We start from the raw sequence: 115343 nt of genomic DNA, 5'->3' as shown, positions 1-115343 counted from the left end.
TGTCCAATTGCCAGAAACCGACCGCATCAGCGTGATCCTCGAACACATGGCCGGGTTTGCACCGTGCGGCAGCCTGTGGCTGGAGGTGGTCGACACCAACGACGGCAAGGAGCTCTCGACGTTCTGCCGCAAGTTCGAAGCGCCGTTGCGCAAGGCCCTGGAAAAGGCCGGCAAACTGGTCGACAACCCGAGCCTGCCGCGCCTGCTGTTGACCTTCAAAAGCGGGCGCGAGGTGTTTCTGGGGCTGGCCGACGCAAATAACTCGGCAATGTGGCCCATGGGCATCCCGCGTCTGAAATTTCCCCGGGAAGCGCCAAGCCGCTCCACCCTCAAGCTCGAAGAGGCCTGGCACCACTTCATCCCCCGGGATCAGTGGGACGAGCGCCTGTCGGGCGACATGACCGGCGTCGACCTCGGTGCGGCGCCCGGTGGCTGGACCTACCAGCTGGTGCGGCGCGGCATGCTGGTCACCGCGATCGATAACGGACCGATGGCCGAAAGCTTGATGGACACCGGGCTGGTGCAGCACTTGATGGCGGACGGTTTTACCTTCAAGCCGCGTCAGCCGGTGGACTGGATGGTCTGCGACATCGTCGAAAAGCCCGCACGCAACGCCGCGCTGCTGGAAACCTGGCTGGGCGAAGGTCTGTGCCGCGAGGCTGTGGTCAATCTCAAGTTGCCGATGAAACAGCGTTATGCCGAAGTGCGGCGCCTGCTGGAGCGCATCGAAGACGGCTTCAAGGCACGCGGCGTCAAGGTCTCCATCGGTTGCAAGCAGCTGTACCACGACCGCGAAGAAGTGACCTGCCACCTGCGGCGGCTGGACATGAAACGCAAGGGCTGATCCGCCCATCACGCGTCTGAAACATCGCGCCAGGCGCCGATCAGTGCAGGGGCGCGCTTGCCCGCGAATGCGATGTGTCAGGCGCTGCGTGAGTGGCAGATTGATGGTGTTCGCCAGCAAGCCGGCTCCTACGGACGGTGGGTATGACGACGATCCCACGTGTTGCTACGGTCCCGTAGACGCCCGTGGATTTCGATAGTGCGACGATCTCGCTCACGCTGACGATTCTCGATAGTGCGCCGGTCCCCGTAGGAGCCGGCTTGCTGGCGAACGCGGTTGATGAGACGACATCCTCATACCTGACCCAGCGCATTCGCGGGCAAGCGCGCTCCTACAATTGTTTGTGGGGTGTCAGGTCAAAATTCGTGGTTAATCCATCGCGTTCGCCAGCAAAGTCGGCTCCTGCGGATTTGAATCCTTGGCGTGGCGCATTTTCATGGTGTGTGCAATCGACGAGCAAGGGCACGCTGGCCATAATCAGCGTGCGCGCCCGCAGGGCGAAGAGAAGGGGAGAAGCAATGAGCGCTGAACACAATGGACCTGACGCCGACATCCTGATCGTCGGCGGTGGCCTCAGCGGGACAATGCTGGCGGTGCAGCTGCTGCGCTTGCCGGGGCAGCGGCGGATCGTGATCGTCGAGTCACGCAGCGAGTTGGGCCGGGGCGAGGCCTACAGCGCCACCGAGCTGGGCCATACGCTGAACGGCAACGCCGCGCGCATGAGCGTCGACCCGGACGACGTCGATGATCTCACCCGCTGGCTGACCGACTGCATCGCTGCCGGCGGCTGGCCGGAGTCTGATCAGCAGCACGTGCCGGTGGCCGAGCTGTTTCCGCCGCGTGGCCTGTTCGGGCTGTATGTCCAGAAGCGTCTGGCCGAGGCCCGGGTGGTCGGCGAGCGTTACGGTTCGACCGTCGAGCATGTGCGCGGCGAAGTGACCGACCTGCAGACTGACGCAGCCGGCCTGCGCATAACCCTCGCCAACGGCGAACACCTGACCGGCCGCTTCGGCGTACTGGCAACGGGCATGTTCGCCGCCGCGCGCACGCCTCAGCGCGATTCAAACGCCCTCAACGCCGCCGCTGTTGATCCGTGGGATGTAAACGCCATGCGCCAGCTCGACCCCCAGGGCCGGGTGCTGATCATCGGCTCGGGCCTGACCATGGTCGACGCCGTGGTGTCCCTGGAGCAAGCCGGTCACCGGGGGCCCATCGCCGTGTTTTCCCGCCACGGTCTGCTGCCCCATGTGCGCCGTCAGCCGCCGACGTGGCCGGACTTCCTCGCCGCCGACCCGAACATACGCAGCACCCGGCAACTGGTCAGGGCCTTGCGCGAGCAGTGCGCGCAAGCGGCGGAACAGGGCATCGACTGGCAGGCGCCGCTCGACACCGTGCGCGTGCATATTCCACGGCTGTGGAGTCAGGCGTCTGACCTGCAAAGGCGCCAATTCGTACGCCATGTTCGGCCGTGGTGGGAAAGCCATCACCACCGCTCGCCGCCGCCCAGTGCCCACTTACTGGAGCGGCTGATCGGTGAAGGGCGCCTGCACATCCACGCCGCCTCGTTGCTCAGCGTTGAGGGCGCCCAGGCCGGAGAGGTCTGCATCAGCGTTCGCTATCGCGGCCAGGACAAGGCCACCAAAGAGAGCGGCGCAGCGCTGATCAACTCGACCGGCATCCAATACGACTGGCGCCGGGTCGATCGTGCCCTGCCGCGCAACCTGCTGGCGCGCGGCCTGATTCAGGCGGGGCCGCTGGCGCTGGGCATTGCCGCCGATGCGGGCGGCGCCGTCATGGACGCCGAAGGGCGGATCTCGGCGCGGCTGTATGCCATGGGCCCGCCCTTGCGCGGCGTGTGGTGGGAAAGCACCGCTGTGACCGACGTGGCGTTGCAGGCCAAAGCGCTGGCGGTGCGGCTGGCGGCGTCGAGCCACTTGCCGGCCTGAATGAGCGTGTCGGCTTGAATGAACAGGAAATTGTGTCGACCACGACACAGTTTCCACAGCCCCTCCTAAAGCACGCTCCGAACGAGCCGAAAGCCCATTATCGACCCGGTAAGACCGCCCGCTTTTCATCGAGAGGCGACAGGGACGTCAGCGATTGCACAGTGCTATGGAGGTCATCGTTCATGTTGAGCTTGAGTTTCAGAAATCCCGCGGAGGCAGCACTGCTGCTGCCGCACCCCGCCGTGCCGGCTGCCCTCGGTGCCGACGACCCGCAGCAGGACGCCAGTGCCGCCGAGCAGGTGCGCCAGGGCATCGAAGTGCTGCTTTCACCGGATGCGCAGAAAGCGGCGAAGAAGGGAGACAAGAACGCCGACATCGACGCCACCCACTTGCCTGACCGGATCAAGGAGCAGCTCAAGCTGATCCGCTCGATTCAGGAGCGCATCGCCAAACGCATGCAGGACATGCAGGCGTTCATGAGCGACCGGTCGCTCTCGCCCCGTGCCCGGGAAGGCAAAATGCGCCAGTTGCAGATGGAAATCATGGCCATGACCAGCTCGCTCATTCAGGCGACCAACCAGCTCAATCAAGCGATGCAGCAGATGCATCTGTCACTGGCCGACCAGACCCTCGCCGGCACTTTGGTCAGTCCGCAAAACCTTCAATCCTGATCCAGCAGGCGCGGCCCGGCGCCTTGCTCGCTCAGGCTGTCGCCGAGGTTACGCAGCGGGCAGGCCTCCATCGACAGGCAGCCGCAGCCGATGCAGCCATTGAGTTGATCGCGCAGGGCGCTGAGGCGATTGATGCGTTCATCCAGATCGGTTTTCCAACGCTCGGACAGCCGCGTCCAGTCGTCAAGGCTGGGCGGGCGGTCCTGGGGCAGGGTTTGCAGCGCGGTCTGGATGGTTGCCAGGGGAATGCCCAGGCGCTGGGCGGTTTTGATCAACGCCACCCGCCGCAGCACGTCCCTGGGATAGCGACGCAGATTGCTGGCGTTGCGCTGGCTGCTGATCAGGCCTTTGGCCTCATAAAAGCGCAGCGCGGTGATGGCCACGCCGCTGCGCGCGGACAGCTGGCCGACGGTGAGTTCGCGGGCGATGGGCGGGATGTCCTGGGTGAGCATGCAATCTTCCTGTGTGCCGAACGACGCTTGACCTCCAGTTAACTGGAGGTTTTATCCTGCGCAGCATCGCTTGCCCGGATCGGAATGGCAAGTGGTGCGCCGGCGCAAGAAACGTATGGGTCAATGCCGGTTTGCGCAGCATCCTGTTCAGCAACAACCGTCATCCGTGGAGAACGTTCATGACACCAGCAGCCGCTAATCTTCCGTTCAGTCAGTTCGTTGAGTTCGCCGTTGACCCGCACCATCAGGCCGGGCTGGTCGGAGCGCTCAACGAACGTTTCGAGCGCTTCACGCGCACCTACCCAGGCTTTGTCCGCGCCAGCGTGCTGGTCAGCGAAGACCGTCGGCGGGTACTGAGCCACGTGCTATGGCTGTCGAAGACCGACTGCGAACGCGCGTTCGAAAACGCCGAGCAGGGCGAAGGGGACCTGTGGGAGTTGATTCGTCGACACCGGGCGACGTCGATGATCTTCAACGCGTACGAAGTGGCGGGTGAAGTCGTAGGACCGCGTCAGGGATGAACGCAGTCCCACAGGTTGCATCGCTGTGGGGTCACACAGACAAGTGCAGCATCCGCTCACCCTGGGTCTGCTCACCGGGACGGCGCTTGTTGACGGCCAGTTCGCCGATCTTGATCAGCCGCGCGCGCACGACATTGCGGCTCAACCCCAGCAGCTGCGCGGTGTGCACCTGGTTGTAGTGGCTGAAACGATAGGCCGCGCGCAACAAGGCGTCTTCGACCTTCTCGTGCAGCGCGCCGGCCTGCTCCTCGAACAGACGCTGGAACGCTCGGGCCAGCAGCGCTTCGGTCGAATCGTCGACGGCGGGGGATGAGTCTTCCTGGCGCTCAAGGCGCAGGTTCGACAGGCGCAGATCGCTGGACTGAATCACGCCGTTGCGGCAGATGAGCAGGGTGTGGTGAATGACGTTTTCCAGCTCGCGGATATTCCCCGGCCAACCGTAGGTGCGCAGCTTGTGCTCGGCATCGGCGCTGATCTGAATCGGTCCGCAACCCAGACGCTGGCTGTAGACGTCGATGAAGTGCCGGCTCAGCGGCATGATGTCGCCGGGCCGTTCGCGCAGCGTGCTCAGCTCCAGATTGACGACGTTCAGGCGATAGAACAGGTCTTCGCGAAAGTGGCCGGCGTTGATCGCGCGTTCCAGTTGCACGTTGGTTGCGGCCAGCACCCGCACATTGATCGGCGTGCTCTTGCGCGAGCCCAGGCGCACCACTTCGCGCTCCTGCAAGACGCGCAGCAGCTTGACCTGAATCGCCAGGGGCAGATCGCCGATTTCGTCGAGAAACAGCGTGCCGCCGTTGGCTTCTTCAAACCATCCCGCCTTGGCGGTGAGGGCGCCGGTGAACGCGCCTTTTTCCTGGCCGAACAGCTCGGCTTCCACCAGCGATTCTGAAAACGCGCCGCAGTTGACCGCCACAAACGGCTGGTGACGGCGGCTGCTCAGGTTGTGAATGTGGCGCGCCACCAGCTCCTTGCCGGTGCCGGTTTCGCCGATGATCAGCACGCTGGCATCGCTGGGCGCGACTTGTTCGATGTGTGCCAGCAGCGCCTGGGACCTCGGGTCTTCGAACACCTGCGCGGTGGCGCGAATGGAAGTGGCCAGGGCCGGCGAGGGCGGTAGGGTCAATAGCTGCATGGGGATCACTTGTGGTTGGAACGGTAAGCTGGCTGTCATGAAGGACTCCTTGTCGCGATGGCCGTTGTCGCGCTGGCAGATCAACCGCTTCCCACATGCTGCGCGGGCGCGCAGCAAGCGGTTGTTTCCAGGGGGGCGGTGAAACTTACTTCTGCGGCGGCAAGTCGTTGGCAATCATCTCGCCGAACGGGCCGGTGAGGTTGGTGATGCCGCGGCCTGCCAGGCTGCGATACGGCTCGGGCAACAGCGGGAACACCAGCTCGGCGAAGCGGTAGGCTTCTTCCAGATGCGGGTAGCCGGAGAAGATGAAGCTTTCGATGCCCAGGTCCGCGTATTCCTGAATCCGCGCGGCGACTTCTTGCGGATTACCCACTAACGCCGTGCCCGCGCCGCCCCGTACCAGGCCGACGCCCGCCCACAGGTTCGGCGCGATTTCCAGGTTGTCGCGACGGCCGTCGTGCAGCGCGGCCATGCGGCGCTGGCCTTCGGAGTCGAAACGCGAGAAGGATTTCTGCGCGGCGGCGATGGTTTCGTCGCTGATGTGCTCGATCAGGGTGTCGGCGGCTTTCCAGGCTTCTTCGCTGGTCTCGCGGACGATCACGTGCAGACGGATGCCGAACTTGACGGTGCGGCCGTTGCGTGCAGCGCGCTCACGCACGTCCGCCAGCTTCTCGGCCACCGCGGCAGGGGGCTCGCCCCAAGTGAGGTAAACGTCGACCTGCTCGGCGGCCAGTTCATGGGCAGCCTCGGATGAGCCACCAAAATACAGCGGCGGGTAGGGCTTCTGGATCGGCGGGTACAGGGCTTTGGCGTTCTGCACTTTCAGGTGTTTGCCTTCGAAGTCCACGGCTTCGCCCTGCAACACGCGGCGCCAGATCCGCAGGAATTCGTCGGTGACTTCGTAACGCTCGCTGTGATCGAGAAAACTGCCGTCACCGCGGTTTTCATCAGGGTCGCCACCGGTCACGACGTTGATCAGCAGTCGTCCGCCGGACAAGCGATCCAGCGTCGCGGCCATGCGCGCGGAAACGGTCGGAGAAATGATCCCCGGACGAATCGCCACCAGATAACGCAAACGCTCGGTCAGCGGCACGAGGGCCGAAGCGATCACCCAGGAGTCTTCGCAGGAACGGCCGGTCGGAATCAGCACGCCGTGGTAACCCAGATCATCAGCGGCCTGGGCGACCTGCTTCAGGTAATTGAGCGTGACCGGGCGCGCGCCTTTGGTCGTGCCCAGGTAATGGCCGTCGCCGTGTGTCGGTAGAAACCAGAAAACATCCATGAGAAATCCTTCGAGCAGAATCGGTGGGCTTTTGACAAGTGCACCCGTTATAAAGGCTCCGATTTATTCCGTAAAAGAACTGAATCCCATATTTTTATAACCGTTAGAGATAAGCCTTGTTTGTTTGAATCTGAGAGGGCCAATGCGAATTTTTGAGTGGCGAAGAACCTGTAGGAGCGCGCTTTGTGGGACCGGCTTTAGCCGGGAAGGCGTCGGGCGTCACGCCGCAGGATTGATGGTGTTCACTCAGGCCTCTTCCCGGCTGAAGCCGGTCCCACTAAAAAGCACCGCACAAAAAAACAGGCGCCGAAGCGCCTGAAGGAGAGTACGGGAGACTCTTCTACATCAAAAAATCTGGGTGAACAGCCAGTACAAGCTGCCCGACAACAGGATCGCGGCAGGCAGGGTCAGCACCCATGCCATCGCCAGATTGCGAAGGGTGCGCATCTGCAGCCCGGAGCCGTTGGCGACCATGCTGCCGGCCACCCCCGAGGACAGCACGTGGGTGGTCGAGACCGGCAATCCATACATGTCTGCTGCGCCAATGGTCAGCATCGCAACCATTTCAGCAGAAGCGCCCTGGGCGTAGGTGAGGTGGGTCTTGCCGATCTTTTCACCGACCGTGATCACGATGCGTTTCCAGCCCACCATGGTGCCCAGGCCCAGCGCGATCGCGACAGCCACCTTGACCCACAGCGGAATGAAGCGCGTGGCGGTATCAATCTGCTGCTTGAACGTGTCGACCTTGGCCTTGGTGTCCGCGTCGAAGTTGCCGACCTTGTTCTTGTCCATCACACGGATGGCTTCCGACGTCAGGTACATGTCGTTTCGTACGTTGGCGGTCGCCTCGGCCGGCACCTTGGCCAGCGACCCGTAACTGGCGACCTGATCGCCGATCTTGCCGGCCATCACCGCCAGCGCTGGTACCAGCTCAGGGGTTGCCTGCTTGTCGCGGATGTAGGTGGACAGCGTCTGACGCGAATCGGCCGGCGCGGGCAGCGGCGCCGCTTTCGTCAGGGCCTGTTGCGTGACCTGGGCGACTGCGGCGAACTGCACCGACTGATCGGCCGGCATGGCGCGGTTCAGCGCGTAGGCCATCGGCAGCGTGCCCACCAGAATCAGCATGATCAGACCCATGCCTTTCTGACCGTCGTTCGAACCGTGAGCGAAGGACACGCCGGTGCAGGTCAGGATCAACAAACCGCGAATCCAGATCGGTGGTGGTTTGTTGCCTTCCGGCGCTTTATACAGCGCGCGGTTCTTCACGAACATGCGCAGCGCCATCAGCAACAGCGCGGCGCAGGTGAAGCCCACCAGCGGCGAGAGCAGCAGCGAATAACCGACTTTGGTCGCCTGGGACCAGTCCACACCGCTGGTGCCGTCACGGCCATGCATCAATGCGTTGGCGATGCCGACGCCGATGATCGAGCCGATCAGCGTGTGGGAAGACGAGGCCGGCAGACCCAGCCACCAGGTGCCGAGGTTCCAGAGGATCGCCGCAATGAGCAGGGCGAAGATCATCGCGTAACCCGCCGATGAGCCGACTTGCAGGATAAGTTCGACCGGCAGCAGCGCAATGATGCCGAACGCCACCGCGCCGCTGGAAAACAGCACACCCAGGAAGTTGAACGTTCCCGACCAGACCACGGCGAAGTTCGGCGGCAGGGAGTGGGTGTAGATGACGGTCGCAACGGCGTTGGCGGTGTCGTGGAAACCGTTGACGAATTCAAAGCCCAGCGCAATGACCAGCGCCACGCCGAGGAGAATGAACGGCGTCCAGGTCAGCACGACGGTACCCAGATCGTCCATGTCCTGCTTGAGGCTGTAGCCGGTATAAAACAGGCCCAACGCAAGCACGACAAAGAAAATCACCATCGTCAGCACGCCAGGCTTGCGCCCGAATTGAGAACTCAGCCCGGGTCCCTGTTGCAGAGAGCCTTGAGCCAGTGTGGGGGTCGCCATGGGCACAATCCTGTTGAGGTGGGATGGTGACCATGATCATTACAAAATGTGACAGAGATGCGACACGGGTCACGTTTTGCTCGGATTTGCTGGGGTTAGGGACCAGTGGACGAGCTTTTAACGCTGCCGTTAATAGTCCCGACTTTTGCGAAACGCCCACCTCCCCGCAATAAACGTAAACGTTGCCACCAGCGCAACCAACACCCAGAAGCCATGGGGATCAGACGCCAGCGGTATGCCGCCGACATTCATGCCGAAGAAACCCGCGACGATGTTGATCGGCAGCGCCAGCACGGTCACGACGGTGAGGGTAAACAGCGTGCGGCTGCTTTGTTCGTTGAGGTTGGCGGCGATTTCTTCCTGCAGCAGTTTGATCCGTTCGCCGAGGGCGGTGAGGTCGCTGATCACCAGCGCCGACTCTTCGGTGGATTGCCGCAGTTCTTGCAAGTCGTCTTCCAGCAGCCAGTGCGGCGGTCGGTGCAGCAGGCGCATCAGCGAGCCGGGCTCCAGCGCCAGCAGCCGTTGCAGGCGCACCAGCACCCGACGCATGGCGCCGAGTTCCGAGCGGTTGTTGCTCAGGCGTTGCGAGAGGAGCTGGTCTTCGATTTTGTCGACGCTGATGCTGGTCTTGCGCATGAACTGGCTCAGCACGTCGCTCTGGTCGCGCAGCAGGTGGGCAAGCAGTTCGAGGGGGGAGCGGAAGGTTTCGCCCTGTTTGACCGAGGAGCGCAACCGGTCTACCGAGCGCAACGGCTGATGGCGCGCGGAGATCATCAGGTTGCTGCGCACGCAGACCCACAACGTGGCGATGTCGGTGGAGACGCGGTTGAAGTCGAATACCACGTCGTTGACCACCGCGAGCAGCGCGGAGTCGACGTGTTCGATGCGCGTGGAGCGTGACCCTTCGTGCAGCGCTTCGAGAAACTCGTCGGGCAGGTCGAGGTTGGTTTTCAGCCAACGCTCGCAACTGGCGTGGGTCAGGTTCAGGTGCAGCCAGACGAACTCGTCGGGCTCGGTCGGTCGGCGCAGGCATTCCAGCGCGGCCGTCGAATCCAGCTCGCGGCCAGGTTCACCGGGACGGAAGCGGAACCCGTACAGCAAGCCAAACAGATCAGAGTCCTGATGGTGGGCGATGCGTTGATTCATGAAGGCTCGCAGACGGGAAGTGCCCAGCAGGGCACGAGATCGAAAGCGGCATCATCGCAAGGGGTTTTGACAGTTTTGTGACGGTTTGTGTCAGCGAGCGGTCTTGTTCAGACCATTGACAGGCGCGTCTTGCGCAGCGGCGCTGGCCATGAGGAATCAATCAATAATTCATCCTCAATCGACAGTTCGATATCAACTGCGGCTGCGTTCAATTCCAGGTGATGGGGAGTGACGGCCTTGGGAATGGCGATCACGCCGTCCTGCCGCAGTACCCACGCCAGGCTGATCTGCGCCGGGGTGGCGTCGTGGCGTTCGGCGACCTCAAGGATTGCTGGGTTCATCAACAGATTGCCCGCCTGGCCGATCGGGCAGTACGCCATCAGCGGCATCCTGGCGGTTTGCATCCACGGCAGGAGGTCGTATTCGATGCCGCGTTCTTCCGGGTTGTACAGCACCTGATTAGTGGCACAGCCGCCGCCAAGGCCCAGCGCGTCCAGCTCAAGCAGGTCGGAAACGTCGAAATTCGATACGCCCCAGCGGCCGATCTTGCCCGCTTCACGCAGACGCTCGAAGGCCTCAATGGTTTCTTCTAGCGGGTATTGACCGGCCCAGTGCAGCAAATACAGATCGATACAGTCGGTCTTCATGCGTTTGAGGCTGCGCTCGCACGCCGCCGGAATGCCTTCGCGGCTGGCGTTGTGGGGGTAGACCTTGCTCACCAGCATGACCTCGTCGCGGCGCCCGGCAATGGCTTTGCCAACCACTTCCTCGGCGCCGCCTTCGCCGTACATCTCGGCGGTGTCGATCAACGTCAGGCCGAGGTCGATGCCCAGTTGCAGCGCCGAGACTTCCGCCTCGAACTGATGGCGGTCCTCACCCATCTGCCAGGTTCCCTGACCGATAACGGGGACGATTTTGTCTGCCAGTTCAAGCGTGCGCATCGGGGGTGCCTCCGGGCGGATAGGAATGAGTGATTAAGAGTCAGGCAGTACCGGTCGACAGGGGTTCAATCTCAAGCAAGTGCGCGGTGAGTGAGTGGGATCGCATGTCCATTGTAGGACCGGCTTCAGCCGGGAAGAGGCCGGTGTGAACGCCATTAATTTGCGGTGTGGCGACCGACGCCTTCCCGGCTGAAGCCGGTCCCACAAAGAGTGCGCGGCAACTAGCGAGAACTTACTTATGCCCGCTTTCCCAACCCCCGCCCAACGCCAGGAACAGGTCGATCTGTCCCATCGCCACTTGGGTGTTCGCCGCCGCCAGTTGCGCGGTGATGTCGGTGTAGGTGCGGGTGGCTTGCAGGTCGGCAAGGAAGGATTCGCGGCCAGCGAGGAAGAACTGGTGGGTCTGGTCCGCAGCCTGTCGCGCCGACTCCTCGGTTTCGACCAGCGCATCGCGGCGTTGCAGCAGGGCGGTGTACTGCGACAGCCCGGTCTGGGCTTCGCGGATGGCGTTCAGCACCACGCCGTCAAAACGCGCCAGCGCCACTTGATTCGACGCTTCGGCGATATGAATCCGCGCCCGGGCGCCATTGGACGGGATGGTCCAATTGATCACCCCACCAAAGCCCCAGCGGTTGGTCGACGGATCGCCCAGCTCATCAAGAATCCCCACAGTACCCACCGTGGCGCCGATGCTGATGTCGGGGTACAACTCGCCCGTCGCCACACCAATGGCCGCCGTCGACATTGCCAGGCGGCGTTCTGCCTGACGCACATCGGGGCGCCGCTTGAGCAGCGCGGCGCCATCGCCCACCGGCATGACTTGAGCGATGTGCGGCAGCTCGGCGCATTCCGCCACCCCTTGGGGCAGTTGATTGAGCGGTCGGGCGAGGAGCATCGACAGGCGATACAGCGCCGACTTCTGCGCCGCTTCGTAACGCGGCAAATCGGCACGCAGCGACCGGAACTGGGTTTGCGAGCGCGTCACCTGGGTTTCATCGCCTCGGCCGGCATCGCGCAGGCGTTGGGTCAGGCTCAAGCTCTGCTTCTGCAGGTCAAGGGAGTGCAGGGCGATGTTGCGTTCTTCGTTGGCGGCACACACCTGGGTGTACGCGCGGACCACATCGGCCACCAGCGTGATGCGCGCCGTGTCGGCAGCCGCCTGGGTCGCGTCAGCATTGGCCTGGGCCGCTTCGATGCCGCGCTGGAGCACGCCGAACAGGTCGAACTGATACGACGTGGTGAGGCCGACATCGCCGACGTTCGCCACCGGGACTTTCTCCGGTTGCAGGTAGGCCTGACCGGACTCCTGCAAACGTTGCGCCCCCGCTTTCGCGGTGCCGCTCCAGCCACCCGCCGCATCCGCCTCGCTCATCTGAAAGCGCGCCCGTTGCAGGTTCGCAGCCGCGACGCGCAGGTCAGTGCTCGACACCAGCGCCTGACGCACCAGCTCATCGAGTTTCGGATCGTGATACAACCGCCACCAGTCAGCCGGCACCGGCGCCGACACCACATTGGTCGACGAACCCGCCAGCTCGCCTTGCAGATCGGGACGATTCACGGCGGCTTCATCGGGCAGCTTGTAATCCGGGCCAACCACGGTGCAAGCCGACAGCAGCAAGCCCATGCCCACGGTCAGCAGGCGTGCGCGGTGTTTCATTTCGGCGCTCCTGGCTGGCTCGGTTGATCACTGCTCTGATCGCCCGCATCGTTGTCAGCGCGCGCGTCATCGATGATCGACACCGTCGCCGTCCGCCCGGCAATCATGCGGAAGTCCGCCGGCACTTCATCAAACGCAATGCGCACCGGAATCCGCTGGGCCAGTCGCACCCAGCTGAAGGCCGGGTTGACGTTGGGCAGCAGGTTCGAGCCGCTGCTGCGGTCGCGGTCTTCGATGGCCGCGACGATGCTCACCACATGGCCACGCAGGCGCGCGTTGTCGCCGATCACGCGGATGTCCACGCCGGAGCCGATGTGAATCCCGTCCAGTTTGGTTTCTTCAAAGTAGCCGTCGATGTGGAACGAGTTGCTGTCCACCACCGACAGCACCGGGTGCCCGGCGCTGACGAATTCGCGGTCGCGGGGCGCGCGGTCGTTGAGGTAGCCGTCCACCGGGCTGCGGATCACCGAGCGGTCCAGGTTCAGTTGTGCCGAATCGACGGCCACTTGTGCTTCGTTCAACGCCGACAGCGCGCGGGCTTCCCTGGACTGGCTTTCTTCCAGCTGCTCGCGGGCCACCAGATTGCCGAGGCTGCGGTTACGGCGGTTCTCGCGCTGGGCCTGTTCCCAGGTTTCCTTGCGCTCGGCGACCGTGGCCTGGGCCTGGCGCAAGGCGAGACGGAAGCGGTCCTGGTCAATGGTGAACAGCAACTGGCCTTTCTTGACCAACTGGTTGTCGCTCACCGCGACCTTCTCGATCAGGCCCGAAACGTCCGGAGCGATCTGGATCACGTCGGCGCGGATGTGCCCGTCGCGGGTCCAGGGCGCGTACATGTAATACATCACCATGCGCCAGACGACGATCGCGGCGAGGGTGACAACCAGCAGGGTCAGGACCACGCGGCCCAGCGTCAGTAGAGGTTTTTTCATTTCATCAGGTATCGACTTAGGGTATCCACGACGCCGAGCAGCAGAGCGTATAGACCGACGTTGAACAAAGCCCGGTGCCAGACCAGGCGGTAGAAGCGGGCGCGCGTCAACACGGCGTGCACCACCAGAAAAATCAGGTAAGCGATGCCCATCAGCACCAGAAAGGTCGGCAGGAAAATCCCGCTGATGTCCACATCACCGATCATAACGGCGCTCCATCGATGCCATAGGGCGGTTGTTCTTCCTGCTCGGCGAGCACATCGACGATCTCCACACCCGGCAGCAGCGCCAGGCGCAAGCCACTGAGGGCGTGCAGCAGATTCAGCCGCGCCGCGTCGTCGCTTTCGCTGTTAAACGTCAGCGCGCGGCGGGCGCGGTCCATGGTCATCAACAGACCTTTAGGGGCAGGCAAACGCTCCCGAGCTTTCAGGCAGGCCCGAAAGTGCGCGCCGACTTCGGTCGCCACTTGGCGCAGCAACTGACGCGGCGCCGGGTCAACCCGCGGCATGTACGCCAGCAGGTCCAGCATGTTCAGGGCGACGCGTGCTTCGCGCAGTGCGCTGGTGGAATCCTGCGCGGTGATCGCCAGGCGCGGCAGGTGCTGCATCAGCCGGTCGAGCATGCGCACGCCCATTTGCCGGTGCTCGGCCAGCGTTGCTTCTTCGCTGAGGGAGACAATGTCGCGCCAGCTGAAGCGGGTCATGCGCTTGGCCGCCACTTCGGTGCCAAACGGCCTGACGATCAGCGTCCAGACGAAGGCGAATGCCAGACCCGCCGGCCCGGCCAGATTGGAATTGACGAAGTTGACGAAATCGGCGTCGTAGGCGCTCTGGATGCTGATGAAGGATGAGGTGTTGACGATGGTCAGCAGCGTGCCGAGGTAGAACTTCGGCTGCACGGTCAGCGTGCCGACGCAGATAAACGGCACCGAAAACGCCAGCACCAGCATCGGGAAGTCGTGCAGGTTGGGCAGCACCACGAACAGATAGAGGCTGGCGAAGATCACCGACATCATGGTCCAGAAGAAGAAGCGGTAAATCTGCGGCGCGGGATCGTCCATCGCCGCAAAGAAGCTGCACGACACCGCCGCCAGCGCCACCGCGCTCGCGCCATCCTGCCAGCCCAGCAAAATCCACAGCGTCGACGCGACAATGATGGCGCTGACGGAGGTCGCCACCGAATACAGCATCATGCCGCGATCGAGAAACGGCGACAGTCGGCCCAGCCGCCAATGGCGATACACCGCGCGCCATGCCGAGTGATCGTCGGTCTCGATGGCGTGTTGCAGGCTGCGGCAGTCCTGCCACAGGTCGATCCATTCGCGCAGGCGATACAGCACGTTCGACAGCAGCAGGTGCCGGCGATCGTCGATCTGCGCAGGCGTCGGTTGCAGGCGGTCGAGCTCGTTGTGCAGCGCTTTCCAATACTTGATCGGCGCGCCTTCGGCGGTTTGCTCGACCCAGTCGCGGCATCCGATCAACAGCGGCGCGAGGTCGGCGACGTGCTCGGGCGAACGCCGCTCCAGCGCCCAAAGGGCGTCATCCAGCGCATCGATGACCGGCAGCAGGTGAATCATCCGGCCACGCAGCTCTTTGGCATTGCGCACGGTCTGGCGATGAGCGCCTTCGTGGGGCAGCTGGCCAATCATCAGCTCCAGGCTGTTGAACGTGCCGACCATGGCCGTGCGCAGGCCGCCAACCGCTTCCGGCGCGGCGCTGCGGGAGAGGAACAGATCGCTGTAGGCCGACGCGTCCTTGAACCACTTGCCCATTGAATCGACCAGCACCGGCGCCAGCCGACGCGGCCAGAACATCGCGCCGACCACGGCCGCGCAGACGATGCCGAGGAAGATCTCCTCGGTGCGCGAGACGGCGATGTCGAACACTGCCTGCGGGTTGTCGACCACGGGAAAGGAAATCAGCGGCATGGTGTAACCCGCCAGCATCAGCGCGTAACTGTTGGCGGTGCGCAAGTGCAGGGAGAGGAAGAGCAGGGTGCCGGTCCACAGCGCGATGACCACGGCCAGCAAAAACGGCGTTTGCACGAACATCGGCACCAGCACCACCGAAGCGGCGGCGCCGAGCAACGTGCCGGCCGCGCGGTACAGCGCTTTGGAGCTGGTCGGCGCCACGAACGGGCTGGAAACGATGTACACCGTGGCCATCGCCCAGTAAGGGCGGGGCAGTTCCATCATCAGCGCGATGTACAGCGCCAGCATTGAGGCCGCGAACGTGCGCACGCCGTAGAACCAGTCGCGGCCCGGCGGTACGCCGTCGAAGAACCCTTTGAGCATGCCGCTCAAGATGGCGACTCCGGCGCCATCGGCGTGGCCTGGGCGATGGCGTTGAACACGCGCAACGTCGCTTCCAGATCCGCCGGGTCGACGTGACTGAAGATATCGCGGCGCAGGCGGATCAGCTCTTCCTCGATAGAATTGGCCAAGGCGCGGCCCTCGTCGGTCAGGCTCAAGGCCTTGGCGCGGCGGTCGGTGGGGTCTTCGGTGCGTTGCACCAGTCCGGCCTTGCACAGCTGATCGAGCAGGCGCACCAGTGACGGGCTTTCCAGCCCGCAGGCCTGGGCCACCGTCACCTGACGCACGCCCTCACCCAGGCGCGCGATCATCAGCAACGGGCCGGCGCAAGCTTCGCTCACGCCGACGTTCATCAACGTGGTCTGGCAGACGCGACGCCACTGCCGGGAGGCCGCAACGACGCCGCCGGTGACGCGCATATGGAGGGTGTCAGGGTTCATGGGAAGGCCATTGAAACGGTACGTGGGTTTGGTTAGGAACTGAATGATTAGTCGCTGCATTATTAGGTTGCTAACTAATAATATCTTGTAACACTGTGGTGCCGTCAAATGGAATCTAGTGTGAGAGGCCGGGCGGATTGTCGCAGGGGGTTGGTCCGGATTTTCAGCCAAGCGCGAGGGGGCGTCAGACCCCTATGACCGCTGAGCAGGATGAAACAGAACGCTGGAGCAGGCATTTTGAGGCACCGTCTGTCGGGTGGGGCCTCGCCGGCTGAACTAATTTTCTGAGCGCCGTCTAAGCGTTCTCCAAAAAAATGGCGCCAAATAAATAGCCTTCACCGCCCGGTTTCCGCTGGCTGGGCAAATCAAGAGGGCAATGGGCCACTTTTAGTCGGTACTGGCATTGTGCTGGCCTTACACGCTTCTCCAGGCCGCTCGGCGGTTTCTTGACTCCGGGGACGACTAAAGATAAACCGGTTCAGCCGATAGCAAAGACGACGGGAACGGCAGTTACAGGCCTGTTCCAGACACCTCCTTTGCTGTGCGCAACGCGCACCATGAGTGCACCATGATCGATCTCGCCATTTGGAATCTTTCTGTACCGGTCGGTATCCCGGCCGCCACCATCGACACACCAAGATTGGTGGGCGGCTACCAGGATGGTTACTTCCGTTCAGGGAACACTTTGTTCTTCTGGGCACCAGTCACCGGGTCAAGGACTGACAACGCGATCTATCCCCGTACTGAATTGCGCGAAACCTACGCCAACGGTGCGGTGCACAACTGGGTCTACTCCCAGGGGGACAATTTTCTGCGCGCAGCGCTGACCGTGGATCAGGTGCCGTCGACGGGCAAGATCGTCATCGGCCAGATCCACTGCTACGGCAGCACCGAGCCGCTGATCAAGCTCGAGTACCAGTACAAGGAAAAACTCAAGAGCGGCAACATCGTCGTCAAGTTTCGCCTGACGCCGACGTCCGAGCCCGAAGTGATTCAGGTCGCGACCGGCGTGCTGCTCAAGGAGCGCTTCACGTACACCATCCACCTGACCGCCGCCGGCAACCTCACGGTCAACGCCCATGAAATGCAATGGGGCGCCAAGCTTGACCCGGCGTGGAGCGGCAAGCCGCTGTACTTCAAGGCCGGCGTGTACACCCAGGACAACACCGGGTACGCCACCGAAGGCGGGGCGGCGACGTTCTATAAATTGCAGGCGACCCACGACAAGAAGGCGTGAGGCATTTGGGTGCGGATGCGGGAGTGATCAGTTAGCGGCACTTCCCGAAATGTCGGCCGACACAAGAAAACCGTGTAGGAGCGCGCTTGCCCGCGAAGGCGATATGCCTGTGCCATCAATGTTGCCTGACCCACCGCTTTCGCGGGCAAGCGCGCTCCTACAGGGATCACGCCAAGGCAATGAACCTTCCGATGGCGCAGATTTAAATCTGCTGTAGCCGGCCTGCGGGCGAACGGGGAAACACCAGCTCGAAACAGATCCGCCCCGGCGCAGGCTGGTTGACCGCCACTTCGCCGCCATGCAGCTGCATGATCGCGGCAACGATCGCCAGGCCCAGTCCATTGGAATCGGAGCTCTGGTGACGTGAGGCGTCGCCGCGATAGAAGCGGTCGAACAGCTTGCCCAGGGTGGCGTCGTCCAGCGTCGGGCCCTGGTTCTCCACTTCAATGCGGCAGTGCTTGCCGCTTTCCTTCACGCGGCTCTCAATTACCCGAATGTCAATCACGCTGCCTTCATCGGCGTAGCGGATCGCATTCGCCACCAGATTGCTCAGCGCCCGGCGCAGCAACAGTGGATCAGCCTCGATCTGCGCCTCGCCTTCGGTGTGCAGGGTGATTTCACGTTCATCCGCCAACCCCTCGAAATAGCCCGCCACCCGCTGCATCTCGTCCGCCAGGTTCAGCGTCTGGCGATTGAGCGCCGCCTGGGCTTCATCGGCGCGCGCCAGGAACAGGATGCTTTCGACCATCCGCGAGATGCGCTCCAGCTCCTCCAGATTCGACGCCAGCAGCGCCTGATATTCATCCTCGGTGCGCGGTTGCCGCAGCGCCACCTGGCAATGCCCCATCAGCGAGCCCACTGGCGTGCGGATTTCGTGGGCCAGGTCGGCGGAAAACTGCGTCAACCGCTGATAGCCATCGGCAAGCCGGTCGAGCATCGCGTTGTACGCCTCACCCAGTTGCTGCAGCTCAACCGGCGTGTCGCGGTTGTCCATGCGGCTGTCCAGTTGCGCCGGGGTGATGGCCGCGGCGTGGCTGGCCATTTTGCGCAACGGCCGCAGCCCCCGGCGCAGCAACGCGTAACCGAGCAGCGCGGTGACCATGAAGGCTAGCGCCACGGCAAAGAGGATGCGATTGCGGAAACCCGCCAGGGTGGCCATTTCCTTCACCGCGATGTGCGCCGCCGTCAGATGCACAGTCTTGCCGCCGGACACCGCTTCGACCGTCGCCGCGCGCATCGGCACCCCTGAATCAAGCATGCCGCTGCGCATGTCGGCCACGCTCAGCGGCATGTTGGCCGGCACCACCGGCATCGGCGGCAGCGGCGCGTGCAGCGGATTGACCATGATCACCGCAGGCTTGCCCGGCTCGGCAATGATGAAAATGTCGTCCTCGCTGTCGAGCATGTTTTCAAACAGCTGCGGGCTGCTTTGCAGCGTGGTCAGGGTCAGGTCGTATTGCAGCAGTTTGCGAAAGTGATCCAGCCGCGCCAGCACCGCATGGTCGCTGCGGGTCATCACCGCACCCTTCATGGTCTCGTAGAGGTACATGCCGGCACTGGCGACGGCGAGCATGGCCACCACCGAGAACGCCAGGGTCGCGCGCAAAGTCAAAGATGGCTGGCGTCGGGCTCGCATGGCCGCACCTCGCAGACGTAACCGATGCCGCGCACGGTGTGGATGAGTTTGATCGGGTAGGGCGTGTCGACTTTGCTGCGCAGGCGCTTGATGGCCACGTCGACGACGTTGGTGTCGCTGTCGAAATTCATGTCCCAGACTTCCGAAGCGATCTGCGCCCTCGACAGCACGTCGCCCTCGCGGCGCAGAAACAGATGCAGCAGCGCGAATTCCTTGTTGGTCAGGGTGATGACCTGTTGCTGGCGCGTGACCCGACGGCGCAGCAGGTCCAGTTCCAGATCGGCCAGATGGAAATGATCGGCCTCTCGCACCACACCGCGACGCAGGATGGTGCGGATGCGCAGGAGCAATTCGGTGAAGGAAAACGGCTTGACCAGGTAATCGTCGGCGCCGAGTTCGAGGCCCCGAATGCGGTCCTGCAGCTGATCCCGGGCGGTGAGAAACAACACCGGCACGTCCTGCTTCGCCCGCAGGATTTCGATGATCTGCCAGCCGTCGATGCCGGGCAGCATGACGTCGAGCACCAGCAGGTCGTAGCTGTGCTCAAGGGCCATGTGCAGGCCGTCGGTGCCGTGCTGGGTCCAGTCGACTTTATAACCGGACTCGGTGAGGCCTTTCTTCAGGTACTCGCCGGTCTTGGTGTCGTCTTCGATAAGCAGAATGTGCATCGTCGGTCAGGCTCGCTTCACGTCATTGGCAGCGTCGCCGGCGTGGGATGTCGGATGTTTCGGCAGGTGGGGTCATCAGATTGGGGCAGAAGGCGCCAAGGGCTGCAGGCCACGCCGGATGTGGAGTGTAACCAACTGATGGCCCGCGGTCGGTTACATTTTTGTCATTGATCGGCGCCTGAACCGACGCACTGATTGGTCTTGTGCTTGAATGACAAAAATGTAATCGGGCGGTCATTGTCGGGTGCCGGTTGCGGGTACAGGATGGCCGTCATGCAACACACATGACGCTTAGCTTCAACTTTCCCCAACTGCCTGAAGGAATCCACCGATGAAGATGAAGACAGCCCTGACCACCACGTTCGGCATGCTCATGCTCAGCGCCGCCGTCATGGCTTCCGCCGCCGGCATGGCCGCCGGTGACATGCCAGTGGTCAAGCCACTGCGCGGCACAGTCGACAGCGTCGACAGCAACACCCTGAATTTCACCACCCGCTCCGGCGCCCACCAGAGCATCGGCCTGACCGACAAGACCGGCATTCGTCTGGTTTCCAAGACTGACATCGAGTCGATCAAATCGGACAGCTTCATCGGTTCCGCCGCGATACCCCAGGCCGACGGCACGCTGAAGGCGCTGGAAGTGACTGTGTTCGAACCAAGCCTGAAAGGCAGCGGTGAAGGCCACTACGGTTGGGAAAATGCTGACGGCAGCACCGGCACCATGACCAACGGCACCGTCGGCAAGCTGAGCAAGGCCAACGGCCGTACCCTGAGCGTCGGCTACAAGGGCGGCGAGAAGCAGCTGGTCGTTCCGGAAGACGTGCCAATTGCCTACGTTCAGCCGGGCAAGGTCGATGAGCTGGTCAAGGGCGCGAAAATCGTCGTGTTCCCGGGCGAAGACGGCAAGACCGCACGCGGTGTCGCAGTCGGCAAAGACGGCTTCCAGCCGCCGATGTAAGCGGGTTGCGGCGTCTCACGGCGCCGCAGCGCATTGTGTAGGAGCGCGCTTGCCCGCGATGACGGTGTGCCAGGTTATCCCTCTGTTGCAGGCATACCGAGTTCGCGGGCAAGGTGAAGCGCCACCCCGGTCGCTCCTACAGCTGCTGATGTACCGAATTCATCCGTGATGAGTCTCGCACCATGAAAAAAACCAGAATTCATCCATGGCCCATCCGCCTGACGCACTGGATCAATGCCTTCGGCATGGTCTGCATGTTCATGAGCGGGTGGGGCATCTATAACGCGTCGCCGCTGTTCAGCTTCTCCTTCCCCCGGGATTTCACCGTGGGCGGCTGGCTGGGTGGCGCGCTGGCGTGGCACTTCGCAGTGATGTGGCTGTTGGTGATCAACGGCCTTATCTACGTGCTGTATGGCCTGTTCACTCGGCACTTCAAGCGCGACTTTCTGCCGGTCACCCCCACGGCGGTCAAGCGCGACATGCTTGATGCGCTGCGCTTTCGTCTCAAGCACGAGAAGGGCGTCTACAACGCCGTGCAGCGCCTGATGTATTGGCTGGTGCTGGCCGCAGGCGTATTGATCGTGCTGACGGGGCTGGCGATCTGGAAGCCGGTCCAGTTGCAGGAATTGACCGCCGTGTTCGGCGGCTATGACTTCGCCCGGTACGTGCATTTTGCGGCGATGGCGTTCATTGGCGCGTTCGTGGTGGTGCACCTGGCGCTGGTGCTGATGGTGCCGAAAACCCTGATGCCGATGATCACCGGCGGTACGCGTGGGATTGAAAGCGGGAAGGTTGAGCATGATTGAGCCTAAAAAACGCGCCATTGCGCGCATCAAGCTGGAGCCGGCCCAGCAGATCCAGCTGGAGAGCCTGCAGCGTCGGCATTTCCTCAAGGGCGGCCTGACCGTGGGCGCGATGGCGATGCTCACCGGTTGTAATCTGCAGGACGGCGATCAGGTGGATAAGGTGCTGTGGAGCATGTCGCGCTGGAACGATCGGGTTCAGGCCTGGCTGTTCAGCGGGCAGAAGCTGGCGCCGACGTTTAGTAAGGATCAGGTCCGCAATCCGTTTCCGTTCAACGCGTTTTATGGTGAGGACGATATTCCCGAGCTGGACACGGCGGACTGGAAGTTGGGTGTGTCGGGGCTGGTGCGGGACAAGGCGCCGTGGACGCTGGAAGGGTTGCGCAAGTTGCCCCAGCGCAGCGATATCACGCGGTTGATCTGTGTGGAGGGCTGGAGCGCGATCGGGCAGTGGGGCGGTGTGCCGTTGCGTACGTTCCTTGAGCATGTGGGGGCGGACACGACAGCGAAGTTTGTCGGCTTCAAGTGCGCGGATCGGTATTACTCGAGTCTGGACATGCCGACGGCGTTGCATCCGCAGACGCTGTTGGCACTGGACTTTGCCGAGGTGGCGCTGCCGCCGGAGTATGGTTATCCGTTGCGGGTGAGGGTGCCGACGAAGCTGGGCTTCAAGAATCCGAAGCATATCGTCGAGATTGTGGTGAGCAATGATAATCCCGGGGGGTATTGGGAGGATCAGGGGTACAACTGGTTTAGCGGGATTTGATCCCGCGTTTTTCAGGATCAAGATCAAAGGCGTCTGCCTGGGGGCAGACCGTTTCGCCTTCGGCGAGTTACTTGGAAAAGCACCCCAAGTAACCAAGGGTGCCTGCTCCTGGTTGGGTTCCTCCTTCGTCGGAATACCCTCACTCCGACGACGCTCCGTGGGCCCGCGCCGAACGGACATCCATGTCCTGACGGCGCTCTCGCGGCATCCATGCCGCTCGGCCCACTGTGCGTCGTCTACGTTCGGCCTGCACCAAAGTCGCGTTCTGCGGTGTCTGGGCTTTCTGTGCATTAAGATCAAGATCAAGGGCAGATCAAGAGCTTCCCGGCTGAAGCCGGTCCTACAGAAACCGCGTTTATCCCCTTGCTGATCGTGCCCTCGCTCCGCGTGGGTATGCATCCCAGGACGCTCCGCGTCCATTCCCGGCTGAAGCCAGTCCCACTGAATGCACGCGCTGCTATTAGTGGGACCGGCTTCAGCCGGGAAGGCGTCGATCGTCACGCCGCAAAACCGATGGCGAACAATCCGGCCTCTTCCCGGCTAAAGCTAGTCCTAAATACACCGCGTTCACCGTAGGACCGGCTTCAGCCGGGAAGCTCTTGATCTGCCTTAAACGCGCTTTTGATCTTCATACACAAAAGGCTCAAACACCGCCAAACGCGACTTGGGTGCAGGCTGAACGCAGGTTTCGCGGAGTGGGCCGAGCCGCATGGATGCGGCGAGAGCTGCCCCCCGCCATGGATGGCGGATGGCAGCGGGCCCACGGAGCGAGACCGGAGTGAAGGAACCCCGACGGAGGAGGGGCCAAACCAGGAGCAGGCACCCTTGGTTACTTGGGGTGCTTTTCCAAGTAACTCGCCGAAGGCGAAACAATCTGCCGTTAGGCAGATGCTCTGGATCTGGCTTCGAACTCCCAACAACAAAAAAGCCCGCCTGCCAATCACTCGGCAAACGGGCTTTTCATCGCATCGAAATCAGTTCAGACCCAATTTCCCGCGCATCTGCGACAGATCTTCAGCCAACGTATTGACCGGACCTGCCAGCGCCTTGCGGTCCTGCTCCTTCACCTTATCGTACGTCTCGTAACCACCGTCCTTGGTCTTGTACTTCGCCAGGATCTTGTCCACCGTCGCAAAGTTCTTCTCGACCTTCGCCACGAACGCCTTGTCCGACTGCTCCAACTGCGGCTTGAACAGATCAACGATCTTCTTCGAACCGTCAACGTTGCCCTTGAAGTCATACAAGTCAGTGTGACTGTAACGATCTTCCTCGCCCGACAGCTTCGTCGCCGCCACTTCTTCCATCAACGCAGCAGCACCGCCCACGACCTTCTCCGGCGGGAAGGTAATGCCAGCGATGCGCGACTGCAGCTCTTTCACGTCAGCCAACAGCTTGTCCGCGAACACGCCCTGATCCCGGGTGCTGTTCTGCGAGAACAACGCATATTCCAGGCGGTGGAAACCGGTGAAATCGTCGGCCTTCACGCCGTCCTCGTGATCGTCCTCGCGGGAGTCGATCGACGCGTCCAGGTCACTGAACAGCTCGGCAATCGGCTCGATCGACTCATAGGACAGACGCGTGGTCGGGAACAGCTTCTTCGCGGTCGCCAGGTCGCCTTTCTTGATCGCGTCGGTGAACTTCTGTGTGTCGGCAGCCAGGGTGTCGACGTTTTCTGTCACGTAAATCTTGTAATCCGACACCGGCGTGACCAGGTCCAGCGGCGCGGTGGCGGCGAACGCTGACAGGGATGTCTGCAACACGCCAAAGGTAAGCAACAACGCGAGAGGCGACTTTTTCATAGAGCTTTTCCTGTGAGGTAAGGGGTGTCAGGCAGTTTTTGTTGTTTGGGCAGAGGCGGCCAACAGCGACCGGCCAATGAAGTCGTTGCTGTCGACCACGCCTGGCAGGGTGAAGAAATACCCGCCGCCCACCGGCTTGAGGTATTCCTCCAGCGGCTCGCCGTTAAGGCGCGTCTGCACAGTAATGAAGCCTTTCTCCAGATCCGCCTGATAGCAGATGAACAGCAGACCCATGTCCAGCTGACCGTTTTTGTTCACGCCGTTCGAGTAGTTGAACGGGCGACGCAGGATCAGGTTGCGCTGGGTTTGCGCCGTACGCGGGTTCGCCAGGCGGATGTGCGCATCCAGCTTGGTGACCTTGCCTTCGGGGTCTTTCGCGTAATCCGGGACGTCGGCTTCGGTCCTGCCGTCCATCGGCGCGCCGGTGGTTTTGACCCGGCCGAAGATGGCTTGCTGTTCCTGCAACGGGGTACGGTCCCAGCGCTCGACGAAGTTGCGGATGATGCGCACCGCCTGGTAGCTGCCATTGGCGGCCCAGGCCGGTTCACCGTTGCCCGGTTCGTCACTGCCCGGTTGTACCCAGACCAGCTCGTTCATGGTCTTCTGGTTGTTCGAGTCCGGATTGGCCGAGCCGTCGCGGAAGCCCAGGAAGTTGCGCGCGCTTTCCGGCGGCTGACCCGGTTTCAACGGGGCTTGGGCGGGCACGGTGCCTTCCTGTTTCCAGCGCACCAGCAGCAGGTCCGGCAGGTTTTTCACGATGTCGCGCAGGGCGTGAATGTTGCTGTCCTGGGCGTTCGAGCAGAATTGAATGCTCAAGTCACCGTGGCAGCAATCGGCTTCCAGCGCATCGTTGGGGAAACCGACCATGCGCTGCAAACGCTTGGGCTTGACCGGTTCCAGACCAAAGCGGTCGTCGAACAGCGAGTCACCCACCGACACGGTAATGGTCAGGTTGTCCGGCGTGACCACCGGGCCGAGGATGCCGGAATCGAGTGGTGGCAGTTTCGGATCGACCTGGGGCACCGGGCCGCCGGTCATCAGGAACGCAATGCGCTCGTTCAACGTGCGAAACATGCGCTCAAGATCCTCGCGGTCCTGCGCCAGCACGTCGAAGGAGACCATCATCCCGGCGGTTGGGCGCGGGGTGACGATGCCGCTCTGATGCGGGCCATGGAACGCGTTGTGGTCCTGGGTCTTTTCGCTTTTCGGTGCTTCGGTGACCTGCGCCGGCGCGGTCGCTGCGAACGCGTTGCCGGTCAGGCTGGCACCGGCCACCGCTGCGCCCGCAGCGCCAAGGCCCAGCAGGACGCGGCGACGGTCTGTGGAGATCGGCGCGTTTTTTGAATCGGAGTCTTTCATGTGAATGCTGTCTTCGCTCTGGTTTCAGGGCCGGGCGGGTGCATGGGGCACCCGCCCGGGCACGCTCACAGGCCTGAGAGGCCGAGGGCCGGATCGATTCCATCGAGTGCGTCGGCCAGTGCCTTGGCCTTGTCTGCTATCTGTTTTCGTTGTTCGGTGCTGACCTGGTCGTACGGCTTCAAGCCGTCGGCGGTCTTGAGCATCAGCAATTGGTCATCCAGTGCGGTGCTCGCGGTATCGATCTTTTTCAGCACCTCGCCGGACGACTTGGCCAGCAGCGGACGCAGAAGGTCGATGACCTTGCGCGTGCCTTCCAGGTTGGCGGCAAAACCGTTCACGTCGAGGTGGCTGTAGCGTTCTTCTTCGCCGTTGTTGCGGACCTCGGCGATGCTGCGCATGTTGCGCACGACCATGCTCGCCAGTTGTTCCGGGGCGATGCTCTGGGCCAGCAATTGCTGTTTCAGGCTGGCGATGTCGGTTTGCAGCTTCTGCACGACCGGCGTCAGGCCCTCGACGGATTTCTGCGAGAACAGGCCGAATTCGATGCGATGGAAGCCGCCGAAGCCCGGGTCCTGCTCGCGTTTTTCGTAGTAATCGGCGCGGGCGTTGATCGCGTTGTCCAGCTCGGACAGGCGCTGCGCCGCAGGGGCGATGCGCTGATAGGCAGCACGGGCCGGCGCGTAGGCTTTTTGCGCCTGAGCCAGGTCGCCGCTGTCGATGGCTTGTTGCAGATCATTGACCGCGCGGATCAGCGCGCTGCTCTGGGTGCTCAGGTAGACGCGGTATTCGGACAGCGGGCCGATGAAGGCGACCATCGACGGACGCGCTTTGGCAGCGGCATCCGACTCAGCGGTCGGCGTCACGTGCAGGGTGCCGCGCGGGTTGCTCAGCAAGCCGCAGGTGATGGTGTAGTCGCCTGGCTGCAGGTTGGCGTTGATGACCTGGCTCAGGCCCGGAACGATGTTTTCGCGTTCTTCAACCACGAGCACGCCGTCGAGGATTTCCCATTCCACGGCGCGGTCCGAGGCGTTGACGATGCGGAAAGCGTTCTTGCCAGCCGGCACGGTGATCGAGTTCGGCTCGCAGTTCTTCGCGTTGATGGTCACGACGGTTTCATTGCCGCTGTTGGCGATGCGCTTTTGCTGCGCGGCCTGAGAGGCGAAATAGAACATGGCGCCCGCGGCGATCATCAAAATCACCGAGCCTGCAACGGCGAACTGCAAGGCGCGAGGGGGCTTGGCTTTCTTGGGAGGAAGGCCGTTGGCAGTGGAGTTCATGAGTGCCCTTATTTGTTCGTAACTGAAGAAGTGTGGCCGTGTTCATGGGCCGGACGGGTGGGCAGACTCACCACCCGCGCCTGGGGCTTGAAGAACAGGAACAGCGCAAAGAACAGGTACGCCAGGTACGCCGCCAGCACGCTGACGGTCGGCGCATCCTGATAGCCGAACATGCCGGCCAGCACCGAACCGGTCGGGCCGTCCATCGGCAGGATCGCGCTGATGTCGAACACCACGTCCTGGAAGTGGTTCCAGACCCCGGCTTCGTGCAGCGAGCGTACCGAATTGGCCAGAATGCCCGCCGCGACGACGAGGATGAACAGGCCGGTGTAGCGGAAGAACTTGCTCAGGTTCAGGCGCATGCTGCCTTTATAAATCGCGACGCCGATGCACACCGCAATGATCAGGCCGAACAGCGCACCCAGCGGGCCGGACATGCCTTCGCTCTGCTGGAACACGGCGAGCAGGAAAAACACGGTTTCGAGGCTTTCACGGGCGACGGCGAAGAACACCATGCCGATCAGCGCGTAGGTCTGGTTTCTCGACCCGGCCAGTGCGGCGTCCAGGGATTGGTGCAGGTCATGTTTGACCGAGCGTGCGACTTTGCGCATCCACACGACCATCGAACTGAGGATCACCACGGCAACAAGGCCGACGATACCTTCGAACAGTTCCTGCTGCTTTTGCGGGAATTCAGCGCTGACCATCTCCAGGCCACCGCCGACGAACAGCGCCAATGCGACAGCCAGAAACACGCCGATCCACACTGCGGGCATCCACTCGCCACGGCCGGTCTGTCTCAGGTAACTGGCAATGATGCCAACGATAAGCGCGGCTTCAATCCCTTCGCGCAGCATGATCAAAAGAGGAACGAGCATTAATCACCGGTGCAGATCTGATAGGGTGGGCGACGTGAATGCGTCGGGTAGCCATTCGCATTCAGCCAATGTGTAACATAATGATACTCATTATTGAATGGCCGCACTGGTTTTTTTGCAAAACCCTGCTTGTCGTGCAGGTGTTCAGCTGGCATTCAGGTGGGGGCGATTGACGGCCTACGGAATCTTGTCCGCCGCAGATGATGGGAACAGTCGAGATCTACTGTAGGAGCCGGCTTGCTGGCGAACCCGGCACGTCAGAAGAGGGCGATGTCTAAGCACGGACGCTTTCGCCAGCAAGCCGGCTCCTACAAAATTTGCGGCGACAACGTGTGCTTCATTGTCTCGACGAAGCGCAGCGCTGCGGGGCTCAGGTCCAATCCGGCTCGGGTGATAAGCCCGATCTCCCGGCACACCCCAGGATGCTCGACCCGCACCTGCGTCAAATCGCCGCGGCCTTCGTCGGCGGATTCCGGCAGCAGCGTCATCCCAAGGCCCTGCCGCACCAGCGCCATGACCGTTGACATGTAGTTCGCTTCCAGCCCGGGCGTCAGCACAAGCCCTTCTTCGGCAAATAACTGTTCCACCCGCTCGCGCACGCTGCTGTCGCGACCGGTGAGGATGATCGGCTGTCCGGCCAGCGCCTGCAGGGTGATCGAACCCTCGCGTGCCAGCGGATGATCAGCGGGGACAAACAGACTGAGCCGGTCGACCATCACCACGTCGAATGCCAGCCCGTGACCCATTCGCGCCCGCACGCCCAGCCCGAAATCCACTTCGCCCTCACGCACCAGCGCATCAATCCGCTGCGCCACCACATCCCGCAGGCGCACTTCAACGCCGGGGAATTGCTCGCGGAAGGCTTTCAGCATCGGCGGCAGCGTGCCGGAACACATCGAGGGCAGGGCGGCGATGGTCACCACGCCCCGGCGCAGCGCCGCCAGATCCCGCGAGCCGCTGACGATATTGTCCAGGTCCAGCAGCAGTTTCTCCATCGGCCCGCGGTTGTTCTGGCCGGCAGCGGTCAGGCTCACCTGGCGCGGGCTGCGCTCCAGCAACGCAACCCCGAGCCATTCTTCCAGCTGCTGGATCTGCACGGTCAGTGCGGACGGCGACAGGTTCAGCTCAAGGGCCGCCTTGGCAAAGCTGCCCGTACTGGCGACCGTGAGAAAGGCGCGAATGTGCTGGATCGAGTTCTTCATGGGGCAGTTTTCCAAACCTTCGTGGCACGACCTGATTCGGTTTTTCCGAACGCAGGATGCCGAACATTTCAATTTACAAAGCTTACTCCCGTTTCGATACTCGATGAAAACAACAACAGCTCGTCCCGCCGCACGCCGGTCAGGGATGACGAAGGATCAAACCATGCTCGCCACCCTCGGTGTCATTACCATCCTCTGCCTGCTCGCCGCCGTCATGAGCAAGCGCCTCTCGCCCCTGGTCGCCCTGATTGCGTTGCCCATCATCGCCGCGCTGATCGGCGGGTTCGGTCTGCAAACCAGCGGCTTCATCATCACCGGCATCAAGAACGTCGCCCCGGTGGTCGGCATGTTCGTGTTCGCAATTCTGTTCTTCGGGGTGATGACCGACGCCGGCATGCTCGACCCGATCATCGACCGCATCCTGCGCACCGTGGGCACGCGTCCTACGCGGATTGTTGTCGGCACTGCGCTGCTGGCGTTGCTGGTGCACCTCGACGGTTCCGGCGCGGTGACTTTTCTGGTGACGATCCCGGCGATGCTGCCGTTGTACACGCGGCTGGGCATCGATCGGCGGATCCTGGCCTGCGTCGCGGCGATGGCGGCGGGGGTGAATTTCCTGCCGTGGACCGGCCCGGTGCTGCGCTCGTCTGCGGCGCTGCATGTGCCGGTGTCCGAGCTGTTTCAGCCGCTGATTCCGGTGCAGATCGTCGGCCTGGCGTTTGTCTTCTTCTGCGCCTGGATGCTCGGGCGGCGTGAGGAAAAGCGCTTGGGGCTGGGCCGCTTTCAAACCACGGCCGAGCACATCGATGTGGTGCCGCAGCGGGTGCTGACCGAGCAGGAAGCGGTGCTGCGCCGGCCGCGTCTGTTCTGGCTCAACCTGCTGCTGACCCTCGCAGTCATGGGGATAATGATCTCCGGCTGGGTCGATCCGGTGGTGATGTTCATGGTCGGCACGGTGCTGGCGCTGTGCATCAACTACCCCAACGTCGACGCCCAACGCGCGCGCATCGATGCCCACGCCAAGACCGCCCTGACCATGGCCAGTATTCTTCTGGCGGCCGGGGTATTCACCGGCATCATGCAGGGCACCGGCATGCTCAAGGCCATGGCCGAAGTGGCGGTGGCGCAAATTCCGGCCGGCCACGGCAAGCTGATTCCGATGGTGGTGGGCTTCCTGTCCATGCCGCTGAGCCTGCTGTTCGACCCCGATTCCTTCTATTTTGGCGTGATGCCGGTGATTGCCGAAGTCGGCCGCTCGCTGGGCGTCGATCCACTGCAAGTGGCCCAGGCGTCGCTATTGGGCGTGCACACCACCGGCTTCCCGGTCAGCCCGCTGACGCCGGCGACCTTCCTGCTGGTCGGGCTGTGCAAGGTCGAGCTGGCCGACCACCAGCGCTTCACCATTCCGTTTCTGTTTGCCGCATCGGTGCTGATGACCCTGACCGCACTGTTGCTGGGAGTGTTTTAAATGAAGACATTACGTATCGGCTCTGGCGCCGGGTATTCCGGTGATCGCATTGAGCCTGCGGTCGAACTGGCCGAGAAGGGCGAACTGGATTACCTGGTTTTCGAGTGCCTGGCCGAGCGCACCATTGCCCTGGCGCAGCAGGCGCGGCTCAGCGATCCCGAAGCTGGTTTCGACCCGCTGCTGAGCGAGCGCATGCGTCGCGTGCTGCCGTTTGTGGGGCGTGGACGTGAAGCAGGCCAGCGTCGGCTGCGGCTGATCAGCAACATGGGCGCGGCCAATCCGCTGGCGGCGGCGCGGGAAGTGCGGCGCATCGCGGTTGAACTGGGGCTGCATGGGCTGAAGGTCGCAGCGGTGACCGGGGATGACGTGCTTGCTGTTTTAAAGGCGAGCCCTGAACAGGTGCTGGATAACGGCGCGACCATTGCTTCACTTGGCGACCGGTTGATCTCGGCAAATGCTTATTTGGGCGCGCAGGGAATTGTCGAGGCACTGAAGGCCGATGCCGATGTGGTGATCACCGGCCGGGTTGCCGATCCTTCGTTGTTTCTCGCGCCGCAGCTCTTTGAGTTCGGCTGGGCAGAAGACGACTGGACGCGGCTGGGACGCGGCACGTTGATCGGCCATCTGCTGGAATGCGCCGGGCAGATCACTGGCGGCTACTTTGCTGATCCGGGTGTGAAAGAGGTGCCGAATCTGGCGCGCCTGGGGTTTCCGCTGGCTGAAGTCGACGCCGAGGGCAGGGCGGTGATCAGCAAGGTCGCCGGCTCCGGCGGGCGGATCGATACAGCGACCTGCACCGAGCAGATGATGTATGAAGTGCACGACCCGGCGGCGTACCTGACCCCTGACGTGACGGCGGATTTTTCCGGCGTGTCGTTCAGCGTGGTTGAGGCCAATGAGGTGCGGGCTGAAGGCGCCGATGGCCGCGCGCGTCCGCAGACGCTCAAGGTGTCGGTGGGTTATCTCGACGGCTGGATCGGCGAGGGGCAGATTTCCTACGGCGGGCCCGGCGCACTGGCCCGCGCGCAACTGGCGCGGGACGTGGTGCTGGAACGTTTGCAACTGACCGGCGTGGTCTTCGATGACGTGCGCGCCGAGCTGATCGGCGTGGACGCGTTGCACGGTGCGGCGCTGGGATCGCGGACGGCGGCCGAGCCGTGGGAGGTGCGCCTGCGGGTCGCGGCGCGCTGTGCAGACAAGGCCGAAGCCGTGCGCATCGGCAATGAAGTCGAAACCCTCTACACCAACGGGCCCTATGGCGGCGGCGGCGCGACCAAAGGCGTGCGTCAGGTGGTGGCCGTGGCGTCGCTGCTGATGCCACGGGATGCCATCAGGGCGCAGGTTCATCTGGAGGACGCATCGTGAGTACCGTGAAATTGCGTGAACTGGCCCATTCCCGGACCGGCGACAAGGGTGACACTTCGAATATTTCGGTCATCGCCTTCAAGCCCGAAGACTATCCGCGATTGCTGGAGGCGCTGACGGTCGAGCGGGTGGCTGAGCACTTTGCCGAGCTGCTGGGGGACGATGCCCCACGGGTGCTTCGTTATGAACTGCCGAAGGTGCATGGGCTGAATTTCGTGCTGCCTGGCATTTTGAAGGGTGGCGTTACACGATCATTGGCGCTGGATGCCCACGGCAAGGCGCTGGGGGCTGCGTTGCTGGACATCGACGTTTGAGATCGCCGGATTCGCGGTGCAGCGGCCGACGCCTTCCCGGCTAAAGCCGGTCCTACGGGGTGCGCGCGAGTCTTTAGTGGGACCGGCTTTAGCCGGGAATAGGCCAGTGATCACGGCGCATTGGCCGGATGGACCCACGGTCAATGAATGGCGGTCGACGCGATATCTCGGTTGGATGAGATCAACCTGTAGGGGCGCGCTTGCCCGCGTAGGTGGTGTGTCAGCCCATCGATTCGTCACAGGCAGTACGCGTTCGCGGGCAAGCGCGCTCCTACAATGGAGTGTGGCAACGCACACAATCGTCGGCTTATACAAAATCCGTAGGAGCCGGCTCGCTGGCGAATGCGTTGGATCTGAAACGACGATGTCTACCGACACACCGCTTTCGCGAGCAAGCTCCAACAGGTCTTGCGTCCACCGCAAATTTTCGGTGTACCCCGATCAACTGTAGGAGCGCGCTTGCCCGCGAAGGCGGTGTGTCAGGCAATCGATTCGTCACAGGCAGTACGCGTTCGCGGGCAAGCGCGCTCCTACAATGGAGTGTGGCAACGCACGTAATCGTCGGCTTATACAAAATCCGTAGGAGCCGGCTCGCTGGCGAATGCGTTGGATCTGAAACGACGATCTCTACCGACACACCGCTTTCGCGAGCAAGCTCCAACAGGTCTTGCGTCCACCGCAAATTTTCGGTGTACCCCGATCAACTGTAGGAGCGCGCTTGCCCGCGAAGGCGGTGTGCCAGGCAATCGATTCGTCACAGGCAGTACGCGTTCGCGGGCAAGCGCGCTCCTACAATGGAGTGTGGCAACGCACGTAATCGTCGGCTTATACAAAATCCGTAGGAGCCGGCTCGCTGGCGAATGCGTTGGATCTGAAACGACGATCTCTACCGACACACCGCTTTCGCGAGCAAGCTCCAACAGGTCTTGCGTCCACCGCAAATTTTCGGTGTACCCCGATCAACTGTAGGAGCGCGCTTGCCCGCGAATGCGGTGTGTCAGGCAATGGATTCGTCACAGGCAGTACGCGTTCGCGGGCAAGCGCGCTCCTACAATGGAGTGTGGCAACGCACACAATCGTCGGCTCCTCCAGGGTTTTGCGTTTCGGCGCGCATCCCTGTCACTTCTGATTCAACAAAAACACCACATACCCGCGAAACCACGGGCTGTCTTGCAGATACCCGGGCGCTTGCCATTCCCCGCCTTGCACCAGACCGATCCTGAACGGCAGCCCCATCCGGCTGATGCGCGGCAGGTACGCGGCGTAGTCGGGGACGCTGTGGCGGCCCTGGTACGTCTGCACCACCACTTCATCGACTACGCCGTTCAACTCGCTTATCGCCTGCGAATCCGCGTTGCTGCTCCAGTCCATCAACCCGGTGATGCTGAGCTTCAGCTCAGGCTTCAGGCGCTGGCGCAGGTCCTTGAGAAACACCACGTAGTCCTGCAAATAACGGGTGCGCGCATCGAAATCAATCTGCACGCCGGCGACCGCCGTGCCCGCGTCCCGCCAGCGTTGCACCTGGCCCAATAGCTGTTTGTAAACCGGCTCGGGCCAGCGCAGGGTGTGGGCGCGGTAGACGATCCACACCTCCCGCTGGGGCAGACGCGTCACGCTCATCCCCTGGGCAATCAGCGCCGCCGTTTGCCGATCACGACGGGTTGCGCTGATCTGGCCTTGCAGCACATACAGCGTCTGCGCCCGATCCAGCACCGGCTGCGTCGCCACGCCGCTCCACAGCCAGAAGGCATCGTGCTCGCGGGCGTCCACCGCCGCCCAGGCCACGCCGTTGCTCAAGCCGACGAGCATCCAGGCGCACGTCAGCACACGCAGCCGCGCGCGAATCACCAGTAATACTGCAGGGATTTGCCCCAGCTGGTGGCGCCGTAAGTGGTTTTCAGCTGCTTGAACCAGCCCTTGCGCACGGCCGGGGCAACGTCCTTGCCGCCGCAACTGTTGTAGCCAGAAGGCGCGTAGCAGTTGATCGCGCGGAACAGCGCGTAGGTCTTGTCGTCCCGCGCAGCTTTGCTGTCGGCGATCACTGTCTGATAGCCGTTCAGGCGCGAGAACACCTCGCCCTTGAAGCCGGGTTCGCTGCTGCCCAAATCACCCGCATCGGGCTTTCTGTCCAGCGGCATGCCGTCCAGGGCGTTGCGCAGGATGAACTCACCCAGGCAATTCAACCCTTTGGCGTCCTTGTCATTGACCTGCAACGCGGCGGCGATCTCGCCAATGCTCGGGCAGGCGTACCCCGACTCGGCCTTGGCGCCGTTCCAGCGGAACAACTGCAGCGTCTGGGCGGCGTCATAGACGTAACCCAGGCTGGTGCCGAGTTTGGTGGCCGCAGGCGGCTCCGGCAGGGTTTTCAAATCATCGGCGAACGCGGCGTACTGGCTGTGCAGCAGCTCTTTGTAGAGCAGGACGAACTGCGCAGTGGCCTTTTCGGTGTCGCTGATGCCCTGACCGATCTGCTGGCGCAGCAGCGCCGCGTCGGCCACCTTGCCCAGCAGAATCAGCCGCACTTGCGCGGACTTGATCGGCGAATCGCCGGTGAACACCTGAGCCAGTTGCCCGCTGCGCTCATAGTTCATCGCCAGCGCCAGTTCCAGCTGTTCACGCTGTAAAGGTTGCTGCGCCAGAGGCAGCAGTTTCAGCCACAGCGCTTGAGAGCCGGGCATATCGTTGCCCGCTTCCAGGGCCAGGCCGCGCAGGGTCTGTTGGCTGAAGGCCAGATAATCCAGTGTTTCGGGGACGTCGTTCGGCAAACGCTTTAGCGCTTCGGCCGGTTTCTTGTCGACGTAGAACGCGAAGGCCGCCTGCAAGTAATCGAACATCGCCGGTTGCTCCGCGAACAGCGCTTTTTGCGCATCGAGCTTTTCACGGGTTAGCCGGTTCGGCAGGTCCGGACGCATGATCATCAGGTCATGGGTGGCGGTCATCAACGGCGATGGCGTGGCGTCGTTCAGCGCGGTCAGCAGTTTGTTGTCGGCTTCCTGAATCAACGCTTCCGGCGAAGCAGACGCGCGGGCTTCGCCGGCTTCGGTCAGTTGCCAGGCGTAATCGGCCGCCAGTTTGTCGGTGTCTCCTGCCAGCCAGTGGACCCGGCGCAGCAATCCGGTGGCGGAGCGGCTGTAGCGGCCGTCGGGGTAAGCGCTGAGGTACTGCTCGATGGCTTGAGCGACGCCTGCATAAGCGGCGCGATCGTGGTCTTCCTTCAGGCTGCCGTATTCGTCGAACGCATCCTGCTGAGCGGCGTTGAGCCGGGTGCGGGCGACCATGTACAGCGCCGTTTCCTTGAGCCACGGCTGCGTGATGTCGGCGAGGCCGTTGAAGCCGTTTTCGGCATCGCTGAAGCGCCCGCTGTAGAAGTCCGATGCCGCACGAAGGTAGGCGACGAACGCCTTGGCTTCGGGCGACTGAACATCGGTCGGCAGCAGGCTGGCCTGTTTGTCCGCCTCCCAGGTGCACGCGTCCAGCAGTTGCAGGCGGGCGCGGGCCAGGGATTGGCGCTCGGTGGCGGACAGCCCTTCGGTGTCGAGCAACTGGCCGATGAAATCAGCGGCGCTCTCATCGCGGTTACTGCGGCAGCGGCTGCCTTCGCCCTGCAGGAAGGCCTGGCCTGCGGTGTCGTTGCTGTCGCGGCTCAGGCTGAGCTTGCCCAGCAGGTCGCCCATGGCGGCGGCGCCTGACTCCTCGCTTTCGTCGCCCTCGATCTCCTCATTCACCACCCGAAACGCGGCAAACGGCACCGCGCCGTAGCCCTCGGCCAGTTCCTGCTCGGTCAGCGCGTTGGGCTTGAGCGTCAGCGCCTTGCGATCGGCCAGCAGCAGACGCAGGTTGACCCGGCTGTCGTTGCCGGGCGTGAGGAAGGGCAGGTTGTTGCAGACGTCCAGCGAATCGCGCAACAGCGACCAGGTGGGGTAGCAGGAGTCATCACTGCTGGCCTGGGCCTGGCCGCCCATCGTCGCGCCAATGATCAAAGCAAGAGGAGTCAGGGAGCGGATACGCATGAACAATCCTTGATTTCGCTACGTAAGAGGAGGGTAAGCACGGCGAATGATACAGGGTGTTTCGCCTGATCCACCGAAGGCCACTGGCACCTGATTCAAAATTATTTTCAGATTGATGTGAGGTAAACCGCGTTGGCGTACGTGTAGTGAGAATCAGATGCGTTTCGTAACGGGCGCATCGCTTCTCGACGCCTCAGGTTCTTGCTTCCATGACAGCTCAATCCGGTTCTCGCGTGTCCGCTTTCCCCGTGCTTCGTCCTGCCTCGATATCGGGCATGTGCTCAGCCACCGCGCTGCTGTGCTCGCTGGGCATGAGCCCCGTCGCCTGGGCTGAAGAAATGCAGCTGGACGCGGTCAACATCGACGCCACGTCCCAGCCCGAGGTCAGCGAAACCGAGCACAGCCGCGACAGCTATCAGGCGCGCAAGGCGACCGTGGCCACGCGCACCGAAGCACCATTGGTGGAAGTCCCCCAGAGCGTCAACGTGGTGACCAACCGGGTCATCGAAGACCGTCAGCCGTCCAGCCTGGACGAGGCGATCAACGCGGTCAGCGGCGTCAAGCAGGGCAACACCCTGGGCGGCACCCAGGACGCGATCCAGAAGCGTGGTTTTGGCACCAACCGCGACAACTCGATCATGCGCGACGGCATGCAATCGGTGCAGGCGCGCAACTTCACCCCGACCACCGAGCGCATCGAAGTGCTCAAGGGCCCGGCGTCGATGCTCTACGGCGTGCAGGACCCGGGCGGCGTGATCAACGTGGTGACGAAGAAACCGCAACTGGTCGAAGCCCGTTCCCTCTCGGCGTTCGGCAGCAGTTTTGGCGGCGGCGGCGAGCAGATCGACCTGACCGGCCCGATCGGCACCAATGGCTTGGCTTACCGCGTGATCGCCGACAAGCAGAATTACGATTACTGGCGCAATTTCGGCAGCATCGATCAGTCGGTGATCGCGCCGTCGCTGGCTTGGTATGGCGACGACACCACGGTGTCCGTGGCCTACGAGCACATGGAATATTCGGTGCCCTTCGACCGTGGCACACAGATCAATACCAAGACCGGCAAGGTGCTGGACATCCCGCGCACCCGGCGCCTGGACGAGCCGTTCAACGTCACCACCGGCCGCTCCGATTCCCTCGACGTGCGCATGGACCATCGCCTCAACGACACCTGGACCCTGCGCACCGGCTACGCCTACAGCCGCAATTACTACAACGATTACCAGTCGCGCTTTATCTCGGCTAACTACAACACTGGTGCTGTAACCCGTCGCGGCGACGCCACCCGCGATGCCGTGCAGGTCGCGCACACGGCGACCGTCAGTGCACTGGGCAATCTGTACTGGGGTGACGTGCGCCACGAGGTGCTGATCGGCGCCGACTACATGAAGAACGACCGCGACCTGGGTGACTTGTACCGCAGCGCCAATAAAACCGACTTCAATTACAACGCGCCGGTGTACGGGGTGACTGCGGAGCCGAGCACGGTCAGCGCCGCCAACAGCGACCAGACCGATCACCTGCGCACCCACGCGTTCTTCGTTCAGGACGCCATGCACCTGGGCGAGAAGTGGATCCTGCAGACTGGCCTGCGCTACGACGCATTCGACGAGATGACCGGCAAGGGCCGGCCGTTCGTGGTCGGTGCCGATGTGAAGGACAGCAAAGTGGTGCCCCGCGTCGGGCTGGTGTACCTGATCCAGCCGGACTGGTCGGTGTACGGCAGCTACACCGAGTCGTTCCGGCCCAACACTTCGATTGCCTCGCCGATCGGCGACCTGCCGCCGGAGGAGGGCAAGGCCTACGAGATCGGCACCAAGTTCCAGAACGATGCCATCACCGCGACCGTGGCGCTGTTCAATATCAACAAGCAGAACGTGCAGACCAGCGAAGCGTGCGGCACCGAGACCTGCACGCGGGTGTCCGGCGAGGTGCGCGCGCGCGGGCTGGAAGCTGACATCACCGGGCAGTTGAACGAGTTTTGGAGTGTCACCGGCAGCTACGCCTACACCGACACGAAAGTGCTGGAGGACCCGATCCTCAAGGGTGAGCCGCTTGACGGCGTGTCCAGGCACACCGGCGCGGTGTACCTGACCCGTGACTTTGGGCACGTTGGCGTGGGTGATCTGCGCGCCGGTGCCGGTGCACGGTTTGCCAGCCGTTGGGGTGTCAACGATGGCGCGGGGAAGGAGTATTACCTGCCATCGTCGAAAGTCGCCGATGCGTTTGTGGCTTATAAAGTGAAGCTGGATGAGCGCGATGTGACGCTGCAGTTGAATCTGAAAAACGTGTTCGACGAGAAGTACTACACCTCGGCGAGCGGGTTGGGGTCGCCGGCGATTTCCATCGGCGAGCCGCGGCAATTGGTGGCGCGGGTGAAGCTGGATTTTTGATTTTCAGGTTTCAGCTCAAAATCAAGGGCGTCTGCCTGGGGGCAGACTGTTTCGCCTTCGGCGAGTTACTTGGAAAAGTCGAAAGTCGCACCACCCCCAAGTAACCAAGGGTGCTTGCTCCTGGTTGGGCCCTTCGTTCCTCAGGGTTCCTTCACTCCGGTCTCGCTCCGTGGGGCCATCCGCCATCCGCCATCCATGGCGGGGGGCGGCTCTCGCGGCATCCATGCCGCTCGGCCCACTGCGCGAGACCTGCGTTCAGCCTGCACCCAAGTCGCGATTGGTGGTGACTGAACTTTTTGTGTCTGAAGATCAAAAGCGTAGAGCAGATCAATGGCTTCCCGGCTGAAGCCGGTCCTACAGAGGTTGCCGCAGGTCCCACTGACTGCATGGGTTGTAGGACCGGCTTTAGCCGGGAAGAGGCCCGTTCAGACGCTGACATTCGATCGTTCCCACGCTCTGCGTGGTAACGCCGCCCCGGACGCTCTGCGTCCACCAGACGACGCACATTCAAGCCTGGCGAAGTGACGCGGAGCGTCACGGGATGCATCACCACGCGGAGCTTGGGGCGATCAACAACCGTCTACAAATCCGTGATCTTCAACGCCCCCGTTGCTATCCGCGCGGGCAGCTTCAATTGCGCACACAACCCGCCACCTTCCCGATTGGTCAAACTCAACGTGCCGCCCAGTGCAATCGTCAATTGCTGCGCAATCGCCAGGCCCAGCCCGGTACCGCCGGTGTCGCGGTTGCGTGAGCTTTCCACACGGTAGAAGGGTTTGATGACTTCCGACAATTCCCCTTCGGCAATCCCGGGGCCGCGGTCCAGCACGTGCAGCGTCAGGCTCTGGTCGGCGTGGGTCTGCACGTGAATCTCCGCCGCTCCGGCAAATTTCAACGCGTTGTCAGTCAGGTTCACCAATACCCGGCGCAGGGCGTGGGGGCGGGTGTCGATGACCGCGCCGGTCTTGCCGTTCAATTGCACGTCGCGCCCGACGTCCTGGTAGTCGAACACCAGGCTGTCGAGGAATGAATCCATGTCCACACGCCGCGCTGTCTCGGCCGAGGTGTCCATGCTGCGCGCATACGCCACGCCTTCCTGGACCAGGTGCTGCATCTCGCTGAGGTCGCTCCACAGCTTGTCTTTCTCGATACCGTCGTCCATGAACTCCGCGCGCAGTTTCATGCGGGTGATCGGGGTTTGCAGGTCGTGGGAGATCGCCGCCAGCAGTTGCATGCGCTCCTTCACGTACGTCGAGATCCGTTGCTGCATGGTGTTGAACGCGACAGCGGCAAAGGCCACTTCGGTTGGGCCGCTTTCATCCAGGCGAATGCCTTCGCCGTTCGGGTCGAGGTTGTCGACGGCGTGGGACAGGCGCGTCAGCGGACGGATCGCCGTACGTACGGCCAGCCAGGTGCAGACAAACAGCAGCACGAGTTGGCCGATCAACAACAACGGCAGCCAGGGGGACAGCGGCGTGATCTGCGGGCGCACGTCAATCGTCAGCGGATTGCCGTCCTTCAGCGTCAGATGCGCCTGATAGTGCGGGCGGCTGTCAGCGATGTTATTGAACGTCAGTGTGTAATCGTGACCCAGGCTGTCCTGCATCGAATGCACCGACATCGGCGCCTTGTCCATGTCCACCGGCGTACCGGTCTGGCCGGCGCCGAGGATGTAGCCGTAGGTCGGGTGTTCGAGGCGTGGCAGCCAGGCCTGACGTTCGTCGGCTGGCAGGCGTTCAAGAACGGCGACGGTGGTGCTGAGGTCGCGTTCCATATTGCCGAGCATCGTGGTCATCGCGCTCTCGTAGCGCTCGTAGAATTGCAGGCCGAACGACAACCCGTGGGCCAGCACCAGGCTGATCAGAAAAATCAACGAAAGCCGTGACGCCAGGGTGCGCGGCCATCCGAAGCTCAGCTTCATGGGCTTTCCCCGAGAATTTCCACGGCGTAAGTAAACACGTAACCCTCGTTGCGCACGGTCTTGATGTAGGCCGGGTCGCGGGCGTCGTCGGCCAGGCGCTGACGCAGACGGCTGACCAGCAAGTCGATCGAACGGTCGAACAGATCGGCGTCGCGGCCCTGGGTCAGGTTCAGCAATTGATCGCGGCTCAAGACCCGCTGCGGGTGATCGAGGAACGTGCGCAGCAGGCGGTATTCCGCGCCGCTGAGGGTGACCACGGTGCCTTGGGCGTCGAGCAAATGGCGGGCGGTGGTGTCCAGCTTCCATTTACCGAAGGCCAGCAAACGACCGGCTTCGGTGACGATCAGGTTGGGCGGCAGCATGCGGGTGCGGCGCAGCACGGCGTTGATCCGCGCCAGCAATTCCCGGGCCGCGAAGGGTTTCACCAAGTAGTCGTCGGCGCCCATTTCCAGGCCGATGATGCGATCGGTTTCGTCGCTGCGGGCGGTGAGCATCAGCACGGGCGTGGTCTTGTGTTTGCCGGTGCGCAGCTCGCGGCACAGCTGCAGGCCGTCGTCGCCCGGCATCATGATGTCGAGCACGATCAGGTCGACGGGCGTCGATTCCAGAAACGAACGCATCTGCCTGCCATCCGCCACCACCGTGGTGCGCAGGCCGTTCTTCTTCAGGTAGTTGCCCACCAGCTCTCGAATCTCGCGATCGTCATCGACAATCAGAATGTGATCGACGTGCTCCATTGCCGCAGCTCCCGTATTCATGTGTGTGGCACATCTTAACCAGTCACGCGTGACTTGCCTGCCGGGGTTTGTATTCCACTGTATCTGGCGCTGCCGGGCATACATGCGCATGCAAAAGGCGAGTTTTTCGGCGCGAATGTATCGCTGTGTATCTGCAGCGGGCTCTGACACGTAAGGATGATTTTCCGGCCGTTCGCGACACAAGCGAGATACCTGTGGGGCGTTCAATGGGACCCATCGAGACGACAGACATACACCGCCTCGAACCCTGACCGAATGACCCTTTGAATACCGGAGAACATCATGAACTGGAAGAACCTCAGCATCGCCACCCTGTTTGCCGCCCTGAGCCTCGGCGCTCTGACCGCACAAGCCCAGCCCGTCGCTCCACCGCACAACTACATGTACGGCGAGCACCTGGACATCGCCAAGGCCCTGTCCACCGAAGTCGATTCAACCCCGACCTGCGGCGTGGTCAATGCCCACCTGCGCTACCTCGATTCCCAAGGTCAGCAGCAGACTCTGAACTACGAAACCGTTGCCCAGAACTGCCCGCAGGACAACTGAGTCCAGGCCCAAGCGGGTGACGTGTCACCGGCCGCCCGGTTCGCTCATTGCCGTTGAAGATTTTGTGAGGATCACACCATGACACCGATCAAGACCACCTTGTCCGCCGTTGCTTTCGCACTCGCCGGTTTCGCTGTGCACGCCAACGCAGCCGTGCAGCACACCGGCGCCGATGAGCGCACCTGCTTCCAGCTCGCGCCGAAAGTCGCCGAAAACGGCTCCGACAAAACGCCGCTGGTGATGTGGATCGAAAGCCGCGGGCAGATGGTCGCGGAAGGCGGCTCCGAACACACCCGTTCGGGCATGGCGGGTGAGCAGCAGAGCCGGGTGTGAGGCCCGAGTAGACGGCGGTCTTTCGGGCCGTCCGTGGTAACGGCGACACGCAAGTGGGCGGTGATCGGGCGGCAGGAGTAAGCTGTGCTCCTTTTTGACTGCCCGCGCCCACGCGCCGCTCAGGACCTGACGCCCGCAATGAGATCACCCGCTGCCTTCGCGCCACCGCCGTCGCTGTTTCTGCCCCTGACCGAAGAGGTGTGCAAAGGCCTGGCCGCTGACGAATCGCTGGACGATTTCCTGAGCCAGGCGGGCCGCCCCCAACTCGCTGCACTGATGCTGCTGCTCAATCTCAATGCACTCGTCGCGCAACACACCGCCGTCGAACAGCTCGAACGCATGCTCGATGATGTACTGCGCGCGGCCGCTTCCGTTGAAGAAGCAGGCGGCCGGTTTGCCGATCTGGTGCGCGGCAGGTTCACCGCCGAACATCTGGCCGCAGGGCTCTCGGTGCTTGAAATCGCCGGCGTCAGTCTGCTCGAAAACGCTGACATCGAGCAGCAGGATTACCTCGACGGGGAAGGGCAGTGGGACTTCGGCTTTGGCCTGCGCCATCGCGCCACACTGGAGCCGCTGACCCGCGAGGTCGTGATGCCGTCCGGCGACGTCCTGCGTCTGAGTGATCAGCAGAGCCGGATCTTCGACGAGTTCAAGGTCTGCAACGAAGAGTCGTTCCACCTGCAGGCCTATGCCGGGGTGGGCAAGACGTACCTGCTGGCGAAGTTCTTCGAGGTCCTGGTCCCGGAAAAGACCTTGCTCATGGCGACGTTTCCGGGCCAGGTGGCCGCGCTTCAGGCTCGGGTGCGTCAGGCCAACCCCGACGCGCGAATCAACGCGTGCACCTTCGGTCACATGGCCAACCTGCTGCTTAACCGCGATCTCACGGCGCGCGGCTGGCGCAACACCGACATTCAGCGCACCGGCGCCAGCTCACTGGTCGATGACCGGCAAGTGGCGCAGTGGCTGAACCTGCAAGCGGTGGGCAAACTGCAGCCGCGGGAGGTGGCGCGGGTCTGCCGCAGTACCGTGCACAGTTTCAGCCTGTCGCCGCTGCCGAACATCGAGGCGCGGCATTTGCCGTCACTGGGGCATGCAGCGAGTCAGGCGGACATCGCCCTGCTGCTGGAATACAGCCGCCTGCTCTGGCGCGAGACGGTCAGGCCGTCGGCGCCGCACATTCGTCTGCCGATCCGCAACAGCCACCGGATCAAGTTTCTGGCGCTGACCAGTGAAGTGATCCCCGAGAACTACAGCCATATCATCATTGACGAAAGCCACGAACTGACAGCGCCGATGGTGCAGATCCTCGACCGCAGCCCCCAGGCGGTCATCACGCTGGGCGACGAATTCCAGCAACTCAGCGGCAAGACCCCGCGCCATGGCGGCTTCATTCGCCAGCGCTTCATGACCCAGTCGATTCGCGCCGGCAAGCAAATGGCCGACGTGCTCAACCCGATGATTCAGTTGCACCCCAGCGACATCAAAGAAGGCTTCGTCGGCCGCGCCCCTCACCCGACGCGGATCATCGGCCACGGCGTCATGCCTATTCCGGAGAAGCCCACCACCATTCTGGTCGCCAACGAATGGGGGCTGTTTGCCTGGTTCAAGCGCCTGACCGAAGCAGGCGCCCGCTTTGAAATGCCCGCGCGCACCCTTGAAAATCTCACGCTGTTCGTCAAAGGCCTGGACCTGCTCTACCGCGAAGACCTGCGCCCACAGCACCGGCTGATCTTCCGCTACGCCTATTGGGACGCGCTGGCCTCGGCCATGGGCGGCAGCCATGAATTCAAGGCGATGCACGAGTGGCTCGGGCAGGGCAACCGGCTGCAGGACTTCATCGACACCACCCAGCGTTTCTGCAACGACCCGGCCGCCATCCTCAAACTGGCGAAAGTCGAAGACGTGAAGAACCAGGAGTTCGACGCCGTGCTGCTCTCCCGCGACCTCATGCGCCCACCGCGCGAGGGCTCGACGCATTCCCTCGCCAGCGTATGTTCCCTGCTCTACACCGCCAGCTCCCGCGCCCGGCACGAACTGCTGCTGCCGGGGAACATGAATGACTGGTTGCAGGATTTGGGGCGTAAGTAGAGGGCGGACAACTCTCTTGGTAACGATCCGGTTTAAACGGGATTACCTTCGCGTATTTCCGGCGGTTCCTACATACAGGAACGATCCACGCTGACTTCATAACAGCTCATTCATCGGTAAATTTCTGATCGACCTCTTAGCGATCCAGGGACGAACCGTGAACAAGAGCGCTGTCTATGATGTACGGCCTGCCATCCTTAATTGCGACACCGCGCTGGGAAGAGCATTGGTGACCATGTTCAAGTCGGTCGAGAGCGAACTGACTTGTGAGAATGCCCCGAGTGCGGCGCTTACCGTCGTTATCTTTGGTGGATGCGCAGTGCATTTGTACACAAGTCATCGGGTATCCAGTGATGTCGATGCAGAGTTCTTTGCGCCCGAGTGGCCTTCAAGCATGGATTTGCAGGCTATGCTGGCGGCTGTCCCCCAGACATTCGTGGATGAGCGAAGCGGTCGTATAGTTGAATTGTCTTATGACCTCAACTTCACCTCGGGATTAGGCCCCTTGCATGAGGACTATCTGGAACGCGGAGTGCCGCTTGATGCATTCGGGCCGCTGTCGCCATTAAGCGTTCTGATAGCGTCGCCGGTCGATCTCGCAATTTCCAAGCTCGGACGCGGGACTGAGCAGGACATCAGCGATATTTTCGCCCTGCTGCGTACCGGTTTCATCCTTGCTGCCGAGTTTGAGCGTTTGGCCCTGCAGGCCATTGATTGCTATGTTGGCAATCACGAACCTCCCACATCCATCCTGACCAATATTTTGCAGGACTATCTGGAGACCACCGATGGACAGCCCGGTTGAGCGCCACTTACTTTCCGAAGCGATGGCCAGACTCGCTGATCACCCGCTGAGTCAGGCCGATGATGGCACGTTGGTGAGTCTGGCTCAGGAGGTGTGGTACGAGCACTCAAGCATGGAGTCAGAACTGCGCAGATTTCTCGCGAGCAATCCTGGCGAGCTGGCGGCGCGTCGGGTGGGGTATCTTCTGGAAAAGCTGACCCGGTTCCCCTGTGCGACTGACGAACGGGTGCGCGAAACCTTGCACGCGCTGAGTTTGCTCATGCAGCGTTTCCCGCGTCAGGGCGACGGCCCGCAAATTGCGGAGACTCGCCTGCGTGACCGTCGGGACGAGCTTGCGGTGTCATGGGGACTTAGCGAGGGTCTAGGGATGAAAGTACAGACGCTGCTGCCCTATCAGACGCGGCATTACGCGGCCGGACGCAACTCGGCTTTCGAATAGCCTGCACCCCGCTAATCCACGCTGAGTCCGATTCTTGGCGGGGAGGGAGTCCAGGAAAGCGGACTATCAAACGCGGCAGTCACCACCACGCCACTTCTTCGGACTCACCCCAAACCATCGTTTGAACGCTCGCGAGAACGCGCTGGTTTCCGAGTAGCCCAGCAGCGAGGCGAGTTGCGTGATGCTCAGGTTCTGCTGTTTGAGGTGGCTCAGGGCCGAGTCCTGGCGGATCTGGTCGACCAGCTGCGTGAAGCTGATGCCGCGTTCGCGCAGTTTTCGCTGCAGGGTCCATTCGGTCAGGCCGAGGGTGTGGGCGATGTCGTCCAGCGCCGGTTCGCCCAGGTGCAAGGTGGCGAGGATCGTCTGGCGGGCGCGGTCGAGGAGCGTGGCCTCGTGGCCGTTGCCTGTGCCGCTGCCGTTATCGCCCAGCTGACGGATCGCGTCCTTGATCAGCATCAGCAGGACCGGGTCGCTGCCGGGCATGGCTTTGCCCACGACGTCGCGCTTGGGAATCAGCAGTGAATTGCAGCCCTGCCCGAAACACACGTCAGCGCGGAATACGTCGCGGTGCTCGTGCCAGCCCTGGGGTTGGGCGTGCTCGAAGGCCACTTGGCGAGGTGCCCAGTCCGGGCCCAACACGTGGCGCACCAGATTCAGCGCCATGCCCATGGTCAGTTCGGCGTCCTGGCGGCGTTCGTTGATCGCGCCGTGGCGGACCTGATAATCGAAGCGGTAGCACTCGCCTTGATCGACCAGTTCGATCAGCGTGCTGTGCTGGTGGAACGGGAAGGCGGCGGAAAAGTTGATCAGCGCGTCTTCAAGCGTCGCCGAGCACAGGCCGATGTAGCCCAGCAGACCCAGCGCCTGGGGCCTAAATTGCTGGCCGTAACGCAGGCCGAAATTGTCGCAGCCGGTCTGGCTCGCGGCTTCTTCCAGCACTTTGCAGTAGTTGGTCAGGGGCAGGCTCAGGGTCGGGTGCAGCAGCTGCTCGGGGTCGATGCCGGCGCGGCCGAACACCCGGTCCAGATCACCGCCGTGCTGCACGATAAAGCCATCGAGCCCGTTGGCCGCAGCCGACAGCACGCCGCGATTGCTGGCGGCGGGCGTATTCGATGCGGCGGCGGGGACGAGGGTCTGGAGCATAGGGATGACGGCTCTGACGGTGTGTATGCCTATCGTGCAAGCAAATGTCATACCTTGTGCCCACGGTCAGCATCTTGTAGAAGCGCGCTTGCCCGCGATTTCCGGGTCATCGGGCAAAAATGTGTTGAATGCACCGAGGTCTTCGCGGGCAAGCGCGCTCCTACAGGGGGCTTGTTGCTACCCCGCGACTCATCTGCTGCCCCGGAAAACGGGAAGTCTGGTGCCACGCCGGTCAAGGAACATCGGCATTTTGTGACCTTCAATAACGCACCGGGCGCTTTTCACGCGCCAGCTTGGCGCGCCCCCGGCAGATAGACGGAAAACTTGACCGCAGATGACATACTGCGCGCCGTACGGTCAAGCCTTGGCCTGTCAGCTGTGACTATGCTCGACGTCAGACAAATACCGTCGCCTGGCTACCGGGGTACACGCTCATGACTGCTTCACAACTCAAACCGACCTTGGGAACCCTGCATTTGTGGGGACTGGCCGTGGGCCTGGTGATTTCCGGCGAATATTTCGGCTGGAGCTACGGCTGGGGCACCGCCGGGACGCTGGGCTTTCTGGTGACCACGCTGATGGTCGCGGTGATGTACACCTGTTTCATCTTCAGTTTCACCGAGCTGACCACCGCGATTCCCAATGCGGGCGGGCCGTTTGCCTACAGCCTGCGTGCCTTTGGCGTGACCGGCGGAATGATCGCGGGCCTTGCGACGCTGATCGAATTCGTCTTCGCCCCGCCGGCCATCGCCATGGCGATTGGCGCCTACCTCAACGTGCAATTCCCGTCCCTTGATCCAAGGATCGCGGCCATCGGCGCGTATTTCGTGTTCATGACCCTGAACATCCTGGGCGTAAGCATCGCCGCGACCTTCGAACTGGTGGTCACCATCCTGGCCGTCGCCGAACTGCTGGTGTTCATGGGCGTTGTCGCGCCGGGCTTCAGCTTCAGTAACTTCGTCCTGGGTGGCTGGGCCGGTTCCGACACCTTCAGCCTGCCGGCCGTCAGCGGCATGTTCGCGGCGATCCCGTTTGCCATCTGGTTCTTCCTCGCCATTGAAGGCGCGGCCATGGCGGCCGAAGAGGCCAAGGACCCGAAACGCACCATCCCGCGTGCTTACGTGGGCGGCATTCTGACCCTGGTTGTGCTGGCGATCGGCGTGATGATCTTCGCTGGCGGCGTGGGCGACTGGCGTACGCTGGCGAACATCAATGACCCACTGCCACAGGCAATGAAAGCCGTGGTTGGCGGCAACTCCAACTGGATGCACATGCTGGTGTGGATCGGCCTGTTCGGTCTGGTCGCCAGCTTCCACGGCATCATCCTCGGTTACTCTCGGCAGTTCTTCGCCCTGGCGCGGGCGGGCTTTCTGCCAGCGAGCCTGGCGAAACTGTCGCGCTTCCAGACGCCGCACCGCGCCATCCTCGCGGGCGGTGTGATCGGCATCATCGCGATCCTCAGCGACGGCGTGATCAACCTGCAGGGCATGACGCTGACCGCCGCGATGATCACCATGTCGGTGTTTGGCGCTATCGTGATGTACATCATCAGCATGCTCAGCCTGTTCAAGTTGCGCCGCAGCGAACCGAACCTCGAGCGCAGCTTCCGCGCGCCGGGTTATCCGGTCGTGCCGGGCATCGCCCTGGTGCTGGCGGTGGTGTGCCTCGTCGCCATGGTCTGGTTCAACCTGCTGATCTGCGCCATATTCATCTGCCTGATGGCCGTGGGCGCGCTGTTCTGCAAAATGGTCCGCGGGCGCAGTGCGGCGGTCGCGGTCACCGGTTAATCACGCGGTTCGATAAAAGAGGTGTGCATGAGTTTTTCCCACAGCATCGGTGGCATGGTCTGGCGCTTCGACAGCCTGCGGGAACTCATGGCCAAGGCCAGCCCTGCGCGCTCCGGCGACTTCCTGGCAGAAGTGGCCGCCAGCAGCGATGCCGAACGTGCGGCGGCGCAGATGGCCTTGGCCGACGTGCCGCTCAAGCAGTTCCTCACCGAAGCGCTGATTCCCTACGAAGAGGATGAAGTCACCCGCTTGATCGTCGACAGCCATGACCGCGCGGCCTTTGCCCCGGTCAGCCATCTCACGGTCGGCGGCTTTCGCGACTGGCTGCTGGGGGACGACGCCACTGAAGTCAGCCTCAAGGCGTTGGCGCCGGGGTTGACCCCGGAAATGGCAGCAGCGGTGTCGAAGATCATGCGCGTGCAGGATCTGGTGCTGGTGGCGCAGAAGATTCGTGTCGTCACTCGCTTTCGCAACACCGTCGGCCTGCGTGGGCGCATGTCGACCCGGCTGCAACCCAATCACCCCACCGACGACCCGGCCGGCATCGCCGCCAGCGTGCTCGACGGTCTGCTCTACGGCAACGGCGACGCCATGATCGGCATCAACCCGGCCACCGACAGCGTCAGCGCCATCAGTGAACTGCTGAAAATGCTCGACGGCGTCATTCGTCATTACGAGATTCCCACCCAGTCCTGCGTGCTCACCCACGTCACCTCCTCGGTCGCGGCCATTGAGAAGGGTGTGCCGCTGGATCTGGTGTTCCAGTCCATCGCCGGTACCGAAGCGGCCAACAGCGGTTTCGGCATCAGCCTGGAAATCCTCCGAGAAGGCTACGAAGCCGGGCTGAGCCTCAAGCGCGGCCCGCTGGGCATTAATCTGATGTACTTCGAAACCGGGCAGGGCAGCGCGTTGTCGGCCAACGCTCACCACGGCGTCGATCAACAGACCTGCGAGGCCCGCGCCTACGCCGTCGCGCGGCATTTCAACCCGTTTCTGGTCAACACCGTGGTCGGCTTCATCGGCCCGGAATACCTGTACAACGGCAAGCAGATCATTCGCGCGGGGCTTGAAGATCACTTTTGCGGCAAGCTGCTCGGCGTGCCCATGGGCTGCGACATCTGCTACACCAACCATGCCGAAGCCGATCAGGACGACATGGACGTGCTGCTGACCTTGCTCGGCGTCGCCGGGATCAATTTCATCATGGGCATTCCGGGGTCGGACGACGTGATGCTCAACTACCAGACCACCTCGTTTCACGACGCCCTGTATGCACGCAAGACCCTCGGTCTGCGCCCGGCGCCGGAGTTTGAGGAATGGCTGACGCGCATGGACATCCTGCGCCAGGATGACGGCGGCGTGCGGCTGGGGCAGGGCGTGCCGCCGCTGTTCCGCAAGGCGCTGGCGCAACTTAATTAGCCGCTGATCAGCAGTTCAGATAAGGGCTTGAGCCATGAGCGATGACAAGAAATCACCCGCACACGCCGATGCCTGGCAGCAGTTGCGCTCGCTGACCTCCGCGCGTATCGCCCTCGGGCATGCGGGTACCAGCCTGCCGACGGCGGCGCAGCTGGATTTCCAGTTCGCCCACGCCCAGGCTCGCGACGCGGTGCACCTGGCGTTCGATCACGCGGCGCTGGCCGAGCAACTGGCGGGCCGGTCCCGCGAGACGCTGACCCTGCAAAGCTCGGCAACCGACCGCAATGTGTATCTGCAACGGCCCGATCTGGGGCGGCGTTTGTCCGACGCTTCGGCTGAGCACCTTAGGGATTACGCGGCTGCGCACCCTGAAGGCTTCGATCTGGCACTGGTGGTCGCAGACGGCTTGTCTGCGCTGGCGGTGCAGCGTCACAGCCCGGCGATGCTGGAGCGTATTGACGAGATGGCGGCGGCGGAGGGCTGGAGCCTGGCGCCAGTGGTGCTGGTGGAACAGGGTCGCGTCGCCGTCGCCGATGAAATCGGTGCACTGCTCAAGGCGCGCATGGTGGTGATCTTGATCGGCGAACGACCGGGCCTCAGCTCGCCGGACAGCCTCGGCCTGTACTTTACGTACGCGCCGCGCGTGGGCCTGAACGATGCTGCGCGCAACTGCATTTCCAACGTGCGCCTTGAAGGCATGAGCTACGCGATGGCGGCGCACAAGTTGCTGTACCTGATGCGCGAAGCCTGGCGCCGGCAACTGTCCGGCGTGAGCCTGAAGGACGACGCGCAAGTGCCGGTGCTGGAAGCGGGCGAGGGCGGCCGGCCGGGGAATTTTTTGCTGGGACCTTGATCGTGCCCACGCGCTGCGTGGACATGCATCCTGTGACGCTCCGCGTCACCTTGTGCACGGCTTGAATATTCGGCGTGTTCTTTGACGCCTTCCCGGCTAAAGCCGGTCCCACATCTTAGGTCACCGCCAGTGCGACTGGATGCACGCGTTGCTTTTAGTGGGACCGGCTTCAGCCGGGAAGAGGCCAGCACATCCGCGGCATCTCCACAGGCAGAGACACCGCTTTCCCGGCTAAAGCCGGTCCTACGAGGTGCGCGGTGTCACCCCCCTTTTAGACTCATTTGCTAGGCTGCTCCCACCACTCCCGAGAGCGCTGCCCCATGCCCACCGCCGACCTGAATCCTGCCTTCACGCATTTCCTGCACGAATTCTGGCTAGCCCTCGGCGGCCAAACCCCCTATCTCGATCATCTTCAGATCACCGGCGAAGGCGGGCTGGCGTCGGCATTTCCGGTCACCGATTTCGCCACAGCCGCCATCGCTGCCGCGCATCTTGCGGTGGCCGAGTTGATTGAGCAGGCCCACGGCACGCTGCCGCCGATCACGGTTGATCGGCGCCTGGCCTCGTTCTGGTTCTCGACCTCACTTCAGCCCCAAGGCTGGTCGCTGCCGGCGCAGTGGGACGCGGTGGCGGGGGATTACCGCGCGGCGGATGGCTGGATTCGATTGCACACCAACGCGCCGCACCATCGTCAGGCCGCACTCTCCGTGCTGAAAACCGCCCCCGAGCGCGACGCGGTGAGTCAGGCCGTGCTGCGCTGGAAGGCCAGTGAGCTGGAAAGCGCGGTGGTCGACAATCGGGGTTGTGCCGCCGCGATGCGCAGCGCCTCGGCCTGGCGCGATCATACCCAGGGTCGCGCCGTCGCTGCCGAACCCTTGCTGCATCGCGTAGAGGCCACAGCGGGACCGGCTGCATCGCATCAGTCAAACCCTGCACGACCCGAATGGATCGTGCCGCGTGAACGTCCCTTGCACGGCATCCGCGTGCTCGACCTCACGCGCATTCTGGCCGGCCCGGTCGCGACGCGGTTTCTCGCCGGGTTCGGCGCCGACGTGTTGCGCATCGATCCCCCTGGCTGGGACGAGCCCGGCACCGTGCCGGAGGTGGTGCTCGGTAAACGCTGTGCGCGGCTGGACCTGCGCGACCCTGGCGATCGCGCGGTGCTGGAGGGCTTGCTCAGCGAAGCAGACGTGATGATCCATGGTTACCGCGCCGATGCCCTGGCGCGCCTGGGCCTCAGCGCCGAACGCCGCCGCGCGCTCAATCCCGGTCTGGTGGATGTATCGCTTAACGCGTATGGCTGGACCGGCCCGTGGCGCGAGCGACGTGGCTTCGACAGCCTGGTGCAGATGAGTTGCGGCATCGCCGACGCCGGCAGGGTCGCAGCGAGAAGTGATCGGCCTGTGCCGCTGCCTGTGCAGGCGCTGGATCACGCCACGGGGTATTTGATGGCGGCCGCAGCCGTGCGCGGTCTGACTCAACGACTGACCACCGGGCAAGGCGTTCAGAATCAGGCATCCCTGGCGCGCACCGCGTTATCGCTGATGTCGTTTGCCCCAACCGAGGCGCAGCCTACACCGCTGCTACCGCTGCTACCGCTGAATCCGAGCGACTATTCCGACGCCATCGAGCACACCGCGTGGGGCCCGGCGCTGCGCCTCAAATCGGCCGGGGTGATTGAAGGCACGCCGACGCACTGGGATTTACCGGCGAGCGCACTGGGCAGCGCCGATGCCAGATGGCAATGACCCACGCGGCTTAACGGCACATCAGCGGCCTGCAATCATCAGGTCCAGATTCTGCACCGCCGCCCCGGCCGCGCCCTTGCCCAGGTTGTCGAACACGGCCGCCAGCAACACGTGGCCCTCGTTCTCGAACACCATCAGCCGCAGGTTATCGGTGCCGTTGAGCTGGCGGGGGTCGATCCCGGTCAGCGCGCGCGACTGCTCCATCGGCATCACTTCGACAAACCTGCTGCCCTGATAATGCTCAGCCAGCGCGGCATGAAGCGTCGTCCCAGTCACGCCTTGGGGCAGCAAGCGCGTTTGCAGCGCGATGGTCAGCACGATGCCCTGACGAAACGCGCCATACGCCGGAACGAACACCGGCCGCTCGCTCAACCCGCTGTACTGCTGGATTTCCGGAACGTGCTTGTGCGCGAGGCTCAGACCGTAGACCTGAAAAGGCACCGCCTGCGCGACATCTGGCCCCTCAAACTCATCGACCCCCGCGCGGCCTTTGCCCGAATAGCCCGACACCGCATTGATGCTGATCGGGTAATCGCGCGGCAGCAGTCCCGCCTCCAGCAACGGCCGCAACAGACCGACTGCACCGGTGGGGTAGCAGCCCGGATTGCTGACACGGCGGGCTGTGGCGATGCTTCGTTTTTGCGCTTCACTCATCTGCGCGAAGCCGTAGACCCAGTCGGGATGGGTCCGGTGCGCAGAGCTGGCGTCGATGACCCGCACGTCCGGGTTGGTGATGCTCGCTGCCGCATCGCGGGCAGCATCGTCTGGCAGGCACAGCACGGCAATGTCGCAGGCGTTGATCGCGGCGGCGCGGCTTTGCGGGTTCTTGCGAAGCTCGGCCGCAAGCGTGACCACGTGCAGGTCGGTGCGGCCTTGCAGGCGCTGGTGAATTTGCAGGCCGGTGGTGCCTTGGTCGCCGTCGATGAAAACTACAGGAAGTGACATGGGTTATGGATTCCGCAACAGGTCGTCAATGACCGCCATCTTCAAGCGCACTCATGGATAGCGAAAGTTGAATTTGATGACGGTACACTTCAGCTTTTCTGAAGGAGGGCTTCGTCTGTGCGGGAAATCAGTCTGGATCGTTTGCGCACCTTGGTGGCCATCGCCGATCACGGGTCGTTCGCCGAAGCGGCGCGGGTGCTGAATCTCGCGCCGCCGACGGTCAGCCTGCACATTGCCGACCTGGAGCAACGGGTGGGCGGCGTGTTGCTCGCGCGTACCCGCGGTCGGGTTCAGCCTTCGGCCATCGGCGACACGCTGATCGAGCGCGCGCGGCGCTTGCTGGCCGATGCCGAGCAGGCGCTGGAAGACGTCGAGCGTCAGGTCAAAGGGCTGGCCGGGCGGGTTCGACTGGGCGCGTCAACCGGCGTCATCGCGCAATTGCTGCCCCAGGCGCTGGAAACCCTGGAGCAGTTGCACCCGGGCATCGACGTGCAGGTTGCGGTGCTGACGTCGCAACAGACCCTGCAAAAGCTCACGGACGGCAGCCTGGACATCGGCGTGATTGCGCTGCCCCAGGCGCCGGTCAAGGGTCTGTTGATTCAGCCGTGGCGGCGCGACCCGGTGATGGCGTTTCTCCCGGCGCGCTGGGACTGTCCGCCGGTGATCACGCCGTCATGGCTCGCCAGTCAGCCGCTGATTCTCAACGACGCCACCACGCGGCTGTCCCGCCAGGTGGCCGAGTGGTTTGCCGGTGAGGGGCCGCAGCCGACGCCGCGCATTCAGCTCAATTACAACGACGCGATCAAGAGTCTGGTAGGGGCGGGCTATGGTGCGACGTTGCTGCCCCACGAGGCGTCCACGCCCGCGCCGGAAAGCCGCATTGTCATGCGCCCGTTGCAGCCGGCGTTGTGGCGGGAGTTGGGGATTGCGCACCGGGCCGGAAGCGTCGAACGCTCGACCGGGTATGTGCTGGAAGTGTTGCAGGAGCTGGAGGCGTTGTAGCGGTGGGGGGATGTAGCGGGACGTGCTGTCGCCGACCGGCGCGTGATCCTGTCAGGCGCGCGGTCGGCTACAACGCTGCATTCAGCCCGTCAGAACTTGAACGCCTGGCGGCCGATCAGCAGCCATTGGCCTTTCTGTTTCTGCCAGATCTGAAAGTTTTCGATCTCGGTCGGCACGACCTTGCCACTGTTCACGGCCTCGGCCGAGAAGTGGTTGCGCACCAGTGCGACGTCGCCGTTCATGTTGATTTTCTGGTTTTTCATTTCCAGGGTATTGAAACCGCTGCGACCGGTTTCGATGTCGGCGATGAACTCTTCCTTGTTCTGCACCTTGCCGCTGGAGTGTCCGTAGGTGACGTTGTCGGAGGTGAGTGCTTTGAGATCGTCGATCTTCTTGTGCAGCATCGCCTGAGTCATTTTGTCGACGGCCTTGGCGACGTCTTGCTCTTCGGCAGAGGGGGCGGCGGCCACGAAGCCTGAAAACAGGCACAAGAAGCCGAGGGTCAGTTTGAGTCTGGTCATGGGTGCATCCCTTTTTTATTGTTGATGGAGGCGTCATGCAGAGGCCATTTTCGATGAAAAGTGGCTTTGTACGTCGTCGTACAACTGCGCCGCTCAGGCTAGCTCACAACGGTCGTGTTGGAAAGGGAGCGTTTGAACGTGGGGCGCTGTCGCGGCGCGGCTCGATACAGGCTGGCGAAATACTGCTTTACTGAGGGCTCGGCGCGGCACGTTCAGGCGCTCGCTTTCGCGCCTGTGGCCGCTGACATATCGATGAGGATGCGCACAGATGACCCGTCTCACCGCCAAAGATTTCGCCCCGGAATTGCTTGAGCTTTATGACTATTACGTTCACGGCAAGATCAACCGCCGCGAGTTTCTTGATCGTGCGGCGGTGTTCGCCGTGGGCGGGCTGGCAGCGACGACTATTCTGGCCTCGCTGAGCCCCAATTACGCCTTGGCCGAGCAGGTCGAGTTCACCGACCCGGACATCATTGCCGAGTACATCACCTATCCGTCGCCCAAGGGTCATGGCCAGGTGCGCGGGTATCTGGTGCGGCCGGCGAAGGCCGATGCCAAAGTCGCGTCGGTGCTGGTGGTGCATGAGAATCGCGGACTCAATCCCTACATCGAGGACGTCGCCCGCCGTGTGGCCAAAGCGGGTTTTATCGCGTTGGCGCCTGACGGCTTGTCATCGGTCGGGGGCTATCCAGGCAATGACGACAAGGGCCGCGAGCTGCAGCAGAAGGTCGATCCCGAAAAGCTGATGAACGATTTTTTTGCCGGCATTGAATGGCTGATGGCTCACCACGCTTCCACTGGCAAAGTCGGGATCACCGGGTTTTGTTATAGCGGGGGTGTCTCCAATGCCGCTGCCGTGGCTTATCCGGAGTTGGCTGCGGCGGTGCCGTTTTATGGTCGCCAGCCCAAGGCTGAAGATGTCAGCCGGATCAAGGCGCCGTTGTTGTTGCATTACGCAGAGCTCGATAAGCCGATCACTGATGGTTGGCCGGCGTATGAAGCGGCATTGAAGGCGGCGGGAAAAACCTACGAGGCTCATATTTATAAGGGGGCCAACCATGGGTTCCACAACGACTCGACGCCGCGTTATGACGATGCTGCCGCGACATTGGCGTGGAACCGGACGGTGGATTGGTTCAAGAAGTATTTGGTCTGAGGTCAGGCCGGGAGAAGATCAAGAGCGTCTGCCTGGGGGCAGACTGTTTCGCCTTCGGCGACTTACTTTTGAAAAGCACCAAAAGTAAGCAAAAGTGCCTGCTCCTGGTTGGGCCCTTCCTTCGTCAGGGTTCCTTCACTCCGGTCTCGCTCCGTGGGCCCGCGCCGAACGGACATCCATGTCCTGACGGCGCTCTCGCGGCATCCATGCCGCTCGGCCCACTGCGCGAGACCTGCGTTCAGCCTGCACCCAAGTCGCGTTCTGTGGTGTTTGGGCTTTTTGTGCTCGAAGATCAAAAGCAGATCACAAGCTTCCCGGCTGAAGCCGGTCCTACTAAAGGCACGCGCTGCTTTTAGTGGGACTGGCTTCAGCCGGGAAGGGGCCAGTGTGTTCGCCACCACTTTGATCGTTCCTCACGCTCCGCGTGGGAATGCATCCCCTGACGCTCCGCGTCACCGGTCTGGCTGTAGGAACGCGCTCATGTGATCGCGGTGGGCCAGCCGGCACCAAAACCCTGCACGGTGTGCTTTTTTGAGGCGAGCGCAGGCTCTTTCAACAGTTAGTAAGAAACCATCCACCCAGGCCGGCCGGGCCTTTCACCCCCATGGCCCGGCTTTTGCTTTTGTTGAATCCAAACTTGGATACAAGATGGAAGCCTCCCATGCACGACCTCCAAACCCCCCATTTCGGCTGGACGATCAACGAGTGGCTGACGGCCTATCAGACCGGGCAGTTGTCGCCTGACGTGCTGCTGTCGCTTCCCGGCGCTTACCCGGAAACCGACACCGCGTGGATCGCCCGGGCCAGTCAGGCGCAGATCAGCGAGCAGTTGGATGCCCTTGCCGAGCGCCTTGCGGCAGTCAACGGCGACATCACCCGACTGCCGTTGTACGGCGTGCCGTTCGCGATCAAGGACAACATCGACGCAGCCGGCTGGCCGACGACGGCGGCATGCCCGGAATTCGCGTACACCGCGAGTAAAGACGCGACGGCGGTGGCCCGACTGCGCGCAGCGGGGGCGATTTTGATGGGCAAGACCAACCTGGATCAGTTCGCCACCGGCCTGGTCGGCACCCGCTCGCCCTACGGCGCCGTGCCGAACAGCTTTAACCCTGATTACGTCAGCGGCGGCTCGAGCTCTGGATCGGCGTCGGTGGTGGCGCGGGGGCTTGTTGCGTTTTCCCTGGGCACCGACACCGCAGGCTCTGGCCGGGTGCCGGCGGGTTTCAACAACATCGTCGGCCTGAAACCGACCAAGGGCCGCGTGCCCAACACCGGGCTGGTGCCAGCGTGCAAGACGGTGGACTGCGTTTCCATCTTCGCGCTGACCGTGGACGACGCCCAAAAGGTCGTCGGCCTGGCCGAAGGCTTCGATGGCGATGACGCCTATTCCCGCCACAACCCGGGCACGGCGCCGGTGGGCTTTAGCGCCGCTATGAAACTGGCCGTGCCGGACACCCTGGAGTTCTTCGGCGATAGCCAGAATCAAGCCGTGTTCGAGCAGGCGCTGCGCCGCTTGAGCGACATGGGCGCCGAGATCACGCGCATCGACTTCGCCCCGTTCAAGGCACTGGCCGAGCAGCTGTATTACGGCCCGTGGGTCGCCGAACGCACAGTCGCCTTGACCTCGATGCTGGAAACCAACCACGACGCCATCAACCCGGTGGTGCGTGGCATCGTCGAAAGCGGTCTGGCCTACAGCGCCTGTGACGCCTACCGCGCCGAATACCTGCGGGCCACGCTGAGCCGGCAGATCAACGACGCCCTGGCCGGTTTCGACGCCCTGGTCGTGCCCACTTCCGCCACTTTGCGTACCCAGGCAGAAATGGCCGCCGAACCGGTGCTGTACAACTCGCAGTTCGGCTTCTACACCAACTTCACCAACCTGGCAGACCTCTCGGCCCTCGCACTGCCTGCCGGTATGCGCGCCGATGGCTTGCCGTCGGGCATCACCCTGATTGCGCCGGCCTGGCACGACACGGCGCTCGCTCAATTTGGCCAGCGCTGGCAGGAAAGCGTCGGCTTGCCGATGGGCGCAACCGGCCGCGCAATGCCAGCGTCGCCAGCGTCGCCAGCGTTGCCAGCGTCGCCAGCGTCGCCAGCGCCGACACCTTCGCCAGCGATTGCACCGCGCGGCAGTGTTCGCGTTGCCGTAGTCGGCGCGCACCTGACCGGCATGCCACTAAACGTCCAGCTCACAACCCGCGATGCCGTGCTCGTCGAACAGACCCTCACTTCAGGCGACTACCGGCTCTACGCCTTGCCCGGCACCGTGCCGCCCAAACCGGGGCTGGTGAAATCTGCAGGCGGTGCATCGATCATCGTGGAGCTGTGGGACATCCCGCTGGCGCGCTTTGGCGAGTTCGTTGCCGAGATCCCCGCGCCGCTGGGCATCGGTAATCTGACGCTGAAGGACGGTCGCAGCGTCAAGGGCTTCATCTGCGAACCCTGGGCAATTGACGGCGCGCTGGACATCACGGCTTTCGGTGGTTGGCGCGCGTACATCGGCAGCCTGAAGAAACCCTGATGGGGCTCAAGACGCGGTCGTCAAAGTCGCCGCGTCACGCCCAGCCATCACCCGACGGAGCACCCCGGCCATCATCCCTTCACAGAAACCCAAAGCGCGCCCGGACAACATGGCCGAGCGCATCTATCAGCAGCTCAAGGAAGACATCTTCGAGTTCCGTCTGCTGCCGGGGGATCGCTTCAGCGAAGGCGAGGTGGCCGAGCGCGTGCAGGCCAGCCGCACGCCGGTGCGGCTGGCGCTGTATCGGCTGGAGCGCGAAGGCTATCTGGAGGTGCATTTCCGCAGCGGCTGGCGGGTGAGAGCGTTCGATTTCAACTATTTCGAAGAGCTTTACGACGTGCGCATCGTGCTGGAGTGCGCGGCATTGGCGCGTCTGCAGGCACTGGATCTGCAACGGCATGCGGTCATTGACGAGCTGAAACACACCTGGCTCGTCACGCCCTCCGAGCGCCTGCAAGACCCCCAGCAGGTTTCAGCGCTGGACGAGCGTTTCCACTGCGCGCTGCTGGAGGCGGCAGGCAACACCGAGATGGCGCGCCTGCACCTGGAGATCACCGAGAAGATCCGCATCATTCGTCGCCTGGATTTCACCCAGGCGGCGCGCATCGAGGCGACCTACGACGAGCACGCGCAGATTCTCGACAGCGTGCTCGATCGCCAGACCGAGCAGGCGCAGCGGCTGCTTACGCGGCACATCGAAATCAGTAAGCAGGAAGTGCGCAAGATCACCCTGCACCGGCTCCACGTCGCCCGGCCATGAGCCGACCTCTGCACCTCACATCAACTGCAAGCCAAAGAGCACTCAGCGCGGATTACGCCGCTCCGCCACTTCCGCCAACACCGCCAGGTCCATCTCGCCCTGTCCATGGTCAATGGCGTCCTGCAAGTGGGCGCGAATCATCTCGGCGCTCGGCATCTCTACCGACACCTGACTGGCCGCCGCCAGCACCAGATCCACATCCTTGAGCCCAAGCACCGCCTTGAACGCGGCCGGCTCGTACATGCGTTCACCGATCAGCGCGCCATACCCGGCGTATACCGGGCCGGGGAAGATCGTCCCCGACGCCAGCTCCACCAGATCGGCGGATTTCAGACCGTGGCGGGTGACCAGCACGGCCGCTTCGCTCATCGCCTCGATGGCTGAGACCAGCATGAAATTCATCGCCAGTTTCATGGCATTGGCGCTGGAGGGTTTGTCCCCAATGCGCCAGGTTTTGCTACCGATCAGGTCAAGCAACGGCTGCACCCTGTCGATGGCTTCAGCGGAGCCAGCAGCCATGATATTCAGCTTCGCGGCGGCGGCCACGTTGGGACGGCCCATCACCGGCGCGGCGATGTAGTCGATGCCCTGTGCGGCGTGCAGCTCGGCCAGCTCATCGGCGAAGGTCACCGCGACGGTCGCCATGTTGACGTGAATCAGCGGCCCCTTGAGTTGCTTGAGCAGGCCGGAATCCAGCAGCACCGCGCGCAAGGCCTTGTCGTCGGCCAGCATGCTGAACACCACGTCGGCGGCGAACGCCTGCGCAGGCTCGGTGACCGCCGTGGCGCCTTGCTCGACCAGCGGCTGCGCGGCTTCGGGAGAACGGTTCCAGACCAGCAGTTCATGACCGCCTTTCAACAGATTGCCAGCCACGGCCTGACCCATATTGCCGAGGCCTAGAAAGCCGATTTTCATGGGGATGCGCTCCAGTAGACGATGGGAGTACGGCGCGAGTAGCGCCGAACGGGGCGAGCAAGATCGTTCACGACCTGTGCAGCTCACCCTCGTGAAGAATGGGACCGCGCCACTCTAGCAGCGTGCCCGCCCATTGCACGTGCCCGAGCATTCCCTGTGCTGCCCCGTGCTACGCCGCCTGCCGCGCCTCGCCGCGTATCACCAGACCGATGCCCACGCCCGAGACCGCCATGCCCAGGGCCATCAGCCACGACAACGGTTCGTCGAACATGGCCCAGGCCAGCAGCAGCGTCAGCGGCGGGCTGAGGTAAAGCACACTGGCGACGCGCGTCGGTGTGGCCCGGCGCAGGCACATCCAGTACAGGCCATAGCCGCCGACCGTCGACACCGACGTCCACAGCACACTCATTGCGAAGCCTGCATTGGGGACAGGCGCGAGACTGCCGTGCAGTCCGGCAACGAGGGCAAAAACGAAGGTCGAGACGAAGCACTGCAACCACAGGTTGGGCAGCAGGCCCAACGCCTGCGGGTTGGGGGAGTGTTTTTGCCACAGCGTGGCGACCGCCAGCGACAGCATGCCCAGCATCGGCAGGGCGTAGGCCCATGGGGGTGCGCTGCCCCATGCCAGCGCGTCGTGGGTCGCCAGCATCACGCCCGCCAGGCCGATCAGCAACCCGACCCATACGCCGCGGGTCAATCGCTGGCGGAGCACCACCGCCGCCAGCACGGCCATGCCGATCGGCAACAGATCGGCGAACAGCGCCGCCAGCCCGGCGGGCACGCCAAGGGCAATCCCTTCGGTCACGCCGAACAGATAACCGGCCATGGCCAGCAGGCCGATGCCGGCGTTTTTCAGCAGCACCGCAGGCGGCGTCTGGCGCAGTGGCCGGGCGACAAAGGGAAAGAGAATCAGCGTGACCAGGAGGCAACGCCAGAACACCACCAGCGACGCCGGCGCGAAATCGATGGAAAAACGCGCGCCAATGAAGCCCGAACTCCAGATGACCACCAGCCCGGCTTCGAGCAGCGGCAAGGGGATCGCCCGGCGGCGAGACGGAAGGGAATGGCTCACGTTGGTCAGTTCGTTTGAAGTGTTCATGGACCCAAGCTACGCAACCGCCGTAATCTAATAAATCAAAATAAACGACAGCAGTGCTTCGGGATCAGTAAACCATGAGCGCCATTCTGGATATCGAACAGGTCCGCACCTTTCACGCCGTGGCGCGCATTGGCAAGTTCAGCGCGGCGGCGGAACAGCTGCACAAAAGCCCGGCGGCGGTCAGCGTGCACGTGCAGCGGCTGGAAGCGGTGGCGGGCGGGCGACTGCTCAATCGCGACAATCAATCGGTGTCGCTGACGCCGCTGGGCAAGCGTTTTCTGACCTCCACCGCTGCACTGCTGAGCACCCACGATCACGTGCTGGCCGAGCTGCAGGGCACGCAGCTGGCGGGGCGTATCACCCTTGGCGTGCCGGATGAATACGCCACGCACCTGATTCGCGACGTGCTGCCGATTTTCACCGCCGCGTGGCCGAACATCGTCCTGGAACTGAAGACCGCGCCCAGCTTCATCCTGCGCGATCAGGTGCGGCGGGGGCGTCTTCAGGTGGCGGTCATCGCCCAGCCGGAAGGCCAGTTGGGCGCCGACGATCAACTGCTGGTGCCGACGACGCCGGTGTGGGTCGGCGCCGCGCATCACGCCGGGGATTTGCCGGACCCGTTGCCGCTGGCCGTGCATGCCGCGCAATGCTCGTACCGGCAAGCGATGATCGAGTCGCTCAAGCGCAGCGGTCACCGCATGCGCATCGTGCTCGAGAGTTCGTCCAATCAGGCGGTGAAGGCCTGCGTCGAGGCAGGCTTGGGGATCAGCGTGATCGACCGCGCCCGGGTCACCGACGGCATGCGCATCCTCGACAGCCTGCCGCTGATCGCCGACCACGACATCATCGTCGTGCGTTCGTCAGCCTCCCACGGCGATGACGCGGTGGACCTGCTGCGGCGGGCGATCGGGCAGTATTTCCGCCTCTGACGGCGGCGCGGTTCACTCCTCGGAGCGCTCGCAGAAGCGCAGGCGATTGCCGAACGGGTCGGCGATTTCCATGACCTTGCCCCAGTCGAGGTCCTGAATGCCGGGGACATCTGCACAGGGCTTCACTCCTTGATGATCTGAGCGGGCGATTCTAGCCCAGAGTGGCCCCGCGCCTACCCGGCGTCCGCTCGGGTCGGCGGCTGGCGCACGTAAATCGCCAGCAACAGCGCGCCGAGGCTCAAGGCGGCGAGGGCCACTGAGCCGACATCAATTGCCAGATCCAGACCCCATGCCGTGGCGGCGCGGCCCAGCAACAGGGCGACCACGCCCTGCATCAGGTATGCCACCAGAAACAGCGCCGAGAGGGTGCCAGCGCGGTGATGCATCGGTGCGTGGGCGTTGATCAGGTTGAGGCCACCCATGAACAACAGGCTGTAACCGGCGCCGCTGGCCGCGCTGGAGAGCAGGAACACCGGCAGGGCGTGGGTCGTGGTCGCGAGCATGAGCAGCAACAGGCTGACGATGGAAAAGCTCGCGCCGGCGATGATCGACAGCCTTGAGCCGAAGCGTTTGCCGACGATGCCGGTGATGCCGAGGACGATGGCGAACAGCGAAATGGCGCCGCCGTTGACCAGCGCATTGCTTGAGCCGATCAGGTCGTGGGCGATCTGCGAGCCGAGCGAGAGCATCGTCGCGCCGACGGAGTAGGCGCTGAGCACCGCGCTGACCGACACCAGAAACGTGCGGCGCAGCGGTGGATGAATGTGCGGCAGCTTCAGCGACCACGGCTTTTTGCTCTCGGCCGGGGTGTGGCGCGGCAGTCGCCAGACCCCGAACAGCGTGGCGCCGAGCACGACGATCAACACCCAGAAACTCAGGCGCGTGGGGAACGGCGCGTACTGGATCAGGCCACTCCCGAGGATCAGCGCGGCGGCAAGGCCCGAAGCCTGCGCCGCAGTGGTGATGGCGCCGGCCAGTTTCGCCTTGCCCGGCGCACTGAATTCGACGACCGCTGCGGCGGAAGGGCCGGCCGACAGCCCGACGCCGATGCCCATGAACGCCCGGCCGATCAGCAGCCACGTGACGTCGGGGGCGAGGGCGAACAACAGCACGCCGATCAGTGAAGCGCCGACGCCGAGCAACATCGCTGCCCGCCGCCCGATGTAGTCGGAAAGGTCGCCCAAGGCAATCAGCGTTGCCACGACGAACACCGGGAACACCGCGAAAATCAGCGTGGTCACGGTCGGCGTCAGTTGCCATTGATGGGCGTAAAGCGGGTACATCATGGCGGGCGCGGCGCTGGTCCACAGCGTATGGACCACCACGGCGGCCGCGACCCAAAAGCTGGTCTGGCGGCTCCATGTCGTGTGGGGGTGATTCATTCGAAACGCCTCGCAGGGATCAGATCGTTGACGTTAATGGGGGAAAGGTGGCGTGGGCTTGTATCGATGTGCGTTTGATGGTGTTCACACTGGCCTCTTCCCGGCTGAAGCCGGTCCTACTGACGGATTGCGTGCAACAGTGGGACCGGCTTCAGCCGGGAAGGCGTCGGATGCCACGCTGAGAAGTTAATGGTGCTCACGCGGGCCTCTTCCCGGCTAAAGCCGGTCCCACTGAAAGCATCGCGTCCGTCCGCTGAGACTGGGTGTGACCCAACTGTGGGACTGGCTTCAGCCGGGAAGCCGCCAGACACCACGCTGCAAAATCGAGGGTGTTCACACAGGCCTCTTCCCGGCTGAAGCCAGTCCTACTGGACGCGCGCGATCCGTCAGTAGGACCAGCTTTAGCCGGGAAAGCGTCGGACGCCACACTGCAAAACGGGGTGGCGGCCGATGGACTCAGTTCAAGTGAGCCTTCAGCTCGCCCGCTGCCTGGCGCATGGCGGCTTTGACTTCGGGGATGTTGCTCAACGGATTGAGCAGGCCGTAGTCGTGGACCATGCCGTTGTAGCGCACGGCGGTGACGTCGACCCCGGCCGCATCCAGTTTGCGGGCGTAGGCTTCTCCTTCATCGCGCAGCACGTCGAGGGCGGCGGTTTGTACCAGCGTGGGCGGCAGGCCCTTGAGCTGTTCGGTCGTGGCGCGCAGCGGCGAGGCATGAATGTCGGCGCGCTGCTTGGCGTCGGTGGTGTAGCTGTCCCAGAACCAAGTCATCATGTTTTTGGTCAGGAAATGCCCCTCGGCGTATTGCTGATACGAGCCGGTGTCGAAGTTCGCGTCGGTCACCGGCCACAACAGCAACTGGAAGCGCAGCTTCGGCGTGTTGTGCTCCTTGGCCATCAGCGCCACCACGGCCGCCATGTTGCCGCCGACGCTGTTGCCGGCCACGGCCAGACGCGAGCCATCCACATTGATCTCCTTGCCATGCTCGGCCACCCATTGGGTCGCCGCATAGGCCTGGTTGATCGCCATCGGGTAATGCGCTTCCGGGGAGGGCGTGTAATCCACGTACACCGCGACAGCCCCCGAGCCCACCACCAGATCGTGAATCAACCGAGCGTGGGTCGGGTAATCGCCCAGCACCCAGCCGCCGCCGTGGAAGAACATGAACACGGGCAGTTCACCCTTGACGTTGGCCGGGCGCACGATGGTCAGCTTGATGCTCTGGCCGTCGGCCTTGATGGTTTTCTCACTGACTTGGGTCCCGCTCAAATCCACCTTCACCGAATTCTGCGCGCCGGTCAGCACCGCACGGGCGTCTTTCGGGCTGAGCTGTTCCAGCGGCTTGCCGCCACCTGCGGCCAGCGCGTTGAGGAATGCCTGGGTCTGGTGCTCAGGTACAGCGGTTTCAGCGGCGAAAGCCTGGCTGACGGAGAGAGCGAGGAGGGTAGCGGTCAGGGTTTTTGTCAGAGTGTTCATGATGGTGCTCACGTGGAATGGCAATGGGATCAGATGAGCCGGTTCAGCGTGTTGATCGCGTCCGGCTGGCTTGGACCACACTCTACGGAGCTGTCCTGATCGAAACAATTAGCCCAAATAGAGACTCATTGTTTCGATTTTGGGGACTGTTGGCGCACGGCTGTCCCTGTTGCGTTGTCTCGATGGGATCGGGAAGAAACGGAAGGGATAGAGGCAAGAACGGCGCCGTGCTGAAGATCAGCCACGGCGCACGTCAGAGAAGCGGGTAAAGCGGATTAGCTGCGCAGGTCTTTCTTGATTTCGTCTTCGTCTTTGTGAGGCGCTGCTTTCGGCAGCTCGGCAGGGTAGAACTCACCCTTGAGATTCAGTGCGGCGATGCGCGCCTTGAGCTTTTTGATGACGAGGTCGATGTCCTGTTGATTATCGAGGTCGTCCACACGCAGCCACAGGTGCGGAAGATTTTCAAAATACACGCCGTCGATTTCCACATCACCCGTCAGTTCGCGGTCCTGGCGCCACAGGCACTTGCGGTGAACGGTCGCCGGGTCCTGTGGCCAGCTTTCCGAGGTGGTCAGCCAGACCTCGTGGTAATCCTGCAGATCAATTTCTTCAACTTTGTCCAGTGGGATAAAAGTATTCACATATCACCTGTCAGCCAAGGGGACCGGGCAAGGTCGTTGCGCTGCTGCCTGCCCCAGATCCAATACCGTTTCAATAAGCGCACACCACTATGGCCGCCGTTTGGCTGACGAGTTCAACGCCCGCGCGCTATTGCCGCACGGCTACGCCCCGTCAACGCAGCGACGTTAATGCAGCGCCGGTTCGCGACTGAACGCGTCAACCGCGCGCACCAACCCCTTGGCCGCCAGCGCCACCAGCTCCCCGCCTTTTTCTGGAGTAGCCAGCGCAGGGTCTGAGCCCATGCGGCCATCAGGGAAGCGCGCACGAAAATCCTTCGCCTCGCGGATCGGCCCGGACGGTGCAATCTGCGGCGAGTAGTCCGCTGATTTGATCGACTCCGGGTACGCCCACTGGGTCACCGCGATCTCGGACGGCGTCGCGTGGGAGCCGTGGCCCACCGGAAATTGCCGATGTGCCAGTTCGCCAACGCCTTCCAGGTCCCACCAGTTGGTCAGCTTCAGGGCGAAGCCGGCAGAGCGCCCGGCGAAACTGGCCTCCGCGTACAGCTCGGAAAACGCTGCCTCGATCGACGCGACGTTGCCGCCATGACCATTGAGGAAGAGGATTTTTTCGAAGCCGTGACCCGCCAGCGAACGCGTCCAGTCACCGATGGCGGCGATGAACGTCGAGGGGCGCAGCGAAATGGTCCCGGGAAAGCCCAGATGGTGCTGCGCCATGCCAATGTTGAAGGTCGGCGCGATCAGGATATCGGCGCTCTGCTGCGCTTGGTGGGCGATGATCTGCGGACACATCCAGTCAGTGCCGAGCAGGCCGGTGGGACCATGTTGTTCGTTCGAACCGATGGGCACGACGATCGTGCGGCTGCGTTTGAGAAATTGCTCGATCTCGATCCATGTGGACTGTTGCAGAAGCATGTCAGGTCCTCTCTTCAGGAAGGTGGGCTTCAGGAAAGTGGGGGGGTGTGGTGCTGGCGAATCTCGTGGCAGATGGTCGATTCCAGCACCCGTTCGGCGCCCGGCTTGAGGCCGAAATTGATCGAGTCATCGACGGCGCAGGCCACCCAGTGGCTTTCCGTGACCCTGGCGATCGCCGCAAAGCGCATGCCGGTGATGTGCTTGACTATGCTCAAAATGACGGGCACGGCGGGGATCGCATGGATCGCCTCAACATCCCAGGCACACTCAGGGCGGGTCATCGGATCTGGCTCTGGGGTAGCGGGAGGGCAGCGTATCTAAAATCCGCCAGCATGGCGAACCCCTCGGGCCTGTGTCCGACGTGCCGGCGCAGATTATTGAACCCTGACGCTCACGCAGTGGTCGTTTTATTGATGCCCCAAGGGCAAATGTCATTTGCGTCCCGTGAGCTGTTTGCTTTCGGTCGACGTGGCGATACTTGTCAGCCTCATGTTTCTCCAGGCTTTTGCCTCATTCAGCTTTTTATTTCTTAAAACAATGGGCCCACGGATGGCCGCCGCGAGGTTGAACGATGATTGCGATGCACCGATTTGCACTGCTGATGACCACTGCTGCGATGCTCAGTGCCTGCGGCGAAACCGCCAAGCTGCCGTTCCAGGCCGGCGTGGGCGCGCAGCCGCAACTGCCCGAGCCCAACAGCACGCTGATTCCGACCGTCAAGGTGTCCAAGGCCGTCGGCTGGAAGGGCGCCGACACGCCCAAGGCTGCCGAAGGGTTTAAGGTCAGCGCGCTGGCCGAGAACCTTGATCACCCGCGCTGGCTGTACAGCCTGCCCAACGGCGACATCCTGGTGGCCGAAAGCAACAAGCCGCCCAAGCCAGAAGGCGCGACGGACGGCGGGCCGGGGGTGATGGCCTGGATCAAGCGCACCGCCACCGGGATCGTCATGAGCCGTGTCGGCGCTGAAGCCGAAAGCGCTAACCGCATCAGCATCCTGCGCGATGCCGACGGCGATGGCCGCGCGGAAATGAAGAAGGTCTTCATCAGCGGGCTGACCTCGCCGTTCGGCATGGTGCTGGTGGGCAATGACCTGTTCATCGCCAACGCCGACGCCGTGGTCAAGGTCCCGTACAACGACGGCCAGACCGAAAGCACCGCCAAGCCGGTGAAAGTCACCGACCTGCCGGCGGGCATCAATCACCACTGGACCAAGAACATCATCGCCAACCGCGAAGGCACCAAGCTGTACGTCACCGTTGGCTCGAACAGCAACGTGGCCGAGAACGGCCTGGAAGCCGAAGAAGGCCGCGCAGCGGTCTGGGAAGTGGACGTCAAGACCGGGCAGAAACGCCTTTTCGCCAGCGGCTTGCGCAACCCCAACGGGCTGGCCTGGAAACCGGGCAGCAATGAGCTGTGGACGGTGGTCAACGAACGTGACGAAATCGGCAGCGACCTGGTGCCGGATTACTTGACCTCGGTCAAGGACGGCGCGTTCTACGGCTGGCCGTGGAGCTACTACGGCCAACACGTCGACAGCCGCTTGCAGCCGCCGCGCCCGGACATGGTCGCCAAGGCCATCGCCCCGGATTACGCACTCGGCACCCACGTCGCGCCGCTGGGCCTGACGTGGTCCGACCCGCGCGGCATGCCCGCCAAATTTGCCGACGGCGTGTTTGTCGGCGAGCACGGCTCGTGGAACCGCAATCCGCAGGCCGGCTATAAAGTGGTGTTCGTCGGCTTCCAGAACGGCCGTCCGACCGGCATGCCGGTGGATGTCCTGACCGGTTTCCTCAACGCCGACGGCGACGCACAGGGCCGTCCGGTCGGCGTGATCCTCGACAAACAGGGCGCGTTGCTGGTCGCGGACGATGTGGGCAACAAGGTCTGGCGGGTCAGTCAGGCCAAGTGATGTCTTAGCGATGAAATGTAAAATGCCGGTGATGATCACCGGCATTTTTCGTTCAGGGGCAACTCGGCAAGTGGTTGCAGTCAGCGTGAAAATCGCCGCGCACCGGCCACGCAGAGGATCACCCCGACGGTCACCACCAGCATGCCCAGGCTGACAGGTTCATGCAGCAGCGTCGCGGCCAGCGTGAGGCCGAAAAAAGGCTGCAGCAGTTGCAGTTGTCCCACCGCAGCGATTCCGCCCTGGGCGAGACCTCGATACCAGAACACGAAGCCGATCAACATGCTGAACAGCGACACGTAGCCCAGGCTCAGCCAGGCCGGTGCGCTGATGGTGGACAGCGATGGCGGCGCGCTGAACAGGCTCAGGATCAGCATGAGTGGCAACGCCAACACCAGCGCCCAGCAGATGACCTGCCAGCCGCCGAGCGTCCGGGACAGCGTGGCGCCTTCGGCGTAACCCAGGCCGCAGACGACAATCGCCAGCAACATCAGCACATCGCCCGCCGGCGACGCTGATAGCCCTTGAGCGCAGGCAAACCCCACCACCAGCGCACTGCCCAGTAACGAGAACACCCAGAACACCGGACGCGGACGCTCGCCGCCACGCAGCACGGCGAACACAGCAGTCGCCAACGGCAACAGGCCGACAAAAACGATGGAGTGCGCCGACGTGACGTATTGCAGCGCCAGCGCGGTGAGCAGCGGGAATCCGACCACCACGCCGCCGGCAACGATCATCAGTGGAATCAGTTGACTGCGGTTTGGGCGTTTCTCTCGCAGCACGAGCAACAGGCACAGGGCAACCGCTCCGGCAATGGACGCTCTGGCGACGGTCAGAAACAGCGGCGTGAACTCCAGCACGGCAATGCGCGTGGCCGGCAATGAACCGCTGAAAATGATCACGCCGATCAGGCCGTTCAGCCATCCGGCATTGGAAGGTTTTGCCGTCTGGGGCTGGACCTTGGAAGAGATTTCCATGGGTTCGGACTCTTGAGGCGCAGGCGTGAGGACGCGGTTGCCGATTGATGTTGTGTTGCCGATTGGCCGGTTGCCGTCAGGGCAGCGTACGGTCCAGAATCAGCACAATCAAAAAATTGTCATGGATACACCGCCGATGCCCCGCGCCCGTTACAAAACCCTTGTCGACCGATTCGCCGCGCAGATCGCGTCTGGTGAGCTGGCGCCCGGGACCCGCCTGCCTACCCATCGTCAGTTGGCGGTGGTTGAAGGCCTGGCGCTGGCTACGGCGTCCCGGGTCTATGCCGAGCTGGAAGCCATGGGCCTGGTCAGCGGCGAAACCGGGCGCGGCACCTTTGTCCGGGAAATCGCCCTGCCGCTCAGCCATGGCGTCGATCAGCAGACCAGCGTGCCCGGCGTACTTGATCTCAATTTCAACTACCCAACGCTGCCGGGGCAGGTCGAGCTGCTGCGCAGCGGCCTTCGCCAACTGGCGTTGTCGGGTGATCTGGAGGCACTGCTGCGCTATCAGCCCCATGCCGGCCGAAGCCATGAGCGTGCGTGCATGGCGCGGCACCTTGCTGCTCGGGGTGTGGTGATCCAGGCCGAGGAGGTGGTGATCGTCAGCGGCGCGCAGCATGGCCTGGCGGTCACGGTGATGGCGTTGCTCAAGCCGGGCGATGTGGTGGCGGTGGATGCACTGACTTATTCGGGCTTCAAAGTGGTGGCCGACGCGCACCGGCTGGAACTGATCGCGATCCCCTATGCCGATGACGGCCCCGATCTGAACGCGCTTGAGAAGCTCTGCCAGCGGCGACGGATCAAGGCGGTCTACACGATGCCGACGCTGCACAATCCCATGGGCTGGGTGATGGACCTGCCGTGGCGCGAACACCTGGTGCGCATCGCTCGACAGCATGGGTTGCTGTTGATCGAAGACGCGGCGTATGCGTTCTTGGCCGATAACCCGCCCGCGCCGTTGAAGGCCCTGGCGCCGGAGTTGACCGTCTACGTCTCGGGGTTCTCGAAAAACGTCGCGACCGGGCTGCGGGTGGGGTATGTCGTTGCGCCGCTGCAATGGGTTTCGGCCCTTGAGCGTGCGATCCGGGCGACGATCTGGAACACGCCGGGGGTGATGACGTCGCTGGTCTGCGGCCGGATTGAGGACGGCACCGTCGCGCGTCTGGAGGCGGAAAAACGCTTCGACGCCCGGGCCCGACAGACGCTCGCCCGGGAGCTGTTAATCGGGTTGAACGTCATCAGTCACCCGGCGTCCTATTTTCTATGGGTGCAACTGCCGGAAGACGCCAGGGCCGATCAGGTGGCCATGGAGTTGCTGGCGAATAAGGTGGCGGTCTCGACTGCCGAACCCTTCGCCACCTCCAGCGTCATCCCCCGTGGCATTCGCCTGGCGTTGGGCTCTCCGGATCTGGATGCATTGCGGGTTGCGTTGCAGGAAGTACGTCGGGCGGTCGGCCGCTACGTGTATTGAAGGGTGCGAAAGGAGAGGGCGGCAGCGGGCTTTGTTGAGGCATCGGTAAAGGTGTTTCTCAAAGCGCATACCATTCCTGAAATCGATAGTGACCATCACGGTAGGCGAGTTCTCTTTTTCCCGGAAGAGAGGAGGATGGCCTCATACCGAACTTGCTTGAGAAGGACGCCACGCGATGAAAATTTCAACCCTGCTGACCCTCATCGCCGTGCTGTCCAGCGGTTTCGTCGCAACGGGTCCTGCTGCTGCAGCGGGCACTGTTTCGGCGGCGGACGCCGAGGCGTGCCATTTGCTGCCGGTGGTCGAAAGCCGGGTGGCACTGCAGTCTTCTCAAAGCGTTGGCGTGCTCTACAGCGAAAACACCGTCAGCACCCTCGAATACCTTGAGCGTTATCACGCGGTGGCGCTGAAGGGTGTCAAGAACGGCGGGCTGGATTCGCGCATTCGCGAGGCATTTGTCAGCAGCTCCGATCCCAAACTGGCGATGGACTGGCTGAAAGGTTCGCTGCAGAAGCAGTTCGCATCGGTGACTGTGTACGACAACCTCGATGCGCTGATGCAGGCGCGGCCTGATGTGGTGGTGATGCTCGACACCTACAGCCGCCTGGTGTCCCAGCGTAACTCACAGGTGGAAGCGCGCTTCATCGCCACGTTCTACGATTCGAACCTGCAATACATCGGCAAGGCTGAAGGCCTCGGCGCCAAAGAGCTGACCTCGGTGTGGGTCCACGACAAAGCTGCCCCGGAGATCGCCGCGCAGATCAACCAGCAGCGCGACCTGCAGATCAATGCCCTGAAGCAATTTGATGCCTCGCTCAAAGCGCTGGTGACCACAGGTAATTCGGCGGAAGTGGCGAGTAACTGATCACAACCCGCAATTGCTGGAGCATACTTGCCCGCAATTGCGGAGTGTCTGATCGCCCAGCAGTCCAAGTCGCATCGCAATCGCGGGCAAGCGCGCTCCTACAGTGCGTATGGCTTCGGTCCTTTTGTATTGCCGCTTCATCCTCTGCCCATTAAAAACCGCTGCGCCCTTGAGAGGGGGCCAGCGGTTTTTTATTGACCAGCGCCGCCGTATTCCTGCTTCAGGCTCTGCTGTCCGGCGCTGGACGTGTCAGCGCTGCGGATCCATGAACTCGCGCAAGCGGTGCTGCAGCCGGTCCACCGCATTGTCCATGGCCAGAAACGCCTCGACCGTCATCACCTGCCAGCGCTGGCCTTCATCGCCGAATACCACCTGATCGAACAAGCCCTCGGCCACTTCAGCGACAAAGAACCAGGTGTCGAGCCCGTTGACGCCCTGACCCGGGTAGACCCGTTTGTGGATGAAGGAAGCGGGGTCGAGGACGAGGCCGAATTCTTCCATCGTCTCCCGCACGGCGCATCCTTCCGGCGTCTCGTCGCCCTCGCGCCCGCCGCCGGGCAGGTCCCACTGATCCGGCCAGGGAATCTCCGGTTTGTCATCGCGTTGGTAAGTGAGCAGCGTGCCGTTGCACAGAATCGCGACTTTCGCGCCGGAGAAGGGATGTACGAACATGATTGCGCCTTGATGGAGTCAGTGCGGATAACCTGGCACTTCCAGGCTGAGGCATCGTCGTGCAGCCAGTGGGACTGACACACCTTAGCCAATCTGGTGGTACCTGCTTCAGCCGGGAAGGCGTCAATCGTCACACCAGAAAACTCATGGTGCTCAAACCGACGTCTTCCCGGCTAAAGCCGGTCCTACTAAAGCATCGGGTGCATCCAGTCAGATTGATCTACTCCAATTAAACTGACACACCGCGTTCCCCCTTGGTAGGACCGGCTTCAGCCGGGAAGGCGTCAATCGTCACACCAGAAAACTCATGGTGCTCACACCGACCTCTTCCCGGCTAAAGCCGGTTCCACTAAAAGCATCGCGTGCATCCAGTCAGATTGATCTACTCCAATTAAACTGACACACCGCAGCCAACCTGGTAGGACCGGCTTCAGCCGGGAAGGCGGCAATCGTCACACCAGAAAATTCATGGTACTCACACCGACCTCTTCCCGGCTAAAGCCGGTCCTACATAAGCGTCGCGTGCATCCAGTCAGATTGATCTACTCCAATTAAACTGACACACCGCGTTCCCCCTTGGTAGGACCGGCTTCAGCCGGGAAGGCGTCAATCGTCACACCAGAAAATTCATGGTGCTGACACCGACCTCTTCCCGGCTAAAGCCGGTCCCACTAAAAGCATCGCGTGCATCCACTGGTACTCACACCCATGTGCCCCACCCCGGGAGAAACGATGAACCACCAGACACTCAAAGACGCCTACACCGGCTACATCGCCTGCCTCAATCGCCAGGACTGGTCTGCCTTGGGAGACTTTGTCGGCGAGGACGTGCATTACAACGGCGAGCGCGTCGGTCTGGCCGGCTATCGGCAGATGCTGGAGCGGGATTTCCGCGCCATTCCTGACCTGCGTTTCGTCATCGATCGGCTGATCGCCGAGGCACCGCACATCGCCGCGCGGCTGACGTTCGATTGCACGCCGGTGGGCGAGCTGTTCGAGGTGCCGGTGAACGGGAGGAGGGTGAGGTTTACGGAGAACGTGTTCTACACGTTTGAGGCGGGGCGTATCGTCAACGTCGAGTCGGTGATCGACAAGGCGGCGGTGGCAGCCCAGGTGCGGAAGTCCTGAGCCGCCGAATGGGCTGGCAGCGCTGTTGAGTCAGAGAAGAGTCAGCAGCGCCACCCCTCCATCAATGCAACGCGCTGGCGCGGTTTTTGGCGACGTCTTCGGCTTTGACCTCGCCGTCGCTCTGACCGAACCGACGCAGCACGAAGGTGCTCACGGCCGCCAGTTCAGCATCGCTGTAACTGCGGGCAAAATCCGGCATGCGCTGGTCGACCCGTGCAGCCGTTGGCGTATGACCTTCCAGCAGCGTCGCCATCACGTTTCGGCCTTTGGGGTCGTTGACGGTTTTCAAGCCGGCCAAACCGCCCGCCGGTGATTGCCGGCCACTGCCGTCGATCTGGTGACAGGCCACGCACGTGTCGTTGAACAGCTTCTGGCCAAGACCCTTTTGCAGCGCGGCATCGTTCACCGCCATGGTTGGGCGGGGGATGCCTTCGCTTCTCGCCGGCGTGCTCTTGAGGTACACCGCGATGGCTTTCAGGTCAGCCGGGTCGAGGTAGCGCAGGCTGTGCTCGACGGCATCACCCATTGGCCCGCCCGCGCCGCCGAAACCAGCCGCGTAGCCCTTCGACAGGTAGCTGACGATAGCGTCTTCCGGCCATGCGCCGATGCCGTATTTAGCGTCGGAACTGATGTTGTAGGCCATCCAGTTGCCCAGTTCTGCGCCCGCCAGAGAGTTGCCGGTGCTCATCGCCTGGAAGATGTTGCGTGGCGTGTGGCATTCGCCGCAGTGGCCCGGGCCCTGCACCAGATACGCGCCGCGGTTCCATTCAGCCGATTGCTTGCTGTCCGGAACGAAGCGTTCGTTGGACGCGAAGATCGCGTTCCAGAACATCATTCCCCAGCGCTGATTGAACGGGAAGGAAATCTTGTTCTCAGGCGGCATCTGCTTCACCGGCTCAAGGCTGAACAGATAGCCCTTGATCGCCAGAATGTCCTCCCGGGACATCTGCGTGTAGGAGGTGTAAGGGAAGGCCGGGTAGTAATGCTTGCCGTCCTTGCCCACGCCTTTTTGCAGGGCGTCGACGAACTCGTCGTCGGTCCAGTTGCCGATCCCGGTCTCTTTGTCCGGGGTGATGTTGGGCGAATACAGGCTGCCGAACGGCAACTTGAATTCCAGCCCGCCGGCGTACGGCTTGCCGCCCGGCACGACGTGGCAGGCCACGCAATCAGCCGCGCGGGTCAGGTATTCGCCCTTGCTCATCGCCGGGGTGTCGCTCGCGTAAACGGTGCTGGCCAGCAAACCGGCCACAAGTCCGAGCGCAGTGTGGAAAACTTTCATGACGCGCTCCTCAAACAGTGAAATAGCCAAAGCGGCTCAACGGCAAACGACGCTCACGCACACCGGTCGCGGCGTACACCGCATTGACCAGCGCGGCCGCAGCGGGCACGGCACCGGTTTCACCAACACCGCCAGGGGTCTCGACGCTGTCGACGATGTGCACCTCCACCGGCGGTGCGTCGCTCATGCGGATCTGCCGGTACTCGTGGAAGTTGGTCTGCTGCACGTGACCCTTCTCGATGAGGATTTCGTTGAACAGCGCGGCCGACAGACCGAACAGCGTGCCGCCTTCCATCTGCGACGCGACGGAGGTCGGGTTGGTGGCAAAGCCACAGTCGATGACCGTCACCAGCCGTTTGATGCGCAGGCCTTTGTCGCCTTGCTTCTCCAGCTCGACGATGGTCGCGACAAAGCTGCCGAACACCGCCGTCACCGCCACGCCTCGACCGGAACCGGCAGGCAGTGGCTTGTCCCACTCCACCAGTTGCGCGGCTTTGGTCAGCACCGCTTGAGCGCGGGGTTGCGACTGCATCAGCGCCAGACGGTATTTCACCGGATCGACTTTGGCGTTGTGCGCCAGTTCGTCGATGAAGCACTCGATGGCGTACGTGCTGCGCAACGGTCCGACGCCGCGCCACCACGAAACCGGAATCACCTCCGGGTCGTGACGGATGTAGCGCACCTGCAGGTTGGGCAGGGTGTAGATCGGGTCCTTCGCCACTTCGACGGCATCGCCATCGACCCCGTCAGCCGGCAATTCGCCGATGTAGGCGGCGACCACCGAGGCACCGGCGATGCGATGCTCCCAGCCCACCGGCCGCAGGTCTTTGTCCAGCGCCGCATTGAGGCGGTCGACGTAGTGCGGACGATATCGGTCGTGGGTCATGTCCTCTTCGCGGCTCCAGATCAGCTTGATCGGGTAGCTCAGCTGGCGCGCGATGTCCACGGCCTGGAAGATGAAGTCGGACTCCAGACGACGGCCGAAACCGCCGCCGATCAACTGGTTGTGGATCACCACCTTTTCCACCGGCATGCCGCAGACTTTGGCGGCGCCCGCCTGGGCCATCCCCGGCGCCTGACAGCCCACCCACAACTCGCACGCGTCGGTGCGCACATGGGCGACGCAGGTCATCGGCTCCAGCGGGGAGTGGGACAGGAAGGGTTGCTCGTAGATCGCTTCAAAGCGGCTGGAAGCGTTTTTCAGTGCGCCGGCGATGTCACCGGACTGGTGCGCAAACACACCGTCACCGGCGCTCGCGTCGAACAAGGATTTGTCCAGCTGGGCTGAATCCAGACCGGCATGGGGGCCGAGGTCCCAGTCGATGTCCAGCGCCTTGAGCGCTTGCTGACAGGACCAGAAATTGCTCGCCGTCACCGCGACGGCGTTGTCCAAACGGACGATATCGCGCACGCCGGGGACCTTGCGCGCGGCGTCTTCGTTCTTCACGCCGCGCAGCGTGCCGCCGTGAACCGGGCAGGTGAGGGTGGACGCAATCAGCATCCCCGGCACTTGCAGGTCGATGGTGAATTTCGCCGTGCCGTTGACCTTGTTCGGTGTGTCCAGTCGCTGGACCGGTTTGCCCAGCAGCTTGAATTCGCTGACGGCTTTGAGCGGGATCTCGGTCGGCAGCGGTAATTTCGCGGCGGCGTCGACCAGCTCGCCGTAACCGGCACTTTGACCGTTCGGGCCAATGACCCGGCCGTTCTCGGCGTGGCACTGGCTCGGCGCGACTTTCCAGCGCATGGCTGCGGCCTGGATCAGCACGATGCGCGCACCGGCGCCGGCCTTGCGCAGGGGCTCCCAGCTGTAGCGGGTGGAGGTCGAACCGCCGGTGGCCTGAAAGCTCAGCAGCGCATCGGTGTACAGCGCTGCGTTGGGCGGCGCTTCGGTGATGGTGATCTGGCTCAACGGCACTTCGAGCTCTTCGGCGACCATCATGGCAATGCCGGTCTGCACGCCCTGGCCCATTTCGATCTTCGGCGAAATCAGCGTGACGGCGCCGCTGTGATCAATGCGCACGAAAGCGCCATAGCCTTGCTCGGCGTTGTCGCCCAGGCTGGCGCCGTTGACCAGATCGGCGGCGAAGCTGCGGGTGATCGTTGCCGGCAGGTAGGTGCCGATGACCAGCCCGCCCAGCAACGCACTGCCTTTGAGCAACCCGCGACGCGAGAGCATCGCGGCAGATGATTGTGATTCGGACATGATGACTTCCTTCAGGCCTGGCTGACGCTTTTGATGGCGGCGCGAATGCGGGTGTAAGTGGCGCAGCGGCAGAGGTTGCCCGACATGGCGTTGACGATCTGCTCGTCGTTGGCTTTGGGGTGTTCCTGCAACAGCGCGACGGCGGACATGATCTGCCCCGACTGGCAGTAGCCGCATTGCACGACTTCGTGGTCCAGCCAGGCTTTCTGTACCGCCTGCCCCACGGCCTGCTCGCCGACCGCTTCGATGGTCGTGACCTTGCGGCCTGCTACGGCGCTGACCGGCAGCACGCATGAACGCACGGCCTGGCCGTCCAGGTGCACGGTGCACACGCCGCACTGGGCAATGCCGCAGCCGTATTTGGTGCCGGTCAGGCCCATCACGTCGCGCAGGACCCACAACAATGGCATGTCGTCGGCGACATCCAGGTTGTGCTCCTGGCCGTTAATCATCAATTTCTGCATCTCAACCTCAGAAGGTCATCACGGTTGACGCACTGCGCCACGAGCAGGCTCGTGAGGCGGCATCAAGGCTTCGGTTTGTTTTGAATAGCGCCGTGCCAGTGGCCAGCGCTTTATAGAGGTCTGCTCGGACATCTTCGGGTCGGGACGAGTCAGCGGAATGAATGGTAGTACGTTCATCATTGGAAATGTTTGATCGTGCGGAAAATATTTCCCGAGGCACAGTTAAATGGCCCGCGACAACATGAAGCGCTCCGGGAAAGTGCAGTCCCCGGTTTTGCCGCACCGAAAAGGGTGTTTGCGCAGGACTGATCAGGTGCGCACTAAGTTGCGGCATTAACAGAATGCGCAAGGGTCTATTACAGGAATTGATCTAATCAATTCGAGCATCGATGACGGTGATGGGCTTTATCGATTTTAAGTATTTATCATCTGCGCCGATCACGAACAGAATGGCCCCAGAAGCAAACGACAAGCGCTTTGCTTAATCACTAATTAATGAACTTCTGGAGAACCACCATGAAAGTATTAGCCTTCGCCGCCCTGTCCCTTGTCAGTGTGTTTGCCGCTGCCGGCGAGCTCCCAGCCACCAGCCAACAGCCTTTGACCCAAGTTGAACAATACAACCGTCACAAAGGCATCGACGTCGCTAAAGTGATCAGCATCAAAAACGCCCAGGACCCACAGAAAGTTGATGGTCCGGTGCAATCCACCATGGTGTATGTTGACCACGCTGGCGTGACCCACACCCTTGACTACACCATCATGGGCTACGGTCGTCAAAATGGTTGATCGCCAGTGCCCTGGCGGCTTCAACTACAAACGCTATAAAAGAAACGCTGCATTGAATGCAGCGTTTTTTTTTGCCCGATTATTGACCTGGAACATCCCGCGGTGTCGTTCGCCATGAACTTGCGCCATCAGCTTATTTGTTTAAAAGACTGATTAAGCTCAGGCATGGATAAGCGTTACGCCCGCCGCTGGATGAAGTCCAGGAATGCTCTCAACGGTGATGGCACATAGCGCCGCCCCGGGTAATACAGAAAGGGCCCGCTGAAACTTGGCCACCAGGGTTCGAGCACCGGCTCAAGTAAGCCGCTGTCGAGATAGGGGCGCAACCAGTCTTCGAACAACGAAACGATGCCCAGGCCGTCGACGGCGGTTTGCACGGCAAGATCGACTGCGCCACCAATCCGAACGGTCAGTGGGCCGGTAGGGTCGACACGTAACACTTCGCCGTCGCGCTCGTATTCCCACAGTGGAATAGAACCGCTGGGGAATTTGCCCCGCAGGCAACTGTGGTTCAACAGATCCCGGGGATGCTCGGGCCGGCCCCGGGCATCGAGATACGCCGGCGATGCAGCCGTCGCGAAACGCTGAACGCGCGGGCCGATGGGAACGGCGATCATGTCCTGCTCCAGGCGGTCGTCGTAGCGGATGCCAGCGTCGCAGCCGGCGGCGAGCATGTCGACGAAGCTTTCCTCAGTGACCACTTCCATGCGGATGTCCGGGTGCGCTTGAAGGAACGGGGTGATAATCCCCGGCAATATCAAGCTGGCGGCGCTGACGGGCACGTTGAGCTTCAGCGTGCCCGAAGGGCGGTCGCGGAAATCATTGACCACGTCCAGCGCGGATTCGACTTCGCCGAGGGCCGGGACAATCCGCTCCATCAGCCGTGCGCCGGCTTCTGTCGGCACGACGCTGCGCGTGGTGCGGTTGAGCAAGCGTACGCCCAGGCGCGATTCCATGCGCCGAACGGCATCGCTGAGGCTGGAGGCTGACTTGCCACTCAGCCGTGCGCCTTCACGAAAACCCCGTGCGTTGACCACGGCCACGAAGGCCAGCAAATCCTGAATGTCTGTCGCCATTGTCCGCTCGCTCGTACAACCCGTGCCGATTGCACCTGATTATCAGCGCATCGGTCAACGCCTATAGTCATCCCACATTCTTGATCACGAGGCGTCACCCATGAGCCAGGCCAGCAAAGCAGGACACTTTTCATTCGGCGGCCGCACCGTCAACCGCATGGGCTACGGCGCCATGCAACTGGCGGGACCGGGCGTTTACGGGCCGCCGAAAGACCACGCTGCCGCCATCGCCGTGTTGCGTGAAGCGGTGGCGGCCGGGGTCAACCATATCGACACGGCCGACTTTTATGGCCCCCATGTCACCAACCGACTGATCCGCGAAGCCCTGCATCCTTATGCCGACGAGCTGATGATCGTTACCAAGGTTGGCGGGTCCCGAGGGGCTGACGCTTCATGGAATCCCGCCAACAGCCCGGCGGAACTGGTGAGCGCGGTGCACGACAACCTGCGCAATCTCGGAGTGGAAGCGCTGCACGTGGTGAACTTCAGGGCGTGGGGCACCGGGCATTCACCGGACGAAGCGTCGATTGCCGAGCAGTTCAGCGCCCTGGCCGAGTTGCAGCGTCAGGGGCTGATTCAGCATCTGGGCCTGAGCAACGTCAGCGCCAGACAGGTCGCCGAGGCGCAGACCATTGCCGAGGTGGTCTGCGTGCAAAACCACTACAACCTGGCCCACCGCGATGACGAGCAACTCATCGCCGAGCTCGGCAAACAGGGCATCGCCTACGTGCCGTTCTTCCCGCTGGGCGGTTTCACGCCCTTGCAGTCGCAAACCCTGTCGGACGTTGCCGCGCGCCTCGACACCTCGCCGATGTGCGTGGCGCTTGCGTGGCTGCTGCAGCGTGCGCCCAACCTGCTGCTGATCCCGGGCACCTCCTCGGTGGCGCATTTGCACGAAAACCTCACCGCCGCCGAGCTGGTGATTCCGCACGACATGCTCGCCGAACTCGACGGGCAGAGCGCCTGACCCCTTCCCGGCTGAAGCCGGTCCTACCCAGAGCACGCGGTGCAGCTGGATGAATGCGGTGTCCTTGTGGGACCGGCTTTAGCCGGGAAGAGGTTGGTGTGAGCGCCATGAATGTTGCGGCGTGACGACCGACGCTTTCCCGGCTGAAGCCGGTCCTACAGGGATCTACGGTGTGTCAGTGAGAGCCCTTACTCACCGCCTGGATTTGCGTCAATCCAGGTCCGACGCATCATGCCGTTCCGGCACTTGCGTGGCTTCATCGCCCCAGGTCCGGTTGACCCGCATGCCGCGAATAACCGCTGGCCGCTGTGCAATGGTTTCGGCCCAGCGCTGCACGTGGGTGTATTCGTGGGCGGCGAGGAATTCGGCGGCGCCGTACACGGTATTGCGTGCCACTTGCCCGTACCACGACCACACGGCGATGTCGGCGATGGTGTAGCTGTCACCGGCCAGGTAAGTGCTTTCGCTGAGGCGCCGATTCAGCACGTCCAGCTGACGCTTGGCTTCCATGGTGAAGCGGTCGATCGCGTATTCGAACTTCTCCGGCGCGTACACGTAAAAGTGCCCGAAGCCCCCACCCAGATACGGCGCAGCGCCCATTTGCCAGAACAGCCAGTTCAGGGTTTCGGTGCGGCCGGCCAGGTCCTTGGGCAGCAACTCGCCAAACTTCTCCGCCAGATACAGCAGGATCGAGCCGGATTCGAATACGCGAATGCCCGGTTCGACGCTGCGGTCCAGCAGCGCAGGGATTTTCGAGTTGGGGTTGATGTCGACGAAGCCACTGCCGAATTGATCCCCCTCGCCTATACGGATCAGCCAGGCGTCGTATTCGGCGCCGCTGTGGCCGAGGGCGAGGAGCTCTTCAAGCAGAATCGTCACCTTGACGCCATTGGGCGTGGCCAGTGAATACAGCTGCAACGGGTGCTTGCCGACCGGCAGGACTTTTTCATGAGTCGGCCCGGCCGTCGGGCGGTTGATGCTGGCGAACTGGCCGCCGGAGGGCGCTTCGTGTTTCCACACGGTAGGCGGGACGTAGGGTGCCTTGCTCATTGAACACATCTCCTGAGGGTCAGTTTTAGCGGGAAGAGTCGAGGCGCGATGGCCCCGACCCTTTAACACTGTTTATCGAGCAGAAGACAGCGGCGGCGTGCGCGGCGGGATCAACCGCTGGCTGCCGATGGATTCGAAAGCAGAAGCGAAGCGTAGCAGCGCGGAGTCATCGTAAGCACGGCCGGCGAAGGTCAAACCCACCGGCATGCCAATGTCGGCCATCACGCCCATCGGCACGGTGACGGTGGGCACGCCGAGGTGGCGGATCGCGAGGTTGCCGTTGGCGACCCAGACGCCGTTGCTCCAGGCGATGTCCGCCGAGGCCGGGTTGACGTCCGCATCGGCCGGGGCCACGTCGGCGACGGTCGGGAACAGCACCGCGTCCAGCCCGAGCCGCTGCATCCAGTCTTCGAGGTCAATGCGCCGGGTGTGTTCCAGCCCGCGCAAGCCGTCCGCGAGGGTGTCGATCTGGTCCCATGGCGTGATGCCGCGCTGGGCCATCTTCACGTATTCGTCCATGCCTGCGGCGAGATCGCCCTCGCGGTTAGGCAGGGTGCCGGGGTCGTGGGGGAAGATCAGCGGGCCGTTGACGTCGGCCAGGCGGTTCAGTTTCGGGTCGCCGTTGGCTTGTAGAAAGTCATCGAAGGCCCAGGCGGTGAGGTCCCACAGTTCGTGGTGCAGAAACGCCTTGGAGACAATGCCGCGGTTGTACACCGTTGGCGCGCCGGGTCGATCGCCTTCGCAGTTGGAGACCAGCGGGAAATCCACCTCGATGACTTCAGCACCTTGGGCTTCGAGTGCGTTGCGCGCCTGTTCCCAGAGGTCGATCACCGACGCGCGGGTGATGATGCGCTGGCCGGTAGGGCCGCCAATGCCGGGTGATTCGGAGGTACCGGCTTGAGGGTCGGCATTGATGTACATGCGCGGCACACCGAAGCGTTTGCCCGCCAGGGTTTGCGGGCTGGCAGCGAGCCCGGTGTAGGACGCCGGGCGCACCGCGTCGACGGCGGGAATGGGCACCCACGGCTGCAAGCGCCACAGGTCGCCGCGTGTGTCGGGGTCTTCGGCGACCACTACGTCCAGCACTTCGAGCAGGTCGGCCATGGTTCGGGCGAAGGGCACGACCACGTCCATGGTCGGCGTCAGCGGCCAGTTGCCGCGCACCGAAATCACCCCGCGCGATGGCGTGTAAGCGCACAGGCCGTTGTTCGATGCAGGTCCACGGCCGCTCGACCAGGTCTCTTCGGCCAGCCCGAACGCCGCGAAACTCGCGGCCGTTGCAGTGCCGGCGCCGTTGGACGATCCGGACGCAAACGGCGCCGTCAGGAAACCCCCGTTGTAAGGGCTTTCGGCGCGGCCATACACACCACGCTGCATGCCGCCATTGGCCATTGGCGGCATGTTGGTTTTGCCCAGACAGATCGCGCCGGCGGCACGCAGCCGCTCGATGGTGAACGCGTCGCGGTGGGCGACCAGTTCGGCAAACGCCGGGCTGCCCGATGCGGCGGTGAGGCCTTTGACCAGATAGCTGTCTTTGGCGGTGTAGGGAATGCCGTCGAGGGGGCCGAGGGTTTCGCCTCGCGCGCGACGGTCATCGGAAGCCTGCGCTTCATCAAGGGCCTGGGGATTGCGCACGACCACGGCATTGAGCGCGGTGGCGGTGTCGGTGCCGTCGTAGGCGTCAATTCGGGCGAGGTAGGCTTTAACCAGTTCGACGGCGGTGGTCTGGCCGTCCTCCAGTGCAGCGCGCAATTGCGCGATGGAGACTTCGGTGACTTCGATCATGGCTGCACCGAACATGAGAGGGTCAGGGGGCCGGCAAGTGGGCTGTCGAATGGGCTTTTGAGTAGAAAGCAGGGGCGTGACAGAAGAAGAGTTGGCATATCGCTTCCCGTTGCGCGGCAGGACCGGGCTGGTTTGAAGCCGACTGAAGCGTGGGTGTGCAACGCAGGCTCAGCTCGGCAGGCGTATTCGTGTGGCGCACATTATGCCTTCGCCATGCCTTTGTCGCGAGGCTTGCGCAGGGGCTCTTCAGGCGGAGCGTGAAAGCGCTGCCGCACATGCGCTATGGCGAAATGCTTACACGCTCTGGGGCAATGTCGCCCTGTACAGCGACGCGCCACAAGCGCAACCTTGGATCCATCAACCGAGGCGCTGGATGTGCTTCGCAGGTCATGGATGATCCACCATTTGCCGGGACGGCTACTGACAGGACGTTGGAATGGTGTTGATAGAAAAGAACCCGCTCAGGCGGGTTTTTTATTGCCCGCGATAAAGTGCGCGGGGCGCTTGGCCAAATGCGCGGGGCGCTTGGGCCGACTTCTGTGGTTAACTCCTGCGCATCATTTTCGTCGCAGGCTTTGCAATGACTCCCCATCACGGCGCGCACCGGCAAGTCATCGGCATGTGGTTGATGGCGGGCGTGGCGCTGATGTTCGCCAGTCATGACGCGATTTCCAAGACGCTGATCTATTCCCTGCCGGTGATCTTCGTCGCGTGGGCCCGCTACCTTGTTCACTCGACGCTGGTGACCACCGTGCTGCTGCGCAACGGCGGCGCACAAGTGTTCCACACCCGGCGGCCCTGGCTGCACCTGCTGCGCGCGGTGGTCCTGCTCGCCGACAGCCTGTCTTTCCTGTTCGGCCTGACCCACGTGCCGATTGGCGAATCCACGGCGCTGGTCTTCCTCGCGCCTGCATGTGTGACGATCCTGTCGCCGCTGATGTTCGGCATCAAGGCGGATCGCTGGCAGTGGCTGTCGGTGGTGCTGGGCTTTATCGGCGTGCTGGTGATCATCAACCCGGCCAGCGACGCCTTCTCGCTGTGGATGCTGTTTCCCCTGGCGACCGCGCTGTTCTTCGCGCTGTATCAACTGCTCACGCAACTGGCGGGGGAGACCGACAGCCCTTCGGTGTGCAGTTTTTACGTCGGTGTTTTCTGCACCCTGATCCTCAGCGCCATTGTGCCGTTCTACTGGGCCACACCTGACTGGCTGCAAATGGGGCTGTTGTTGGTGTTGGGCGGGCTGGGACTGTGCGCGCATTTTCTGATGGCCAAGTCCTATCGCTACGCGTCCTCGTCCGTGCTCGCACCGTTGGGTTATCTGCAAATCATCTTCGCGGTGGCTTACGGGATTCTGCTGTTCGGCAACTACCCGGGCACTGCCTCGATGTTCGGCATCGGCCTTGTCTTCCTCAGCGGCTTGATGGTCTACGCCAGACGCCGGCCGGTGGCGCCTGCTACCCAGCTCTGATCTGGGTTTAACCGGGCGTCAGGCGTTTTCATTGCCGGGACGGGTGAAGGAAAAGCGATCGATGTCACCCCGCAATTGCCAGCCCTGATTCGCCCAATAGGTCGCCGCAGCCGGGTTGGTCTTGAGCACGTCGATGTGGCATTTGTGAATGCCAACCGCCTCCAGACTGACCAGACAGCGCTCGACCAGTGCCTGCCCAATCCCCTGCCGCCGATACTCAGGCAGTACCAGCAAATGCTGCAAATACCCGCGCCGACCGTCATGGCCCGACATGACACAGCCACAAAGGCGCGAATCGTGCTCCGCGACGAAGCTCAATCCGGGGTTGCGCAGCAGATACCGCTAGGTGGACTCGCGCGAGTCCGCGTCACGCATGGAGATGCCCGGCGTGTCACCCATGAGTTGGGTGACGGCGTCGTAATCGTCCAGCGTCATGGGGCGGATGGTGAGCATGGTTAGCGCCTTCTTCAGATCAAGAGTGTCTGCCTAACGGCAGACTGTTTCGCCTTCGGCGAGTTACTTTTGAAAAGCAGCAAAAGTAACCAAAACTGCCTGCTCTCGGTTTGGCCCCTCCTGCGTCGGGGTTCCTTCACTCCGGTCTCGCTCCGTGGGCCCGCGCCGAACGGACATCCCTGTCCTGACGGCGCTCCCGCCGCATCCATGCGGCTCGGCCCACTGCGCGAGACCTGCGTTCAGCCTGCACCCAAGTCGCGTTTTGCGGTGTTTGGGCTTTTTGCGTATGAAGATCAAAAGCAACGGCAACGGCAAAAGCTTCCCGGCTAAAGCCGGTCCTACGATGTGCGCGTTGTGTCAGAGATCCTTGATCGTTCCCACGCTCCGCGTGGGAATGCATCCTGCGACGCTCCGCGTCACCTCCCCCAGCCTGAATGCGCGTGGTCTGCGGGACGCGGAGCGTCCGGGGCGACGTTACCACGCGGAGCGTGGGAACGATCAGAGTGAAAGTGCGGTAACCCCGACCGTAGGACCGGCTTTAGCCGGGAAGCCTTTGATCTGCTGAAACGCGCTTCTGATCTTCAAACGCAGAGAGTTCAGACGACACAAATCGCGACTTGGGTGCAGGCTGAACGCAGGTCTCGTGGAGTGGGCCGAGCCGCATGGATGCGGCGAGAGCGCCGTCAGGACATGGATGTCCGTTCGGCGCGGGCCCACGGAGCGAGACCGGAGTGAAAGAACCCTGACGAAGGAAGGGCCCAACCGAGAGCAGGCACCCTTGGTTACTTGGGGTGCTTTTCCAAGTAACTCGCCGAAGGCGAAACGTCTGCCGTTAGGCAGATGCTCTTGATCTTCTCTCAGCTGCACTGCGGTCGCCGAAGATTCATCTGATCCGTATTTATGAGCCGTACCTGAATCTGTACTGAAACAGCTTCTTCCCCCAAAATCCAACCAATCCCGGCCGACCGATCGAGCCCGACCGGCAGCCATCAACCGGCTCGAATCCTCTGTACCCCATGTTCACATAGGAGGCCCAATGGCCAAGCTCGCAATCTTCCTGTTCGGCTTTCTCGCCCTGACGCTCATGATCGGTGCCCTGGCAACCATCTCACCCACCTGATTGAGCCATCTGGATCCGCCCACCCGATCCGCCCCCGCTGCACCCCACCCTAACGGCAGACCGACCTCTGCCGTTTTTGCGCACGCCTCAAAACCCGACCACCCCGCCACTCATCCGCCAACCCCCATCCCCACCCTTGACGCCTATTTGTAACGGGACAATACTCAACGCACATTCATATAGATGACTACATAACTACAACAGCGAAGCGCCTCCATGAACCGACTTTCCAGCGATGTCCGCTTGCCGCTCTACCAACGCCTGCGAGACCAACTCGCCGAGCAGATCGCCAACAACCGCTGGCGCCCGGGCGAAGCCATCCCCACCGAAGCCGCGCTGTCCAGCGAGTACTGCCTGTCCACCGGCACCGTGCGCAAAGCCATCGACATGCTGGTCAACGAGAATATCCTCGAGCGCCAACAGGGCCGCGGCACCTTCATTCGCCGCCCACAGTTCCAGTCTTCGCTGTTCCGCTTCTTCCGCTTTCAAAGCGTCTCCGGCGAACGCCAGGTGCCCGAAAGCCGCATCCTCTCCATCGAAGCCGTCACCGCGCCCTCGGCCGTTTCCCACGCCCTCGGTCTGCCGCTGGACGCGCCAGTGATTCGCCTGATCCGTCTGCGTCTGCTCGATGCCCAGCCTGTGCTCGCCGAAGAAATCTGGCTGCCCCAGGTGCAGTTTCAGACCCTGCTGGAAATCGACCTCAGCCGCCAGGGCCCGCTGCTCTATCCGATCTACGAAGAACAGTGCGGCCAGGTCGTGGCCTATGCCGAAGAGACCCTGACCGCCGAAGCCATCAACGAGACCCACGCCCGCTTGCTGCAAGTGCCGGTCAACAGCCCCGTGGTGGTGATCGAGCGGCTGGCGCGCAACTACGCCGGACAACCGCTGGAATGGCGCCGTTCGCGCGGCCATGCCAGCCACTTCCGCTACAGCGTCGACATCCGCTGAAGCGCGGCGCCGACCGCCTAACGCTGCACCCAAGCCCGTCACCCAGAACGGGCTCTACACCACCTGCCGCTTCACCCTTATAAGGACAAAAAACATGTTCAACTGGTATCGCCAAGTCACTCCTCGGGAGCGCAAAACGTTCTGGGCCTGCTTTGGCGGATGGTCGCTGGACGCCCTGGAAGTTCAGATGTTCGGCCTGGCGATTCCGGCGCTGATCGCCGCGTTTGCCTTGAGCAAGGGCGACGCCGGGCTGATCAGTGGCGTGACGCTGATCACCTCCGCGTTGGGCGGCTGGGTCGGCGGCACGCTGTCGGACCGTTACGGTCGGGTGCGCACGCTGCAGTGGATGATCCTCTGGTTCTCGTTTTTCACCTTTCTGTCGGCGTTCGTTACCGGCTTCAGCTCGCTGCTGATCGTCAAGGCGCTGCAGGGCTTCGGCATCGGCGGCGAGTGGGCGGCGGGCGCCGTGTTGATGGCCGAGACCATCAACCCGAAATACCGCGGCAAGGTCATGGGCACCGTGCAGAGCGCGTGGGCGGTAGGCTGGGGCCTGGCCGTCGGCGTGTTTACCTTGATCTATTCGTTCGTGCCCCAGGACATGGCCTGGCGGGTGATGTTTCTGGTCGGCCTGCTGCCGTCGCTGCTGATCATCTGGGTGCGGCGCAACGTCGAGGAGCCGGACAGCTTCCAGCGCCTGCAAAAAGACAACGCCATCCCCCAGAGTTTCTTCAAGTCACTGGCCGGCATCTTCCGCCCGGAACTGATCCGCGTGACGTTGCTTGGCGGCTTGCTCGGCCTCGGCGCCCACGGCGGTTATCACGCGGTGATGACCTGGCTGCCGACATTCCTGAAAACCGAACGCAACCTGTCGGTGCTCAACTCCGGCGGCTACCTGGCGGTGATCATCGTCGCGTTCTGGTGTGGCTGCATCGCCAGCGGCTTTGTTATCGACCGCATTGGCCGGCGCCTGAACATCGTGCTGTTCGCCCTGTGCTGCGTGGTCACCGTGCAGTGCTACGTGTTCCTGCCGCTGACCAATACGCAGATGCTGTTCCTGGGCTTCCCGCTGGGCTTTTTCGCCGCCGGCATCCCGGCCAGCCTGGGCGCGCTGTTCAACGAGCTTTACCCGGCTGACGTGCGCGGGGCAGGGGTGGGCTTCTGCTACAACTTCGGCCGTGTGCTGTCCTCGGTTTTCCCGTTTCTGGTGGGTCACATGAGCGAATCGATGTCACTGGGGTCGGCCATCGGCATCGACGCCGGGATCGCCTATGGCGTTGCCGTGATTGCCGCGTTGTGCCTGCCGGAAACCCGCGGTCGCAGCCTGGACGCAAGCCCCACCGCCAGCGCCGTCGCAGACACACGCAGCGAGACCGCCCGGGCCTGATTTCCCTTCCGCGCGGCGCCTTTTGGGTCGCGCATCTTTGACAGATGAGATCCATGTCCGACCTCTTTTCCGCCTCTCCCGCGTCGATCCTTGGCATCGACGGTCACGCACACGTCTTCAGCAGGGAGCTGGACCTGACATCGGCACGACGCTATTCACCCGACTACGACGCCACGCTGGCGATGTACCGGGATCAACTTTATGGGCACGGCCTGAGCCATGGCGTGCTGGTGCAACCGAGTTTCCTCGGGACCGATAACCGCTACCTGCTCGACGCCCTTCAGCAGGCGCCGAATCAGCTGCGCGGTGTGGTGGTGGTCGACCGCGACATCAGCCGCGCGGCGCTGGAGGAAATGGATCGGCTGGGCGTCGTTGGCGTGCGTTTGAACCTGATGGGCAAGGCGCTGCCGGACTTTTCCGAGCCGCAGTGGCAGGTGTTTTTCGGGCACATCGCCGCGCTCGACTGGCACGTAGAGGTGCATCGCCAGGTCGCCGACATGCCGGCGCTGCTGGCCGGGCTGATGCCGTTCGGGATGAAGATCGTGATCGATCACTTTGGTCGGCCTGACGCACGACTGGGCCTCGATCAGCCGGGCTTTCGCCAGACGCTGGAACTGGGCGGGAGCGGGCAACTGTGGATGAAGGTTTCGGGCATCTACCGTCTGGAGGGCAGCGCGCAACAGAACCTCGATTTCGCCCGCGCAGCCCTGCCGTTGCTGGTCGATACGTTTGGTCAGCAGCGGCTGGTCTGGGGCAGCGACTGGCCCCACACGCAGCATGAAAAGGCGGTGAGCTACGGCTCGGTGGTCGAGCAGTTGCAGGCGCTGGGCTGCACCGCGCAATTGATGCGCTCCCTACTGATCGAAGCCCCTCGGGTGCTGTTTGATTTCGCGCTGATCGAGGCCTGATACGGCTGAATCAATCGGTGATCAACTCGATCAAGGCCGGCTGATGTGCGGCCGGTCGGGATCGTCTCCGGGGCTGTGGATGCTGATCCGGCGCGCCTTTGCGCCCAGGGGTTCGACACGCAGCAGGAAGACGATCAGCAAGCCGTTTTTGAAGGTCGCGCCCTGCACCTCGATGTGATCGGCCAGATGAAAGACCAGCCGGAATGGGCCATGGGCGATGCCCTGATGCAGGTAAGTCACGCCGCCGTCGGTGTGCGCCTCACCCCCGCAAACGGTCAGCACATTTCTTTCCAGTGTCAGGTCAAGGTCGGCGGCGGCAAGCCCGGCCGTGGCAATCACGATTCGGTAATGATCGGTGCCGTATCGTTCGACGTTATGAGGGGGGCCGCTGGCGTTTATCTCGCTGTGCAGGGCAGATTCAAAAAAATCGTTGAAGCGATCAAAGCCCACTGATTGCCGAAACAACGGGGCCAGTGAAGCGGTGGTGGCCATGCCTGAATCTCCTGGAGATTGCCACGGTGATCAAGACGCCGGTCGACGCCGGCTCTGCACTTGATTCTGTCGTTAGAGTTAGGCTCAAGCGCCAGAAAATACAAGCACCTCCGTTAAATACTCTGCTAACAGAATCACTCTATCGTGGCCCAAACATTTGCCTATTAGACGACTGGCCCGAGTCGTCTAGTCTTGTGCGAGTGCTAGCCTGGGCTGTCCCGTTGATGGCCGAAAAAGTAAACAAGAAGGTGAGTAGACCATGTCGACCGAATCGAAATGCCCGATCAACCACGCAGCCGGAGGCGGAACCACAAACCGTGACTGGTGGCCGAACCAGCTGAACCTCAAGATTCTCCACCAGCACTCGCCATTGACTGATCCGATGGGCGAAGGCTTCGATTACGCCAGCGAGTTCAAGAGCCTCGACTTTGCCGCCGTCAAACGCGACCTGCTGGAAGTGATGACCCAATCCCAGGACTGGTGGCCGGCCGATTTCGGTCACTACGGTCCGCTGTTCATCCGCATGGCCTGGCACAGCGCCGGGACCTACCGCACCGCTGACGGCCGTGGCGGCGCCGGGGCCGGGCAGCAGCGTTTCGCGCCGCTCAACAGCTGGCCGGACAACGTCAACCTCGACAAGGCTCGCCGCCTGATCTGGCCGGTGAAGCAAAAGTACGGCAGCAAGATTTCCTGGGCCGATCTGATCGTGCTCACCGGTAACGTGGCGCTGGAATCCATGGGCTTCAAGACCTTCGGTTTTTCCGGCGGGCGTGCCGATGTCTGGGAACCGGACGAGGCCGTGTACTGGGGCGCCGAAACCACCTGGCTGGGCGGTGAAGACCGTTACGGCGCACACAAAGACATGCAACAGCCGGGCGAGGGCACTCTGGTTGCCGAGCCGGAGCACCACAGCGAAGAACAGACCCGCACCGCCAACGGCGAGCGCAATCTCGAAAACCCGCTGGCCGCTGTGCAGATGGGCCTGATCTATGTAAACCCGGAAGGTCCGGAAGGTGTGCCAGACCCTGCGGCCTCGGCGCGGGACATCCGCGAGACGTTCGGCCGCATGGCCATGAACGATGAGGAAACCGTCGCGCTGATTGCCGGCGGCCACGCCTTCGGCAAGACCCACGGTGCCGGACCCGCTGACAACGTCGGCCCTGAACCGGAAGCCGCCGGCCTTGAAGAACAGGGCTTGGGCTGGCGCAACAGCTTTGGCTCCGGCAAGGCCGGCGATGCTATCACCAGTGGTCTTGAAGTGACCTGGACGTCGACTCCGACCCAGTGGAGCAACGAGTACCTGGAAAACCTGTTTGGCTTCGAGTGGGAGCTGACCAAAAGTCCGGCCGGCGCCCATCAGTGGAGACCGAAGAATGGCGCTGGCGCGGGCCAGATTCCCCATGCCCACGACCCGGCCAAGCGCCAGGAACCGCGCATGCTGACGTCTGATCTCGCCCTGCGAGTGGACCCTTCTTACGAGCAGGTCTCCCGTCGTTTCCTGGAAAACCCTGACCAATTGGCCGATGCCTTCGCCCGCGCCTGGTTCAAGTTGACCCACCGTGACATGGGGCCACTGGCTCGTTACCTCGGCCCGGAAATGCCAGGCGAAGAGCTGCTTTGGCAGGATCCGATTCCCGAGGTCAACCACCCGCTGGTGGACGACAACGATATTACCGCGCTGAAGGACAAAGTCCTGGCGTCGGGGCTGTCGGTTTCGCAGCTGGTGTCCACTGCCTGGGCGTCGGCGTCCACGTTCCGTGGCTCCGACAAGCGTGGCGGTGCCAACGGCGGCCGTCTGCGTCTGGCCCCTCAGAAAGACTGGGCGGTCAATCAGCCGGCCAATCTGGCTGTGGTGCTGGAAACGCTCGAACGCATTCGCGGTGAATTCAACAGCGCCCAGTCCGGCGGCAAGCAGATTTCGCTGGCTGACCTGATCGTGCTCGGCGGCAGCGCGGGTATCGAACAAGCGGCAAAACATGCCGGCCACCACGTCAGCGTGCCGTTCACCCCGGGTCGTATGGACGCTTCCCAGGAGCAGACCGACGTCGAGTCGTTCGGCTTCCTCGAACCTATCGCCGATGGTTTCCGCAACTACCTCAAGGGCCGCTACCGCGTCTCGGCGGAGAAACTGCTGGTCGACAAAGCGCAACTGCTGAACCTGACGGCGCCGCAGATGACCGTGCTGATTGGCGGTTTGCGGGTCCTGGACATCAACGCCGGGCACAGCCAGCACGGCGTCCTGACCGAGAGGCCGGGCACGCTGAGCAACGACTTCTTCAAGAATCTGTTGGACATGGGCGTCGAGTGGAAAGGGGTGTCGGGGGGCGACGAGCTGTTTGAAGCGCGCGACCGCACCACCGGCGCCGTCAAATGGACCGGTACCCGGGTTGATCTGGTGCTCAGTTCACACGCTCAGTTGCGCGCCGTGGCCGAGGTGTACGCCAGTGCGGACGGGCAAGGGAAGTTCGTCGAGGACTTCGTCGCCGCGTGGACCAAAGTGATGGAGCTGGACCGCTTCGATCTTGCCTGAGGTGCGTGCTTTATAGCCCTCGAGCTGCAATAGACAACGCCTCCTGAATGGAGGCGTTTTTTTTGCTGATTTTGGGCGCTGCCGAGATCCACTGTGGGCGCCGGCTTGCTGGCGAACGCAGTAGGTCAGAACCGGACGTGTCGACTGACGAACCGGTTCGCCAGCAAGCCGGCTCCTACCGATTTGTGGCGTTACCGGTGACGTTTATTCGCCCGGGCATCACCTGCGCTGATACAGAGTTGTGAATGCTTACCAGCGCATCCTGTTTCGTTTTGTGACGTCGGATAGGCGCAGTCGAAGCGCCCGTGAATACTGCGCGGCGCTGGATTGTCGTGACTTCATAAAAGGATGGGTGACTGTGGATGCGGATGATCGACGGATTTCAGAAGAAGCTGTGGTATTCGCCAAGGCGAACAGGAAGGAGATTGCGAGGAGGCTGACGGATCCATTGGTTTATACCCCCGACGAATGTCCCGTCTCAATTTTCATGGCAGGATCCCCCGGCGCGGGAAAAACCGAGGCATCAATCGAATTCCTAAACCGATTCGAGTCTTATACCGTACGGATTGATCCTGATCTCCTGAGGGCAGAGATTCCCGCCTATACCGGTGGAAATGCCTACCTCTTTCAACATGCTGTTTCGGTGCTGGTCGAGAAGCTTCACGATCAGGCACTGAAGCAAAAGCAGTCATTTCTGCTGGATGGGACGTCTGCGAATTTCGATATTGTTTCGCGGAACATCCATAGATCCCTACGGCGCGGAAGATGTGTGCTCATCATCTACGTTTATCAGGACCCTGCTTTAGCCTGGACATTTGTGACTGCCAGAGAACAGGTCGAGGGTCGCAACATCCCGCTAAGCGAGTTCGTCAGGCAGTATTTCAGCGCGAGGGATGCCGTGAACCGTCTAAAAAGTGAATTTGGTCATGCGGTCACCGTTGATGTGCTTCTCAAAAACGACAAGGGTGGTACTCGGTTGTATCAGGAAAACGTTCAGCGTGTTGACGACCATATCCCTGAAAAATACGATCAAACGTCACTACTAAGGATGCTGAAAGCACACGAGGGATTAAAATGAATTCGTCTGACAAGCCTTTACCAAAACTGAAAAGGACGCTTTCTGATTTCGTCCGCAACGCCAGCTTCGAGGAGAAGGAGCGGGTTTACCTGGAGGTTATGGAAAAAGCCTGGGCGCGGCAGGAAAAGCTCATCGAGCAAGCCCGGAAAATGTAATGCCCCCCAATAAACAAAGCCGCCCTTGAGGCGGCGTTGTTGTATTTGCTTGCAGCTTGCAGCTTGCAGCTTGCAGCTTGCAGCTTGCAGCTTGCAGCTTGCAGCTTGCAGCTTGCAGCTTGCAGCTTGCAGCTTGCAGCTTGCAGCTTGCAGCTTGCAGCTTGCAGCTTGCAGCTCAAAGCCCACCCCTTCACCCCAACGCCAACACCCGTCGGCATTCCAGCACCAGACTCGCGCCGCCGGAAGGGCTGCTGCCGATGCGCAGTTTGAAGCCATGCAAGTTGACGATTGCCGCGACGATGGACAATCCCAGGCCAAAGCCGCTTTGCTGATTGCCGTTCTCACTGCGATAGAAACGCTTGAACACGGCCTCGCGTTCGGCGTCGGGGATGCCGGGGCCGGTGTCCTGGACTTCGATGAAGGTGGTGTCACCTTCGGCGCGGGCGATGAGCATGACATGCCCGCCCGGCGGGGTGAATTTGATCGAGTTGCTCAGCAGGTTCGACAGCGCCTCGAACAGCAACGCCCGATCACCCACCAGCAGCGGCAGGTGCTCGGCGACTTTCAGCTGCAGCGAGACGCGGCCTTCCTCGGCCAGCGGCAGATAGAAATCGTGCAGCTCCTGCAACAGCGGCTGTGGATCGAGCTGACCGAACGCCGAGCGGCGCTGGTGGTCCTCCAGTTCGGAAATCCGCAACAGCCCGCGAAAGCGCGCCATCAGCATGTCGGCGTCGGCGATCACCTGGGCCATCTGCTCGCCCAGCGCCGAGTCTTCCGGCGACTGCTGCTGAATCCGGTAAAGCTGCGCGCGCAGGCGCGTGAGCGGGGTGCGCAGATCATGGGCGATGTTGTCGCAGACGCCCTTGACCTCGTTCATCAGGCGCTCGATGCGGTCGAGCATGGCGTTGACGATATCGGCGAGCATGTCCAGCTCGTCGCGACGGTCCGAAACCGGCAGGCGGCGGGCCAGGTCACCGGTGACGATTGCTTCGGCGCTGGCCTGAATCGCCCGGATGCGTTGCAGCGGCCGGCGTCCCAGCAAGTGCCAGCCGGCGATGCCCGGAATGATCGTCAGCGAAATACCCCACAGCAGCGCGCGCAGGATCAGCGTGGTGACCGCGAACAGCGAACCGTTGTCGCGCACCAGAATCAGCCAGCGATCATCCAGCGTGTGGATCGCCACGGCGTCGCAGCCCGAGCTGGGCAGGTCCGGGTCGTCGGAGTCGACGCAGGTGGCCAGTTCCTGGATTTCCCCGGTCAACTTGAGGCCGTCGGGAATTGTCTGGATCGGGCCGCTGATGGGCTTGAGGTCCTTGTCGAACAGGCCATAGGCGTCGACCGAACGCATGTCGAATTTGTCGCTGGTGCGCAACGCGTCGTCCAGCTGTGCGCCTTCAAAACGCGAGAACAACTGCTGGCGCTGCATCAGCGAGTGGCGGGCGAGGGTGTTGAGGTAACTGGTGACTTCCCAGTACAGCACCCCCATGAGGATGCTGCTCCACGCCACAAACAGGAAACTGTACAGCGCCAGCAGCCGGCTGCTGGAAGAGCGCCAGCCCTTAGACGGGTTCGGCAATGACATAGCCTGAGCCTCGAACGGTACGTATCAGCGGCGTCAGGGTAGGGGGATCGATTTTCTTGCGCAAGCGACCGATGTGCACGTCGATCAGGTTGGTGCCGGGGTCGAAGTGATAACCCCAGACTTCTTCGAAAATCATCATGCGGGTGATGATCTGCCCGCTGTTGCGCATCAGGAATTCCAGCAGCTTGTACTCGGTCGGCAGCAGGTTCAGCGGCTGCCCGGCGCGGCTGGCTTCACGGGTGATCAGATTGAGTTCGAGGTCGGCGACCTTGAGCATGGTCTCGGCCTGGGTCCCTGGATGGCTGCGGCGCAGCAAGACTTCCACACGGGCGGCCATTTCGTCGGAGGCGAAGGGTTTGGAGAGGTAATCATCCCCGCCAGCACGCAACCCGCGCACCCGTTCATCTACATCGGACAGCGCGCTGATCATCAGGATCGGCGTGGCAATGCCCAAGGCGCGCATGGTGGTGACAATCGCCAGACCGTCGACTTCCGGCAGCATGCGGTCGAGGGTGATCAGGTCGTAATCGCCGCTGACCGCCCGGACGAGGCCTTCGCGGCCGTTGTCGACCCAGTCCACTTGCAGGCCATGGCTGCTCAATTCGGCAACGATTTCCTTCGCGGTGACGGCATCGTCTTCGATTGTCAGAATTCGCGTCATGTGAGGTCAGGGCCACGTGAGAGGACAGAAGGCTGCATTTTGCCTTTAAACGTAGTCGGGATTTCTTAAAAAAAATTTAAGAAGCGCATGAGGTCCTGTTTGGTGCTATCGGGGCTCGCGCGGGGAGGGCCATGCCGCCGGTGTCTGATCGTGCCGTGGGCCAGTAGGAGTGAGCTTGCTCGCGAAGGCGTCGGACCTCACAGAAAAAGGTCGCCTGACAGAACGCATTCGCGAGCAAGGTGGAGCGCCACCCCGGTCACTCCTACAGTCTTTTTACACGCCTTTGCGATCGGATTCAGCGTTGGGCTGACGCAGTTCTTCCTTCAGCTTTTCCTCCAGCGCTTTCTTCCGGCCTTTCTTTTCCGGCGTTTCACCTTCGCTCCTGATCTGCGCATGGCTGATCAAGGCGAAGATGAAGCTGCCGCCGATGATGTTGCCGGCCAGGGTCGGGCCGGCGAAGATCATCCAGAAATCCTTCCACGGCAGTTCACCAGCGAACACCAGATACGAGACTTCCGCCGAGCCGACGACGATGTGGGTGAAATCCCCCAGCGCCATCAGGTAGGTGATCATCACGATGATGCCGATCTTCGCGCTTTCCATGGACGGGATCATCCACACCATGGTGGCGATCATCCAGCCGGAAATGATGCCTTTGGAGAACATTTGCCAGGTGTCGTTCTCCATCACCTTGCGGCCGATTTCGAGAAAGGCCTGATCGGTCTTGGTGTCGAAGATCGGCAGGTGCAGCATGACGTAAGCCACCAGTAACGTGCCGCACAGGTTGCCCACCAGCACCACGGTCCACAGCCGCAGCAGACGCACGACGTTGCTCAGCGTCGGCTTGCTCATCACCGGCAATACGGCGGTCAGGGTGTTTTCGGTGAACAGCTGCTGGCGTGCGAGGATCACCGCCAGAAAGCCCGCGCTGTAACCGAGGCTGGCGATGACCTTGAAGCCTTCGCCATCGGGCAGGCGCGAGTTCAACAAGCCCATCGCCATCAACGACAGGCCCATGGTCAGCCCGGCCGCGAGGGCCGACCAGAACAGCGCGGCGACGTTGCGCTCCAGTTCCTGATCACCCTGCATACGGATCGTTTCATGGAGGACGGCGGCGCGGGGCGGCTGGTTTTCGTCGATGTCGCGTTCTTCTTCCGGCGTCAGGCCGGGGGTCTTGCCGTCTGGTTCGTGTTCCATGGCGATCCTTTGGGTGATCCAGTGCTCTTTGGCAGAGCATTCTGCTTTAGATGTTCGAGGGAGGCGGCGGTTCGCTTGCACATGCTTGCTGCGCGGCGCTGCTGGTTCAGACACAATCCGTTACCCGTCGTTCGCCAACGGCGGGTGCCTTTTCACTGACGTGGGAGAACCTCTTTTGACCCTTCATATTCGCGACGCCACCCGTGCCGATGCCGCCGTCATTCTGGGCTTCATCACCGAGCTTGCGATCTACGAAAAAGCCGAGCACGAAGTCAAGGCCAGCGTCACCGACATCGAGCGCAGCCTGTTCGACGAGGCCTCGCCGGCCAAGGCGCTGATCTGCCTGCTGGACGGCCAGCCCATTGGCTTCGCCGTGTACTTCCTGAGCTATTCCACCTGGCTGGGCCGCAAGGGTCTGTACCTTGAGGATTTGTACGTGTCCGCCGCGCAAAGGGGCGTCGGCGCGGGCAAGAAGCTGTTGCGGCATCTGGCGTGGATCGCCCACGACAGCGGCTGCGGACGTCTGGAATGGAGCGTGCTGGACTGGAACCAGCCGGCGATCGACTTCTACAAATCAATCGGCGCCGAGCCCCAGGATGAGTGGGTGCGCTACCGGATGGAGGGGGAAGGATTGAAGCAGTTTGCGCTGGGGGAGGGTTGAGGCGTTTTACGAGTGGAGCGGTATCGAACGTCGAGGGTCGATACCGAGGCGAGCAACTGTAGGAGCGCGCTTGCCCGCGAATTGCGGTGGGTCAGTCACGCATATTCAGCTGACACTCCGCATTCGCGGGCAAGCGCGCTCCTACAGGGGATTTGCGTTTAGTCAGGCAGAACTGCGCGGTCAGTCCGTAGGGATTTGCGTTCAGTCAGATAGATCTGCGCGGTCAATCCGTGGGGGTTTGCGTTCAGTCAGTGAGGTCTGCGCTGTCGATCCGGTTAACCCCCGCCATGGCCATGTCTTTCCATGCCTGATCCAGCGAGCCATTCAGGTCGATGGCCTTGCACGCATCGGCGATCACCCACGTATTGAACCCCGCCGCCCGGGCGTCCAGCGCGGTCCAGGCCACGCAGAAATCCAGGGCCAGGCCCACCACGAACACGCTGTCGATGCCACGCTCGCTCAGATAGCCGGCCAGTCCGGTGCGCGTCGTGCGGTCGGCTTCGACGAACGCCGAGTAGCTGTCGATGCCGGCGTTGCAGCCTTTGCGCAGGATCAACTGCCCATGAGTGAGGTCCAGATCGGCGTGCAACTCGGCGCCGTGGCTGCCTTGGACGCAGTGATCGGGCCACAGCGTCTGCGCGCCGTAGGGCAGGGTGATGCTGTCAAACGGCGCGCGCCCGGCGTGGCTCGACGCAAACGACACATGCCCACGCGGGTGCCAGTCCTGCGCCATGACCACGTTGCGAAACTGCGCGCCGAGGCGGTTGATCAGCGGCACCAGCGCATCGCCTTCGGCCACGGCCAGCGCGCCGCCGGGCATGAAGTCGTATTGCATGTCGATCACCAGCAACGCGGCGCGCGGGTCGGAGGGCAATCGGGAAAGCGGCGTGTTCATCATCGGAGTCCTTGATGCAAGAGTGGGGCTTGTTCACGATCCCTGTAGGAGCGACCGGGTTGGCGCTCCAGCTTGCCCGCGAACAGTCTGTCAGGCGTTGCCAATGGCCTGACACCCTCTGATCGAAGGTCGGCCATGCTTTCAACTCATCAGGCTATTGGGCAAACACCCGAATCGGCGCGCCGGCATGCCACGCCTGGATGTCCTCGATCATCTGGCTGAAGAACATCCGATAGTTATTTTCAGTGACATAACCCACATGAGGCGTGGCCAGGACGTTGGGCAGCGTGCGGAACGGGTGATCGGCCGGCAACGGCTCGACGCTGTAAACGTCCAGCGCGGCGCCGGCGATTTTCTTCTGCATGAGCACTTCAATCAGCGCGTCTTCGTCGACGATCGGCCCGCGCGCGGTGTTCACCAGATACGCCGTCGGCTTCATCCGGTTCAGCGAATCGGCATCGACCAGCCCGCGGCTGCGCTCGCTGAGCACCAGGTTCACCGAGACCACGTCCGATTGCTCGAACAGCTCCTGCTTGCTGACGTACGTCACGCCATGCTCGGCGGCGCGTTCAGCGGTGAGGTTCTCGCTCCAGGCAATCACCTTCATGTCGAAGGCCTTGCCGTAGCGGGCGATCTTCTGGCCGATGCTGCCCAGCCCGACGATGCCCAGGGTCTTGCCGTACAGGTCGCTGCCGATGCCGATCTGCCAGTCGCCCGCGCGCAGGGAATTGGCTTCGTCCACCAGGTTGCGGGTGACGCCCATGATCAGCGCCCAGGTCAGTTCCGGCGCTGCGTACTTGTAGCTGTCGGTGCCGACCACGGTGATGCCCAGGCGCGCGGCGGCCTTGAGGTCCAGCGCCGCGTTGCGCATGCCGCCGGTGACCAGCAGTTTCAGGTTTGGCAGTTGACTGAGCAGGGCATCATCGAAAATCGTGCGTTCGCGCATCACGCACAGGATCTGGAAGTCTTTGAGGCGGGCGACCATGGCATCCGTATCGGCCGGGTAGTCATGCAGAAAACTGACCTCGCCGATCGGCTTCAATACGGTCCAGTCCACAACGTTTTCGGCGACCGATTGCCAGTCGTCGAGTACGGCAATCTTCAGCCCGGAATCCTGAGTCATTGAGCGAGGCCTCGTTCAGCAGCGATGTTGGATTTTGTGGCGCTCACAGTACGCCTGAGCGGGGCTGTCTGGAAGTCCGTGTGGCGCCGGATCAAGCGCCTTACCTCAATTAAACAACCCCGCCGCGATGTTGATCGAGAACCCCAGAATCGAGGTGTTGAACACAAACCCGATCAGCGACTGCGCCAGCACCACCTTGCGCAAGCCCCGGGTGGCGACGCCGACGTCCGAGGTCTGCACGGCGACGCTCAAGGTGAAGGAGAAATACAGAAAGTCCCAGTAGTCCGGGTTGTCTTCGCCGTCGGCAAAGCGCAGCGCCGGCTTGTCGCCGCGCCAGGTGTAGAACACCCGTGCGTAATGCAGGCTGAAGACGACGCCGATCAGCAGCCATGAACCGATGATGGTGAAGCCGGTGAAGGCGTAATGCAGCGCCTTGTCGCTGTCCTTCATGTTCTGAATGCCGGCGAGCTCCAGGATGATGGCCGCCAGGCTGGCAATGGCGGCCACGCAGACGACGAACAGTACGACGCCGGCGTTCTCGTCCTCGATTTCCGCGACCCGGCGCACGTCATCCGCGCTGGATTTGAAGGTGCGGCGCATGATCATCGCCATGTACAGCCAGCCGGCGACGTTCCAGCCGATCAGGCATTTGCTGATCACCGAAATGTCGGGGGCGACGAACGCGCAGGCGATACCGGCGGCCACGCCCACAAGGCTGGCAATGGTCAGGCGAGGGTGGGTCTTGGCAAGGCGGGACATGGAGGACTTCACGGCAGTGAGATGCGCGAACAGTAGCATGCGGCCGCTACCGCAGATGATGAAGAAAAACGGCGCGCAAGGGGTTACGCGCCGGTCGCCATTTGGCAGTTTAGGTGAAGCTTGAGCCGCCCTGCCTGGCGAGCTGTTTAATAGCAGGGGCGAGCGGTTCGAGTCAGTCGATCAGCGCACCAGGCAAGGCTGCTTGTTGTTGAATGTCCAGTTCGGCACCAGGAACTGCATCGCCACGCTGTCATCCCGCGCGCCGAGGCCCATGCCTTTGTACAGCTCGTGGGCCTTGGCGACCTGATCCATGTCGATCTCGACACCCAGCCCCGGCTTCTTCGGCACCTGCACGCTCCCGCCGATGATCTGCAGCGGCGCCTTGGTCAGGCGCTGGCCGTCCTGCCAGATCCAGTGGGTGTCGATGGCCGTAATGTTGCCCGGCGCAGCGGCGGCCGCGTGGGTGAACATCGCCAGGGAAATATCGAAATGGTTGTTGGAATGGGAGCCCCAGGTCAGGCCCCATTCGTTGCACATCTGCGCCACGCGCACCGAACCCTGCATGGTCCAGAAATGCGGGTCGGCCAGGGGGATGTCCACCGATTGAAGCTGGATGGCATGACCCATTTCGCGCCAGTCGGTGGCGATCATGTTGGTCGCGGTGCGCAGGCCGGTGGCGCGACGGAATTCAGCCATGACTTCGCGGCCCGAGTAACCGTTCTCGGCGCCACAGGGGTCTTCGGCATAGGCCAGCACCTTGTGCTGATCGCGGCACAGACGCACCGCTTCTTTAAGCGACCAGGCGCCGTTCGGGTCCAGCGTGATGCGCGCCTTGGGGAAGCGTTCGGCCAGCGCCGTCACCGCTTCGATTTCCGCATCGCCGCTGAGCACGCCGCCCTTGAGTTTGAAATCCTCGAAACCGTATTGCGTGTAAGCCGCCTCGGCCAGACGCACGACTGCTTCCGGGGTCAGGGCTTCTTCATGGCGGACGCGAAACCACGCGTTGTCCGCATCGGCTTCGGTGCGATAGGGCAGGGTGGTTTTGCTCTGGTCACCGACGTAGAACAAGTAACCGAGCATCTTCACTTCGTCACGCTGCTGGCCCTCGCCCAGCAGCGCCGCAACCGGCACTTCCAGATGCTGACCGAGCAAATCCAGCACGGCGGCTTCGATGCCGGTGACCGCGTGGATGGTGATGCGCAGGTCGAACGTCTGCAGGCCGCGACCGCCGGCGTCGCGCTCGGCGAAGGTGCGGCGCACGTCGTTGAGAATCTTCTGGTAGTTGCCGATGCTGCTGCCGACCACCAGCGTGCGTGCGTCTTCGAGGGTCTGGCGGATTTTCTCGCCGCCGGGTATTTCACCCACACCGGTGTGGCCGGCGTTGTCCTTGAGGATGACGATGTTGCGGGTGAAGTACGGGCCGTGGGCGCCGCTGAGGTTGAGCAGCATGTCGTCGTGACCGGCCACCGGAATGACCTGCATGTCGGTGATGACGGGGGTGCTGCCGGAATGCTGTGAAGTCATGGCTAAATCCTTGGTAATCGCTGGCGCGGCGCGCGCGCTGTCTTTACGGGCCCCAGAGCTTAGGGCTCAGGGCGCGTGGCTCAAGTGTGGCTGGGCGTGATGTCGACTTTGGCGATTGGCACCGCACCGGGCTTGGGCGTGGTGCGCACGGTGAACACCAGAATCGCGGCGATGATCGAGGTCGCGGTCAAACCGTAGAGGCCGCCCTGAATCGAACCGGTCTGCTGTTCGAGGATGCCGAAGGTGGTCGGCGCGACGAAGCCGCCGAGGTTGCCCACCGAGTTGATAAGCGCGATGACGCCCGCGGCGATCCGCGCATCCAGATAGCCCTGGGGAATCGGCCAGAACAGTGAAGACGCCGACTTGAAGCCCATCGCCGCGAAGCAGATGGCAACGAAGGCGAACACCGGACCGCCGGTGGTCGACATGAACATCCCTGCCGCTGCGATCAGCAACGCGACGGCAACCCACGCCTGCTGGTGTTTCCACTTGGCTGACAGCGAGGCAAAACCGTACATGCAGACGATGGCGATGAACCACGGGATCGAGTTGAACAGGCCGACCTGGAAATCGGTGAGGTCGCCCATCTTCTTGATGATGCTCGGCAGCCAGAACGTCGCCGCGTAGATCGTCAGCTGAATGAAGAAGTACATCAGGCAGAACAGGATGATCTGCGGGTCCTTGAGCAGCTTGCCGATGGACAGCTTGACCGGGTTGGCCGCTTCGCGGGCTTTCTGCTCGGCGTCTATGGTGTTGACCAGCGCGTCTTTCTCGGCCTCGGTCAGCCATTTGGCGTCGTGGGGTTTGGAGTCGAGCCAGAACCAGACGAAGAAGCACAGGCCGACGGAGAACATGCCTTCGATGAAGTACATCCACTGCCAGCCGTGGAAGCCCAGGGCGTCGATCTGCAGCAGCAGGCCGGAGAGCGGGCCGGAAATCAGCGACGCAAACGCCGAGCCGCTGAGGAAGATGGCGATGGCCTTGCCGCGCTCGACGCCGGGCAACCAGCGGGTGAAGTAGTAGATCACGCCCGGGAAGAACCCGGCTTCGGCCACGCCGAGCAAGAAGCGCAGGATGTAGAAGTGGGTTTCGGTCTGAATGAACGCCATGCAGGCGGCAACGATGCCCCAAGTCAGCATGATGCGGGTCAGCCAGATACGCGCGCCGACTTTCTGCAGGAGGATGTTGGAGGGTACTTCGAACATCGCATACGCGATGAAGAACAGGCCGGCACCGAAGCCGTAGGCGGCCGCGCCGATGCCCAGGTCATGTTCCATGTGACTACGCACGAAGCCGATGTTGACCCGGTCGATGTAGTTGACGATGAACATGATGACGAAGAGCGGCAGGATGTGTCGTTTGACTTTCGAGACCGCCGATTGCAGGACGGAATCGGTGGCGTCATCCGCCCGTGATGAGGATGTGTTCACTCTGGCAACTCCCACTGATTATTTTTATGCGGGTGGTTAAGCATGTTGTGTGTGACAAGGTGTGTAGCCCTGTTGCCAGTCATCATACAAGTAATGATCACCTTGGCAACCGTATTTCCGGGGCTTGCGGGAAGTATTTCGTCGGGATAGGCTCACCTGTCTGACAAGTTGGATGAGTGGGCGTTCGTTGCTGTGTGGCCTTGTTTTCAAGGGTCCTGGCCGTTTCCCGAGGTGCTTCCCGCGTCTGGTTGGGTGCGTGCTTGTGGCATCGCCCGTCAGGAAAATACAAGTGAACGGCAGGCCTTGCCGGCCGCCGTTCTTTTCAGCACTTATAGGACGACTCCTTTTTGAACAGCACCGGAACCTTGCCGCCCAAGCGACGCCAGCACAGCCTGGCGACGGACCTGGTCACTGACCTGAGCCAGCGAATTTTGATGGGCACCATCGCGCCCGGTGCGAAGTTGCCCTCCGAAAGCGAAATCGTCCGCGAGCATGGCGTGAGCCGCACGGTGGTGCGCGAGGCGATTTCCAAACTGCAGGCGTCCGGGCTGGTCGAGACCCATCAGGGCAAGGGCACCTACGTGCTGGCGCGCTCGGAGCAGAGCGGGCTGCATCTGAAGGTGGAAACCGCGTTCAGCGTGCGGCACATCATCGAACTGCGCATGGGCCTGGAAACCCAGGCCGTCGCCCTGGCCGCGCAACGCCGGAGTCAGGCACAGCTGACGGCGATGCGCGCCGCGCTGGATGATTATCAGGACCTGCTGGCCAAGGAAGACAGCTGCATCGAAGCGGACCGGCGTTTTCATCTGCTGATCGCAGAAGCCACGGGCAACCCGTATTTTCTGGAGATCCTGCAGAACCTCGGCATCGCCGTCATCCCCCGCAGCCGGATCGCCACCAGCGAACGGGCCGGGGCAAGCCTCACGCACAGTGCGTATCTGGCCAACCTCGAACACGAAGCCATCCTCGCCGCCATCCGCCGCCAGGACCCCGACGCCGCCCGCGCCGCGATGTGGACTCATCTGAGCAACAGCCGAGAACGGCTGGCGCCGGTTGAGTGATGGGGGGATGGGTTTGCAGCAAATGGGAATGACTGCGGACGATAGTGGGACTGGCTTTAGCCGGGAATGCGTCGGACGTCACAACACAAAATGTGGGGTGCTCGGGCTGGCCTCTTCCCGGCTGAAGCCGGTCCCACTATTTGAACGCGGTCATCCTGTAGGACTGGCTTTAGCCGGGAATGCGTCAGGCGTCACACCGCAAATCTGAGGGTGCTCAAGCTGGCCTCTTCCCGGCTGAAGCCGGTCCTACTCTTTGAACGCGGTCATCCTGTAGGACTGGCTTTAGCCGGGAAGGCGTCGGGCGTCACACTGCAAATCTGAGGGTGCTCAAGCTGGACTCTTCCCGGCTGAAGCCGGTCCCACTATGGGTACGCCAGCACTTCCATCATCACCCCCGACTGCCACTCGAAATACGGATTGAACGTCAGCCGCGCGAAGGCCTTGCCCGGCTCACGATGCCCCCAATCCGAATACCACACCGTCTCGCCATTCAGGCATTTCTGCATGTCAGCGGATTCTTGCCCGTTCCAGCAGATGCGCTGGCTGGCATTCACCCCGTACAACGGGTTTGCGGGGGAGAACATCAGCCCCATGTGGGAGAACTGGGCGATGCGGTATTCCGGCAGGAAGTCGTTGCGCACCAATACCCTGGGGTTTTTCTGCGCCGAAGCCGGGTCGTTGCCATACCAGATCAGTCGGCTGAGCGGATGGGTGAAGCGCGCGTTGAAGGTGTCCAGCACGTAACCGGTGTCCAGCACCGAATCGTGCTCGGTGATGGCGACGAACACCGGCTTGTCGTAGGCCGCTTTGTCGAGGTGCTTCTGCGCCAGCAGCGCGCTGCGGTAGAACTGGGCGAAACCGTTGGTGGGCACGTTCAGGTAGCGGACCGGCGTTTGCATCGGGCGCACGCCATCATCCGGTTTTGCCAGCCAGGGGCGGAACCAGCCGATGTATTGGGTGACCCAGGCGTAGGTGTTTTCAGGTTTGAAGGCCGGAGAGAACAGCACCAGGCCGGCGATATTCGGGTGTTCGTAGGCGTAATCCAGCACCAGATTCGCCCCGGTCGAAAACCCGCCCAGGTACACCGTCGGCACCTCCCGCTCAAGAATCTGCGTCTGCTCGCGCACCACCTGCTGCCACTGCTTGAGCGTCACCTCCAGCATGTCCGCCGGCTTGCTGCCATGCCCCGGCAGCAACACCGTGCGCACCAGAAACCCCTGCGCGGCGAGCGCCTCGCCGACGTCATTGAACGACCAAGGGGAATCGCCCAAGCCATGAACCAGCAAAATTCCCCGTGTGGCTGGCCCGCTGGGTCGCCATTCCCGAGGTGCGTTCCACTCGATCTCGGCAGGGTGATCAGTCGTCTGAAAGGTCCGATTCTGCTGCATCCAGGCAATGGTCTGCTGGCGATACTCGGCAAAACTCGCCTGCCCCAGAGGCGCCTCGGTGGAGGCGCAGGCCTGAAGGGTCAGGGCGGACAGGAGGAGGGTGAGACGGTGCAGGGCCAAATTGATTTCTCGCGTGTTCAGATGCCCAGTTGATCGGGACGGATGCCGAATGCCTGGGCGATTCTTTCTCGGGTCTGCTTGCGAGGACGCGCCACTGATTCCTGCTGGGCGTAGGCGGGTTGGGAGATACCGAGTCGTCCGGCGACAAGCTCTTGGGTCAGATCCAGATACTCGCGCCACGCCCGAATCGGCGTTGAGCCGTCAACGATACGGCTGACGACTTCGTGGGGGATTAGATCATCCACACCGTGCTGGCTTACGTACTCTTCATAGGGGATGACCACGAAGGCGGGTTTGCCGTCCGGTCCGTTGATGATCTGGATGCTACTTCTAGGTGCGCTCATCGAGGTTATCCGATCAAACATGCCTTGGCGCTTGTATAAGACTTCCATAAGTCTGGCGTGGATATTACTTATAGTTGAAATCCCATGCTAGCCGCCAATCGCGCCGGGACCAAGATTCAGGCAGACTCCCTCCACCCACAAAAACAAGACCTGATGTGTATGAACCCTCAATCCCTTCGCTGCGCAGACATCCCTCATGTTCGCCCTTGACCACACCCTGGCCCAAGACATCGTCGACCGGGCGATGGCGATTTTGCCGTGCAACGTCAACGTCATGGATTACCTGGGCATCATCATTGGCAGCGGCGAGGCGGAGCGGTTGTACACCCGGCATGAAGGGGCGCAGCTGGTCCTCGCCAACAGCCGCATGGTGGAGATCGATTCACACACCGCCCGGCAGCTCGACGGCGTACGGCCGGGGGTGAATCTGCCGCTGATGCTGGATCAGAAACTGATCGGCGTGCTCGGCATCACCGGCGAGCCCGATGACGTGCGGGTCTACGCGGAGCTGGTGAAGATGACCGCCGAGATGCTCATGGAGCATCGACGCCAGCAGGCCGATCAGCAGTGGCGGCATCAGCGCAGTGAAGACTTGCTGTCGCGGATCTTGCTCGGCGACAGCGCTGCCCATCTGGTCGCCGAAGCCGAACAGTTGGGCTTGCAGCCGCAGTTGCCGCGCCAGGCCGTGTTGCTCGAACTGCCTGAAGGCGCGACCTATGTCGGTGCGATGAGTACGTGGCTGTTGGGGCGTTACGCCAACAGCTGGTGCCTGCCCTGCGAGCCGGGGCTGATTTATTGGTGCCGCGCGGTGGGCAAGGACCGCGACGACGCCTTGCTGCTGGAGCTTTTCGACGAACAAGGCTGGCTCGTCCAGCGAATGGCGACCGTCGAACCTTCGTCGGACCTGGCCTCCCTGCGCGCCGCCTGCACCGCCGCCCGCGACCTGCTCGATTACGCACGCCACCTGCGGCCCGCCGTCAAACTGCTGCGTCTGGCCAGCCATCGCGTCGCGCTGCTGTTCTGGCGCAACCGCCACGACTGGCTGGCGGAGGGCATCGCCGAGCCGATCAAACGCTTGCACGACAACACTCAATTGCTCGACACCCTGCGCGCCTGGTTCGATTACAGCGGCGAAAGCCAGGCCTGCGCCGACGCGCTGGGCATCCATCGCAACAGCCTGCGTTACCGGCTTGAGAAAATCACCGAATTGACCGGTTGCGATCCCTACCGGACCGAAGACCTCCTGCGCCTGTACCTCGGCGCGCAGATGGTGGTCAGGTAAGAGATTCGCGGAACCCGGCACAGACTGATTTACGGTGAAGCGCTGTCACTAAACCAGTCCCCTCAGCGGCATGCAGGCGCTTTGTTCGTATGAACAACTGAGTGAGCCGCCTGTTGTGCAAGCGTAAGGCGGTAAAGTCGCCCCACGGTGCGAAGATCGGCCATCAGACAAGGAGAACAACATGAAAATCGTCATCGCCCCGGACTCGTTCAAGGACAGCCTCAGCGCCCAAAGTGTCGCCCACGCCATCGCCGCCGGGCTCAGAGACGTCTGTCCGGACGCCCAACTGGTCGAGTGCCCGATGGCCGATGGCGGGGAGGGCACCATCGAAGCCGTATTGGCGGCCTGCGACGGTGAGTGGATGAGCAATCAGGTCAGCGGGCCCCTGGGTCAATCAGGTCAGGGCGCTCAACCGGTGCAGGCACAGTGGGGCTGGCTGGCGGAAACGCGCACGGCGATCATCGAAATGGCCATGGCCAGCGGCTTGCAACTGCTCAGCCTTGAACAGCGCGACGCGACGGTCACCAGCACGTTCGGCACTGGCGAGCTGATCAAGGCCGCGCTGGACGCTGGCGCCGAGCGGGTGATTCTGGCCATTGGCGGCAGCGCGACCAATGATGCCGGCACCGGCATGCTGTCGGCGCTGGGCGCGCGCTTTCTCGACGGCGACGACCGGCCCCTCGCGCCCGGTGGTCTGGCCTTGGCGCAACTGGCGCGAATCGACCTGACCGGGCTCGACCCGCGCTTGACCAGCGTGCAGTTCGAAGTCGCCGCCGACGTCAACAATCCCCTCTGCGGCGTGCAAGGCGCTTCGCACATCTTTGGCCCGCAGAAGGGCGCGTCCCCGGAGCAGGTGCTGGCGCTGGACGCAGCCCTCGGGCATTTCGCCGAGCACTCGGCGCAGGCGCTGGGCCGCGACGACAGCGAGTACCCCGGCAGCGGTGCGGCAGGCGGGATGGGTTTCGCGGCCAAGGCCTATCTGAATGCATCGTTCCGTCCCGGCGTGGAGGTGGTCGCCGACCTGACCGGACTGGCAGAGGCTCTGGATAACGCAGACCTGGTGATCACCGGCGAAGGCCGTTTCGATGCCCAGACCCTGCGCGGCAAAACCCCCTTCGGCGTCGCCCGGATGGCTCAGCGCAAAAACGTGCCGGTCATCGTGCTGGCCGGGACACTGGGGGAGGGCTACGCCGACCTGTATGCCCACGGCATCAGCGCCGCGTTCGCCGTGACCAGCGGGCCGATGACCCTGGAATTCGCCTGCGCCAATGCCGCGACGTTGCTCCACGACCGCGCGCGGGATCTGGCCCGGGTGTGGGCCCTCGCTGCGCGCTAACGCTTCGCCTGAGCGGTCGCGTGGATCAGGCGGTTTTCAGGTGCATCAGCGGAATCGGCTTGCGCATCAACGTGCCCACCAGCACCGCCGCGAACAGGGCGATCAGGCCCGAGACCCACAGCACCGAGCCGAAGCCCGAGACAAAGGCGTGCTGGGCCAGCGGCTGAATCACTCCCCGCACGCTGGCATCGACGGTTTGCAGCGCAGCGTTCATGTCACCGGCCACCACCCGTGAGGCGATGTGTTCGGCCTGATCGAGAAGGTGGGGCGCGACGGTCGCGAGTGTGTCTTTCAGCGAACCGAGCGTATGACTGGCGAGCAGCGCGCCGTAGACGCCGATCGCCAGCATGATCGCGCTGAAACGCATGGTCGTGCTCATCCCCGACGCCATGCCGGTGCGTTCGCGGGGCACGCAGGCCATGATATTTTTCTGCGTGTCGCCGTTGAGTAGCCCTGCGCCCGCCCCCGTCACCGCCATCGCCGCCGCGAACGCCGGGTAGCCGCCAATCCCGGTGGCCCAGGCGCACAGCAGGTTGCCGATGCCCACGAGGGTCAGGCCCAGCGCCATCATGGCGGCCGTCGAAAGGTGGCGTGAGAGCGTCGGCCCGAAGCGCGGCAACAGCAGCATGGTGATAGCGAATGGCAGCATCCCCAGCCCCGAATCGATGGCGCTGAAGCCCAGGCCGTTCTGCAGGTAAAACGGCAGCAACGTCATCATCACCTGAGCGCAGCCGGCGTAGGCGAACATGCCGAGCAGGGCGCCGATGAAACGCGGGTATTTGAACAGCTGCAAATCGACCATCGGCCGACGTTGCAGGCGCTCGGCGATGACGAACAGCACGAGGAGCACCGCCCCCGCTGCCAGGCGCATGGACGTGAGCGGGTGGTCCCAGCCGATTCGGTTGGCTTCGATCAGGCCCCAGATCAGGCTTAGCAGGCTGGCGCTGAAAAACAGACTGCCCCAGGGGTCGAGACGCGCTGACTGCTCGTTGCGCGACTCCTGGATATTGTGCATGACCATCACCAGCAGCCCCAGCCCCACCGGCAGGTTGAGGTAGAAAATCCAGCGCCAGCCGACCAGCTCGGCGATCAGCCCGCCCACCGTAGGCGCCGCGGTCATGGCCACGCCCATGCACGCGCCCCAGAACGCCCAGGCCTTGGCGCGCTCGGCTTCATCGTGGAAAACGTGGCCGATGGTCGCCAGCGCAGAGGTCAGCAGCAGCGCCGCGCCCACGCCCTTGATCGCCCGGGCAATGTCGAGGAACAGAAGGTCCGGCGCCGCGCCGCAGCCCAGCGACGCCAGAATGAACAGCACCAGCCCGGTGATCAGCATGCGCTTGCGCCCAAAACGATCGGCCAGGCTGCCCGCGGGCAGCAGCAGCGCGGCGAAGGCCAGCATGTAGGCGCTGACCACCCACTCGATGTCGGCAAACCCGGCGCCCAGATCACGCGCGATGCTCGGCAGGGTCACGGCGACAATATTGGTGTCGAGCACGATTAACGCGCACACGCCGGAGGCAGTGAGCAGGGTCATGCGGGGGCTGGGTCGAGACATGGATCGTCGCTCCGGTCGGTTGTTAGGTGCTGGCTAACGCTGATGGGTGAGAGGCGAGCGCAGTTGGCTAGCGTGGGAACAGAGTAAGCGGATATGCCCTATGCTCTGTTACCCGTCACTCGCGTTTTCATTACCTGTCAGGTAACGCTCCATGGAAATCCGTCACTTTCGCTACTTTCTGGCCGTTGCCCGTCATCGGCATTTCACCCGCGCCGCCGAGCAACTGGGCATCGCGCCGCCTACGCTGACGCGGCAGATTCAGGACCTGGAGAACGCACTGGGCACCCGACTGTTTCTGCGTGAACAGCGGGAGGTGAGGCTGACGGAAGCGGGGCGCGCGCTGCAGATCGAGGCCGAACTGGCGGTGCGTCAGTTTGAAACCGCGCAGTACAACGTCCAGCGCGCCGGCCGTGGCGAGGCCGGCAGGATCGAGTTGGGCTACGTCGCCTCAGCGGTGTTTTCGGGGGTGTTGCAGCAACACGTCAGTCAGTTTCGTCAGCGCTATGCGGAGGTCGAATTCAGCATCAACGAGCACCTCATGCCGACGCTGCCGCGGCTGATCGAGGAGGGGCGGCTGGACGTGGGTTTCATCCGCTCTCCCATGCAGCTGCCCGATTCCTTGAGCGCCTTGCAGTTGCTGACCGAGGGTTTTGCCCTGGCGCTGCCGGACAGTTCATGGCTGGGCAAGCTGAAGGTCATCAATGCGGTGAATCTGCAGAACGAGACGTTCGTCCTGCCTGAGCAGATTTCCGGCACCCTGGAAGTGGCGGCCCACGGCGGTTTTGCGCCGACGCTGGGTCCGCAGCCGGGAGGCCTGGTGTCGGTGATTGCGCTGGTGAGTCTTGATCAGGGTGTTGCGGTGGTGCCCGAGTCGGTGGTTGATCACATTCGTCTGCCAAATGTGGTGTATCGGCGGATTGAGGATTGCCAGCCGAGCTCGTCGTTGTCGCTGATCCACCGACGCTACGAGAAGGCCCCGGCGGTGATGAGGTTTGTTGAGTACGTCAAGGGCGCGCGGGCGCTGTAAAGAATCGATCAAGAGCGTCTGCCTAGGGGCAGACTGTTTCGCCTTCGGCGAGTTACTTGATAAAGCCCCAAGTAACCAAGGGCTTGTGCTCCCGGTTGGGCCCCTCCTGCGTCGGGGTACCTTCACTCCGGTCTCGCTCCGTGGGCCCGCGCCGAACGGACATCCATGTCCTGACGGCGCTCTCGCCGCATCCATGCGGCTTGGTCCACTGCGCGAGACCTGCGTTCAGCCTGCACCAAAGTCGCGATTTGTGTCCTCTGAACTATCTGCGCAAGAAGATCAAAAGCGCGTTTAAAGCAGATCAAAGGCTTCCCGGCTGAAGCCGGTCCTACAGTCGGAGCCAATCTCACTGAATGCACGCGCTGCCTTTAGTGGGACCGGCTTTAGCCGGGAAGAGGCCGGTTCGTTCTCCATCAATGTTGATCGTTCCCACGCTCTGCGTGGGAACGCCGCCCCGGACGCTCCGCGTCCCGCAGGCAACGCGCATTCGGCCTGGAGAAGTGACGCGGAGCGTCACGGAATGCATTCCCACGCGGAGCGTGGGAACGATCAAACGGCGGGTACTTGTAGGACCGGCTTTAGCCGGGAAGCTCTTGATCTGCGGTTGATCTTGATCTTCATATACAAGAAGTTCAGACGACACCTATCGCGACTTGGGTGCAGGCCGAACGCAGACGACGCGCAGTGGGTCGAGCCGCATGGATGCGGCGAGAGCGCCGTCAGGACATGGATGTCCGTTCGGCGCGGGCCCACGGAGCGTCGTCGAAGTGAGGGAACCCGACGAAGTCGGGCCAAACCGAGAGCAAGCACCCTTGGCTGCTCTTTAAAACCGAGAGGGGGGTGCTTTTCCAAGTAACTCGCCGAAGGCGAAACGATCTGCCCTTAGGCAGACGCCCTTGATCTTGATCTAATCAGGCCACGCCTAAGCTTTCGCAGCTTCAGGCACCCGCCCATACACATCGGTAAACCGCACGATGTCGTCTTCCCCCAAATACTCGCCGCTTTGCACTTCAATCATCACCAGATCAATCACCCCCGGGTTGACCAACCGATGGGTGTGCCCGGGTTTGATGAAGGTCGACTCATTGGTATCGAGCATGAACTCGTCTTCGCCATTGGTAACGCAGGCCATACCGCTGACGATGATCCAGTGCTCACTGCGGTGGTGATGCATCTGCAGCGACAACGAGGCCTGCGGTTTCACCACGATGCGCTTGATCTTGAAGCGCTTGCCTTCCTCCAGCACCGTGTAAGTGCCCCACGGCCGGGTGACGGTGTTGTGCAACAGGTATGCCGGATGCCCCTGACGCTTGAGCTCCTGGGCGATGATCTTGACCTCCTGACTGCGATCGGCGTCGGCGATCAACAAAGCGTCCGGGGTGTCGATGATGATCAGGTTGTCCAGACCCACCGCACCCACCAGGCGCTTTTTCGAGTCGATGTAGCAGTTGGTCACGTCGTGCAGCACCACCTGGCCGTTGCACTGGTTGCCGTTTTCATCCGCCGGGGCCAGCTCGCGAATGGCGCGCCACGAACCGATGTCGCTCCAGCCCATCTCGCACGGCACCACCGCCACCTTCTGCGAACGCTCCATCAACGCGTAATCGATGGAAATGTCCGGCGCCAGGGCGAAGGTCGTGCTGTCCAGTTCGATCTGCAACTCGTTGCGGCCTTCCTTGCTGTTGCACTGCGCCAGGCAATGGCGCACGGCGGCCAAGACCTCCGGGGCGTGAATGTCCAGTTCGGCGAGCAGCACATCGACGCGCATGCAGAACATCCCGGCGTTCCACAAATGCAGCCCGCCCTCGAGATAGTCCTGGGCGGTGACGGCATCGGGTTTCTCAACGAAGCGCGCGACCTGATAGGCCTCGCTGCTGAGGGCCTGGCCTTTCTCGATGTAGCCAAAACCGGTTTCGGCGCGGGAGGGGATCAGCCCGAACGTCACCAGCCAGCCCTCGTCGGCCAGTTTGCGTGCGCTCTGCACGGCTGTTTCGAAGGCGGCAACGTCGTTGATCAATTGGTCCGCCGGCAGAATCAGCAGTTGTGCGTCATCGCCATAGCGCTCCTGAACGTGCAGCGCCGCGGCGGCGATGGCGGGCGCGGTGTTGCGGCCGAACGGCTCGAGCAGAAACTCGAGCGCCAGTTGATGCTTGTTCAGCAGCCGGTAGTCATCGACGGTGCGGAAATACACTTCCCGATTGGTGACGGTGAGGACGCTTTCGACGCCATCCAGCTGGCTGGCGCGATTGAACGTCTTCTGCAGCAGGCTTTCGCCGTCCGGCAGGCGCATGAAAGGTTTGGGCATGGCCTCCCGTGAAACGGGCCACAGCCGGGTGCCGGCGCCGCCAGCAATAATGCAGGGAATCAGTTGCATGTGGTTTCTCGCCTCTTCGATCCATGAATCAATGACTGGGCTTAATTGCCGGTCATCACGTCAAAGGTCAATTTAATGACTTTTTAGTGAGTGTCGTTCAAATTAGCCAATTATTTGTCGATTAAGCGCTTTCCGCCGGTGCATTTCAAGGGTCTGTAACGCATAATTAACGCCTCTCGTCCCCTATTTACGGGGCGGAAGCCCGATCCGCCCAGCCGCTTCCCGCAGGTGAAAGAACGTGGTGGCAAGGCCAGCACGCGTAAGTCCCCGCCGCTCAAGGCTTTTCGCCATCATTTGGTGCACTGGACTCCGATCCCAGCCATGTCCGGATGAATTCGCATGCGTCTCTATCGAGGACTCCGGTTTAAAAGATTTTTCCCCACCGGGCTTTTTTTGCAGCGCGCGCGGTCAACACATCACGCATCAACTCGTACAGGTAAAAGGAAGGGATATGACAGCGCGCAGGGCATTACTGATTCTTCACGGCAAGCAGGCGCTCAACGAGGATGTCCGCGAGGCGGTGGGGCGCAAGCGCAAACATGGCTGGGAACTGGACGTGCGCGTGACCTGGGAAGCGGGCGATGCCCAGCGCCTGGTGCGTGAAGCGCTTGCCGCCGGTCATCGGCAGATCATCGCCGGTGGCGGCGATGGCACGTTGCGGGACGTGGCGGAGGCGCTGGCGCTGTCTGAAGTCGACGCCAGCCTGGTGATCATGCCGCTGGGCACCGCCAACGATTTCGCCCGTTCGGCGGGCGTGCCGCTGGAACCCGATCAGGCCCTCGACCTGCTGGACGTACCGGCGCGCGCAGTCGACATGGGTGCAGTGGGCGGGCAGATGTTCCTCAACATGGCTACCGGCGGGTTTGGCAGCCAAGTCACCGCCAATACCTCCGAAGACTTGAAAAAGATCCTCGGCGGTGCAGCGTATCTGTTCACTGGGCTTACGCGCTTCAGCGAGTTGAAAGCCGCGTACGGCGAATTCACCGGCCCGGACTTTCACTGGAAGGGCGAGATGCTGGCGCTGGGGATCGGCAACGGTCGTCAGGCGGGTGGCGGTCATCCGTTGTGCCCGGAAGCCCTCGCCGATGACGGGCTGCTGGACATCAGTATTCTGCCAGCGCCCCAGGAGGTGGTGAGCACCCTGAAGAGCCTGCTCGAAGGCGGTCTTGGCCTCGATAACATGTTCGTCCGCGCGCGGCTGCCGTGGGTCGAGCTCAAGTCGGCGCAGGGGCTGAATATCAACCTCGACGGCGAACCGCTGAGCGGCGAGGCAACCCGTTTCGAAGCGCGAGCCGGCGTGTTGCGCGTGCACCTGCCGTCGCATTCGCCGCTGCTGGGGCAGACGCGACAGCTCGCCTGAGCATCGACAACCGTC

General features: G+C 62.6%; 98 protein-coding genes and 2 pseudogenes (1 of these 100 running past the window's edge). 44 read left to right on the top strand and 56 right to left on the bottom strand.

Annotated elements, in window-relative coordinates:
* The 3 genes from rlmM to L4G42_RS08745 form a co-directional block, all read left to right on the top strand.
* Positions 1-844: the 3' portion of a 23S rRNA (cytidine(2498)-2'-O)-methyltransferase RlmM gene (gene rlmM, locus L4G42_RS08755; RefSeq protein ID WP_237251399.1), read on the top strand. 224 nt of this gene lie to the left of the window's left edge; 844 of the gene's 1068 nt are visible here — the last part of the coding sequence; its start codon lies off the left edge, out of view; its stop codon occupies positions 842-844.
* 518 nt (positions 845-1362) lie between these two features.
* Positions 1363-2790, top strand: coding sequence for an FAD/NAD(P)-binding protein (locus L4G42_RS08750; RefSeq protein ID WP_237251398.1), 1428 nt, complete (start codon positions 1363-1365; stop codon positions 2788-2790).
* Positions 2791-2972: 182 nt separating this feature from the next.
* The gene (locus L4G42_RS08745) at positions 2973-3461 is read left to right on the top strand and encodes a hypothetical protein (RefSeq protein WP_237251397.1); all 489 of its coding nucleotides are present in this window, start codon (positions 2973-2975) and stop codon (positions 3459-3461) included.
* Here the strand turns inward: L4G42_RS08745 and soxR are convergent.
* Positions 3452-3913, bottom strand: coding sequence for a redox-sensitive transcriptional activator SoxR (gene soxR / locus L4G42_RS08740; protein ID WP_237260763.1), 462 nt, complete (start codon positions 3911-3913; stop codon positions 3452-3454). The genes L4G42_RS08745 and soxR overlap by 10 nt on opposite strands.
* A gap of 179 nt (positions 3914-4092) precedes the next feature.
* Here soxR and L4G42_RS08735 point away from each other — a divergent pair, with 179 nt between their 5' ends.
* Positions 4093-4434 (top strand): antibiotic biosynthesis monooxygenase, encoded by a 342-nt coding sequence (locus L4G42_RS08735; RefSeq protein ID WP_237251395.1) that lies wholly within the window; start codon positions 4093-4095, stop codon positions 4432-4434.
* A 31-nt stretch (positions 4435-4465) separates the two neighbouring features.
* Here L4G42_RS08735 and L4G42_RS08730 read toward each other — a convergent pair whose 3' ends face one another.
* The 10 genes from L4G42_RS08730 to L4G42_RS08685 form a co-directional block, all read right to left on the bottom strand.
* Complete coding sequence (locus tag L4G42_RS08730; protein WP_237251486.1) at positions 4466-5569, bottom strand: sigma-54 interaction domain-containing protein; 1104 nt, start codon at positions 5567-5569, stop codon at positions 4466-4468.
* Between the two features lie 145 nt (positions 5570-5714).
* On the bottom strand, positions 5715-6851 hold the full coding sequence (gene ssuD, locus L4G42_RS08725) for an FMNH2-dependent alkanesulfonate monooxygenase (RefSeq protein ID WP_237251394.1): 1137 nt from the start codon (positions 6849-6851) through the stop codon (positions 5715-5717).
* Positions 6852-7196: 345 nt separating this feature from the next.
* Entirely contained in the window at positions 7197-8813 is a 1617-nt protein-coding gene (locus tag L4G42_RS08720; protein ID WP_237251393.1) for an inorganic phosphate transporter, read from the bottom strand.
* Between the two features lie 129 nt (positions 8814-8942).
* Positions 8943-9959 carry a transporter gene (locus tag L4G42_RS08715; RefSeq protein WP_237251392.1) on the bottom strand — a complete coding sequence of 339 codons (1017 nt, stop codon included), beginning with the start codon at positions 9957-9959 and terminating at the stop codon, positions 8943-8945.
* A 107-nt stretch (positions 9960-10066) separates the two neighbouring features.
* The gene (locus L4G42_RS08710; protein WP_237251391.1) at positions 10067-10900 is read right to left on the bottom strand and encodes an aldo/keto reductase; all 834 of its coding nucleotides are present in this window, start codon (positions 10898-10900) and stop codon (positions 10067-10069) included.
* Between the two features lie 232 nt (positions 10901-11132).
* Positions 11133-12557: an efflux transporter outer membrane subunit gene (locus L4G42_RS08705; RefSeq protein ID WP_237251390.1), complete on the bottom strand. Its 1425-nt coding sequence runs from the start codon at positions 12555-12557 to the stop codon at positions 11133-11135.
* Positions 12554-13486: an efflux RND transporter periplasmic adaptor subunit gene (locus L4G42_RS08700; RefSeq protein ID WP_237251389.1), complete on the bottom strand. Its 933-nt coding sequence runs from the start codon at positions 13484-13486 to the stop codon at positions 12554-12556. The genes L4G42_RS08705 and L4G42_RS08700 overlap by 4 nt, the downstream gene beginning before the upstream one ends.
* On the bottom strand, positions 13483-13692 hold the full coding sequence (locus L4G42_RS08695; RefSeq protein ID WP_065988670.1) for a DUF1656 domain-containing protein: 210 nt from the start codon (positions 13690-13692) through the stop codon (positions 13483-13485). The genes L4G42_RS08700 and L4G42_RS08695 overlap by 4 nt, the downstream gene beginning before the upstream one ends.
* Positions 13689-15779 (bottom strand): FUSC family protein, encoded by a 2091-nt coding sequence (locus L4G42_RS08690; protein WP_237251485.1) that lies wholly within the window; start codon positions 15777-15779, stop codon positions 13689-13691. Before L4G42_RS08690 ends, L4G42_RS08695 begins: the two co-directional genes overlap by 4 nt.
* Before the next feature lie 5 nt (positions 15780-15784).
* Entirely contained in the window at positions 15785-16237 is a 453-nt protein-coding gene (locus L4G42_RS08685) for a MarR family winged helix-turn-helix transcriptional regulator (protein ID WP_237251388.1), read from the bottom strand.
* A 568-nt stretch (positions 16238-16805) separates the two neighbouring features.
* Between L4G42_RS08685 and L4G42_RS08680 the strand changes: the two genes are divergently transcribed.
* A complete protein-coding gene (locus L4G42_RS08680; protein ID WP_237251387.1) occupies positions 16806-17474 on the top strand; it encodes a polysaccharide lyase family 7 protein in 669 nt (222 codons plus the stop codon).
* A 202-nt stretch (positions 17475-17676) separates the two neighbouring features.
* Here the strand turns inward: L4G42_RS08680 and L4G42_RS08675 are convergent, their stop codons facing one another.
* Positions 17677-19110, bottom strand: a complete 1434-nt coding sequence (locus L4G42_RS08675) for a heavy metal sensor histidine kinase (RefSeq protein ID WP_237251386.1) — start codon at positions 19108-19110, stop codon at positions 17677-17679.
* Complete coding sequence (locus L4G42_RS08670) at positions 19083-19778, bottom strand: heavy metal response regulator transcription factor (protein WP_237251385.1); 696 nt, start codon at positions 19776-19778, stop codon at positions 19083-19085. Before L4G42_RS08670 ends, L4G42_RS08675 begins: the two co-directional genes overlap by 28 nt.
* Before the next feature lie 337 nt (positions 19779-20115).
* Between L4G42_RS08670 and L4G42_RS08665 the strand changes: the two genes are divergently transcribed.
* The 3 genes from L4G42_RS08665 (at position 20116) to L4G42_RS08655 (ending at position 22305) form a co-directional block, all read left to right on the top strand.
* Positions 20116-20736 carry a hypothetical protein gene (locus tag L4G42_RS08665; protein ID WP_237251484.1) on the top strand — a complete coding sequence of 207 codons (621 nt, stop codon included), beginning with the start codon at positions 20116-20118 and terminating at the stop codon, positions 20734-20736.
* A gap of 182 nt (positions 20737-20918) precedes the next feature.
* Positions 20919-21542 (top strand): cytochrome b/b6 domain-containing protein, encoded by a 624-nt coding sequence (locus L4G42_RS08660; protein WP_237251384.1) that lies wholly within the window; start codon positions 20919-20921, stop codon positions 21540-21542.
* Positions 21535-22305 carry a molybdopterin-dependent oxidoreductase gene (locus L4G42_RS08655; RefSeq protein ID WP_237251383.1) on the top strand — a complete coding sequence of 257 codons (771 nt, stop codon included), beginning with the start codon at positions 21535-21537 and terminating at the stop codon, positions 22303-22305. The genes L4G42_RS08660 and L4G42_RS08655 overlap by 8 nt, the downstream gene beginning before the upstream one ends.
* Positions 22306-23279: 974 nt before the next feature.
* Here the strand turns inward: L4G42_RS08655 and efeO (L4G42_RS08650) are convergent.
* The 5 genes from efeO (L4G42_RS08650) to L4G42_RS08630 form a co-directional block, all read right to left on the bottom strand.
* Positions 23280-24104 carry an iron uptake system protein EfeO gene (gene efeO, locus L4G42_RS08650; RefSeq protein WP_237251382.1) on the bottom strand — a complete coding sequence of 275 codons (825 nt, stop codon included), beginning with the start codon at positions 24102-24104 and terminating at the stop codon, positions 23280-23282.
* Positions 24105-24131: 27 nt separating this feature from the next.
* Positions 24132-25463 (bottom strand): iron uptake transporter deferrochelatase/peroxidase subunit, encoded by a 1332-nt coding sequence (gene efeB, locus L4G42_RS08645; protein ID WP_237251381.1) that lies wholly within the window; start codon positions 25461-25463, stop codon positions 24132-24134.
* A 65-nt stretch (positions 25464-25528) separates the two neighbouring features.
* Complete coding sequence (gene efeO, locus L4G42_RS08640; RefSeq protein WP_237251380.1) at positions 25529-26740, bottom strand: iron uptake system protein EfeO; 1212 nt, start codon at positions 26738-26740, stop codon at positions 25529-25531.
* A gap of 8 nt (positions 26741-26748) precedes the next feature.
* On the bottom strand, positions 26749-27618 hold the full coding sequence (efeU, locus tag L4G42_RS08635; protein WP_237251379.1) for an iron uptake transporter permease EfeU: 870 nt from the start codon (positions 27616-27618) through the stop codon (positions 26749-26751).
* Between the two features lie 308 nt (positions 27619-27926).
* The gene (locus L4G42_RS08630; protein ID WP_237251378.1) at positions 27927-28820 is read right to left on the bottom strand and encodes a LysR family transcriptional regulator; all 894 of its coding nucleotides are present in this window, start codon (positions 28818-28820) and stop codon (positions 27927-27929) included.
* A gap of 145 nt (positions 28821-28965) precedes the next feature.
* Between L4G42_RS08630 and L4G42_RS08625 the strand changes: the two genes are divergently transcribed.
* The 3 genes from L4G42_RS08625 to L4G42_RS08615 are packed head-to-tail and all read left to right on the top strand — an operon-like array spanning position 28966 to position 31967.
* Positions 28966-30288, top strand: a complete 1323-nt coding sequence (locus tag L4G42_RS08625; protein ID WP_237251377.1) for a CitMHS family transporter — start codon at positions 28966-28968, stop codon at positions 30286-30288.
* Positions 30289-31653 (top strand): acyclic terpene utilization AtuA family protein, encoded by a 1365-nt coding sequence (locus L4G42_RS08620; protein WP_237251376.1) that lies wholly within the window; start codon positions 30289-30291, stop codon positions 31651-31653. It abuts the gene before it with no gap.
* Positions 31650-31967, top strand: coding sequence for an AtuA-related protein (locus tag L4G42_RS08615; protein WP_237251375.1), 318 nt, complete (start codon positions 31650-31652; stop codon positions 31965-31967). Before L4G42_RS08620 ends, L4G42_RS08615 begins: the two co-directional genes overlap by 4 nt.
* Positions 31968-33086: 1119 nt before the next feature.
* Here L4G42_RS08615 and L4G42_RS08610 read toward each other — a convergent pair.
* Complete coding sequence (locus L4G42_RS08610) at positions 33087-33776, bottom strand: DUF3142 domain-containing protein (protein ID WP_237251374.1); 690 nt, start codon at positions 33774-33776, stop codon at positions 33087-33089.
* Positions 33777-33811: 35 nt separating this feature from the next.
* Complete coding sequence (locus L4G42_RS08605) at positions 33812-35977, bottom strand: PA5441 family protein (RefSeq protein WP_237260760.1); 2166 nt, start codon at positions 35975-35977, stop codon at positions 33812-33814.
* Positions 35978-36243: 266 nt separating this feature from the next.
* On the opposite strand from L4G42_RS08605, the gene L4G42_RS08600 reads away from it, so the two are divergent.
* Positions 36244-38370 (top strand): TonB-dependent siderophore receptor, encoded by a 2127-nt coding sequence (locus L4G42_RS08600; protein ID WP_237260778.1) that lies wholly within the window; start codon positions 36244-36246, stop codon positions 38368-38370.
* Between the two features lie 580 nt (positions 38371-38950).
* On the opposite strand, the gene L4G42_RS08595 is transcribed toward L4G42_RS08600, so the two are convergent.
* Both L4G42_RS08595 and L4G42_RS08590 read right to left on the bottom strand, forming a co-directional pair.
* Positions 38951-40291: an ATP-binding protein gene (locus L4G42_RS08595; RefSeq protein WP_237251372.1), complete on the bottom strand. Its 1341-nt coding sequence runs from the start codon at positions 40289-40291 to the stop codon at positions 38951-38953.
* Positions 40288-41028 carry a response regulator gene (locus L4G42_RS08590; RefSeq protein WP_237251371.1) on the bottom strand — a complete coding sequence of 247 codons (741 nt, stop codon included), beginning with the start codon at positions 41026-41028 and terminating at the stop codon, positions 40288-40290. Before L4G42_RS08590 ends, L4G42_RS08595 begins: the two co-directional genes overlap by 4 nt.
* A gap of 303 nt (positions 41029-41331) precedes the next feature.
* On the opposite strand from L4G42_RS08590, the gene L4G42_RS08585 reads away from it, so the two are divergent.
* From L4G42_RS08585 to L4G42_RS08565, 5 genes are all read left to right on the top strand, one after another.
* Positions 41332-41595, top strand: a complete 264-nt coding sequence (locus L4G42_RS08585; RefSeq protein WP_237251370.1) for a DUF2790 domain-containing protein — start codon at positions 41332-41334, stop codon at positions 41593-41595.
* A gap of 78 nt (positions 41596-41673) precedes the next feature.
* Positions 41674-41928, top strand: coding sequence for a hypothetical protein (locus L4G42_RS08580; RefSeq protein ID WP_237251369.1), 255 nt, complete (start codon positions 41674-41676; stop codon positions 41926-41928).
* Positions 41929-42066: 138 nt separating this feature from the next.
* Positions 42067-44016 carry an AAA family ATPase gene (locus tag L4G42_RS08575; protein WP_237251368.1) on the top strand — a complete coding sequence of 650 codons (1950 nt, stop codon included), beginning with the start codon at positions 42067-42069 and terminating at the stop codon, positions 44014-44016.
* Positions 44017-44173: 157 nt separating this feature from the next.
* Entirely contained in the window at positions 44174-44821 is a 648-nt protein-coding gene (locus tag L4G42_RS08570; protein ID WP_237251367.1) for a DUF6036 family nucleotidyltransferase, read from the top strand.
* The gene (locus L4G42_RS08565; RefSeq protein ID WP_237251366.1) at positions 44805-45260 is read left to right on the top strand and encodes a hypothetical protein; all 456 of its coding nucleotides are present in this window, start codon (positions 44805-44807) and stop codon (positions 45258-45260) included. Before L4G42_RS08570 ends, L4G42_RS08565 begins: the two co-directional genes overlap by 17 nt.
* A gap of 66 nt (positions 45261-45326) precedes the next feature.
* On the opposite strand, the gene qhpR is transcribed toward L4G42_RS08565, so the two are convergent.
* A complete protein-coding gene (qhpR, locus tag L4G42_RS08560; RefSeq protein ID WP_237251365.1) occupies positions 45327-46403 on the bottom strand; it encodes an AraC-like transcriptional regulator QhpR in 1077 nt (358 codons plus the stop codon).
* Between the two features lie 434 nt (positions 46404-46837).
* Between qhpR and eat the strand changes: the two genes are divergently transcribed.
* The 4 genes from eat to L4G42_RS08540 all read left to right on the top strand — a co-directional run bounded on the left by eat (position 46838) and on the right by L4G42_RS08540 (position 52210).
* Positions 46838-48190, top strand: a complete 1353-nt coding sequence (gene eat / locus L4G42_RS08555) for an ethanolamine permease (protein WP_237251364.1) — start codon at positions 46838-46840, stop codon at positions 48188-48190.
* A 27-nt stretch (positions 48191-48217) separates the two neighbouring features.
* Positions 48218-49609, top strand: coding sequence for an ethanolamine ammonia-lyase subunit EutB (locus L4G42_RS08550; RefSeq protein WP_237259933.1), 1392 nt, complete (start codon positions 48218-48220; stop codon positions 49607-49609).
* A gap of 34 nt (positions 49610-49643) precedes the next feature.
* A complete protein-coding gene (gene eutC / locus L4G42_RS08545) occupies positions 49644-50462 on the top strand; it encodes an ethanolamine ammonia-lyase subunit EutC (RefSeq protein ID WP_237251362.1) in 819 nt (272 codons plus the stop codon).
* Positions 50463-50782: 320 nt separating this feature from the next.
* Entirely contained in the window at positions 50783-52210 is a 1428-nt protein-coding gene (locus L4G42_RS08540; RefSeq protein WP_237251361.1) for a CoA transferase, read from the top strand.
* Between the two features lie 21 nt (positions 52211-52231).
* On the opposite strand, the gene argC is transcribed toward L4G42_RS08540, so the two are convergent.
* The gene (gene argC, locus L4G42_RS08535; protein WP_237251360.1) at positions 52232-53155 is read right to left on the bottom strand and encodes an N-acetyl-gamma-glutamyl-phosphate reductase; all 924 of its coding nucleotides are present in this window, start codon (positions 53153-53155) and stop codon (positions 52232-52234) included.
* A gap of 117 nt (positions 53156-53272) precedes the next feature.
* Here argC and L4G42_RS08530 point away from each other — a divergent pair, with 117 nt between their 5' ends.
* Complete coding sequence (locus L4G42_RS08530; RefSeq protein ID WP_237251359.1) at positions 53273-54157, top strand: LysR family transcriptional regulator; 885 nt, start codon at positions 53273-53275, stop codon at positions 54155-54157.
* A gap of 89 nt (positions 54158-54246) precedes the next feature.
* Here the strand turns inward: L4G42_RS08530 and L4G42_RS08525 are convergent, their stop codons facing one another.
* The gene (locus tag L4G42_RS08525; protein WP_237251358.1) at positions 54247-54678 is read right to left on the bottom strand and encodes a nuclear transport factor 2 family protein; all 432 of its coding nucleotides are present in this window, start codon (positions 54676-54678) and stop codon (positions 54247-54249) included.
* A gap of 268 nt (positions 54679-54946) precedes the next feature.
* Here L4G42_RS08525 and yghX point away from each other — a divergent pair, with 268 nt between their 5' ends.
* From yghX to L4G42_RS08510, 3 genes are all read left to right on the top strand, one after another.
* Positions 54947-55834 (top strand): YghX family hydrolase, encoded by an 888-nt coding sequence (yghX, locus tag L4G42_RS08520; RefSeq protein ID WP_237260758.1) that lies wholly within the window; start codon positions 54947-54949, stop codon positions 55832-55834.
* 661 nt (positions 55835-56495) lie between these two features.
* Positions 56496-58361, top strand: a complete 1866-nt coding sequence (gene atzF / locus L4G42_RS08515; RefSeq protein ID WP_237260756.1) for an allophanate hydrolase — start codon at positions 56496-56498, stop codon at positions 58359-58361.
* 109 nt (positions 58362-58470) lie between these two features.
* On the top strand, positions 58471-59121 hold the full coding sequence (locus tag L4G42_RS08510) for a GntR family transcriptional regulator (protein WP_237251355.1): 651 nt from the start codon (positions 58471-58473) through the stop codon (positions 59119-59121).
* A gap of 42 nt (positions 59122-59163) precedes the next feature.
* Here the strand turns inward: L4G42_RS08510 and L4G42_RS08505 are convergent, their stop codons facing one another.
* On the bottom strand, positions 59164-60036 hold the full coding sequence (locus L4G42_RS08505; protein WP_237251354.1) for an NAD(P)-dependent oxidoreductase: 873 nt from the start codon (positions 60034-60036) through the stop codon (positions 59164-59166).
* A 169-nt stretch (positions 60037-60205) separates the two neighbouring features.
* Positions 60206-61135 (bottom strand): DMT family transporter, encoded by a 930-nt coding sequence (locus L4G42_RS08500; protein ID WP_237251353.1) that lies wholly within the window; start codon positions 61133-61135, stop codon positions 60206-60208.
* A gap of 74 nt (positions 61136-61209) precedes the next feature.
* Between L4G42_RS08500 and L4G42_RS08495 the strand changes: the two genes are divergently transcribed.
* Complete coding sequence (locus tag L4G42_RS08495) at positions 61210-62064, top strand: LysR family transcriptional regulator (protein WP_237251352.1); 855 nt, start codon at positions 61210-61212, stop codon at positions 62062-62064.
* Positions 62065-62076: 12 nt separating this feature from the next.
* On the opposite strand, the gene L4G42_RS08490 is transcribed toward L4G42_RS08495, so the two are convergent.
* From L4G42_RS08490 to L4G42_RS08465, 6 genes and pseudogenes are all read right to left on the bottom strand, one after another.
* The gene (locus tag L4G42_RS08490; RefSeq protein WP_237251351.1) at positions 62077-62190 is read right to left on the bottom strand and encodes a glyoxalase superfamily protein; all 114 of its coding nucleotides are present in this window, start codon (positions 62188-62190) and stop codon (positions 62077-62079) included.
* A 47-nt stretch (positions 62191-62237) separates the two neighbouring features.
* Entirely contained in the window at positions 62238-63446 is a 1209-nt protein-coding gene (locus L4G42_RS08485) for an MFS transporter (protein ID WP_237260754.1), read from the bottom strand.
* Positions 63447-63902: 456 nt separating this feature from the next.
* Positions 63903-64922 (bottom strand): alpha/beta hydrolase, encoded by a 1020-nt coding sequence (locus L4G42_RS08480; protein WP_237259929.1) that lies wholly within the window; start codon positions 64920-64922, stop codon positions 63903-63905.
* A 275-nt stretch (positions 64923-65197) separates the two neighbouring features.
* Positions 65198-65563: a hypothetical protein gene (locus L4G42_RS08475; protein WP_237251348.1), complete on the bottom strand. Its 366-nt coding sequence runs from the start codon at positions 65561-65563 to the stop codon at positions 65198-65200.
* A 165-nt stretch (positions 65564-65728) separates the two neighbouring features.
* Positions 65729-66478: a creatininase family protein gene (locus L4G42_RS08470; protein WP_237251347.1), complete on the bottom strand. Its 750-nt coding sequence runs from the start codon at positions 66476-66478 to the stop codon at positions 65729-65731.
* A gap of 41 nt (positions 66479-66519) precedes the next feature.
* Positions 66520-66759: pseudogene (locus L4G42_RS08465) on the bottom strand (GAF domain-containing sensor histidine kinase); the annotation flags it as partial.
* A gap of 290 nt (positions 66760-67049) precedes the next feature.
* Between L4G42_RS08465 and L4G42_RS08460 the strand changes: the two are divergent.
* On the top strand, positions 67050-68387 hold the full coding sequence (locus L4G42_RS08460; RefSeq protein WP_237251346.1) for a PQQ-dependent sugar dehydrogenase: 1338 nt from the start codon (positions 67050-67052) through the stop codon (positions 68385-68387).
* 80 nt (positions 68388-68467) lie between these two features.
* Here the strand turns inward: L4G42_RS08460 and L4G42_RS08455 are convergent, their stop codons facing one another.
* Positions 68468-69364, bottom strand: coding sequence for a DMT family transporter (locus L4G42_RS08455; RefSeq protein ID WP_237251345.1), 897 nt, complete (start codon positions 69362-69364; stop codon positions 68468-68470).
* A 136-nt stretch (positions 69365-69500) separates the two neighbouring features.
* Here L4G42_RS08455 and L4G42_RS08450 point away from each other — a divergent pair, with 136 nt between their 5' ends.
* Together L4G42_RS08450 and L4G42_RS08445 are read left to right on the top strand one after the other, a co-directional pair.
* Positions 69501-70835, top strand: coding sequence for an aminotransferase-like domain-containing protein (locus L4G42_RS08450; protein WP_237260752.1), 1335 nt, complete (start codon positions 69501-69503; stop codon positions 70833-70835).
* Positions 70836-71010: 175 nt separating this feature from the next.
* Positions 71011-71700: an ATPase gene (locus L4G42_RS08445; RefSeq protein ID WP_237251343.1), complete on the top strand. Its 690-nt coding sequence runs from the start codon at positions 71011-71013 to the stop codon at positions 71698-71700.
* Positions 71701-71949: 249 nt separating this feature from the next.
* On the opposite strand, the gene L4G42_RS08440 is transcribed toward L4G42_RS08445, so the two are convergent.
* Entirely contained in the window at positions 71950-72372 is a 423-nt protein-coding gene (locus L4G42_RS08440; RefSeq protein WP_237251342.1) for an NUDIX hydrolase, read from the bottom strand.
* Positions 72373-73104: 732 nt separating this feature from the next.
* On the opposite strand from L4G42_RS08440, the gene L4G42_RS08435 reads away from it, so the two are divergent.
* On the top strand, positions 73105-73500 hold the full coding sequence (locus tag L4G42_RS08435; protein WP_237251341.1) for an ester cyclase: 396 nt from the start codon (positions 73105-73107) through the stop codon (positions 73498-73500).
* A 61-nt stretch (positions 73501-73561) separates the two neighbouring features.
* On the opposite strand, the gene L4G42_RS08430 is transcribed toward L4G42_RS08435, so the two are convergent.
* From L4G42_RS08430 to L4G42_RS08420, 3 genes are read right to left on the bottom strand one after another with little or no spacing between them, the layout of a single operon-like run.
* The gene (locus tag L4G42_RS08430) at positions 73562-74779 is read right to left on the bottom strand and encodes a c-type cytochrome (RefSeq protein ID WP_419789353.1); all 1218 of its coding nucleotides are present in this window, start codon (positions 74777-74779) and stop codon (positions 73562-73564) included.
* A 10-nt stretch (positions 74780-74789) separates the two neighbouring features.
* The gene (locus L4G42_RS08425; protein WP_237251340.1) at positions 74790-76982 is read right to left on the bottom strand and encodes a xanthine dehydrogenase family protein molybdopterin-binding subunit; all 2193 of its coding nucleotides are present in this window, start codon (positions 76980-76982) and stop codon (positions 74790-74792) included.
* An 11-nt stretch (positions 76983-76993) separates the two neighbouring features.
* On the bottom strand, positions 76994-77446 hold the full coding sequence (locus L4G42_RS08420) for a (2Fe-2S)-binding protein (protein WP_237251339.1): 453 nt from the start codon (positions 77444-77446) through the stop codon (positions 76994-76996).
* 516 nt (positions 77447-77962) lie between these two features.
* Between L4G42_RS08420 and L4G42_RS08415 the strand changes: the two genes are divergently transcribed.
* Complete coding sequence (locus L4G42_RS08415) at positions 77963-78235, top strand: DUF2790 domain-containing protein (RefSeq protein WP_237251338.1); 273 nt, start codon at positions 77963-77965, stop codon at positions 78233-78235.
* A gap of 176 nt (positions 78236-78411) precedes the next feature.
* Here L4G42_RS08415 and L4G42_RS08410 read toward each other — a convergent pair whose 3' ends face one another.
* Complete coding sequence (locus tag L4G42_RS08410; RefSeq protein WP_237259928.1) at positions 78412-79311, bottom strand: LysR family transcriptional regulator; 900 nt, start codon at positions 79309-79311, stop codon at positions 78412-78414.
* Between the two features lie 100 nt (positions 79312-79411).
* Here L4G42_RS08410 and L4G42_RS08405 point away from each other — a divergent pair, with 100 nt between their 5' ends.
* Entirely contained in the window at positions 79412-80278 is an 867-nt protein-coding gene (locus tag L4G42_RS08405) for an aldo/keto reductase family oxidoreductase (protein ID WP_237251336.1), read from the top strand.
* A 210-nt stretch (positions 80279-80488) separates the two neighbouring features.
* On the opposite strand, the gene yghU is transcribed toward L4G42_RS08405, so the two are convergent.
* Both yghU and L4G42_RS08395 read right to left on the bottom strand, forming a co-directional pair.
* Positions 80489-81328 (bottom strand): glutathione-dependent disulfide-bond oxidoreductase, encoded by an 840-nt coding sequence (gene yghU / locus L4G42_RS08400; protein ID WP_237251335.1) that lies wholly within the window; start codon positions 81326-81328, stop codon positions 80489-80491.
* A 72-nt stretch (positions 81329-81400) separates the two neighbouring features.
* Positions 81401-83113 (bottom strand): amidase, encoded by a 1713-nt coding sequence (locus L4G42_RS08395; protein WP_237251334.1) that lies wholly within the window; start codon positions 83111-83113, stop codon positions 81401-81403.
* 580 nt (positions 83114-83693) lie between these two features.
* Here L4G42_RS08395 and L4G42_RS08390 point away from each other — a divergent pair.
* Entirely contained in the window at positions 83694-84581 is an 888-nt protein-coding gene (locus L4G42_RS08390; protein ID WP_237251333.1) for a DMT family transporter, read from the top strand.
* Between the two features lie 18 nt (positions 84582-84599).
* Here the strand turns inward: L4G42_RS08390 and L4G42_RS08385 are convergent.
* Positions 84600-85034: pseudogene (locus L4G42_RS08385) on the bottom strand (GNAT family N-acetyltransferase).
* Positions 85035-86370: 1336 nt separating this feature from the next.
* On the opposite strand from L4G42_RS08385, the gene L4G42_RS08380 reads away from it, so the two are divergent.
* The 3 genes from L4G42_RS08380 (at position 86371) to L4G42_RS08370 (ending at position 89394) form a co-directional block, all read left to right on the top strand.
* Positions 86371-87102, top strand: coding sequence for a GntR family transcriptional regulator (locus L4G42_RS08380; protein WP_237251332.1), 732 nt, complete (start codon positions 86371-86373; stop codon positions 87100-87102).
* A gap of 94 nt (positions 87103-87196) precedes the next feature.
* On the top strand, positions 87197-88486 hold the full coding sequence (locus L4G42_RS08375; protein WP_237260750.1) for an MFS transporter: 1290 nt from the start codon (positions 87197-87199) through the stop codon (positions 88484-88486).
* 53 nt (positions 88487-88539) lie between these two features.
* Positions 88540-89394: an amidohydrolase family protein gene (locus tag L4G42_RS08370; RefSeq protein WP_237259925.1), complete on the top strand. Its 855-nt coding sequence runs from the start codon at positions 88540-88542 to the stop codon at positions 89392-89394.
* 30 nt (positions 89395-89424) lie between these two features.
* Here the strand turns inward: L4G42_RS08370 and L4G42_RS08365 are convergent, their stop codons facing one another.
* A complete protein-coding gene (locus tag L4G42_RS08365) occupies positions 89425-89886 on the bottom strand; it encodes an Hsp20 family protein (RefSeq protein WP_237251329.1) in 462 nt (153 codons plus the stop codon).
* Positions 89887-90145: 259 nt separating this feature from the next.
* Here L4G42_RS08365 and katG point away from each other — a divergent pair, with 259 nt between their 5' ends.
* Both katG and L4G42_RS08355 read left to right on the top strand, forming a co-directional pair.
* A complete protein-coding gene (katG, locus tag L4G42_RS08360) occupies positions 90146-92416 on the top strand; it encodes a catalase/peroxidase HPI (protein ID WP_237251328.1) in 2271 nt (756 codons plus the stop codon).
* A 241-nt stretch (positions 92417-92657) separates the two neighbouring features.
* Positions 92658-93494 (top strand): zeta toxin family protein, encoded by an 837-nt coding sequence (locus tag L4G42_RS08355; RefSeq protein ID WP_336886195.1) that lies wholly within the window; start codon positions 92658-92660, stop codon positions 93492-93494.
* 17 nt (positions 93495-93511) lie between these two features.
* Here L4G42_RS08355 and L4G42_RS08350 read toward each other — a convergent pair whose 3' ends face one another.
* The 4 genes from L4G42_RS08350 to L4G42_RS08335 all read right to left on the bottom strand — a co-directional run bounded on the left by L4G42_RS08350 (position 93512) and on the right by L4G42_RS08335 (position 97089).
* Positions 93512-93835: a hypothetical protein gene (locus L4G42_RS08350; protein ID WP_237260748.1), complete on the bottom strand. Its 324-nt coding sequence runs from the start codon at positions 93833-93835 to the stop codon at positions 93512-93514.
* A gap of 4 nt (positions 93836-93839) precedes the next feature.
* Complete coding sequence (locus L4G42_RS08345) at positions 93840-95231, bottom strand: sensor histidine kinase (RefSeq protein ID WP_237251326.1); 1392 nt, start codon at positions 95229-95231, stop codon at positions 93840-93842.
* Positions 95209-95892 carry a response regulator transcription factor gene (locus L4G42_RS08340; RefSeq protein WP_237251325.1) on the bottom strand — a complete coding sequence of 228 codons (684 nt, stop codon included), beginning with the start codon at positions 95890-95892 and terminating at the stop codon, positions 95209-95211. The genes L4G42_RS08345 and L4G42_RS08340 overlap by 23 nt, the downstream gene beginning before the upstream one ends.
* A gap of 273 nt (positions 95893-96165) precedes the next feature.
* Complete coding sequence (locus L4G42_RS08335; protein ID WP_237251324.1) at positions 96166-97089, bottom strand: formate/nitrite transporter family protein; 924 nt, start codon at positions 97087-97089, stop codon at positions 96166-96168.
* 175 nt (positions 97090-97264) lie between these two features.
* On the opposite strand from L4G42_RS08335, the gene L4G42_RS08330 reads away from it, so the two are divergent.
* Entirely contained in the window at positions 97265-97750 is a 486-nt protein-coding gene (locus tag L4G42_RS08330) for a GNAT family N-acetyltransferase (RefSeq protein ID WP_237251323.1), read from the top strand.
* A gap of 244 nt (positions 97751-97994) precedes the next feature.
* Here L4G42_RS08330 and pncA read toward each other — a convergent pair whose 3' ends face one another.
* From pncA to L4G42_RS08305, 5 genes are all read right to left on the bottom strand, one after another.
* A complete protein-coding gene (pncA, locus tag L4G42_RS08325) occupies positions 97995-98645 on the bottom strand; it encodes a bifunctional nicotinamidase/pyrazinamidase (protein WP_237251322.1) in 651 nt (216 codons plus the stop codon).
* 154 nt (positions 98646-98799) lie between these two features.
* Positions 98800-99768 (bottom strand): D-2-hydroxyacid dehydrogenase family protein, encoded by a 969-nt coding sequence (locus tag L4G42_RS08320; RefSeq protein WP_237251321.1) that lies wholly within the window; start codon positions 99766-99768, stop codon positions 98800-98802.
* A 105-nt stretch (positions 99769-99873) separates the two neighbouring features.
* Positions 99874-100527: a DUF1345 domain-containing protein gene (locus L4G42_RS08315; protein ID WP_237251320.1), complete on the bottom strand. Its 654-nt coding sequence runs from the start codon at positions 100525-100527 to the stop codon at positions 99874-99876.
* A gap of 180 nt (positions 100528-100707) precedes the next feature.
* Positions 100708-102051: a glucarate dehydratase gene (gudD, locus tag L4G42_RS08310; protein WP_237251319.1), complete on the bottom strand. Its 1344-nt coding sequence runs from the start codon at positions 102049-102051 to the stop codon at positions 100708-100710.
* Positions 102052-102131: 80 nt separating this feature from the next.
* Positions 102132-103481 (bottom strand): MFS transporter, encoded by a 1350-nt coding sequence (locus tag L4G42_RS08305; RefSeq protein ID WP_237251318.1) that lies wholly within the window; start codon positions 103479-103481, stop codon positions 102132-102134.
* 347 nt (positions 103482-103828) lie between these two features.
* Here L4G42_RS08305 and L4G42_RS08300 point away from each other — a divergent pair, with 347 nt between their 5' ends.
* Positions 103829-104542 (top strand): FadR/GntR family transcriptional regulator, encoded by a 714-nt coding sequence (locus L4G42_RS08300; protein WP_237251317.1) that lies wholly within the window; start codon positions 103829-103831, stop codon positions 104540-104542.
* Between the two features lie 362 nt (positions 104543-104904).
* Here L4G42_RS08300 and L4G42_RS08295 read toward each other — a convergent pair whose 3' ends face one another.
* Both L4G42_RS08295 and L4G42_RS08290 read right to left on the bottom strand, forming a co-directional pair.
* Positions 104905-106050: an alpha/beta fold hydrolase gene (locus L4G42_RS08295; RefSeq protein ID WP_237251316.1), complete on the bottom strand. Its 1146-nt coding sequence runs from the start codon at positions 106048-106050 to the stop codon at positions 104905-104907.
* Between the two features lie 17 nt (positions 106051-106067).
* Positions 106068-106394: a helix-turn-helix domain-containing protein gene (locus L4G42_RS08290; RefSeq protein WP_237251315.1), complete on the bottom strand. Its 327-nt coding sequence runs from the start codon at positions 106392-106394 to the stop codon at positions 106068-106070.
* A 196-nt stretch (positions 106395-106590) separates the two neighbouring features.
* Here L4G42_RS08290 and L4G42_RS08285 point away from each other — a divergent pair, with 196 nt between their 5' ends.
* Positions 106591-107676, top strand: a complete 1086-nt coding sequence (locus tag L4G42_RS08285) for a sugar diacid recognition domain-containing protein (protein WP_237251314.1) — start codon at positions 106591-106593, stop codon at positions 107674-107676.
* A gap of 181 nt (positions 107677-107857) precedes the next feature.
* Positions 107858-109012, top strand: coding sequence for a glycerate kinase (locus tag L4G42_RS08280; RefSeq protein ID WP_237259922.1), 1155 nt, complete (start codon positions 107858-107860; stop codon positions 109010-109012).
* Positions 109013-109037: 25 nt separating this feature from the next.
* Here the strand turns inward: L4G42_RS08280 and L4G42_RS08275 are convergent, their stop codons facing one another.
* Entirely contained in the window at positions 109038-110567 is a 1530-nt protein-coding gene (locus L4G42_RS08275; protein WP_237251312.1) for an MFS transporter, read from the bottom strand.
* A 151-nt stretch (positions 110568-110718) separates the two neighbouring features.
* On the opposite strand from L4G42_RS08275, the gene L4G42_RS08270 reads away from it, so the two are divergent.
* Positions 110719-111594: a LysR family transcriptional regulator gene (locus L4G42_RS08270; RefSeq protein WP_237251311.1), complete on the top strand. Its 876-nt coding sequence runs from the start codon at positions 110719-110721 to the stop codon at positions 111592-111594.
* Positions 111595-112516: 922 nt separating this feature from the next.
* Here L4G42_RS08270 and L4G42_RS08265 read toward each other — a convergent pair.
* Positions 112517-113968, bottom strand: coding sequence for a mannose-1-phosphate guanylyltransferase/mannose-6-phosphate isomerase (locus L4G42_RS08265; protein WP_237251310.1), 1452 nt, complete (start codon positions 113966-113968; stop codon positions 112517-112519).
* 451 nt (positions 113969-114419) lie between these two features.
* On the opposite strand from L4G42_RS08265, the gene yegS reads away from it, so the two are divergent.
* Entirely contained in the window at positions 114420-115328 is a 909-nt protein-coding gene (gene yegS / locus L4G42_RS08260) for a lipid kinase YegS (protein WP_237259937.1), read from the top strand.
* Positions 115329-115343: the final 15 nt, after the last annotated feature.

Source organism: Pseudomonas petrae (assembly GCF_021728295.1).
In the GTDB taxonomy this organism is placed as follows: Bacteria; Pseudomonadota; Gammaproteobacteria; order Pseudomonadales; family Pseudomonadaceae; genus Aquipseudomonas; species Aquipseudomonas petrae.
This window is presented reverse-complemented; position numbering and strand designations above follow the sequence as displayed.

Coding starts and splice junctions, on each gene's coding strand:
- L4G42_RS08750 (WP_237251398.1), top strand. CDS start 1,363: ATGAGCGCTGAACACAATGGACCTGACGCCGACATCCTGATCGTCGGC.
- L4G42_RS08745 (WP_237251397.1), top strand. CDS start 2,973: ATGTTGAGCTTGAGTTTCAGAAATCCCGCGGAGGCAGCACTGCTGCTG.
- soxR (WP_237260763.1), bottom strand. CDS start 3,913: ATGCTCACCCAGGACATCCCGCCCATCGCCCGCGAACTCACCGTCGGC.
- L4G42_RS08735 (WP_237251395.1), top strand. CDS start 4,093: ATGACACCAGCAGCCGCTAATCTTCCGTTCAGTCAGTTCGTTGAGTTC.
- L4G42_RS08730 (WP_237251486.1), bottom strand. CDS start 5,569: ATGCAGCTATTGACCCTACCGCCCTCGCCGGCCCTGGCCACTTCCATT.
- ssuD (WP_237251394.1), bottom strand. CDS start 6,851: ATGGATGTTTTCTGGTTTCTACCGACACACGGCGACGGCCATTACCTG.
- L4G42_RS08720 (WP_237251393.1), bottom strand. CDS start 8,813: ATGGCGACCCCCACACTGGCTCAAGGCTCTCTGCAACAGGGACCCGGG.
- L4G42_RS08715 (WP_237251392.1), bottom strand. CDS start 9,959: ATGAATCAACGCATCGCCCACCATCAGGACTCTGATCTGTTTGGCTTG.
- L4G42_RS08710 (WP_237251391.1), bottom strand. CDS start 10,900: ATGCGCACGCTTGAACTGGCAGACAAAATCGTCCCCGTTATCGGTCAG.
- L4G42_RS08705 (WP_237251390.1), bottom strand. CDS start 12,557: ATGAAACACCGCGCACGCCTGCTGACCGTGGGCATGGGCTTGCTGCTG.
- L4G42_RS08700 (WP_237251389.1), bottom strand. CDS start 13,486: ATGAAAAAACCTCTACTGACGCTGGGCCGCGTGGTCCTGACCCTGCTG.
- L4G42_RS08695 (WP_065988670.1), bottom strand. CDS start 13,692: ATGATCGGTGATGTGGACATCAGCGGGATTTTCCTGCCGACCTTTCTG.
- L4G42_RS08690 (WP_237251485.1), bottom strand. CDS start 15,779: ATGCTCAAAGGGTTCTTCGACGGCGTACCGCCGGGCCGCGACTGGTTC.
- L4G42_RS08685 (WP_237251388.1), bottom strand. CDS start 16,237: ATGAACCCTGACACCCTCCATATGCGCGTCACCGGCGGCGTCGTTGCG.
- L4G42_RS08680 (WP_237251387.1), top strand. CDS start 16,806: ATGATCGATCTCGCCATTTGGAATCTTTCTGTACCGGTCGGTATCCCG.
- L4G42_RS08675 (WP_237251386.1), bottom strand. CDS start 19,110: ATGCGAGCCCGACGCCAGCCATCTTTGACTTTGCGCGCGACCCTGGCG.
- L4G42_RS08670 (WP_237251385.1), bottom strand. CDS start 19,778: ATGCACATTCTGCTTATCGAAGACGACACCAAGACCGGCGAGTACCTG.
- L4G42_RS08665 (WP_237251484.1), top strand. CDS start 20,116: ATGAAGACAGCCCTGACCACCACGTTCGGCATGCTCATGCTCAGCGCC.
- L4G42_RS08660 (WP_237251384.1), top strand. CDS start 20,919: ATGAAAAAAACCAGAATTCATCCATGGCCCATCCGCCTGACGCACTGG.
- L4G42_RS08655 (WP_237251383.1), top strand. CDS start 21,535: ATGATTGAGCCTAAAAAACGCGCCATTGCGCGCATCAAGCTGGAGCCG.
- efeO (WP_237251382.1), bottom strand. CDS start 24,104: ATGAAAAAGTCGCCTCTCGCGTTGTTGCTTACCTTTGGCGTGTTGCAG.
- efeB (WP_237251381.1), bottom strand. CDS start 25,463: ATGAAAGACTCCGATTCAAAAAACGCGCCGATCTCCACAGACCGTCGC.
- efeO (WP_237251380.1), bottom strand. CDS start 26,740: ATGAACTCCACTGCCAACGGCCTTCCTCCCAAGAAAGCCAAGCCCCCT.
- efeU (WP_237251379.1), bottom strand. CDS start 27,618: ATGCTCGTTCCTCTTTTGATCATGCTGCGCGAAGGGATTGAAGCCGCG.
- L4G42_RS08630 (WP_237251378.1), bottom strand. CDS start 28,820: ATGAAGAACTCGATCCAGCACATTCGCGCCTTTCTCACGGTCGCCAGT.
- L4G42_RS08625 (WP_237251377.1), top strand. CDS start 28,966: ATGACGAAGGATCAAACCATGCTCGCCACCCTCGGTGTCATTACCATC.
- L4G42_RS08620 (WP_237251376.1), top strand. CDS start 30,289: ATGAAGACATTACGTATCGGCTCTGGCGCCGGGTATTCCGGTGATCGC.
- L4G42_RS08610 (WP_237251374.1), bottom strand. CDS start 33,776: ATGCTCGTCGGCTTGAGCAACGGCGTGGCCTGGGCGGCGGTGGACGCC.
- L4G42_RS08605 (WP_237260760.1), bottom strand. CDS start 35,977: ATGCGTATCCGCTCCCTGACTCCTCTTGCTTTGATCATTGGCGCGACG.
- L4G42_RS08595 (WP_237251372.1), bottom strand. CDS start 40,291: ATGAAGCTGAGCTTCGGATGGCCGCGCACCCTGGCGTCACGGCTTTCG.
- L4G42_RS08590 (WP_237251371.1), bottom strand. CDS start 41,028: ATGGAGCACGTCGATCACATTCTGATTGTCGATGACGATCGCGAGATT.
- L4G42_RS08585 (WP_237251370.1), top strand. CDS start 41,332: ATGAACTGGAAGAACCTCAGCATCGCCACCCTGTTTGCCGCCCTGAGC.
- L4G42_RS08580 (WP_237251369.1), top strand. CDS start 41,674: ATGACACCGATCAAGACCACCTTGTCCGCCGTTGCTTTCGCACTCGCC.
- L4G42_RS08575 (WP_237251368.1), top strand. CDS start 42,067: ATGAGATCACCCGCTGCCTTCGCGCCACCGCCGTCGCTGTTTCTGCCC.
- L4G42_RS08565 (WP_237251366.1), top strand. CDS start 44,805: ATGGACAGCCCGGTTGAGCGCCACTTACTTTCCGAAGCGATGGCCAGA.
- qhpR (WP_237251365.1), bottom strand. CDS start 46,403: ATGCTCCAGACCCTCGTCCCCGCCGCCGCATCGAATACGCCCGCCGCC.
- eat (WP_237251364.1), top strand. CDS start 46,838: ATGACTGCTTCACAACTCAAACCGACCTTGGGAACCCTGCATTTGTGG.
- L4G42_RS08550 (WP_237259933.1), top strand. CDS start 48,218: ATGAGTTTTTCCCACAGCATCGGTGGCATGGTCTGGCGCTTCGACAGC.
- eutC (WP_237251362.1), top strand. CDS start 49,644: ATGAGCGATGACAAGAAATCACCCGCACACGCCGATGCCTGGCAGCAG.
- L4G42_RS08540 (WP_237251361.1), top strand. CDS start 50,783: ATGCCCACCGCCGACCTGAATCCTGCCTTCACGCATTTCCTGCACGAA.
- argC (WP_237251360.1), bottom strand. CDS start 53,155: ATGTCACTTCCTGTAGTTTTCATCGACGGCGACCAAGGCACCACCGGC.
- L4G42_RS08525 (WP_237251358.1), bottom strand. CDS start 54,678: ATGACCAGACTCAAACTGACCCTCGGCTTCTTGTGCCTGTTTTCAGGC.
- yghX (WP_237260758.1), top strand. CDS start 54,947: ATGACCCGTCTCACCGCCAAAGATTTCGCCCCGGAATTGCTTGAGCTT.
- atzF (WP_237260756.1), top strand. CDS start 56,496: ATGCACGACCTCCAAACCCCCCATTTCGGCTGGACGATCAACGAGTGG.
- L4G42_RS08510 (WP_237251355.1), top strand. CDS start 58,471: ATGGCCGAGCGCATCTATCAGCAGCTCAAGGAAGACATCTTCGAGTTC.
- L4G42_RS08505 (WP_237251354.1), bottom strand. CDS start 60,036: ATGAAAATCGGCTTTCTAGGCCTCGGCAATATGGGTCAGGCCGTGGCT.
- L4G42_RS08500 (WP_237251353.1), bottom strand. CDS start 61,135: ATGAACACTTCAAACGAACTGACCAACGTGAGCCATTCCCTTCCGTCT.
- L4G42_RS08495 (WP_237251352.1), top strand. CDS start 61,210: ATGAGCGCCATTCTGGATATCGAACAGGTCCGCACCTTTCACGCCGTG.
- L4G42_RS08485 (WP_237260754.1), bottom strand. CDS start 63,446: ATGAATCACCCCCACACGACATGGAGCCGCCAGACCAGCTTTTGGGTC.
- L4G42_RS08480 (WP_237259929.1), bottom strand. CDS start 64,922: ATGAACACTCTGACAAAAACCCTGACCGCTACCCTCCTCGCTCTCTCC.
- L4G42_RS08470 (WP_237251347.1), bottom strand. CDS start 66,478: ATGCTTCTGCAACAGTCCACATGGATCGAGATCGAGCAATTTCTCAAA.
- L4G42_RS08460 (WP_237251346.1), top strand. CDS start 67,050: ATGATTGCGATGCACCGATTTGCACTGCTGATGACCACTGCTGCGATG.
- L4G42_RS08455 (WP_237251345.1), bottom strand. CDS start 69,364: ATGGAAATCTCTTCCAAGGTCCAGCCCCAGACGGCAAAACCTTCCAAT.
- L4G42_RS08450 (WP_237260752.1), top strand. CDS start 69,501: ATGCCCCGCGCCCGTTACAAAACCCTTGTCGACCGATTCGCCGCGCAG.
- L4G42_RS08445 (WP_237251343.1), top strand. CDS start 71,011: ATGAAAATTTCAACCCTGCTGACCCTCATCGCCGTGCTGTCCAGCGGT.
- L4G42_RS08440 (WP_237251342.1), bottom strand. CDS start 72,372: ATGTTCGTACATCCCTTCTCCGGCGCGAAAGTCGCGATTCTGTGCAAC.
- L4G42_RS08435 (WP_237251341.1), top strand. CDS start 73,105: ATGAACCACCAGACACTCAAAGACGCCTACACCGGCTACATCGCCTGC.
- L4G42_RS08430 (WP_419789353.1), bottom strand. CDS start 74,779: ATGAAAGTTTTCCACACTGCGCTCGGACTTGTGGCCGGTTTGCTGGCC.
- L4G42_RS08425 (WP_237251340.1), bottom strand. CDS start 76,982: ATGTCCGAATCACAATCATCTGCCGCGATGCTCTCGCGTCGCGGGTTG.
- L4G42_RS08420 (WP_237251339.1), bottom strand. CDS start 77,446: ATGCAGAAATTGATGATTAACGGCCAGGAGCACAACCTGGATGTCGCC.
- L4G42_RS08415 (WP_237251338.1), top strand. CDS start 77,963: ATGAAAGTATTAGCCTTCGCCGCCCTGTCCCTTGTCAGTGTGTTTGCC.
- L4G42_RS08410 (WP_237259928.1), bottom strand. CDS start 79,311: ATGGCGACAGACATTCAGGATTTGCTGGCCTTCGTGGCCGTGGTCAAC.
- L4G42_RS08405 (WP_237251336.1), top strand. CDS start 79,412: ATGAGCCAGGCCAGCAAAGCAGGACACTTTTCATTCGGCGGCCGCACC.
- yghU (WP_237251335.1), bottom strand. CDS start 81,328: ATGAGCAAGGCACCCTACGTCCCGCCTACCGTGTGGAAACACGAAGCG.
- L4G42_RS08395 (WP_237251334.1), bottom strand. CDS start 83,113: ATGATCGAAGTCACCGAAGTCTCCATCGCGCAATTGCGCGCTGCACTG.
- L4G42_RS08390 (WP_237251333.1), top strand. CDS start 83,694: ATGACTCCCCATCACGGCGCGCACCGGCAAGTCATCGGCATGTGGTTG.
- L4G42_RS08380 (WP_237251332.1), top strand. CDS start 86,371: ATGAACCGACTTTCCAGCGATGTCCGCTTGCCGCTCTACCAACGCCTG.
- L4G42_RS08375 (WP_237260750.1), top strand. CDS start 87,197: ATGTTCAACTGGTATCGCCAAGTCACTCCTCGGGAGCGCAAAACGTTC.
- L4G42_RS08370 (WP_237259925.1), top strand. CDS start 88,540: ATGTCCGACCTCTTTTCCGCCTCTCCCGCGTCGATCCTTGGCATCGAC.
- L4G42_RS08365 (WP_237251329.1), bottom strand. CDS start 89,886: ATGGCCACCACCGCTTCACTGGCCCCGTTGTTTCGGCAATCAGTGGGC.
- katG (WP_237251328.1), top strand. CDS start 90,146: ATGTCGACCGAATCGAAATGCCCGATCAACCACGCAGCCGGAGGCGGA.
- L4G42_RS08345 (WP_237251326.1), bottom strand. CDS start 95,231: ATGTCATTGCCGAACCCGTCTAAGGGCTGGCGCTCTTCCAGCAGCCGG.
- L4G42_RS08340 (WP_237251325.1), bottom strand. CDS start 95,892: ATGACGCGAATTCTGACAATCGAAGACGATGCCGTCACCGCGAAGGAA.
- L4G42_RS08335 (WP_237251324.1), bottom strand. CDS start 97,089: ATGGAACACGAACCAGACGGCAAGACCCCCGGCCTGACGCCGGAAGAA.
- pncA (WP_237251322.1), bottom strand. CDS start 98,645: ATGAACACGCCGCTTTCCCGATTGCCCTCCGACCCGCGCGCCGCGTTG.
- L4G42_RS08320 (WP_237251321.1), bottom strand. CDS start 99,768: ATGACTCAGGATTCCGGGCTGAAGATTGCCGTACTCGACGACTGGCAA.
- L4G42_RS08315 (WP_237251320.1), bottom strand. CDS start 100,527: ATGTCCCGCCTTGCCAAGACCCACCCTCGCCTGACCATTGCCAGCCTT.
- gudD (WP_237251319.1), bottom strand. CDS start 102,051: ATGACTTCACAGCATTCCGGCAGCACCCCCGTCATCACCGACATGCAG.
- L4G42_RS08290 (WP_237251315.1), bottom strand. CDS start 106,394: ATGAGCGCACCTAGAAGTAGCATCCAGATCATCAACGGACCGGACGGC.
- L4G42_RS08285 (WP_237251314.1), top strand. CDS start 106,591: ATGTTCGCCCTTGACCACACCCTGGCCCAAGACATCGTCGACCGGGCG.
- L4G42_RS08280 (WP_237259922.1), top strand. CDS start 107,858: ATGAAAATCGTCATCGCCCCGGACTCGTTCAAGGACAGCCTCAGCGCC.
- L4G42_RS08275 (WP_237251312.1), bottom strand. CDS start 110,567: ATGTCTCGACCCAGCCCCCGCATGACCCTGCTCACTGCCTCCGGCGTG.
- L4G42_RS08270 (WP_237251311.1), top strand. CDS start 110,719: ATGGAAATCCGTCACTTTCGCTACTTTCTGGCCGTTGCCCGTCATCGG.
- L4G42_RS08265 (WP_237251310.1), bottom strand. CDS start 113,968: ATGCAACTGATTCCCTGCATTATTGCTGGCGGCGCCGGCACCCGGCTG.
- yegS (WP_237259937.1), top strand. CDS start 114,420: ATGACAGCGCGCAGGGCATTACTGATTCTTCACGGCAAGCAGGCGCTC.